Annotated in this window: 103 protein-coding genes, 1 tRNA gene and 1 pseudogene (2 of these 105 only partly in view); 30 read left to right on the plus strand and 75 right to left on the minus strand. The window is 65.6% G+C overall.

The window, feature by feature from the left end:
- The 3 genes from ACFK0J_RS34445 to ACFK0J_RS34455 all read right to left on the minus strand — a co-directional run.
- Window positions 1-278: the start of a DUF885 family protein gene (locus ACFK0J_RS34445; protein ID WP_378733874.1), read on the minus strand. Its footprint begins 1,345 nt before the window's first position; 278 of the gene's 1,623 nt are visible here — the first part of the coding sequence; its start codon is at window positions 276-278; the stop codon falls past the left edge of the window.
- A 53-nt stretch (window positions 279-331) separates the two neighbouring features.
- A complete protein-coding gene (locus ACFK0J_RS34450; protein WP_378733875.1) occupies window positions 332-832 on the minus strand; it encodes a hemerythrin domain-containing protein in 501 nt (166 codons plus the stop codon).
- Window positions 833-908: 76 nt separating this feature from the next.
- Window positions 909-1,973 (minus strand): glycosyltransferase family 4 protein, encoded by a 1,065-nt coding sequence (locus ACFK0J_RS34455; RefSeq protein ID WP_378733876.1) that lies wholly within the window; start codon window positions 1,971-1,973, stop codon window positions 909-911.
- Window positions 1,974-2,109: 136 nt separating this feature from the next.
- Here ACFK0J_RS34455 and ACFK0J_RS34460 point away from each other — a divergent pair, with 136 nt between their 5' ends.
- The 3 genes from ACFK0J_RS34460 to ACFK0J_RS34470 all read left to right on the plus strand — a co-directional run bounded on the left by ACFK0J_RS34460 (window position 2,110) and on the right by ACFK0J_RS34470 (window position 4,750).
- Window positions 2,110-2,523: a glycosyltransferase gene (locus ACFK0J_RS34460; protein WP_378733877.1), complete on the plus strand. Its 414-nt coding sequence runs from the start codon at window positions 2,110-2,112 to the stop codon at window positions 2,521-2,523.
- Window positions 2,520-3,536 (plus strand): glycosyltransferase, encoded by a 1,017-nt coding sequence (locus ACFK0J_RS34465; protein ID WP_378733878.1) that lies wholly within the window; start codon window positions 2,520-2,522, stop codon window positions 3,534-3,536. Before ACFK0J_RS34460 ends, ACFK0J_RS34465 begins: the two co-directional genes overlap by 4 nt.
- Before the next feature lie 239 nt (window positions 3,537-3,775).
- A complete protein-coding gene (locus ACFK0J_RS34470; protein ID WP_378733879.1) occupies window positions 3,776-4,750 on the plus strand; it encodes an esterase/lipase family protein in 975 nt (324 codons plus the stop codon).
- A gap of 49 nt (window positions 4,751-4,799) precedes the next feature.
- Here the strand turns inward: ACFK0J_RS34470 and ACFK0J_RS34475 are convergent, their stop codons facing one another.
- From ACFK0J_RS34475 to ACFK0J_RS34490, 4 genes are all read right to left on the minus strand, one after another.
- Window positions 4,800-6,419 (minus strand): MDR family MFS transporter, encoded by a 1,620-nt coding sequence (locus tag ACFK0J_RS34475; protein ID WP_378733880.1) that lies wholly within the window; start codon window positions 6,417-6,419, stop codon window positions 4,800-4,802.
- Window positions 6,416-7,057 carry a TetR/AcrR family transcriptional regulator gene (locus ACFK0J_RS34480; RefSeq protein WP_378733881.1) on the minus strand — a complete coding sequence of 214 codons (642 nt, stop codon included), beginning with the start codon at window positions 7,055-7,057 and terminating at the stop codon, window positions 6,416-6,418. The genes ACFK0J_RS34475 and ACFK0J_RS34480 overlap by 4 nt, the downstream gene beginning before the upstream one ends.
- 71 nt (window positions 7,058-7,128) lie before the next feature.
- Window positions 7,129-8,436: a serine hydrolase domain-containing protein gene (locus ACFK0J_RS34485; protein WP_378733882.1), complete on the minus strand. Its 1,308-nt coding sequence runs from the start codon at window positions 8,434-8,436 to the stop codon at window positions 7,129-7,131.
- Window positions 8,437-8,618: 182 nt separating this feature from the next.
- Window positions 8,619-9,953 (minus strand): aspartate aminotransferase family protein, encoded by a 1,335-nt coding sequence (locus ACFK0J_RS34490; protein WP_378733883.1) that lies wholly within the window; start codon window positions 9,951-9,953, stop codon window positions 8,619-8,621.
- 86 nt (window positions 9,954-10,039) lie between these two features.
- Here ACFK0J_RS34490 and ACFK0J_RS34495 point away from each other — a divergent pair, with 86 nt between their 5' ends.
- The 4 genes from ACFK0J_RS34495 (at window position 10,040) to ACFK0J_RS34510 (ending at window position 14,624) form a co-directional block, all read left to right on the plus strand.
- On the plus strand, window positions 10,040-10,951 hold the full coding sequence (locus tag ACFK0J_RS34495; protein WP_378733884.1) for a LysR family transcriptional regulator: 912 nt from the start codon (window positions 10,040-10,042) through the stop codon (window positions 10,949-10,951).
- A gap of 361 nt (window positions 10,952-11,312) precedes the next feature.
- Window positions 11,313-12,032, plus strand: a complete 720-nt coding sequence (locus ACFK0J_RS34500) for a C40 family peptidase (RefSeq protein ID WP_378733885.1) — start codon at window positions 11,313-11,315, stop codon at window positions 12,030-12,032.
- Window positions 12,033-12,156: 124 nt separating this feature from the next.
- The gene (locus tag ACFK0J_RS34505) at window positions 12,157-13,845 is read left to right on the plus strand and encodes a hypothetical protein (protein WP_378733886.1); all 1,689 of its coding nucleotides are present in this window, start codon (window positions 12,157-12,159) and stop codon (window positions 13,843-13,845) included.
- Window positions 13,842-14,624, plus strand: a complete 783-nt coding sequence (locus ACFK0J_RS34510; protein ID WP_378733887.1) for an ESX secretion-associated protein EspG — start codon at window positions 13,842-13,844, stop codon at window positions 14,622-14,624. The genes ACFK0J_RS34505 and ACFK0J_RS34510 overlap by 4 nt, the downstream gene beginning before the upstream one ends.
- Window positions 14,625-14,667: 43 nt before the next feature.
- Here ACFK0J_RS34510 and ACFK0J_RS34515 read toward each other — a convergent pair whose 3' ends face one another.
- The 6 genes from ACFK0J_RS34515 to ACFK0J_RS34540 form a co-directional block, all read right to left on the minus strand.
- The gene (locus tag ACFK0J_RS34515; RefSeq protein ID WP_378743408.1) at window positions 14,668-14,835 is read right to left on the minus strand and encodes a hypothetical protein; all 168 of its coding nucleotides are present in this window, start codon (window positions 14,833-14,835) and stop codon (window positions 14,668-14,670) included.
- A 36-nt stretch (window positions 14,836-14,871) separates the two neighbouring features.
- Window positions 14,872-15,489 (minus strand): TetR/AcrR family transcriptional regulator, encoded by a 618-nt coding sequence (locus ACFK0J_RS34520; protein ID WP_378733888.1) that lies wholly within the window; start codon window positions 15,487-15,489, stop codon window positions 14,872-14,874.
- A 270-nt stretch (window positions 15,490-15,759) separates the two neighbouring features.
- Complete coding sequence (locus ACFK0J_RS34525; protein WP_378733889.1) at window positions 15,760-15,999, minus strand: hypothetical protein; 240 nt, start codon at window positions 15,997-15,999, stop codon at window positions 15,760-15,762.
- 50 nt (window positions 16,000-16,049) lie between these two features.
- Entirely contained in the window at window positions 16,050-16,259 is a 210-nt protein-coding gene (locus ACFK0J_RS34530) for a hypothetical protein (protein ID WP_378733890.1), read from the minus strand.
- A gap of 288 nt (window positions 16,260-16,547) precedes the next feature.
- A complete protein-coding gene (locus ACFK0J_RS34535) occupies window positions 16,548-16,820 on the minus strand; it encodes a hypothetical protein (RefSeq protein ID WP_378733891.1) in 273 nt (90 codons plus the stop codon).
- Between the two features lie 38 nt (window positions 16,821-16,858).
- Window positions 16,859-17,278 (minus strand): Hsp20/alpha crystallin family protein, encoded by a 420-nt coding sequence (locus ACFK0J_RS34540; protein ID WP_218471548.1) that lies wholly within the window; start codon window positions 17,276-17,278, stop codon window positions 16,859-16,861.
- Between the two features lie 134 nt (window positions 17,279-17,412).
- Between ACFK0J_RS34540 and ACFK0J_RS34545 the strand changes: the two genes are divergently transcribed.
- Together ACFK0J_RS34545 and ACFK0J_RS34550 are read left to right on the plus strand one after the other, a co-directional pair.
- Window positions 17,413-17,784, plus strand: coding sequence for a MerR family transcriptional regulator (locus ACFK0J_RS34545; RefSeq protein WP_378733892.1), 372 nt, complete (start codon window positions 17,413-17,415; stop codon window positions 17,782-17,784).
- A 155-nt stretch (window positions 17,785-17,939) separates the two neighbouring features.
- Window positions 17,940-18,863: a hypothetical protein gene (locus ACFK0J_RS34550; RefSeq protein WP_378733893.1), complete on the plus strand. Its 924-nt coding sequence runs from the start codon at window positions 17,940-17,942 to the stop codon at window positions 18,861-18,863.
- A gap of 5 nt (window positions 18,864-18,868) precedes the next feature.
- Here ACFK0J_RS34550 and ACFK0J_RS34555 read toward each other — a convergent pair whose 3' ends face one another.
- The 27 genes from ACFK0J_RS34555 to ACFK0J_RS34685 form a co-directional block, all read right to left on the minus strand.
- Window positions 18,869-19,570: an endonuclease/exonuclease/phosphatase family protein gene (locus ACFK0J_RS34555; RefSeq protein ID WP_378733894.1), complete on the minus strand. Its 702-nt coding sequence runs from the start codon at window positions 19,568-19,570 to the stop codon at window positions 18,869-18,871.
- A gap of 74 nt (window positions 19,571-19,644) precedes the next feature.
- Window positions 19,645-20,424 carry a glutamine amidotransferase gene (locus tag ACFK0J_RS34560; protein WP_378733895.1) on the minus strand — a complete coding sequence of 260 codons (780 nt, stop codon included), beginning with the start codon at window positions 20,422-20,424 and terminating at the stop codon, window positions 19,645-19,647.
- A 70-nt stretch (window positions 20,425-20,494) separates the two neighbouring features.
- Window positions 20,495-21,064 carry a hypothetical protein gene (locus tag ACFK0J_RS34565; RefSeq protein WP_378733896.1) on the minus strand — a complete coding sequence of 190 codons (570 nt, stop codon included), beginning with the start codon at window positions 21,062-21,064 and terminating at the stop codon, window positions 20,495-20,497.
- 111 nt (window positions 21,065-21,175) lie between these two features.
- Window positions 21,176-21,481, minus strand: coding sequence for a hypothetical protein (locus ACFK0J_RS34570; protein WP_378733897.1), 306 nt, complete (start codon window positions 21,479-21,481; stop codon window positions 21,176-21,178).
- Between the two features lie 17 nt (window positions 21,482-21,498).
- Complete coding sequence (locus tag ACFK0J_RS34575) at window positions 21,499-23,328, minus strand: acyl-CoA dehydrogenase (protein ID WP_378733898.1); 1,830 nt, start codon at window positions 23,326-23,328, stop codon at window positions 21,499-21,501.
- A gap of 101 nt (window positions 23,329-23,429) precedes the next feature.
- Entirely contained in the window at window positions 23,430-24,644 is a 1,215-nt protein-coding gene (locus tag ACFK0J_RS34580; protein ID WP_378733899.1) for an aminotransferase class I/II-fold pyridoxal phosphate-dependent enzyme, read from the minus strand.
- A 72-nt stretch (window positions 24,645-24,716) separates the two neighbouring features.
- Window positions 24,717-25,841, minus strand: coding sequence for an acyl-CoA dehydrogenase (locus ACFK0J_RS34585; RefSeq protein ID WP_378733900.1), 1,125 nt, complete (start codon window positions 25,839-25,841; stop codon window positions 24,717-24,719).
- Between the two features lie 258 nt (window positions 25,842-26,099).
- Window positions 26,100-27,659, minus strand: coding sequence for an MFS transporter (locus tag ACFK0J_RS34590; protein ID WP_378733901.1), 1,560 nt, complete (start codon window positions 27,657-27,659; stop codon window positions 26,100-26,102).
- Window positions 27,660-27,764: 105 nt separating this feature from the next.
- Window positions 27,765-29,021, minus strand: coding sequence for a methyltransferase domain-containing protein (locus ACFK0J_RS34595; RefSeq protein ID WP_378733902.1), 1,257 nt, complete (start codon window positions 29,019-29,021; stop codon window positions 27,765-27,767).
- The gene (locus ACFK0J_RS34600) at window positions 29,018-30,046 is read right to left on the minus strand and encodes an NAD-dependent epimerase/dehydratase family protein (RefSeq protein ID WP_378733904.1); all 1,029 of its coding nucleotides are present in this window, start codon (window positions 30,044-30,046) and stop codon (window positions 29,018-29,020) included. The genes ACFK0J_RS34595 and ACFK0J_RS34600 overlap by 4 nt, the downstream gene beginning before the upstream one ends.
- Window positions 30,043-30,657, minus strand: coding sequence for a dTDP-4-dehydrorhamnose 3,5-epimerase family protein (locus ACFK0J_RS34605; protein WP_378733905.1), 615 nt, complete (start codon window positions 30,655-30,657; stop codon window positions 30,043-30,045). The genes ACFK0J_RS34600 and ACFK0J_RS34605 overlap by 4 nt, the downstream gene beginning before the upstream one ends.
- Window positions 30,658-30,697: 40 nt before the next feature.
- A complete protein-coding gene (locus ACFK0J_RS34610) occupies window positions 30,698-31,810 on the minus strand; it encodes a DegT/DnrJ/EryC1/StrS family aminotransferase (protein WP_378733906.1) in 1,113 nt (370 codons plus the stop codon).
- On the minus strand, window positions 31,807-33,123 hold the full coding sequence (locus ACFK0J_RS34615; protein WP_378733907.1) for an NDP-hexose 2,3-dehydratase family protein: 1,317 nt from the start codon (window positions 33,121-33,123) through the stop codon (window positions 31,807-31,809). The genes ACFK0J_RS34610 and ACFK0J_RS34615 overlap by 4 nt, the downstream gene beginning before the upstream one ends.
- A 20-nt stretch (window positions 33,124-33,143) precedes the next feature.
- Entirely contained in the window at window positions 33,144-34,517 is a 1,374-nt protein-coding gene (locus ACFK0J_RS34620; protein WP_378733908.1) for a wax ester/triacylglycerol synthase family O-acyltransferase, read from the minus strand.
- Window positions 34,518-34,600: 83 nt separating this feature from the next.
- On the minus strand, window positions 34,601-35,005 hold the full coding sequence (locus tag ACFK0J_RS34625) for a rhodanese-like domain-containing protein (RefSeq protein WP_378733909.1): 405 nt from the start codon (window positions 35,003-35,005) through the stop codon (window positions 34,601-34,603).
- A gap of 6 nt (window positions 35,006-35,011) precedes the next feature.
- Entirely contained in the window at window positions 35,012-35,812 is an 801-nt protein-coding gene (locus ACFK0J_RS34630) for an SDR family NAD(P)-dependent oxidoreductase (protein ID WP_378733910.1), read from the minus strand.
- Window positions 35,813-35,864: 52 nt separating this feature from the next.
- The gene (locus ACFK0J_RS34635; RefSeq protein ID WP_378733911.1) at window positions 35,865-36,623 is read right to left on the minus strand and encodes an SDR family oxidoreductase; all 759 of its coding nucleotides are present in this window, start codon (window positions 36,621-36,623) and stop codon (window positions 35,865-35,867) included.
- Entirely contained in the window at window positions 36,620-38,251 is a 1,632-nt protein-coding gene (locus ACFK0J_RS34640; RefSeq protein ID WP_378733912.1) for a (2,3-dihydroxybenzoyl)adenylate synthase, read from the minus strand. Before ACFK0J_RS34640 ends, ACFK0J_RS34635 begins: the two co-directional genes overlap by 4 nt.
- Window positions 38,248-39,486, minus strand: coding sequence for an isochorismate synthase (locus tag ACFK0J_RS34645; RefSeq protein WP_378733913.1), 1,239 nt, complete (start codon window positions 39,484-39,486; stop codon window positions 38,248-38,250). The genes ACFK0J_RS34640 and ACFK0J_RS34645 overlap by 4 nt, the downstream gene beginning before the upstream one ends.
- A 22-nt stretch (window positions 39,487-39,508) precedes the next feature.
- A complete protein-coding gene (locus tag ACFK0J_RS34650) occupies window positions 39,509-40,258 on the minus strand; it encodes a thioesterase II family protein (protein WP_378733914.1) in 750 nt (249 codons plus the stop codon).
- The gene (locus ACFK0J_RS34655) at window positions 40,255-41,364 is read right to left on the minus strand and encodes a saccharopine dehydrogenase NADP-binding domain-containing protein (protein WP_378733915.1); all 1,110 of its coding nucleotides are present in this window, start codon (window positions 41,362-41,364) and stop codon (window positions 40,255-40,257) included. The genes ACFK0J_RS34650 and ACFK0J_RS34655 overlap by 4 nt, the downstream gene beginning before the upstream one ends.
- On the minus strand, window positions 41,361-45,488 hold the full coding sequence (locus tag ACFK0J_RS34660) for an amino acid adenylation domain-containing protein (protein WP_378733916.1): 4,128 nt from the start codon (window positions 45,486-45,488) through the stop codon (window positions 41,361-41,363). Before ACFK0J_RS34660 ends, ACFK0J_RS34655 begins: the two co-directional genes overlap by 4 nt.
- Complete coding sequence (locus ACFK0J_RS34665; RefSeq protein ID WP_378733917.1) at window positions 45,485-53,110, minus strand: amino acid adenylation domain-containing protein; 7,626 nt, start codon at window positions 53,108-53,110, stop codon at window positions 45,485-45,487. Before ACFK0J_RS34665 ends, ACFK0J_RS34660 begins: the two co-directional genes overlap by 4 nt.
- 33 nt (window positions 53,111-53,143) lie before the next feature.
- Window positions 53,144-54,103, minus strand: coding sequence for a ParB/RepB/Spo0J family partition protein (locus ACFK0J_RS34670; protein ID WP_378733918.1), 960 nt, complete (start codon window positions 54,101-54,103; stop codon window positions 53,144-53,146).
- A gap of 420 nt (window positions 54,104-54,523) precedes the next feature.
- Window positions 54,524-55,186 (minus strand): response regulator transcription factor, encoded by a 663-nt coding sequence (locus tag ACFK0J_RS34675; RefSeq protein ID WP_218471573.1) that lies wholly within the window; start codon window positions 55,184-55,186, stop codon window positions 54,524-54,526.
- A 19-nt stretch (window positions 55,187-55,205) separates the two neighbouring features.
- On the minus strand, window positions 55,206-56,252 hold the full coding sequence (locus ACFK0J_RS34680) for a sensor histidine kinase (RefSeq protein WP_378733919.1): 1,047 nt from the start codon (window positions 56,250-56,252) through the stop codon (window positions 55,206-55,208).
- Between the two features lie 97 nt (window positions 56,253-56,349).
- Window positions 56,350-57,342: a UbiA family prenyltransferase gene (locus ACFK0J_RS34685; protein WP_378733920.1), complete on the minus strand. Its 993-nt coding sequence runs from the start codon at window positions 57,340-57,342 to the stop codon at window positions 56,350-56,352.
- Window positions 57,343-57,654: 312 nt separating this feature from the next.
- Here ACFK0J_RS34685 and ACFK0J_RS34690 point away from each other — a divergent pair, with 312 nt between their 5' ends.
- Window positions 57,655-58,986: a salicylate synthase gene (locus ACFK0J_RS34690; RefSeq protein ID WP_378733921.1), complete on the plus strand. Its 1,332-nt coding sequence runs from the start codon at window positions 57,655-57,657 to the stop codon at window positions 58,984-58,986.
- A gap of 71 nt (window positions 58,987-59,057) precedes the next feature.
- Here ACFK0J_RS34690 and ACFK0J_RS34695 read toward each other — a convergent pair whose 3' ends face one another.
- From ACFK0J_RS34695 to ACFK0J_RS34725, 7 genes are all read right to left on the minus strand, one after another.
- On the minus strand, window positions 59,058-60,251 hold the full coding sequence (locus tag ACFK0J_RS34695; RefSeq protein ID WP_378733922.1) for an MFS transporter: 1,194 nt from the start codon (window positions 60,249-60,251) through the stop codon (window positions 59,058-59,060).
- Window positions 60,248-61,972, minus strand: coding sequence for an ABC transporter ATP-binding protein (locus ACFK0J_RS34700; RefSeq protein ID WP_378733923.1), 1,725 nt, complete (start codon window positions 61,970-61,972; stop codon window positions 60,248-60,250). The genes ACFK0J_RS34695 and ACFK0J_RS34700 overlap by 4 nt, the downstream gene beginning before the upstream one ends.
- Window positions 61,969-63,738, minus strand: a complete 1,770-nt coding sequence (locus tag ACFK0J_RS34705) for an ABC transporter ATP-binding protein (protein WP_378733924.1) — start codon at window positions 63,736-63,738, stop codon at window positions 61,969-61,971. The genes ACFK0J_RS34700 and ACFK0J_RS34705 overlap by 4 nt, the downstream gene beginning before the upstream one ends.
- Window positions 63,739-63,827: 89 nt before the next feature.
- Window positions 63,828-65,429, minus strand: coding sequence for a (2,3-dihydroxybenzoyl)adenylate synthase (locus ACFK0J_RS34710; protein WP_378733926.1), 1,602 nt, complete (start codon window positions 65,427-65,429; stop codon window positions 63,828-63,830).
- Between the two features lie 24 nt (window positions 65,430-65,453).
- Window positions 65,454-66,236 carry a 2,3-dihydro-2,3-dihydroxybenzoate dehydrogenase gene (locus ACFK0J_RS34715; protein ID WP_378733927.1) on the minus strand — a complete coding sequence of 261 codons (783 nt, stop codon included), beginning with the start codon at window positions 66,234-66,236 and terminating at the stop codon, window positions 65,454-65,456.
- Window positions 66,233-66,856, minus strand: a complete 624-nt coding sequence (locus tag ACFK0J_RS34720; protein ID WP_218471582.1) for an isochorismatase family protein — start codon at window positions 66,854-66,856, stop codon at window positions 66,233-66,235. Before ACFK0J_RS34720 ends, ACFK0J_RS34715 begins: the two co-directional genes overlap by 4 nt.
- Before the next feature lie 257 nt (window positions 66,857-67,113).
- Window positions 67,114-67,812 (minus strand): TetR/AcrR family transcriptional regulator, encoded by a 699-nt coding sequence (locus ACFK0J_RS34725; RefSeq protein ID WP_378733928.1) that lies wholly within the window; start codon window positions 67,810-67,812, stop codon window positions 67,114-67,116.
- A 274-nt stretch (window positions 67,813-68,086) separates the two neighbouring features.
- On the opposite strand from ACFK0J_RS34725, the gene ACFK0J_RS34730 reads away from it, so the two are divergent.
- A complete protein-coding gene (locus ACFK0J_RS34730) occupies window positions 68,087-69,286 on the plus strand; it encodes a glycosyltransferase (protein WP_378733929.1) in 1,200 nt (399 codons plus the stop codon).
- 68 nt (window positions 69,287-69,354) lie between these two features.
- On the opposite strand, the gene ACFK0J_RS34735 is transcribed toward ACFK0J_RS34730, so the two are convergent.
- A complete protein-coding gene (locus ACFK0J_RS34735; RefSeq protein WP_378733931.1) occupies window positions 69,355-71,145 on the minus strand; it encodes a carbamoyltransferase in 1,791 nt (596 codons plus the stop codon).
- Between the two features lie 367 nt (window positions 71,146-71,512).
- On the opposite strand from ACFK0J_RS34735, the gene ACFK0J_RS34740 reads away from it, so the two are divergent.
- Window positions 71,513-72,397: a bile acid:sodium symporter family protein gene (locus tag ACFK0J_RS34740; RefSeq protein ID WP_378733932.1), complete on the plus strand. Its 885-nt coding sequence runs from the start codon at window positions 71,513-71,515 to the stop codon at window positions 72,395-72,397.
- Between the two features lie 20 nt (window positions 72,398-72,417).
- Here ACFK0J_RS34740 and ACFK0J_RS34745 read toward each other — a convergent pair whose 3' ends face one another.
- Together ACFK0J_RS34745 and ACFK0J_RS34750 are read right to left on the minus strand one after the other, a co-directional pair.
- A complete protein-coding gene (locus ACFK0J_RS34745; protein ID WP_378733933.1) occupies window positions 72,418-72,618 on the minus strand; it encodes a DUF6186 family protein in 201 nt (66 codons plus the stop codon).
- Entirely contained in the window at window positions 72,615-73,022 is a 408-nt protein-coding gene (locus tag ACFK0J_RS34750; protein WP_378733934.1) for a hypothetical protein, read from the minus strand. The genes ACFK0J_RS34745 and ACFK0J_RS34750 overlap by 4 nt, the downstream gene beginning before the upstream one ends.
- 347 nt (window positions 73,023-73,369) lie before the next feature.
- Between ACFK0J_RS34750 and ACFK0J_RS34755 the strand changes: the two genes are divergently transcribed.
- Complete coding sequence (locus tag ACFK0J_RS34755; protein ID WP_378733935.1) at window positions 73,370-73,849, plus strand: hypothetical protein; 480 nt, start codon at window positions 73,370-73,372, stop codon at window positions 73,847-73,849.
- Window positions 73,850-73,858: 9 nt separating this feature from the next.
- Here ACFK0J_RS34755 and ACFK0J_RS34760 read toward each other — a convergent pair whose 3' ends face one another.
- The 3 genes from ACFK0J_RS34760 to ACFK0J_RS34770 form a co-directional block, all read right to left on the minus strand.
- Window positions 73,859-75,493 (minus strand): peptidoglycan DD-metalloendopeptidase family protein, encoded by a 1,635-nt coding sequence (locus ACFK0J_RS34760; RefSeq protein WP_378733937.1) that lies wholly within the window; start codon window positions 75,491-75,493, stop codon window positions 73,859-73,861.
- A gap of 548 nt (window positions 75,494-76,041) precedes the next feature.
- The gene (locus ACFK0J_RS34765) at window positions 76,042-76,488 is read right to left on the minus strand and encodes a hypothetical protein (protein WP_378733938.1); all 447 of its coding nucleotides are present in this window, start codon (window positions 76,486-76,488) and stop codon (window positions 76,042-76,044) included.
- Between the two features lie 156 nt (window positions 76,489-76,644).
- Window positions 76,645-77,448: a HEAT repeat domain-containing protein gene (locus ACFK0J_RS34770; RefSeq protein WP_378733939.1), complete on the minus strand. Its 804-nt coding sequence runs from the start codon at window positions 77,446-77,448 to the stop codon at window positions 76,645-76,647.
- A 139-nt stretch (window positions 77,449-77,587) separates the two neighbouring features.
- Between ACFK0J_RS34770 and ACFK0J_RS34775 the strand changes: the two genes are divergently transcribed.
- Complete coding sequence (locus ACFK0J_RS34775) at window positions 77,588-78,073, plus strand: nuclear transport factor 2 family protein (RefSeq protein ID WP_378733940.1); 486 nt, start codon at window positions 77,588-77,590, stop codon at window positions 78,071-78,073.
- On the opposite strand, the gene ACFK0J_RS34780 is transcribed toward ACFK0J_RS34775, so the two are convergent.
- Window positions 78,058-78,939, minus strand: coding sequence for an alpha/beta fold hydrolase (locus ACFK0J_RS34780; RefSeq protein WP_378733941.1), 882 nt, complete (start codon window positions 78,937-78,939; stop codon window positions 78,058-78,060). The two genes, ACFK0J_RS34775 and ACFK0J_RS34780, sit on opposite strands and share 16 nt — an antisense overlap.
- A 134-nt stretch (window positions 78,940-79,073) precedes the next feature.
- Between ACFK0J_RS34780 and ACFK0J_RS34785 the strand changes: the two genes are divergently transcribed.
- Window positions 79,074-79,712 carry a TetR/AcrR family transcriptional regulator gene (locus tag ACFK0J_RS34785; RefSeq protein ID WP_378733942.1) on the plus strand — a complete coding sequence of 213 codons (639 nt, stop codon included), beginning with the start codon at window positions 79,074-79,076 and terminating at the stop codon, window positions 79,710-79,712.
- 90 nt (window positions 79,713-79,802) lie between these two features.
- On the opposite strand, the gene ACFK0J_RS34790 is transcribed toward ACFK0J_RS34785, so the two are convergent.
- Window positions 79,803-80,450 (minus strand): excalibur calcium-binding domain-containing protein, encoded by a 648-nt coding sequence (locus ACFK0J_RS34790; protein WP_378733943.1) that lies wholly within the window; start codon window positions 80,448-80,450, stop codon window positions 79,803-79,805.
- 1,258 nt (window positions 80,451-81,708) lie between these two features.
- Here ACFK0J_RS34790 and ACFK0J_RS34795 point away from each other — a divergent pair.
- Together ACFK0J_RS34795 and ACFK0J_RS34800 are read left to right on the plus strand one after the other, a co-directional pair.
- Complete coding sequence (locus ACFK0J_RS34795) at window positions 81,709-82,065, plus strand: ArsR/SmtB family transcription factor (RefSeq protein WP_378733944.1); 357 nt, start codon at window positions 81,709-81,711, stop codon at window positions 82,063-82,065.
- Window positions 82,062-83,297 carry an MFS transporter gene (locus tag ACFK0J_RS34800; RefSeq protein WP_378733945.1) on the plus strand — a complete coding sequence of 412 codons (1,236 nt, stop codon included), beginning with the start codon at window positions 82,062-82,064 and terminating at the stop codon, window positions 83,295-83,297. The genes ACFK0J_RS34795 and ACFK0J_RS34800 overlap by 4 nt, the downstream gene beginning before the upstream one ends.
- A gap of 75 nt (window positions 83,298-83,372) precedes the next feature.
- On the opposite strand, the gene ACFK0J_RS34805 is transcribed toward ACFK0J_RS34800, so the two are convergent.
- Entirely contained in the window at window positions 83,373-83,933 is a 561-nt protein-coding gene (locus tag ACFK0J_RS34805; protein WP_378733946.1) for a hypothetical protein, read from the minus strand.
- Window positions 83,934-84,260: 327 nt separating this feature from the next.
- Between ACFK0J_RS34805 and ACFK0J_RS34810 the strand changes: the two genes are divergently transcribed.
- Entirely contained in the window at window positions 84,261-84,755 is a 495-nt protein-coding gene (locus ACFK0J_RS34810) for a hypothetical protein (RefSeq protein ID WP_378733947.1), read from the plus strand.
- A 257-nt stretch (window positions 84,756-85,012) separates the two neighbouring features.
- A complete protein-coding gene (locus ACFK0J_RS34815) occupies window positions 85,013-85,489 on the plus strand; it encodes a hypothetical protein (protein WP_378733948.1) in 477 nt (158 codons plus the stop codon).
- Between the two features lie 48 nt (window positions 85,490-85,537).
- Here the strand turns inward: ACFK0J_RS34815 and ACFK0J_RS34820 are convergent, their stop codons facing one another.
- Window positions 85,538-87,046 (minus strand): pentapeptide repeat-containing protein, encoded by a 1,509-nt coding sequence (locus ACFK0J_RS34820; protein WP_378733949.1) that lies wholly within the window; start codon window positions 87,044-87,046, stop codon window positions 85,538-85,540.
- 296 nt (window positions 87,047-87,342) lie between these two features.
- On the opposite strand from ACFK0J_RS34820, the gene ACFK0J_RS34825 reads away from it, so the two are divergent.
- A complete protein-coding gene (locus tag ACFK0J_RS34825) occupies window positions 87,343-88,299 on the plus strand; it encodes a hypothetical protein (RefSeq protein ID WP_378733950.1) in 957 nt (318 codons plus the stop codon).
- 583 nt (window positions 88,300-88,882) lie between these two features.
- On the opposite strand, the gene iscX is transcribed toward ACFK0J_RS34825, so the two are convergent.
- From iscX to ACFK0J_RS34840, 3 genes are all read right to left on the minus strand, one after another.
- Entirely contained in the window at window positions 88,883-89,083 is a 201-nt protein-coding gene (gene iscX / locus ACFK0J_RS34830; RefSeq protein ID WP_378733951.1) for a Fe-S cluster assembly protein IscX, read from the minus strand.
- Between the two features lie 581 nt (window positions 89,084-89,664).
- The gene (locus ACFK0J_RS34835; RefSeq protein WP_378733952.1) at window positions 89,665-91,095 is read right to left on the minus strand and encodes a hypothetical protein; all 1,431 of its coding nucleotides are present in this window, start codon (window positions 91,093-91,095) and stop codon (window positions 89,665-89,667) included.
- A 682-nt stretch (window positions 91,096-91,777) separates the two neighbouring features.
- Window positions 91,778-92,194, minus strand: a complete 417-nt coding sequence (locus tag ACFK0J_RS34840) for a hypothetical protein (protein WP_378733953.1) — start codon at window positions 92,192-92,194, stop codon at window positions 91,778-91,780.
- A 332-nt stretch (window positions 92,195-92,526) separates the two neighbouring features.
- On the opposite strand from ACFK0J_RS34840, the gene ACFK0J_RS34845 reads away from it, so the two are divergent.
- A complete protein-coding gene (locus tag ACFK0J_RS34845) occupies window positions 92,527-93,393 on the plus strand; it encodes a glycosyltransferase family 2 protein (protein ID WP_378733954.1) in 867 nt (288 codons plus the stop codon).
- Between the two features lies 1 nt (window position 93,394).
- Here ACFK0J_RS34845 and ACFK0J_RS34850 read toward each other — a convergent pair whose 3' ends face one another.
- The 4 genes from ACFK0J_RS34850 to ACFK0J_RS34865 are packed head-to-tail and all read right to left on the minus strand — an operon-like array spanning window position 93,395 to window position 97,105.
- Window positions 93,395-94,180, minus strand: coding sequence for a class I SAM-dependent methyltransferase (locus ACFK0J_RS34850; RefSeq protein ID WP_378733955.1), 786 nt, complete (start codon window positions 94,178-94,180; stop codon window positions 93,395-93,397).
- Complete coding sequence (locus ACFK0J_RS34855; RefSeq protein ID WP_378733956.1) at window positions 94,177-95,121, minus strand: dTDP-glucose 4,6-dehydratase; 945 nt, start codon at window positions 95,119-95,121, stop codon at window positions 94,177-94,179. The genes ACFK0J_RS34850 and ACFK0J_RS34855 overlap by 4 nt, the downstream gene beginning before the upstream one ends.
- Window positions 95,118-96,335, minus strand: a complete 1,218-nt coding sequence (locus ACFK0J_RS34860; protein WP_378733957.1) for a radical SAM protein — start codon at window positions 96,333-96,335, stop codon at window positions 95,118-95,120. The genes ACFK0J_RS34855 and ACFK0J_RS34860 overlap by 4 nt, the downstream gene beginning before the upstream one ends.
- On the minus strand, window positions 96,269-97,105 hold the full coding sequence (locus ACFK0J_RS34865) for a sugar phosphate nucleotidyltransferase (protein WP_378733958.1): 837 nt from the start codon (window positions 97,103-97,105) through the stop codon (window positions 96,269-96,271). Before ACFK0J_RS34865 ends, ACFK0J_RS34860 begins: the two co-directional genes overlap by 67 nt.
- Window positions 97,106-97,434: 329 nt before the next feature.
- Between ACFK0J_RS34865 and ACFK0J_RS34870 the strand changes: the two genes are divergently transcribed.
- Window positions 97,435-98,778 (plus strand): hypothetical protein, encoded by a 1,344-nt coding sequence (locus ACFK0J_RS34870; RefSeq protein ID WP_378733959.1) that lies wholly within the window; start codon window positions 97,435-97,437, stop codon window positions 98,776-98,778.
- Window positions 98,779-98,796: 18 nt separating this feature from the next.
- The gene (locus ACFK0J_RS34875) at window positions 98,797-99,171 is read left to right on the plus strand and encodes a hypothetical protein (RefSeq protein WP_378733960.1); all 375 of its coding nucleotides are present in this window, start codon (window positions 98,797-98,799) and stop codon (window positions 99,169-99,171) included.
- 64 nt (window positions 99,172-99,235) lie between these two features.
- Here ACFK0J_RS34875 and ACFK0J_RS34880 read toward each other — a convergent pair whose 3' ends face one another.
- Both ACFK0J_RS34880 and ACFK0J_RS34885 read right to left on the minus strand, forming a co-directional pair.
- Window positions 99,236-99,622 carry a DUF397 domain-containing protein gene (locus ACFK0J_RS34880; RefSeq protein ID WP_378733961.1) on the minus strand — a complete coding sequence of 129 codons (387 nt, stop codon included), beginning with the start codon at window positions 99,620-99,622 and terminating at the stop codon, window positions 99,236-99,238.
- A gap of 8 nt (window positions 99,623-99,630) precedes the next feature.
- On the minus strand, window positions 99,631-100,140 hold the full coding sequence (locus tag ACFK0J_RS34885) for a DUF5753 domain-containing protein (RefSeq protein ID WP_378733962.1): 510 nt from the start codon (window positions 100,138-100,140) through the stop codon (window positions 99,631-99,633).
- A gap of 341 nt (window positions 100,141-100,481) precedes the next feature.
- Between ACFK0J_RS34885 and ACFK0J_RS34890 the strand changes: the two genes are divergently transcribed.
- Window positions 100,482-100,865 (plus strand): hypothetical protein, encoded by a 384-nt coding sequence (locus ACFK0J_RS34890; protein ID WP_378733963.1) that lies wholly within the window; start codon window positions 100,482-100,484, stop codon window positions 100,863-100,865.
- Between the two features lie 204 nt (window positions 100,866-101,069).
- On the opposite strand, the gene ACFK0J_RS34895 is transcribed toward ACFK0J_RS34890, so the two are convergent.
- Genes ACFK0J_RS34895 through ACFK0J_RS34905 form a run of 3 tightly spaced genes read right to left on the minus strand, consistent with a single transcriptional unit; the run spans window position 101,070 to window position 102,818 of the window.
- Complete coding sequence (locus ACFK0J_RS34895) at window positions 101,070-102,035, minus strand: hypothetical protein (RefSeq protein WP_378733964.1); 966 nt, start codon at window positions 102,033-102,035, stop codon at window positions 101,070-101,072.
- Window positions 102,032-102,595 (minus strand): RNA polymerase sigma factor, encoded by a 564-nt coding sequence (locus ACFK0J_RS34900; RefSeq protein ID WP_378733965.1) that lies wholly within the window; start codon window positions 102,593-102,595, stop codon window positions 102,032-102,034. The genes ACFK0J_RS34895 and ACFK0J_RS34900 overlap by 4 nt, the downstream gene beginning before the upstream one ends.
- Window positions 102,579-102,818, minus strand: a complete 240-nt coding sequence (locus ACFK0J_RS34905) for a hypothetical protein (RefSeq protein ID WP_378733966.1) — start codon at window positions 102,816-102,818, stop codon at window positions 102,579-102,581. The genes ACFK0J_RS34900 and ACFK0J_RS34905 overlap by 17 nt, the downstream gene beginning before the upstream one ends.
- A gap of 318 nt (window positions 102,819-103,136) precedes the next feature.
- Here ACFK0J_RS34905 and ACFK0J_RS34910 point away from each other — a divergent pair, with 318 nt between their 5' ends.
- Together ACFK0J_RS34910 and ACFK0J_RS34915 are read left to right on the plus strand one after the other, a co-directional pair.
- A complete protein-coding gene (locus ACFK0J_RS34910; protein WP_378733967.1) occupies window positions 103,137-103,430 on the plus strand; it encodes a hypothetical protein in 294 nt (97 codons plus the stop codon).
- 23 nt (window positions 103,431-103,453) lie between these two features.
- The gene (locus ACFK0J_RS34915; protein ID WP_378733968.1) at window positions 103,454-103,945 is read left to right on the plus strand and encodes a hypothetical protein; all 492 of its coding nucleotides are present in this window, start codon (window positions 103,454-103,456) and stop codon (window positions 103,943-103,945) included.
- On the opposite strand, the gene ACFK0J_RS34920 is transcribed toward ACFK0J_RS34915, so the two are convergent.
- Both ACFK0J_RS34920 and ACFK0J_RS34925 read right to left on the minus strand, forming a co-directional pair.
- Window positions 103,942-104,334, minus strand: a complete 393-nt coding sequence (locus ACFK0J_RS34920) for a hypothetical protein (RefSeq protein ID WP_378733969.1) — start codon at window positions 104,332-104,334, stop codon at window positions 103,942-103,944. The two genes, ACFK0J_RS34915 and ACFK0J_RS34920, sit on opposite strands and share 4 nt — an antisense overlap.
- 2 nt (window positions 104,335-104,336) lie before the next feature.
- Window positions 104,337-104,633 carry a hypothetical protein gene (locus tag ACFK0J_RS34925; protein ID WP_378733970.1) on the minus strand — a complete coding sequence of 99 codons (297 nt, stop codon included), beginning with the start codon at window positions 104,631-104,633 and terminating at the stop codon, window positions 104,337-104,339.
- Window positions 104,634-105,470: 837 nt separating this feature from the next.
- On the opposite strand from ACFK0J_RS34925, the gene ACFK0J_RS34930 reads away from it, so the two are divergent.
- Both ACFK0J_RS34930 and ACFK0J_RS34935 read left to right on the plus strand, forming a co-directional pair.
- A complete protein-coding gene (locus ACFK0J_RS34930) occupies window positions 105,471-105,785 on the plus strand; it encodes a hypothetical protein (protein ID WP_378733971.1) in 315 nt (104 codons plus the stop codon).
- A 293-nt stretch (window positions 105,786-106,078) separates the two neighbouring features.
- A pseudogene (locus ACFK0J_RS34935) lies at window positions 106,079-106,783 on the plus strand (recombinase family protein); the annotation flags it as partial.
- Window positions 106,784-107,610: 827 nt separating this feature from the next.
- On the opposite strand, the gene ACFK0J_RS34940 reads toward ACFK0J_RS34935, so the two are convergent.
- The 4 genes from ACFK0J_RS34940 to ACFK0J_RS34955 all read right to left on the minus strand — a co-directional run bounded on the left by ACFK0J_RS34940 (window position 107,611) and on the right by ACFK0J_RS34955 (window position 111,872).
- Window positions 107,611-107,684: transfer RNA gene (locus ACFK0J_RS34940), tRNA-Leu, on the minus strand.
- Between the two features lie 139 nt (window positions 107,685-107,823).
- On the minus strand, window positions 107,824-108,741 hold the full coding sequence (locus ACFK0J_RS34945) for a ribonuclease Z (protein ID WP_378733972.1): 918 nt from the start codon (window positions 108,739-108,741) through the stop codon (window positions 107,824-107,826).
- Between the two features lie 109 nt (window positions 108,742-108,850).
- Complete coding sequence (locus tag ACFK0J_RS34950; RefSeq protein WP_378733973.1) at window positions 108,851-110,350, minus strand: amino acid permease; 1,500 nt, start codon at window positions 110,348-110,350, stop codon at window positions 108,851-108,853.
- A 55-nt stretch (window positions 110,351-110,405) separates the two neighbouring features.
- A complete protein-coding gene (locus tag ACFK0J_RS34955) occupies window positions 110,406-111,872 on the minus strand; it encodes a peptide MFS transporter (RefSeq protein ID WP_378733974.1) in 1,467 nt (488 codons plus the stop codon).
- Window positions 111,873-112,138: 266 nt separating this feature from the next.
- On the opposite strand from ACFK0J_RS34955, the gene ACFK0J_RS34960 reads away from it, so the two are divergent.
- Window positions 112,139-112,606, plus strand: coding sequence for an SRPBCC family protein (locus ACFK0J_RS34960; protein ID WP_218471613.1), 468 nt, complete (start codon window positions 112,139-112,141; stop codon window positions 112,604-112,606).
- A protein-coding gene (locus ACFK0J_RS34965) for an iron-containing redox enzyme family protein (protein ID WP_378733975.1) crosses the window boundary here: on the plus strand, window positions 112,603-113,420 show its 5' portion. It continues 190 nt past the right edge of the window; only the first 818 of its 1,008 coding nucleotides appear in the window; its start codon is at window positions 112,603-112,605; its stop codon lies off the right edge, out of view. Before ACFK0J_RS34960 ends, ACFK0J_RS34965 begins: the two co-directional genes overlap by 4 nt.

Genomic DNA, 113,420 nt, shown 5'->3' on the forward strand with positions numbered 1-113,420 from the left:
CACCCGCGGATCAATTCCAGTTCCCAATGCACCCTGGCCAGCGCCGAGCCGAGCAGCCTGCCGTCGACCCGCACCGCAACCGGCTCGTCGGACAGGTCGAGCTCGCGGTGCCTGCTAATCAGTTCGGCGAGCACCGTCCTGCGCTCCGCGATCGCCGTCGGCGACCAGTCGGGCAGCCAGCCGTCCGGCCGCTCCACCCGCGGCAGATCGTCGCTGGAGTCCGGCAGTGTGGCTATCCGCCAGTCCCAGAACTCTTCGGCAAGCTTCGCTAGACCCATGTCCGCACAATACAATTGGTGTCCCCAACCGGCCACGGATCAGCGCGGACCGGTCAGGAGATCACCGCGTCGACCGCTTTCTTCACTGCCGAGGGCTGCGCCGGCGAGGTGGGCGCCTTCTCCCTCAGCTCGAGCATCCGCGCGCCGATCTCCTGAAGTTGCTTCCGCCCCAGGTGCTCACGGACTTGCGGGAACCACTCGTTCTCTTCCTCGTCGATGTGGTGGTCGACGTTCTCGATCAGCACAGTGGTCTTCGCGGTGAAGTGCTCGTCGTCGGGCTTCATCGTCGCCAGCTCCGTCACGAGCACGTCGGCGACATGGTGCTCTTCGTACGATTCGAGGATGTCGTCTTCGAGCTCCGGGACGAGCTTGCGGACCTCGGGATACATGCATTCGTTCTCGAGATAGGTGTGCACGGTGAGCGCTTCGATGATCTTCTCGACGACGCGGGCCTTGGTGGCTTTCGCGTTGTCGCCCGCCTTCTCGAAGTCTCGGAACAGCTTGCGGATCGCTTTGTGGTCTTCACGTAACAGCACGATGGCATCGGTAGACATCGATACTCCTCGGAGGGGAACGGTTTCGGCTGGTCTCTGTGCCGGACGTTCCCGCTGACCGATTGTCGAAACCCGGCTACAGCCCGGCGTGTGAGAACAATCCGGGGGAACCGATGCCCTGCTGTTGCGGTGTCGCGGGCACGATGCGTTCGAACAGCGCTAGGTAGTCATCGATCATTCGATCCGCGCCGAAGCGCGCGCATGCGTCATCGCGGGCGGCGCGCCGGTCGAGCTGCTCGACCCGGGCTACCGCGGCCGCCGCGCCGACGACGTCGGTGACGAGGAATCCGGTGCTGCCATCGCGAATGATTTCCGGCATCGATCCCAATGGCGTTGCGATGACCGGTGTTCCGGTCGCGAGCGCTTCGACGACCGCGAGGCCGAACGGTTCCGCGAAACCGATCAGGTGCAGCAGCGCGCGAGCGCCGCCGAGCAGTTCGTCGCGCCGCGCCGGGCCCACCGGCCCGACATAGGTCACCGCGGTGCCGGTGAGGTGCGGTTCGACCGCCGTGCGGAAGTATTCCTCGTCCTGAATCACCCCGGCGATGATCAAGGGCAGTCCGGTCAGCCGAGCCACCTCGATGGCCAGGTGCGTTCCCTTGTCCGGATGAATTCGCCCGAGAAAGAGCAGATATTCGCCGTGCTCGGGCCGGAATGTGAACTGCTCGATGTCGATACCGTGATGAATGGTCGCCGCATAGCGAAGATCGGAATGCCGGTCCGCGTCACTGATCGCCACATAGTGCGCGATGTCGTCGAATGCCCGATAAACCGGCACGATATTCGGCGACGAAAAGCCGTGAATCGTGGTGACCATCGGCGTCGGCACCAGGCGGCTGTAGGTCAGCGGCATGAAGTCGAAGTGGTTGGCCAGCACGTCGAACTCGCCGGCCTGCTGGAAGGCTGTCGAATTATGCAGTGCCTCAGCGACTTTCGCGTCCGAGCCAGCCGTTTCCGCGTACCCCGAGGCGACCGGTGCGACCAGTCGCGCCGACGTCTCGGAGTCGGCCGTCGCGAACAGCGTGACGTCGTGCCCGCGCGCGACGAAGCCCTCGGCCAGGGTTGATGCGATGTTCTCCCACGGGCCGTAGTTTTTCGGTGGCGTACGGTGGGCGACCGACGCGATTACGCCGATTCTCATAAAAATCCTCGATTACTGGCGAATTCATCGCCGAGAGCCGTCCCGAACGGGCGGACTTGATGCGACGACCATATCACATCGACCCAGTGTGACCCGAGTGTTACGATCGAGGTCTAGTGGTCGATCCGCCCGTGTCGTGCTCCGGAGCGGATTCTCAAGCGCTTCAGCGCGACACGATCAGCCAATTGAGTGGCTGCAGACAGCGGCACCGTCGGCGCTGGCTCGAATCAGAAAGGCTGACGTTGTGTCAGTTCGGTCCTACGGCGTTCTGATTGAAGCCGTCGCAGCGGGTAAACCAGTGGTATCGACGGACTTTCCGCACGCGCGGGAGCTGCTGTCGAGCGGCGCGGGCCTGCTGGTGGATCGCGAATCGCCGACCGCCGGCGCGGCCGCGCTGCGCCAGGTGCTCACCGCGGCGGGCTTGGCGGCCCGCATGAGCGCCGAAGCGAAAGGCATTGCACCAGAACTACTCTGGCCCGCAGTGAGCAGGAAATACCATGCGCTTGCCGCAGCGACGCGGCAAGCCGATGCGAAGTTGGCCACGGCATGAGCAATACGATCACCATCTCCTACGCCCATCTGTTACGACTCAGCGACGACTGCGGGATCTTCGAACACGCGAAGTTCACCACCCCCCGCCTCGAAAACGGCTACTGCGTGGACGATGTCGCGCGGGCCCTCGTTGTCGTGGTCCGCGAGCCGGAACCCACCGAGGAGCTCGACGCGTTGGTGCGGGTATACCTGCGCTTCATTCTCGAAGCATGCACTGAGGACGGCCGCTGCCACAATCGGCGCGGCGCCGACCGCAGCTGGCAGGACGAGCCGAGCGTCGAGGATCATTGGGGTCGCGCCCTCTGGGCACTCGGCACCGTCGTCGCTTGCCGGCCGGAGCTGGCCGAGCAGGCATTGACGCAGTTCACGCTCGGCGCGAAGCAGCGTTCGCAGTTCCCGCGCGCGATGGCTTTCGCCGCACTCGGCGCGTCCGAGGTGTTGCGATCCGACCCCGGAAACCTCACCGCTCAGGCGTTGTTGGCCGATGCCGCCGCGTTGATCGGTCCGCCGACCCGTCGACTCGACTGGCGGTGGCCCGAACCGCGGCTGCACTACGCCAATGCCGTGCTGGCCGAAGCGCTGCTGGCGGCAGGCGCCGCGCTGCCGGGTCAGGGACGCACGCACGCCGATGGCTTGGCAATGCTGCGCTGGCTGCTCGAAATGGAGACGGCGGGCGATCACCTCTCGGTCACCCCGGTCGACGGCTGGACCACCGGTGAGAAGCGGCCCGGTTTCGACCAGCAGCCCATCGAGGTGGCGACGCTGGCGGATGCCTGTGCCCGCGCGTACGACGACACCAAGGACCATCACTGGAAGGACGCGGTGCTGCTGTGTGAGGCGTGGTTCCGCGGCTCGAACGACGTATCGACCCCGTTGATCGACCCGGTCAGCGGCGGTTGCTGCGACGGACTGGAACCCACCGGGAGAAATGAGAACCAGGGCGCCGAGTCGACCCTCGCGCTGATCTCCACCATGCAGCAGGCGCGCCGCCTGCAGCAGGCGGGCGAGTGACGGACACTGCGGCGGCGATTGCGGCCGACCTGGCCCACCGGGCCAGCCAGGCCCTGTTCCCCGACGCGAGCCGGTGCTCGAGAACGACGGCCCACCGACCGGCGGTTGACGGATAGCTGTCGCCGACGCAGCGCCGCACGCAACTAAGCCGAGCGCTGTACGGTTTTCCTCGGGGCCGCGGCTGTCTGCCGACGTCCCGGCTCGGCACACCGGAAGCGATCTAGTACCGAGGAATCTCTATGGCAGCGAAGTGGCGCTTGGCGGCAGCGAGTACGGCGGCGGGCATATTGACCGGCATCTGCGCGCCGGGGGCGCAGGCAAGCCCGCAACCGGCTGTCCCGGACCGGTCCGCTACCGAAACCACCGCGGCCGCGAACGATATCGCCGATCCCGGACCGGGCTGGGGCAAGAACCCGGACGGCAGCATCCCGCCCGAGGGGTCCAATGATTGGGCCTGCCTGCCCGCCGCCGTGCACCCGCGGCCCGTCGTGCTGGTACACGGCACCTGGGGCAACCAGAACGACTGGAACGTGCTCGCGCCGCAGCTGAAAGCCGAAGGCTACTGCGTCTTTTCGCTGAATTACGGTCGCGACACCACGAGCGTGCTCGGTGCGCTGCCGGGGATGTACGGGACCGGCGATATCCGCTCGTCGGCGGGTGAACTCGCCGCCTTCGTCGACCGCGTGCGCGCGGCCACCGGCGCGGCGAAGGTCGACCTCGTCGGCCATTCCCAAGGTGCGCTGATGTCGCGCCAGTACCTGCGCTTCGACGGCGGCGTGGACAAAGTCGACCAGCTGATCTCGCTCGCGGGCACCAATCACGGCTCAGCCATGCGCGGCGTGGCGACTCGACTCCCGTCCGGCAGTGCGTCCGCGGGATTCGCCGCCGGACTGACGGGAATCGGCGGAACCGCGGCAGCGCAGCAGCTCGTCGGCAGCGATTTTGTGCGCGCCGTCAACGCCGCGGGTGACACCGACCCCGGCATCACCTACACCGTGATCGCCAGCACCCTCGACGACGCCTCCGCCCCGCCGGAGGCGACCTTCCTCCGGGCCGGTCCGGGCGCGACGGTCGACAACGTCTGGATCCAAGACCTTTGTCCCACAGATACTTTCGACCACGGCGCGCTCCCGCAGTCGCCGACCGTCGCCTACCTCGTGCAGAAGGCACTCGACCCGGACTACACCGGCAACCCCTGCCCGGAACGCAACTGACGAACACCCGGGCGGTCCGGCTGTCGCCTGAACCGCCCGGGTGTGTCCGTCAGCTGTGTTCGGTGACGAGCCGAGGATCCGGCTCCCCGTCCTCGGTCGACCCCGCCTTGTCCATCACCGCTTCGCCGCGGGCGACCATGCCCGCCTCGTCGGACAGCTTCAGCTGCGGGATGAACAGCGCGAGCAGGAAGGCGATGATCGCACCGGGGATCAGGTACCAGAAGCCGGGGACCAGGGCGTGTACATATGCCCCGACGATCGCGTCGTGCAGGTCCGCGGGCAGGTTCTTGACCACCGACGGCACCAGCGCGCCCGGATCGAGTTTCGCCGCCATCACCTCGGGGCCGTGCGAGACGAACGCATCGGTGAGCCCCTCGGTCAACCGGCTGGTGAAGATCGAGCCGAAGACGGCGACACCGATGGCACCACCCATTTCCCGGAAGTAGTTATTGGCACTGGTCGCGGTGCCGATCTGATCGGGTGCCACGGCGTTCTGCACGACGAGCACGATGATCTGCATGATCAGGCCGAGACCGGCACCCATCACGAACAGCATCGCCGAGACGACCCACATCGCGGTGTGCGCGCTCAATTGGGTCAGCCACAGCATCCCGAGAATGATGATCAGCGCGCCCAGTGGCGGGTAGACCCGGTAGCGGCCGGTCTTGGTGATCGCCGCCATCGAACCCATCAGGGCGATCATCAGGCCGACCATCATCGGGATCAACAGCAGGCCGGAGACCGAGGCGGACGCGCCGGTGGCCATCTGCAGGTAGGTCGGGATGAACGCGAGCGCCGCGAACATGACCAGACCGACGAGCAGGCCGATCGCGGAGGTGAGCACGAAGGTCCGGTTGCGGAACAGCCACAGCGGCAGCATCGGCTCCTCGGCCCGTGCTTCCACGGCGATGAACGCCGCGACCACGATCACCAGTGCGGCGATCATCGTCACCATCGTCGTCGAACCCCACGCGTACTGCTTGCCGCCCCAGTCGGTGATCAGGATCAACAACGTCGTCGCGGCCGACATCAGCAGCACGCCGAGATAGTCCGGCCTGGTCTTGGGCCGGTGGCTGGGGACGCTCAAGTAGCGGAACGCGATGAACAGCGCCGCGAGACCGATCGGCACATTGATCCAGAAGCACCAGCGCCAGCCGAGGGTGTCGGCGAAGAAGCCACCGAGCAGCGGGCCCGCCACCGAGGTGATGCCGAAGACGGCGCCCATCGGCGCCATGTACTTGCCGCGATCCTTCGCGGGCACCACATCGGCGATGATGGCCTGCGCCAGGATCATCAGACCGCCGCCGCCGACGCCTTGCAGGCCGCGGAAGACGATGAACTCCCAGAAGCCGGTCGACGCGGCGGCGCCGACGGACGCGGCCGTGAAAACGGTGACCGCGAACAGGAAAAGCCAACGCCTGCCGAACATGTCGCCGAATTTTCCGTAGATCGGCATCACGATGGTGGTGGCCAGCAGGTACGAGGTGGCGGTCCAGGCCATGTGCGAGACGCCGCCGAGCTCGCCGACAATGGTCGGCATGGCGGTGCCGACGATCATCTGATCGAGGCTGGCCAGGAACATGCCCGCGATCAGTGCGGCGAAGATGAGCCAGATTCGCTTCTGGGTCAAGACAATCGGGACTGGCGGCGATTCGGCCGTCGTGGTCATCGGGCAGGTCTCCTTTGTGCGTCGTCAGGCTTGTCGAACAGCCGGGCGGCCATCGCGCAGTTGTCGTGCAGTGCCGCGGTCAGCGATGTGGTCGAATCCGCGGCCGCGGTCATCGCGGCCCGTGTCGTGAGGGTGGTCATGATTCCCGCTGCGAGCGCGGCGAATTCGGGGGCGACCGGTTCACCCGCGCGAGCCGACAGCAGGTCACCGACAACGGCCTCCTGCCGGACACCGGCGGCCATGAAGGCCGCCAATACCCGCGGCTCGGACTTGATGAGCTCGATCACCAGCGAGATCGCCTCGCGCACTTCCGTTTCCGGCTCGAACGCGGAGGCGAACAGCCAGGTGAGATCCTCGATGAGGACACCACTGGGCCCACCGCCGATGAACACTTCGCGGGCGTGCGCGTTGCCGATCTCCTCGACCGGGCCGACCACCGCGTCCAGCTTGGTGTCGTAGTAGTTGAAGAACGTGCGCGGCGAGACGCCGACCACCTTCGCGATGTCCTCGACGGTCGTCGCGTCGAGCCCGTGCGTTACCGCCAACCGTCGTGCGGCCATGCACAGGTCGAGCCGGGTTTGGCGTTTCTTCTGGGCACGGAGACCGATCGGTGACTCCGCCCGCTCGGTCGGTGGCATGGCAAAAATTTAACACAAACTGCAAAATTTCAGAAAGTGCAAAATTCTGTGATCGTCCTCACCCAGCGGCGCTATCGGATGCCGGGAGTGGCGGGGTGCGGCCCCAGACAGCCGAGGATGAAGCAGCCGGGCGGCCAGTCGCCGAAGGGCGGCGCGAGCGGCTTGCCGAGGCACTCGAGCGGTCCACAGCCTGGGTAGGCGTAGGGACCGATGCCCAGCGCACCGAAGGTCGCGTCCGGGTTCGAGATCATCGGGTCGGCGAGGCTGATATCCGGTTGCTGCACATAGGGTCCCGGGTCCGGCAGCAGCGGCGCACGGAAGGCGCCGACGATGCCGCGGAGCACATCATGCGGAAAGCTCACCGCCCCACCGGGAACGGTCACCCCGGTCCAGCTGACCAGCAGGCCCAGGCTCGGCACGATGAAGTTGTCCTGGCGCATCATGCCGCCCATCTTCACCGCGTCCGGCGGCAGGCCCGGCAGCTCGACGGTGCAGCCCGGCCCGTTCACCACGAAGAGGAATCCGTAACACTGATTGGTCGCCGTCGGACGGCTGGCCTGCCGGAGATAGTCGGCGGAAATGATCTGTTTGCCCTGCCAGGCACCGTGATTCACGACCAGCAAGCCGAGCTTGGCGAAATCGTCGGGCGGCAGCACGAGGTGCGCGTAGCCGTAGGTGTTGCCGCTGCGGTCCCGGCCCCAGTGGTAGTCGGTGCGCCGAATACCCAACGGGTCGAACAACTTTCGCTGGGCATACGCCTGAAAGTCCTCGTCCACCGCGCGCTGCACCACGTAGACGAGCAGATCAACGGCTCGTTGACTGTATTTCCACTCCACGCCCTGCGGCTTCTCGATGGGCATCGCCAGCGCCTGCGCGACCACGTTCGGGTCGACTTGCGCCAGTCCGGTGATACCCTCCGAGGCCACCGCGACCTGCACGCCCGACGATTCGGTGAGCAGGCTGCGGACGGTGATCGCCCGATGCGCCGCGTCACCGAGCCCGGCCGGGAGATAGTCGTCGATAGGATTGTCGAGTTGCAACCGCCCCTCATCGATGGCGATGCCCGTGACCATGGAGACCACGCTTTTCGTACTGCTCCACAGATTCCATGGCACCCCACCGGTCTGGTCGTTGCGCGGCCCGGCGGCGATCAGACAGTTGTTGCGGAACACCTGGACGTTGAGCCGAGTCGGGTCCGCCGCGAACTCCACCGCCTTGCGCAGCGCGGCCGCATCGAGCCCGACCTCTTCCGGCGTCGCCGTCTGCGGTTCGCGCCCATCGGTGACCGCGCACTGCCGCTGCTCCGCCGGTGCGGCATAGGCCGTGCCGCAGGCGATTTCGGTGCCGAGCAACACCGCGGCGGCCGTGCTGACCGACACCGCAATGCTTTTCAGAGAACGACGCACTGCACACCCCAATTTCCCGACAAGCTCCTGCTCGGCACATCGGCCCGGCCAGCGCGTCGGTTACCGGTCGAGCTGCCCATACTTGTCGGGCCAGGCGTTCCGTGGGCCCCTGCTCGCACGGCAATCCGGCATTCACCGGAGGCCTTTCGACGTGCTCAGATCCGCGCGGTCGCGTCGCCGATCGCCTGGTCCAGGATGGCGAGGCCGAGCGAGAGCTCGTCCTCGGTGGCGGTCAACGGCGGGGCGATGCGGAAGACACCGCCCATGCCCGGGAGTTGCACGATGTTCATGTGCAGGCCCAACTCCAGGCAGCGACGGGTGACCAGCGCGCCGAGCTCGTCGGAACCCTGCTCGGTCGCCCGGTCGACGACGAGTTCCAGCCCGGCGAGCAGGCCGCGGCCGCGGATGTCCCCGACGACATTGTGCCGCTCGGCAATGCGCTCCAGGCCACGACGGAGGAATGCGCCGAGCTCGGCTGCCCGCTGGTCGAGCCGATCGCGGACGAGCACGTCGAGCACGGTATTGCCGACCGCCGCGACCAGTGGGTCGGCGACGTGGGTGGTGAAGAACAGGAACCCTCGGTCGTGGGCATCTTGCTCGATCTCGGCGCTGGTGAGCACGGCCGCGAGCGGCAGCCCCGCGCCGAGCGTCTTGGACAGGGTGAGGATGTCGGGCACGATGCCGTCGCGCTCGAACGCGTACCAGGATCCGGTGCGGCACAAACCGGTCTGCGCTTCGTCGAGGATCAGCAGCATGCCACGGTCCCGGCACATCTCGTGCAACGCGGCGAAGTAGCCGGGCGGCGGTTCGATCACCCCGCCGGAGCTGAGGATCGGCTCGACGATGCAGGCGGCCAGGCTGCCGACCGACTGGGCGTCGATCAGGTCGAAGGCGAAGTCGAGCTGCCTGCGCCAATCGAGTTCGCCTGCGGCCGTCGTGAAGTCGGGGCGGTAGGGGTGCGGCGCCGGGATCGCGAAGTTGCCCGGTGCGGCCGGGCCGTAACCCTTGCGGCCCGCGCTGTAGGTCGCGCTCGCCGCGGCCTGGGTCATGCCGTGCCAGGACCGGGCGAACGAGACGATCTCGTGTTTACCGGTGACCAGCTTGGCCATTCGGATCGCGGCCTCGTTCGCCTCGGCGCCGGTGGTCAGCAACAACGCCTTCGCCAGCGGCGCGGGCACGGTGCCCGCCAGGCGGCGGGCGAGGTCGACGACCGGGCGGCTGAGCATGCCGCTGAACAGATGGTCGAGCTCGCCGACCTGGCGGCGCACCGTCGCGACGATGTCCGGATGCGAGTGCCCGAGAATCGCGCTCATCTGCCCCGAGGTGAAATCGAGTATTTCCCTGCCGCTTTCGGTGTACAGGAAGCTTCCGGCGGCGCGGGCGATGATCTCCTGGGTGAAGGAGCCCGCGCCCGCGTAGCGCACGAGGTGGCGGTCGGCGTCGGCCCAGAAGTCGTCGGTGGACCGCGGGGTGGTGGTGGGAGAAGCCATGTTTCGACGGTAGGGGCGGCGCGAGCGACACGTCCATCTCACAATTCCGGCTGTGCTGTTCGGCGGAGCCGCACAACAATGGACGCATGCTGAACCCTTGGCGGCTGCGCCTGCTGAGCCAGCTCGACTCCCTCGGCACCGTTCGGGCGGTCGCGCAAGCGGCGAATCTGAGCGCATCCAGTGTGTCTCAGCAGTTGGCGGTGCTCGAGGCCGAGACACACACGCAGCTGCTGGAACGGACCGGCCGACGGGTCCGGCTCACCCCGGCCGGGCTGATCCTGGCCCGTCGGGCCAGGGCGATCCTGGACCACATGGGCACCGTCGAAGCGGAATTGCGCAGCCTCGGTGCCGAACCCGTCGGACTGGTCCGGCTCGGCGCGTTCCAGAGCGCCATCCACTCGCTGTGCGTGCCCGCGGTGACCCGGCTGGCGCACACCCACCCGCACCTGGATATCGAGTTGCACGAGCTGGAACCGCACGAGAGCATGCGTGCGCTGCGGGTCGGTGACGCCGACATCGTCATCACGACAACCGACTTCGTCGAACAGCCGCTCGGCCCGGACGTCGACATCGTCGCGCTGGCCACCGATCCGATCGTGCTGGTGCTGCCACCCGGCCGGGCGGCACGCGGGCCCGCCGATCTCGCCGCCTACGCCGACGAACCGTGGGTCTTCGATATGCCCAAGTCCTACATGGCAAGTCTGGCGACCCGGCTCTGCCGCGAGTCGGGCTTCGAGCCGAGAGTGATCTGCCGATTCAGCAATTACATGATGACGCTGCAACACGTCGAAGCGGGCCTGTCGATCGCCCTGCTGCCCGGCCTTGCCGTCGACCCGCGCTATCGGGTGGTCACCAGGGAACTCGCCAGCCCGGTCACCCGCACTATCACCGCGGTGATCCGGCGCGGCGTCCCCCCGCGCGCCGCCGTCACCACGGTGCTGGACGCCCTGCGCAGGCACGACGACCTGCCGGGCCTCGTCGGGCCGAAGGATCGCTGAAAACTTTCGCAGGAAAAGCGTTATCACCCGTTTAGACCCACCAATACGGGGTATCGGAGCCGCCCAGGCGAGCTCAACCACATTAATTTACTCGAGTTTGCATGACGCATTCGCGCAGGTCAACGGCTAATTTTCGCATGAATGGCATAATTAGTTATCGTTTCGTTATTGTTTTCCAGTGTGTCGCAATTTGTTCTCCACCGTTTGTGTCGAAGGATGGGAAATCGGATCCGCTTGGACTGACAGATCACCGTGAATGTTCTCGAATCTATTCGGAGACTTGGTGAAGTCCGGTGCGCCATAGCGTGCGGCGTCAGGTGACCCGCCAAGGCCTTCGAAATGACCATCGGAGGACTTGATCATGGCATCGAAGACCGACGACGTCCGATATCCCCGCTCGCTCCGCCGGGTGTTCTGGTGGGCACTCACCGCGGGCGCGGCTTTCTCCGGCGCCCTCCTGTTGAACGCGGGAGAGGCATCGGCCCAAACGGTAACCGTCACAGGCATCGGAACTTTCGAGGTGCCGAACGAAATCGCCATCCCGCCTGGCCTTCCCGGCATCTCGGCCTCGGTTCCGCAGCAGGAGAGCGCGCCATCCGCTGCTCCCTCCCGGGCGGACTTCTCCGCTCCCGGAACCGAATTCACGCTCCCCGGCGTCCCGGGGCACTTCGACCTCGCGGACGTTCCCGGCTTCCGGTCACCGGCCCCGGCGCTGCCCCGGGTCGCGCCGGAGAAGACCACGGGCGAAGTCGCCGTCGAAGCCGCCCGTGCCAAGCTCGGCGCCGGTTACGCGAACTCGGCGGGCCCGGACGCCTTCGACTGCTCCGGCCTGGTCAAGTGGTCCTATGAGCAGGCCGGTGTCTCGGTGCCGCGCACCAGCTACGACCAGCTCGCCGCGGGCACCCCGGTGGCCGAAGAGGACCTGCGGCCCGGCGATCTGGTGTCGTTCTACGGCGGCGGCCACTCGGCCCTGTACGCGGGCGACGGCAAGGTCATCCACGCCTCGACCTACGGCACGGGCGTCACGGAATCCCCGATGACCTCGATGCCCTACGCGGGAGCTCGGCGCTTCCACGGCTAGCCCGCCACCTCGACTCCGGCGTCCGATGATTTTTTATGGATGCGGAATTGATGGACTCGGATTGAATTCGCGCACGTGACGCTCGATATTTGGGGCGGCACAACGCGAGAGTCAGGAGTCGAGGATGGGCAACGAACCTTCGCCGGTCAACCCGTGGCCCGGACTGACCGAACGGTTGCGCGAGGGCGAGTTGCGGCTCGCGCCGGACGCGGCGAGCGATGCGGCGAATTTCGCCGCCGACGCACTGTACGCGGTGACCGCCGTCGAGGCGAAGCTCGGCGATATCGAGGAGCACAAGGGGTTCAGCGACAATGGCCACCTCGCGTCCGGTGTAGCGCTGGCGAAGAAATTCGATGCGGCGTCGCGGGATCTAGGACAGATCCTGGTCGCCCACAAGAAAATACTCAGTGCGATGGGCGAGCACTTCGTGACCGCCGGAAAACTGTACCGGGACACCGAATTCGATTCGAAGGCCGCCTTCGATCAGCTCCGGCCCGGCGCGGAGAGCCGGGCCGCGAGCTATCCACCCGCACCCGTGCCGGGCAAGACTCCGCCACCGCAGGACCCGCCCCGGCCGGATGCCGCGGGCGAGGGCACCGAGGCGATCGAAGCGGAGAACCCGTACGGTCACGACCTCCCCTGGTTCTATCAGGCCGGTCTCGGCATGAACCCACCATTGCCTGCCGGCACCGCGGCTACCTGGGGGTGGATGGCGGAACGCCTCACCACGGTGTTCACCAAGTTCGCCGACCAACTCGGCGAGATGGAGAAGAAGGGCGCGTGGACCGGCAAGGGCATCACCGGCGCCATCACCGCGGCGAACGGCTACCGCGACAACGTCGAATCGCTCTCGAACGGAATGCAACTGGTCGCGAGTAGCCTCCAGTATGCCGCGAGCTGGCTGGCGGAGACCAAGGCGGCCATGCCGACCGGTCCGCTGCCCGAAGCCGGCAGCGAGGCGGAGGAACAGCTGCTGCAGCAGGCCATCGCGGGCTTCGAGAGTTCGTACATCCCCGGCCTGGAAGCCTCCAGCACCGCGATCCCGGTGCTGCCGAAGGCGCGCAGCGCACCGCCTGACTTCACCATTCAGCAGACTTCGACGGGCGCGGGGCCCGAGTCCGATGGTTCGGCGGAGGAGGAGTCGGAGAAGTCCTCGGAGACCGAATCGGAGACCTCGTCCGACGAGTCCGACAAGTCGAATTCGGCGGACTCGTCGGAGGATTCACGGTCTGGGTCAGGTTCCGGATCATCAGGCGATTCGAAATCCGGGTCAGGCTCGGATTCGAAATCCGGTTCGGAGACGAAATCCCGAGTGCGCTCCGATGGCTCGGCCGATGCACGCACCGGCAAGTCGCCGTCGCAGGATCAGCTACTCTCCCAGGCTCGTTCGCTGTTGCAACAGGGATTGCAGTCGATACCGCAACTGCCGACCACCAAGGGCACCAATCCGGCTCTGTCACCGCTTCTTTCGTCCCTGCTGCCGGACGCGCACGACCCGGCCAAATCCGGCGGGCCGAGCACCAAGCCGTCCGGCGGGCTCGGCGGCTCCGCACCGGCGCCGCGCAACCTGCTCGACCAGGCGTCGAAGCTGTTCCCCCGGGCCACCATCGCCGGCACGATGCCGCTGAGCCTGGCCGGCGTGAGCGGGTCGACGGGTCCCGGTATACCCGGCATGGCCCCACCCATGGGCGGCGTGACACCGAACGACGGGCGACGCGAGCACAAGCGGGCCGACTACCTGATATCCGAGGAACACATGGAAGAAGGACTCGGTGGCGAGCCGTCGTCGGTCCGGGCCGTTGTACAGCAATGAGCCGCACCTGGACCCTCACCGACCTGGAGTTCCTGGTCCTGTGGGAAGGCGTGCGACAAGACTTTCTGCCCGCACCACTCACCTTCACCAGCCGCACACCCGGCTATCGCGACTTCCTGCGGGAAAAGGCCGAGACGCGAGACCGGTTGCGCCACAACGGCGAATCGCTCGACCACATTTTCGCGATGCTGATGAATCCGGATATCGCGATCCAAGTGCGCGGGCACAACGGCCGGTGCTGCGCGGATCCCGCGTCGAGTATCCGGATGCTTGCGGTACGCGCGGGCGAGCAGGGCTGCCTGGTGACCCAGCTGCCGGGCGAGACGGTGCGCCACAGTGCTGGCTTCACCGTGACCTCCTGTGCCGCACTGGCTTTGGCCGACACCGTGGCAGCGGCTCTGCCCACGGTCGCGGCGGGCACGCGAGCGAATGTCGAGCTGCTCACCCAGCCGGAGTACGACGAAATGGATTACCGGTACCGCGAATCCATCGTGCACAACGTCGCGGGTGGGTCGACCTGGGAGCGCTCGACCGAGTTCCTGCGCCACCCGGCCGCCCTGGTCGGCACGATCGACGTGGTGCAGGGCCGTTCGCTGTTCGGACCGCGCGGCATCACCCGCAGCCGATTACAGTGGCGCGATCTCGAGGATGACGGCCGATACGTGATCGCGGATCAGTGGACGCCGATCGCGGAGCCCGCATGCGCGCAACGGCTGACGGCGCTGATCAATGTCCGGATCGCCGAGGTGGTCCGGGCCATCAAGGATGAACGCGCCTGAGTCGAATATCCCGGCCTACGCGCCGCTTCGGCAGTCGTGCGGTTCAGCCGCCCTCGGTCGGTTCCGCGGCGGGTGCGGCGGGCCCGGTCAGCCGGACCACACCGGCGTCGAGGTCGAGTTCGAGGCGGGGGCGGTGCGTTTGCCCATCGCTGTCCTCGCTGCCCTCGTCGGCCAGCTTCTTACCCGGGAACAGTTCGCCCATGACGCCCACGACTCCACGATAGACCGCGGGCACGTCTCCCCTGCGCTACGTCTCGCCCGCACCCGGAGCCGGCTGGGGTTTCGCTGCGGCGAGTGCGGCCCAGGAGGCGATCAGCAATTCGAAAGCCTGCGCCACCACATCATCGGGATTTCCCTCGGGTGTCAGCAGCTTCTGGATGAGCAGGCCGTCCTCCAGCGCGTGCACGATCAGGGCCAGGAAGGCCGGGTCGGCGGGTGGATCGGGCAAGCGGGAGATGATGCCGGAGGTGATGGCGTCGCGGGCGAAGAGCTCGCGTTCGGCCAGGCGGGGCCGCAGTTCGGGGTTGCGCAGCACATGCAGCACGAGTTCCAGACGCAGCGTGAGCCATTCGGCGTGGTGCCGGGCGCGGTCCCGGTGGAACTGGCGCAGCGGTTCGCCGGTGCTGTGGTCGAGCTGGCTGACCTCGTCGAGTTCGCGCTCGGTGCGTTGCACGATCAGATCGAGGGCGAGTTCGTGCTTGTCGGCGAAGTTGCCATAGAAGGCGCCTCGGCTGAATCCGGCGCGCTCGGCGATCTGCTCCACCGAGGTTCCGTTGACACCCCGTTCGGCGAACAGTTCGGCCGCGGCGGCGAGCAAGCGATGCTTGGTCTGCTGCCGGCTCTGCTCCCGAGTCAGGCGGTCCATATTCAGTAGTGTATCCAGATACAGGTCTGTATGTTCGGCGGCATGGAGCTGTATCGGGCGTCGGCAGTGCAGGTGGCCGCCGCGATCAAGGCAGGCGAGGTCACCGCGGTCGAGGTGATGACCGAACATTGGCACGCATCGCCGCGATCGATCCGGCAGTGAACGCGGTGACCACTTTGCTGGCCGAGGCCGCGCTGGCCTCGGCCGAGGAGGTCGACAAGCGGCGGGCGGCGGGCCGCCGGGGCGATCCCGATCGGCGGGTAGGGGTATCTATGCCTTGCCGCTGCCGACGCTATCGAGCAGCGGTTCGGGGTGCTCACGCCCATCGACATCCGCCTCGATCGCGGGTGAACGGGCCAGGTGCGGGTCGCGCAGCACCATCGCCAGGATCGCACAGGCCGCCAAGGCCGGAAATATCAGCAGGACGATCGGCGGCACGCCGAGGACGGCAAGCGCGGCGACGCCGGTGAGCAGCGTGAGGACGAGGCGGTGTGCGTGCTGGATTGCCATCGGATGCCTTTCATTCCGGTGAACGTCGGGGATCGGTGGCCTGGTCGATATCAGTAGGCGAAGGGGTAGTCGTCATCCGGGAGCGGCGTGATCATCGACTGCTCGATGCGGTCGGCGATGTCCGCGTTGTCGAAGGCACGACGGATGCGTTCGGCCAGCGGGGTCAGCGCCGTGGCGTCGAGTCCGGCGGCCTCGGGGTCGTGCACGGGGATGCGCTGCTCGGCGTAGTCGGCGGGGTTGCCCGCGGGGATCGTGGTCATGGCGAACCTCCTCGCACTGATGTTGCGGACGGGTGAACCGGGCGGGCCCGATGGCCGGGCCCGCCCGGAGGAAGAGGAACGTGACTTTTTTCGACTGGTCCGCGGTGGCGGTGCCGGTCCTACCCCGGTGTGCCACACGGGTGGCGATGCGCGGGTGGCTGGTCGCACCGTGTTCTCGAACGCGCCTGGTGCAGGGCGGTGGCGGCAGCACCACCGACGGACGTGGTATTCGTCATTGTGATACGGGCATCACCTCACTTCCCCTGTCCCACTGTGTAATTGGGCTGGTCAGCGCGGCGGAGGAGGACCGCGCTGGGTCGCCCGGCCGGTGCCGGGGGAACGACCGCGCAACCAGTCCGGGTGAAGGAACACCCGCGGGCTCGCGCGCGGTCGCGGGCCCGGCACCGGAACCGACGCTCGGCGCGGCTCCGCCAGCCGTGCGTGGGCTTCGCAAAGGATCGTGTCCACCTCGGCGAACAACTGCTCGAGGTCCGGATCGAGCACGAGCAGCGTGTCCCCGAGGTCGGCCAACGTTCCTGAGCGAGTATCGATTCCGGTCATGACCCCGCCTCCTCCGAGAAGCGTCGGGCCGGTACGGATCAGGCGTTGATCGCCTGACGCCGGTCGGTGTGCTCGATCTCGATCTTGCGCGGCTTGGCCTTCTCCGCGACCGGGATGCTCAGGCGCAGCACGCCGTCGGTGTAGTCGGCGCGAATGTGGTCGGTGTCGAGGCCGTCGCCGAGGAACAACTGGCGGCTGAATACGCCACGGGAACGTTCCGCGGCGATCATCGACCGTCCCGAATCGAGCTCCGGGCGCGTCGCACGGACGGTCAACACGTTGCGCTCGATATCCAGGTCCAGCGATTGCGGGTCGATGCCGGGCAGGTCGAGTTCGACAAGGAACTCGTCACCTTCGCGCCAGGCGTCCATCGGCATCACCGCGGGACGGGCCGCTGTGCCGAACACCTGCTGCGTGAAACGGTCCAGATCACGGAACGGATCGGTACGCATCAGCATGGTCGCCACCTCCAAGTCACTCCATTCTTCGTAGTCGGGGTCAGATAACCTCTGCCATCTGACATAGATTTGTTGTAGCACTCTCGACAGGAGAGTGCAAGTGTCTAGAATAGAAAACCTGATAGGACGCAGAGATGAGGAGAGCAATGCCGCAGGAGCCGCGAAACGGGTCGCACCTGCCCGAGCCGGGGCAGGCGGTGTACGGGATCTCGGTGGCCGCCGAGCTGGCCGGGATCGGCGTGCAAACGCTGCGGCTCTACGAACGCCACGGCCTGCTCACCCCGGCGCGCAGCGATGGCGGCACCCGCCGCTACAGCAGCGACGACCTCGCCCGCATGCAACGGATCGCCACGCTGGCCGCGGCCGGGGTGAACCTCGCCGGGATCGGCCGCATTCTCGACCTGGAAGACGCCAACGCCGACTTGCATTCCGACAACACCCGCCTGCGTACCGACAACGCCGCCCTGCGCGCCGACAGGCGCAGCAAGACGTCCGGCCGACGGTAATCGGCAATAGCATTATATTGCTATCGACAATTCATACTTCGGATATCACCTTCGCCCAATACGCGCAGTGCGGAGCGAAACCGACCGCGCAAGCCCCGAAAAGACGGGCATCCATTCCTGTGCGGAATTGTCGGCGCGATAGTTACCATTTTTCCATGGGTGAGCCTGTCGATGTGTGGGATTTGAATGCGGATCTGGCCAAGCTCGAAGCGTGGCAGGCCGGATGGAAGGCGCAGGTGAAGCAGCTGTCGTGGGCGGCGGACACCATCACGAGCACGGCCAACCGAGTGCTCGGCGGCGAAGAATGGACCGGCAAGGCGGCCGACCGATACGACCGCCATCGACGCAAGCTCATCCCGGATCTCGACGACTGTGCCGATTTGGCGGGCAAGGTCGCCCAAGCGCTCGGCGAATGCGTCCAGACGCTGGAATTCAATCAGAATTCGATGATCATCGCCCGCTCGCCGCTCCAGGCGAAGATGCGCTGGCATGCCCAATCGGATGGGCGGCACACCTTCTATCCGGAGGACGACGAGCAAACGAAAATGGCCAATGAATTGGTCAAGACCTACAACGATATTCGCGGTCGGGTCGACCAGAAGCTGAACGCTCAGCTCGCGGTCCTCAATTCGGCGGTCGACCGGTTACGGGGTTGGGAGCGCACCTGGGCGGCGAAAAGCCTGCGGATGCTCAACTACAACATCCAGCAGGGTGGCGGCGGCAACAAGCCATGGCCGTGGGATCACCAGGGCACCGAGGAGGGCGATCTCGGCCAGCTGGCGCAGCGCATCATCGACGGCAAGGTCGACGTCGCGACCTTGCAGGAAATCTTCAAGGACAGTGCGGGCAAGCTGCAGGACGAGCTCAACAAGCGGGCCGCTCCCGGCGAGAACTGGGAGGTCCACTTCGGTAAGGGGTCGAGCAAATGGCACTGGGATGAGTTCGGCAAGAACGACTTCGGCAACGCCGTGGTCGTGCGCACCGGCAACGGCGTGACGACCGGCGGCAGCACCGTGACCGATCTCGGCCCCGGCGACGAGGGACGCTCCACCACCAAGGTCCGGATCAACGTCGAGTAGGCGCGCTACCAGTTCGGCATGGTCAGATCGACGACCTGCCCGTCGTGATCGGACTCGCCCCGCTCCCATCGGGTGGCCTCCGAGGAACCGACGCCACGGGGCAGCACGTGGTCGATCGGCAGATTGCTCTGCGAGGTGCCACCCCGGCCGTCGTAGATTTTGCCGGTGTCGACGTCGAAACCCTGCCCGGCGAAGTTCCTGATCCCCTGCGCCGAAGGGCTGTTGCCGCCGGACTGGGCATTGAAGTCGCCGGCGACCACTGTGTTTCCCTGAGACGGACCGCCTGCCAGGCCGAGTAGCCGGTTGATCTGCGCTGCCTGCTGCGCGTCCTTCCCCGCACCGCCCACCATCAAGTGGGTACTGAAGACGTCGAGCGCATTGCGGTTGAGCTGCAGCAGGTTGTCGGCCGAGGCGACATCCATCTGCCGGTACAGCACCAGCGCCATCGCCAACCGGCCGGCATCGGACTCGACCGCACCCGAGAACGCGGTCAGCACGGTGCGCATCACCTCGCTGGCCTGCGCATGAGCACTCAGACACGAAGCACCCGCACCGGTGTTCCCGAAGGTCGTCGTGTGCCCCGGCTCCATCGGCGGCTTCGCCGCCCCATTCGAAAACGCCTTCAGCCCCGCATCGAGCGAACTCTGCGCTCGGCGAACCTCGGTGATGAGTTTCTGCATCTCGCCGAAATCGACCTTGACCGTCACTCCACCGACGCTAGTGCGCGAGCATAACCCGAGGCCTTAGCAAGTTTGTGCCATCGCGGCCGCACCCGGTGGGCTCAGGCTTTGGCAGGGCAATCCGAAGCGGTGTCGGCGGTGTCGCGATCGTCTCGGTACCTGGTGACGAATCGGCGCAGGATCTCTTTGGGCGCGGTGATCGTTTCCCGATGGCCGAGGGCGGTCAGGTATTCCGCCTCGGCCGGGTCGAAGTACCCTGCGTGGCGGTATATTTCGATGCGCAGCGCGAGTCCGTCGCCGTCGAGTTCGGGATGGAACTGGGTCGCGTACACGTGCTCGCCCACCCGGATCATCTGCACCGGGCAGCCGGCCGAACCGGCCAGCAGCACCGCGCCGGGCGGAACCGCTTGGCACGCCTCCTTGTGCCCGACGAATGCCCGGAAAGACGCCGGAATGCCTTGCAGCAGCGGGTCCGCACGGGCCTGGTCGGTCAATTCGATGGTTTGCGCGCCTGCTGTCTCACCGTATCGTTCGTCGCTCACCTCGCCGCCGAGGACGTCCGCCAGGATGCTCAATCCGTAGCAGGCGCCGAGATACGGAAAGTCCCGATCGACGATCTCGGCGAGCAGCTTCTTCAGCGCGGGCTCGAAAACCCTTTGATAGCCGTACTTCTCGCCATCAGGACTGCTGACATTGCTCGGTCCACCACCGACGATGACCGACGAATAGTCGTCGAGTTCGACATCGGGGAAGCCCCGATCCATCTGCACTCGCACCACGTCACCGGCGGCGAGACCGGAGGCGCGCAGGATGGCGTGGTACTCGTCGTCGGCCGCGGCGCACTCGGGCCGCAGCTGGAGCAGCAGACAGGGCTTGGCCATGTACCGATTGTGCTGGATCGGCGCACTCGACAAGGAGTGCGCCGATCGTTGGCGTGTCCAGCGGAGTTTGCTAGGCCTGCTTCGTCCTGCGCGGCGCGGACATCTCCTCCCACAGCGGACCGAAGACCAGCCACAGGCCGACCACGGTCCACGAGCGACCGACCCACCACCACAGGCTTGTTGCCTGGTCGCCCTCGGCGACCGTGAGGATGATCAAACCGAGCGCCACCGACGCGATGGTCGCCGCGAGCACGGCGCGATGCCATTCCCGCCACAGTGCGGCCACCTTCTCGGGCGTGCCCTTGGCCGGTTTCGTCGGCACGGGACCACCGGCGAAGCGGTGCGCGAATCGCACGTCCGCCCAACGCACTATCGCGGGGCCGAACGCGACGCTGACCCCGAGATACACCCCCGCCAGCCCATGGATCAGACCCGGCTCGGCGCCCCGGTGCAGATCGAGCGCCGCCGCGACGATGAGCGCGATGTCGAGCAGCGGGATACCCCACAGCAGCGCCGCACCCACCGCGCGCAGCCGCAGCAAATAGCGCGCGATCAGCCCGGCGGCCAGCAATACCCACAGCCCCACCTCGGACACGACGATCATCGTGGCGACCGGATTGTCCCGGATAACGTCCATCATTGCCTGCCTCTACCGATCCGCGAAAAGCACCTGTCCGCAGGCCAAATTACGGCCGCGCGCGGGCACTCCGCGTCCTCCGATCGGAGGATCGATCAGCAGGTCAGTACATCATCAGGAGGAGCCGAGGGCCGAATCATCAACGCCCGCGCGGGCATATCCGGGCACGCGACGCCGTCGATCCCGACCGTCGACTTCCCGCATCGCGTACGTCGCCGCGGTAACCGCCGCACGAGCACAGGAAATCATTTCACCCGCGGAGACCATGCTCGGCTGATCGAGTATGGTCACCGCCTCGATGGCGCATTGCACGATCCGGGCCGCGGCGGAAGACAACGGCTCATTGCCGGAATTCACATCCAATTTCTCGTAGGCGGCGCGAAGTAATAGTTCGGTTTCGGCAAGAAAGGCGTCCGTCATATCAGGCAATTCTCAATTCAGAACATGGCTTCGTCGAGTTCCATGATGTCGTTGTCCAGGTTCGACAACACGGTGCGCACGGCGGTCAGCTCCGGCAGCACGTTGCGCGCGAAGAACTGCGCGACAGCGACTTTGCCGTGATAGAACGCGTCATCGGCACCGTTGTCCAACGCGGTGACGGCGACCTCGGCTTGGCGCAGCAACCGCCAGCCGATGAGCAGATCCCCCACAGCGAGCAGGAAGCGCACCGAACCCAGGCCGACCTTGTACAACTCCGACGGGTTCTCCTGCGCACCCATCAGATGCCCGGTCAGCGCCGCGGCCATGCCCTGCACGTCCGCCAGCGCGGTGGCCAGCAACTGGCGCTCACCCTTGAGCCGGCCGTTGCCCGCCTCGGACTCGATGAACTGCTGGATCTGCCCCGCCACGTGGCTCAACGCGCCGCCACGGTCCCGGGCGATCTTGCGGAAGAAGAAGTCCTGCGCCTGAATGGCGGTGGTGCCCTCGTACAGCGAGTCGATCTTCGCGTCACGGATGTACTGCTCGATCGGGTAGTCCTGCAGGAAGCCCGAACCACCGAAGGTCTGCAGTGATTCGGTCAGGTACTGGTAGGCCCGCTCGGAACCGACACCCTTGACGATCGGCAGCAGCAGGTCGTTGACCCGCGCGGCCAGTTCGGCATCGGCACCGGAAACCTGCTGAGCCACAACGACATCCTGGTGCGCCGCGGTGTACAGATACACCGCGCGCAGACCTTCCGCGTAGGCCTTCTGCATGGCCAGGCTGCGGCGCACATCCGGATGCCGGATGATCGGAACGCGGGGCGCGGCTTTGCCCTTCCCGCTACCGATATCGCGGCCTTGAATTCGAGTTCGCGCGTACGCCAACGCATTCAGATAGCCGGTGGACAGCGTGGCGGCCGCCTTCACGCCGACCATCATTCTGGCCTGCTCGATGATCTCGAACATCTGCGCGATGCCGTTGTGCACCTCGCCGACCAGCCAGCCCTTGGCCGGAATGCCGTTGCCGCCGAAGGTGAGTTCGCAAGTGGCCGAGACCTTCAGGCCCATCTTGTGCTCGACATTGGTGACGAAAACGCCGTTGCGCTCGCCGAGTTCGCCGGTCTCGCGGTCGAAGTGGAATTTCGGCACGAAGAACAGTGACAAGCCCTCGGTGCCCGGCTCGGCGCCCTCGGGGCGGGCCAGCACCAAGTGCATGATGTTGGGGAACAGGTCGTCGGAGTCGGCGGAGGTGATGAACCGCTTCACCCCCTCCAGGTGCCACGAGCCGTCCTCCTGCCTGACCGCCTTGGTGCGGCCCGCGCCGACGTCGGAACCCGCGTCGGGCTCGGTGAGCACCATCGTTGCGCCCCAACCCTGTTCGGCGATGATCTTCGCCCAACGCTGCTGCTCTTCGGTGCCGTTGTGGTAGAAGATGTTCGCGAACGAGGCGCCGGCCATCTCATAGAGGAATGCCGCCGGTTGGGCGCCGAGGATCAGTTCGCCGATCGCCCACATCGCCGCCCGCGGCACCTCGATACCGCCGAGTTCCTTCGCGACGACCAGCTTGTCCCAGCCACCCTCACGAACGATGCGGCAGCTCTTCTTGAAGGCTTCGGGCAGGGCGACGCTGTGCGTTTCCGGATCGAAAACCGGTGGGTTGCGGTCGGATTCGGCGAACGGCTCACCCAGCGGCCCCTCGGCCAGGCGACGAACCTCGTACAGCATCTCTTTGACGGTGCCGGTGTCCAGCTCACCGAAGGCGCCGGAATCGAGGATCGAATTCAGGCCGAGTACCTCGAACAGATTGAACTCCAGGTCCCGAACGTTACTCCTGTAATGTCCCATGTTTCAGCTCTCAGAATATCGATAGCGCGAATACACCTTGTCGAATTTCGAATACGAAAACGGCGGCCCGCAGCGGGCCGCCGCCCCGTTGTCTGTGCTGGTTACCGGACCGCCGTGGTGACCAGGGCATTACTGATCACATCGGCCACCTTCACGAGGTCATCCCGGTCGTGGGAAGCCGACACGCACACCCGCAGCAGCGCCCGGTCCTTGGGAACCGCGGGATACATCGCGATGCCGACGTAGGTACCGCCGCGCAGGATCTCGTTCCATACCGCGATCGCCTGTTCGTCGTCGCCGATGACAACGGGCAGGATCGGCGACCAATGGTCGGTCGCCCCTTCGACTTTCACGCCCTTGTCGTCGAGCAGTCCGGTCAGGGTGCGCGCCGCGTCCTCGACCCGCGCGGCCAACACCTTTCCCTCGTCGCTCATCACGATGCGGATGGCCTCGTTCGCGGCCGCGACGCTGGCCGGTGTCGCCGAGGTGCTGAAAATCAGACTCCGCGCCGCGCCCCGCAGTCCGGCAATGAGTTCCGCCGAGCCGACGATGAAGCCGCCGGTGCTGCCGAGCCCTTTCGACAGCGACCCCATGAGCACATCGACCTCGGGGAGCACGCCGCATTCCTCGGCCCAACCGCGGCGGTGCTCGCCGTAGATGCCGAGCGAATGCGCTTCGTCCACCATGATCGCGGCGCCCGCACTCTTGGTGACGGCGACGATATCGGCGAGCGGCGAAAGGCTGCCCTCCATCGAGTAGAGCCCGTCCACGATGACAAGTACGTCGCCGGAGGTGTCGCCGACCTCGGCGAGCGCCGCGCGCAGGCTGTCGACGTTGTTGTGCTCGAACCGCCGCAGCCGCGCACCCGATTGCCGGACGCCATCGATGATCGAAGCGTGCGCGTAGGCGTCGACGACGGCGATGTCCTCACGCCCGAGCAGCGCGGCAATCGTGCCGACATTGGCGGTATACCCGGAGGTGAACACCAGCGCGCCATCGGTCCCGTACCACTGGGCAAGCCGCTCCTCGATATCGACATGCAGTTGCACGGTGCCGTTGAGCAGTCGACTGCCCGTCGTCGCGCTGCCGAACTCGTGGATGCCGCGGTTGGCCGAATGCAGCACCCGCGTCTCCGCGGCCAACCCGAGGTAGTTGTTGGAGCCGAACATCATTACCTGCCGGTCTTCCATCTGCACGGAGGCTCCGACGGCGGACTGCATCGTTCGGAAGAACGGAGAAATGGACTTCTCCTCGAGCTCACAGATCAGCCGTGGCAGGGACTTGGCTGCGAGCCGTTCGATCAGTTTATGCGACATCCTAAATCATGCTTTCGTTCGATAGTTTGATACAGATCGGCAGCATTCAGCAACCGGATGTGAGGCCGAGAATTACACGAATCGGAACTCGCGCTCGTTTCGCAGCCAAGCGACGAGGTTGGCACCCGAGTCGCGCATCGATGGCGGGTGGAATCGGTGGACAGTGCACACTTCCGCCAGGTACCCGATATCGGGATTCCGCATATAGGCGATGCCGCCCGCGGCCATTTTGACCTTCCCGACGAGGGAATCGATGCAGTCGTCGAACGCCTCGCGCAACGCGAGCAACTCCGCGGCCGAGTCGGCGGTGACCGGTTTCGCGTCGAGCTCCGCGGCCAATCCGATCAGCGAGTTCTCCACGGCGGGCAGGAAACCCGCCATGCCGGCCACTCCCTTGGGATCGACATTCCCCTCCCGGGCCAGCGTGTCCCGCAGCAGCGCGTAAGCCGCGCCCAGATAGGTGCCGAGGATGAGCAGGCCGAACCACTGGTAGCCGAGCAATTCGGTCTCGCCGGTATCGTCGAGCGCGTTCTTGATCACCATTTCCTCGGCACAGAACACCCCGTCGAGTTCGACAAGGCCGGACTCGGCACCGCGCAACGTGGTAGCGCGCCAGAACGGCCGCACGGTCAGGTTCTCCGAATTCGCTGGGACCAAGGCGATCGCCCGCTCGCCCGTGTCCAACTCGACACTGGCGACGATCACATCCATCGAATCCGACAGCGAGCACGGCGCCTTACGACCGGTCAGCAGATAGCCGCCATCGCATTTGGTCGCCCGCATGGTGGGGTGAAAGATGGAACCGCCCGGCCTGCCCTCGGAGAAACCGGAGGCGAGCACCTGCCGGTCGACGGCCAGCTGCCGGATCATTTGCCGCTCGGTCTCGGTGGCCTGCTCCGCGAATTCGGCAAGGGCCGCGATGGACAGATGATGCATGGTCGTTGCCGCGCCGAGCGCGGGCGCGATCGAGCCGATCGCGATGTGCACCTGCACCGCCTCGACCGCCGTCGCGCCGAGACCACCCAGCTCGCGCGGCGTGCAGAGGAGCGGTCCATCGTTTCGAACCCATGCCGGAATGAGACTGCGTTCATCGCGATCGGAAATCGATTCACCGCTCGCGTCGAGTTCGTCGAGCAACCCTGGAAGCAGACGTTCCGTCGTTTCCCGAGCTGCGGCCAGGGTGGACTTGGCAGCCATTCTTGTTCCCTTCTTGCCAGCAAAAATTATGTGCAAGCACGCGCCATATTTAATGCCAGCATAGCCAAGTCACGTTGTGCCGCAAGAGATTACAATTCCGCACGCGACGCATAGTCGATTACGCATCGCCCGCGGTATATGCGTCACCGGCGCACCGCTGCCGATATTCGACAACCATTTCCCGGCACGCTCGAATGCGCCGACGCAAAATTCCTGGTGCCGACGCGAGGCGTCGACACCAGGAAGAAAAGCTACTGATCAAGGAGCGGTTTTCACCGGCACTTCTTCCGTCTTGATCGACCGGCGAGCCAGCAGCGGCACGACGACGGCCAAGCCGAACATGATCGCGGCGGCCGCGACCGCGGCGACCGAGAAGCCCGACGCGAAGGCCGACCGCGCGTTGTCCAGCAGCGCACCTCCCACCTCCGCGGGGAGCTGTCCGGCGACTTGATGGGCCCCCGCGAGGGTGTCCTCGGCCACGTCGCCGGCTTCGGGCGGCAGCCCCGCGGGAACGTCCACCGACAGCCGGTAGACGGCCGCGCCGATCGACCCCAAAATCGCGATGCCGAGCGCACCACCGAGTTCGGATCCGGTCTCCGAGATCGCCGAGGCCGCACCGGCGCGGTCCGGTGGCGCTTCGGAGACAACGGATTCGGTGGCCGGGGTGATGACGATGGTGGCGCCGAGACCCAACAGCATGCCACCGGCCAACAGGATCCATACCCCGTCCGACGCCCGGCTGGCGCTGAGCACCAGTAGGGCGATCCCGGAGATCACGAAGCCGACCGACAGCGTCGCCGGGGTTCCGATGGCCTTGAGCAGTGGCGGCGCCGACATGGCGCCGATGGCTGCGGCGACGGTCATCGGGAGCATCCACAGCGCGGACTCGAACGGACCCATATCCAAGATCAACTGCAGGTACTGCGCGAAGAACAGGTTCGGCCCCATCATCGCCAGCATCCCCACCGTCACCGCGACCACACCGGCCAGGAATGCCGGGTTGCGGAACAATGTGGCATCGACCAGCGGCACCGCGGTACGCCGTTGTTGCAACACGAAGACCGCGATGAGGGCAAGCCCGGCCAGCAGCGACACGACGCTGGTCCGGTCGAGTCCCGCGATTTCGGCACTGTGTTTCAAGGCGTAAACACTCGACAAGATCGCCGCCAGCAGCAATACCGCGCCGACCATGTCGAACCGCGAGTTCACCGGATTGGCGTACTCCGGCACCAAGAACGGCGCGAGGACCAGCAGCACGACGATCACCGGCACGTTGATCAGGAAGACCGAGCCCCAGCTGAAGAAGTCCAGCAGCACACCGCCGAGAACCGGTCCCAGCGCGCCGCCGCCGACGAACGCGGCCGTCCAGATGCCGATGGCCTTGGTCCGTTCCTCGCCGTCCTCGAAGATGTTGCGAATAAGAGCCAAGGTGGACGGCATCAAGGTCGCACCGCCGATGCCCATCGCCGCCCTGGCGGCGATCAGCACGGCGGTGGTCGGCGCGAAGGCGGCGACCGCCGACGCCACGCCGAATATCGCCACGCCGATGAGCAGCAGCCTGCGCCGGCCGATCCGGTCACCGATATTGCCCATCACGATCAACAGGCTGGCCAGTACGAAGCCGTAACTGTCCATGATCCAGAGCATTTGGCTGCTGCTCGGCGCGAGATCCTTGCCGATGGACGGTATCGCCAGGTAGAGCACAGACATGTCCATCCCCACCAGCACGACGGGGATGACCAGGATCGTTAGGGCGATCCAGCGTGCCGAGGCAGCCCGCGGCGGTGGCGCTGCCCCTTGTTGCGTCGAACCGAGCATCCTCTGAGCTCCAATCGTCCTGAGATGACCGTGTATTAGATCACTGTTCTAATTTAGTGCTATTGCGGCACAGAGTAAAGACACAGTCAAGGATCAATCCCGAAATCAGAGCAGCCGCACGTCCGGTACGTAGACGAGCCAGCGGCCACCGCGCGCCGCGAATTCCCGCTCGTTGGCGATGATTTCCTCGGCGTGGTTCCACGCGAAGAGCACCACGCACTCGGCGCCGTACGCCGCGAACTGCGCGGCGGGCAGGACCGGAATATGGGAGCCCGGCATCAGGCGGCCCGTCTTGGCCGGGGTCGTATCGAACACGCAGGGCACGAGATCTGGCCCGATACCCGCGTAGTTCGTCATCGTCGCGCTCTTGGCGGTGGCGCCGTACCCGGCCACCCGCACACCGCTGTCGCGCAGCTCCTCGAGCCGGTCGACGAGGTCGTGACAGATCTTGTCCACCTCGGCGGCGAACTTCTGCAGCGTCGACAACTCGGCCAGGCCGTGCTTGTCCTCGGCGGCGATGAGCTCGGCGACCGCCTCGGTCGGCGTGCGCGCACCGGCCCGCGCGATGGTGTACCGCACCTCGCCCCCGTGTACCGGCAGACGAAGCACGTCGACGAGCTCGAAACCGAACTGCCGGGCCATCGCCGCCACCGACCGCGCCGAGAACAGATAGAAATGCTCGTCGTAGATCTGGTCGAACGAGGTCTTCTCGACGATGTCGCCCAGGTAGGGATCCTCGAACACGAACACGCCGTCGGGTGCCAACAGCGCATCGACTCCGCGGAAGATCGAATCCAGATACGGGATGTGGCAGATCGTGTTCGCCGAGAAGATGACGTTCGCGGGCCCGTCGTTCGCCGCGATATCCGCGCCGACGGACTCCTCGAAGAAGTCCGAGCGCACCCGGATACCGGCGGCGCGGGCCACATCGGCGACGCCGCCGCACGGTTCGACGCCGAGGTGGCGCACACCGGCGGCCTTGATGGTGCTGAGCATGGTTCCGTCGTTCGACCCGATCTCCACGATGAACGGGTTCGGTCCGGTCAGTTCCGACTCCAGGAACCCCGCCGCGGTGCGCGAAAAGTGGTCCCGCATCCGGCTCGAGCCCGAGGACACGTAGGGATAGGAGTCATTGAACATCCGCTCCCGCGGCACCTCCTCCAACTGCTGCACCATCGCGCAGGACGCACACACGCCGACCTGCAGTTGGTAGAAGAATTCGTCGGCCACCTCCTCGGGGGTCAGAAAGGCGTCGGAGAGCGGCTGGCGGCCGAAGTCCATGAACTCCTGCACGGTTCCACCACAAATACGGCACATGTTTCCTCTATCGGTCGAAAATTGCTGTTGCACAAGCTCGTTCATCGGGAGTCCGCCGGTTGCTCGACGAGCACCGGCGAAACCTGTTCGCGGTCACCGGCGCAGAAGGCGACCATGCGCCGCAGCGCGTCGTCCAGGTCGACCCGCGGCGACCAACCGGTGACCGCACGGAAGGCCGAGGAATCGACCGTGACGCTGCGAAAGTCTCCGGGCGCGGCATATTCGGGCGCGGCCACCGACACGACGGGCACCGCCGCACCGGTGTACCCGGCCGCGACATCGGCGATCGTGGCGAACACCGCGCCGAGCGGGGATCCGGTCCCCGACCCGACAAGCCAGGCGCGCCCGCACAATTCGTCCACCTGATCGCACGCCGCCACCAGGGCCCGAGCGACATCCTCGACGAAGAGCAGATCCCGCCGCACCGATCCGTCATGCCACATCGTCAGCGGCTGGCCGGCCAGCGCCCGCCGGGCCATCGTGGCGATGACGCCCCGATCGCTGACCGCCGCGTGCGGGACGAAACCGAAAATCGTCGGCAGCCGCAGCGAGGTAGCCGTCAGCACCCCGTCGTCGGTCGCCGCGAGCAGCAATTGCTCGGCGGTCAGCTTCTGCCTGCTGTATTCCTCGGCGGGCCGGTCCGGCTCGGATCCGTCGAGGATCTCCTTCTCGGTCACGCCGACTTGCGTTGTCGTGCCGGCGAAGACGACGCGCGGCAGCGTGCGGGAGCCGCCGTGTTCGGCCGCGGCGTCGATGAGGTCGCGGACGACACCCACATTGACCCGTTCGGCTTCGGTGTCTCCGGCATCGATCCGCCAGGTCGACGCGCCCGCGATATGCGCGACCGTATGGACAACCATGTCGGTGTCCGCGATGGCGGCACGTACCGCGCCGGGCGCGGTGAGGTCGAGCGTGCACACCTCGATATCGGCGACGGCGGCAGCGGGCACCGGCGCGGGCCTGCGTGCGATGGCCCGAATCCGGATGGGACGCATGGCCAATTCGCGCAGCACGGCCGAGCCGACGAACCCGCTGGCTCCGAGAATCGTGACGTGTTCCGGCGTTGTCATTGCCACAGTTCGGCCTCGACTTTCCGGCAGGCCCGGTAGTCGGGCAACAAGCCCCGCTCACCGGCTTGGGCCAGGGTGGGAGCGATCAGATCGCGCTTGGACTGCGCGATCCCCATGTCCCACGGAATGGGCAGGCCCAGTTCGGGATCCAGCGGCGAGACAGCGCACTCTTGTTCCGGGACATACTCTTCGGACATCACGTAGACGATCACCGAATCGTCCGCGCGGGACAGGAAGGCATGCCCCACGCCGACCGGGATATAGAGCGCGCGCCCGCCGGGGCCACCGAGTTCCGTTGCGTCCCATTGGCCGAAGGTGGGCGAGCCGACGCGCAGATCGACCAGATAGTCGGTGACTCGACCGCGCGGGCAGTACACGTACTTCGCGCGTCCCGGCGGCGTGGTGGTGTAGTGGATGCCCCGGAGCACACCGCGCGCGGAGACATTGAAGCTGATGTCCTTCACCGGAAACAGCGGTCGCCCCAGCGCGGATCGGAAGGCGGACTCGCGGAACGGGGTGGTGAACAAGCCGCGGCCGTCCCGATAGACGGGCGCGGTGAACTCGAAGGCGCCTTCGATGCCGCATTCCTTGAACCCCGGTTCCGGTGTCACCGGACGCCCCCGGCCCGGCGACCGCCGCGCTGCCTGTCCGTCATAGCGACCCGACCACCGTGCGGACTGCCTCGATGACATGATCCTGCTCGGCCTCGGACAGCGACGGATACATCGGCAGCGAGAAGATCTCCCCCGCCAGCCGCTCGGTGACCGGCAACGATCCAGTGCGCCAACCGAAGTGGGCGAAGCCGCTCATCGTGTGCACCGGCCACGGGTAGCTGATGTTGAGGGATATGTCGTGCGCGTGCAGCGCCTCGATGATGGCGTCGCGGGCGGGGTGGCGCACCACGTAGACGTAGTAGACGTGGGTGTTGCCGGGATTCGTCACCGGCAGCCGCAGCCCGTCGAGGTCGCCGAGGTACTGCTCGTACCGGCGGGCCACCCGGTTGCGGCCGTCGATGTATTCGCCGAGTCGGCGCAGTTTGCGCCGCAGGATTTCCGCCTGCAGTTCGTCGAGCCGGGAATTGTGGCCCGGTGACTGCACGACGTAATACACCTTTTCCATGCCGTAGTAGCGCAGCTTTTGGAGGTTCTGGTGGACCGTCTCGTCGGCCGTGACCACCGCGCCGCCGTCGCCGTAGGCGCCGAGCACCTTGGTCGGATAGAAGGAGAAGGCCGCTACGTCGGACATCGTGCCCGCCATCCGCCCGTGCTGTTGTGCGCCATGGGATTGCGCGCAGTCCTCGAGGATCTTCAGCCCGTGTTCGGCGGCCAGGCGTTCCAGCGGCGCCATGTCCACGCACTGCCCGTAGAGGTGCACCGGCACGATCGCCTTGGTGCGCGGGGTGATCGCGGCGGCCACCTGATCGGTGTCCATCAGGAAATCCTCGGCACGCACGTCCACGAACACCGGTGTCGCGCCCGCACCGACGATCGCCACCACGGTCGGCGCCGCGGTATTGGACACGGTGATCACCTCGTCGCCCGGCCCGACACCGATCGCCTCGAGCCCGAGCTTGATCGCGTTCGTGCCGTTGTCGACACCGGTCGCGAAGGGCAGCCCGTGGTAGGCCGCGAACTCCGCTTCGAACCCCCGCACACTCGCCCCGAGGACGAGTTGCCCAGAGTTGAAAACGGTTTCGACGGCGTTGAGGATGTCGTCCTTCTCCTTGGCGTACTCGCCGAGGTAGTCCCACACACGGGTGGTCATGATGTTGCCTCCTGCGGGATTAGATCGGTCATGCAGCTGAGCAGACAGCGCGCGCCGACATTCACGTGATTCCCATAGCGGATGAATCCGGTGAGCTGGTCGATGGTCATCCAGCAGTAGTCGTGCGGGACCTCCACCGGAAGGCTGTCGCCGACGTCGATGACGAGGTAGCGGTTCTCCGCGTGATAGAAGCGGCCGCCTTCCTCCGAGTGGACGACATCGACGAGAACCTGGGTCGCGGACGCGCCGAGCACGAGATCCAGATAGCGCGGTCGTTCCGCTTCCGGTGCGGCGGCATAGTTCCCCGGAATGCACGCCACCGTCGGTGACATTTCCACGACGTCGGCGGTTCCCGCCTCGGTTCGCGCGTGCACCAGCACATGGAAGGCGCCCGCGAAATGCCTGCCGAGGAAGGCGATTACGCCGCGCTCGGCCGGGCGGAACATGGGCTGCGACCACTGCCGTACCTCGCGATTGCTGGCTTGCACCTCGACACCGATCACCGAGAAATGCCTGCCGTCCGGGCGGTGAATCACCCCATCGGAGCGCTCCCATTCCGGCAACTGGGCGAGCGGCACGACCGTCCGGTCGAGTTGGTTGCGCGATTTGACCTCGGTGAACCAGCTGAGGATGTGACCGAGCGAGTGCAGCGGGGCACCGGCGCGGTCCGAATCGCCGGTGAGGAACGGGATCCCGGACAAGACCGTGCGGGCGTCCATATTCACCAGGTTCGGAATCCGAATCAGCTCGGCCAGCTGCGCGACACTCAACCAGCAGAAGTCGTCGAGAACCGGAACGTCCTCGGCCACCTCGATGATCATGTTGCGGTTCCGTTTGCCGAGGAACCACGAGCCCTGTTCCGATTGCAGCGAATCGAAAACCGGCCGACCCCGGTGCGGCGAGCGGAAGTAGTCCAGATACGGCACGGCACTGCCGCGGTGGACCCGGGTGAAGTTGCTCCGCGTCGCCTGCACCGTGGGCGACAGTTGGAGCAGGTTGACGTTTCCCGGCTCCATCTTGGCCTGCATCAAACAGTAGATCGAATCGCCCATGCGCTTGGCGATGATGCCGAGGATCCCGATTTCCGGCTGCAAGATTATCGGCTGGGACCAGGCCGCCGGTCTGCGGTTCTCGGTACTCACCCGGACACCGATGACAGAGAAGAATCTGCCACTGCGGTGGTGCACGTTCCCGGTCCGCGGATCGGTATACCAACCGTCCAACGCATCCAGCGACTGGACATTCACCCGATAGTCGTTGGCGCATTCGCGGGCGGCGAACCAGTCATAGAACTGGGTTAATTCCTCGAACATGGCGACGTCCCAACATCTCGTTACAGGTTCGCACTGACCGTCAGTTCGGATTCCAGGTCGTCCAGCGCCGCCCCGGTGTACGCGGCGATGCGATCGATGCCGGGCACGGTGTCCGGGCAGCAGTGGAATCCGATCCCGAACGCACCCGAAATCGTCAGCGCCGCAACGATGAGCCCGCATCCGTGGTACAGCGGGCCGATCGGGAACATCGCGTCGAGGTGTGCGCCCGCGAGGTAGAGATCGGCGTCCGGACCGGGAATGCACGAGACGATGGCACTGAAGGGTGGCGCGGTCCGGCCAGCCAAACCGGTCGCCTGATTGAGCGCGAACTTCCCGCCGATCAACGGCGAGTACATCACCGCGACCTCCGGGGTGCGGCTGCGAATATCGTTCTTGGCGATGGTGCTCGACCGCGCCACCGCCCGCAATCGCTCGACCGGATCGGCGATATCGGTGAACATCGTGATCAGAATCGTGCTGTAGGCGTTGAGCGTGGCGTCGTCACCGGGCACCCGAATATTGAACGGAACGCTCGCGATGAGCGGTTTGCCCGGCAGTTCGCCCCGCTCTTCGAGATAGCGGCGCAATCCGCCCGCGACACTGCTGACCAGGATGTCGTTGACGGTGACGCCCGCGACCTTGGCGATTCCCCTGATGCGCTCCAGCGGATAGCTCACCGTCGTCGCCCGGCGCCGGTGCGTCAACCGGCCGTTCAGCACGGTCTTCGGCGCCACGTAGGGTGCCGCGACCTCGGCGATGCCCTGCTTCGAATTGCGCTTCATGTACTTTCGCGCCTCCAGCAGCTCCCGCATGGGTGCCGGTTTCGGCGGCGGGGGCAGCTCGGAGGTAGGGCCGACCGTCCAGATCGGACGCAGCTCCGCCGTCCCGGGATCCTCGGTGACCGACTGCACGAAGCGCTGATTCCAGCCGACGCCGTCCATCACCGCGTGGTGGAACTTGACGTAGGTCGCGAAGCGCCCGCCCTCGAGCCCTTCGATCAGGTGGTACTCCCACAGCGGCCGACCGAAATCCAGCTGAGGCCCGTGCAATTCGGCGATCAGATCGTCCAGCTGGCGCTGGCCGCCCGGGGCGGGCAGCCGGTGATGGCGCAGGTGGTAGTCGAGATCGACGGCGTCGTCGGCGAGCATGCTCATCGTCGCGTTGATCTTGCGCAGGGCCGGTCGGTCCAGCACGTAGTTGAACGGGGGTGCGAAGGTGCGGATTTCCCGCAGCCGTCCGAGCAGTTGCGTGGCGTAGTCGGCGTCGGCGTCCTTCGGCGGCGTGAACACCGCGAGCATCGCGACGTGCTGACCCGCGGTAGCGGAGTCGACGACGAAAAAGAATTTCTCGCTCATGGCGATGGTCGGACGTTCGTTTTTCTTCGTGTCATTCATTGCGGCGGTGGACCTTTCACCTATGGCTGCCATTGGTACCTGTCACCGGCGTACCGGCATTTTTCTTGCTGACTTTCCCCACTTCAGCCGCACAGCACCATGGCCACGCTCCGCTCGAAATGTGGTGTGCGCGCGGCGATGGTCAAACTGCTCGCCGCACACAACGCACGAAAACCTCCGACGAGGCTCATCACCTTTCCCAATCCACGCCCGCGTAGACCCGCCGCGATGACGTCCGCGCAGTCGCCGGACGAACACACCAGAACCCATCCGCCGGTGTGCTCGCGCGCCAAGACCAGACACGACGGGCTCGCCGGGTCGAGCCGGTCCACGACCACATCGGATCCGATGGCCAGTGCCCCGTACAGCGGACCCTCGCGGGTGCGCTGCCGCTGCGAGCGGATATCGACGACGACGCTGCCGAGCGCTATCGCCGTCGGCAATTCACCGACCGTCATCCGGTGGTCGAGCGTCAATTGGTCGAGCACGATGACCTATGCGGCGGTGTTCTTGAAGGGATTGAAGTCGCGGCCGAACCGGTAGATCATGTTCACCGTCATCGGTCGCGTCATGTAGGTGAAGATCTTGTTCACCCCGCCGGGCACGCACACCGGCTTGCCCTTCGAGACGGCCTTCCATCCCGCGGCGGCGACGTCCTCGGGGTCCTGCCAGAAGAAGCCGGGCATCCCGTCGGCGATCTCCCGAACGCCCATCACATCGTGGAATTCGGTGCGGGTCTGTCCCGGGCACAGCGCGGTGACGTGGATGCCCTGCGGCGCGAGTTCCATGTTCAGGGATTGCGACATGTGCAGGACGTAGGTCTTGATCCCCGTGTACAACAGGCTCTGCCCGGGCGGCCCGAACGCGGAGACCGACGACAGGTTGATGACCCGGCCCCAGCCACGCTCGCGCATATGTGGCAGTACGCGGTGGGTGAGTTCGGTGACGGCGGTGATCATCAGCTGGATCTCACCCGCGAGGCTCTCCCACGACGCGTTCGCGAACGTGTGATTGGCGCACAGGCCGGCATTGTTGACCAGCACATCGATGCCGCGGCCGAGTTCGTGCATCTTCGCCATGATCTTTTCCGGCGCACCGGGTTCGGTCAGATCAATGGCGAGCACCTCGCAACTGACGCCGTTGCCTTCCCGCAGTTCAGTGGCCAGTTCGGCCAGCTTTTCCTCGCGCCGGGCGACCAGGACCAGTGCGTAGCCCTCCGCGGCGAGCAGGCGGGCGAATGCCGCCCCGATACCGGATGACGCGCCCGTGACGAGCGCGGTTTTCGATGCCGACATCCTCATACCTCGATTTCGACTGTGTTGATGGAGAAACGGTTGAATATCAGCCTCATGCCGCCGCCATTCCGCCGTCGACGGAGATGACGGTGCCGGTGATGAACGAGGACGCTCGGGAACCGAGGAAACCGACGATGCCGGCGATATCATCGATGCCGCCGTGCCTGCGCATGGCCAATCGCGCACCGATTTCCAGCGCCAGGTCGCGCTCGAGCATGTCCGACACGAACGGCCCGAGGGCCATGGCGTTGACGGTGATCTGTGGGGCGAGCCGGTTCGCCAAATGCTTTGTCAGATGGTGCATTGCGGCCTTGCTCGCGCCGTAGGAGTAGCTTTCCGCGGCGGGCACGCGTATTCCGTCGATCGAGCCCACATTGATGACCCGGGCCGGGTCGTCCGGGGTCGAGGCCGCCACCAGCAGCGGCCGGAGGAATTTCGTCAGGTGGAATACGGCCTCGAGATTGACGGCCAGGGTGTCGCGCCAGCCCGTCTCGTCGAACTCGTCGAGCGGGGCCGCGTGAAACACCCCCGCGTTGTTGACGAGCAGATGCAGTGCCTGCTCTTCCGCGCCGAATTCCTCGGCCAGCGCCCGGCAGCCCGCTTCCGAGGACACGTCCGCGACCAGCGATCGGCAGTCACCGAGCAGCGACAACGCCGCCGCGGCCTTCTCCGCGGCCATGCCGTCGCGGGCGGTGAGATAGACCTGTGCGCCCGCCTCGACGAGCGACTGGGCGATGAGCGCGCCCACGCCACGGGCGCCGCCAGTTACCAGAGCGACCTTGCCTTGAACCGAGAACAAGCTTTCGTTCATCGCGCTTCCTCCTGCGCGGCACGCATCCGCAGCACCTTCTTGTCCACCTTGCCGACGGCGGTGAGCGGAAATTCCTCGACGAAATCGAATCGGTCCGGAATCTTGTACGCGGCCACGCCGCGATCGCGCAGAAACTTCGTGAGCTCGCGGGGCCGCAGCGGCCCGTGCGGGATCACGAACGCGCAGATCCGTTCGCCGAGTAGGTCATCGGGCCTGCCGACGACAGCGGCATTGTGCACCCGCGGGTGGTTCATGAGGATCTCCTCGATCTCCTCGCACGCCACCTTCTCGCCGCCGCGGTTGACGATGTCCTTGGCCCGGTCGACGACGACGAGGTGGCCCGACGGCAGCCTGCGCACGATGTCGCCGGTGCGGTAGAAACCGGCGGCGGTGAAGGCGCGCAGGTTGTGTTCATCCGCGCGGTAGTAGCCGCGAATCGTGTACGGGCCGCGGGTGAGCAGATGCCCCGGCGTGCCGTCGGGTACCGGCCGGTCATCGTCGTCGACGATCCGGACCTCGTCACCCGGTGACATCGGCCTGCCCTGGGTCTCGACGATGAGCTCGTCGGAATCGTCCAGGCGCGTATAGCAGATCAGCCCCTCGGCCATGCCGAACACCTGCTGCAGCGTGCAGCCGAGGGTGGCACCGACCCGCCGGGCCGCCGATGGTTTGAATCGCGCGCCCCCGACCTGCAATACGCGCAGGCTGGACAGGTCGTGCCGGGTGGTTGCCGCCACGTCGAGCCAGCGCAGGGCCACCGGCGGCACCACCGCGGCGACGGTGACCCGGTGCCGCTCGATCAACGGAAAGGCGTTGTCCGCACTCGGACTCGGCGACAGGACGACCGTGGCACCGACGGTCAGCGCGCCCAGGATGCCGGGCGCGCACAGGGTGAAGTTGTGTGCCACCCGCAACGCCGCCAGGTACACGTCGTCGGGTCCGAGCGGACACGCGCTCAGGCTGGCGCGGGCGTTGTAGGCATAGTCGTCGTGCGTGCGTGGAATCAGCTTCGGTACCGCCGTCGACCCGCCCGAGAGTTGTAGCAGGGCAATATCACCCGGCGCCGGTTCGGGCCGCTCTACCGGTTCCAGATACAGGTCGGCCAGCGCGACGTACGGGCCGGGATCCCCGTGCACGATGGTGGTGCGCAAGCTGGGGCAGGCCGCGGCGATCCGCTCCGCCATGGCGCGGTAGTCGAACCCGCCGTAGTGATCGGCGATGACATAGGCGACCGCGTCGCTCTGCGCGCAGAGATGGGTGATCTCGTGCTCGCGATGCGCGGGCTGGGTGAGCACCGGGATCGCGCCGATCCGGAACAACGCGAAGCACACGACGACGAATTCGCCGACGTTCGGCATCTGCACGATCACCCGATCGCCGCGTCCGATCCCGACTCCCTCGAAACCCGCTGCAAGACAGTCGGCTTCGTGGTCGAGCTGCTGATATGTCCAGCCGCGCACCGCATCGACCACCGCCGTCCGGCCGCCGTGCAGGCGGGCGGACCGGGCGAGCACACCGCCGAGCGTCGCGCCGGTCCAGAAGCCGGCCGCCCGATACCCGGCGGCGACATCGTCGGGCCACGGGGTGAAGTCGCGCCCCACGCCGGTCAGGGACAGCGGGGCGGTCATCGGCGCGCCCCTTGCCCGCTCGGATCCATCGCGACGGCGTCCTCCAGGCCGATCGCCGACAGGAAGGTGCGGAACTTCGCGCTCGTTTCGGCGAGTTCGCTTGCCGGATCGGAACCTTCGACGACACCGGCGCCCGCGTACAGCCGCAGCCGGGTATCAGCGACCTCCGCACATCGCAGCGCGAGTACCCACTCGCCGTCGCCGGTCTCGTTCATCCATCCGGTCAACCCGCAGTAGAACTGCCGGTCGAACGCTTCGGATTCGGCGATCACCCGTCGCGCGAAGGACGCGGGCCAGCCGCAGACCGCCGGGGTCGGATGCAGTGCCGCGGCGAGTTCCAGTGCGTTGGGCAGCGGATCGGCCAGCACGCCACGCACCCTGGTCGACAGATGCCACATCGTTCTGGTGTGGATCACCGACGGCTGGTCGGGCACCTCGAGCGCGGCGCAGAACGGACGCAACGCATCCGCGACCGCGTCGACGACGATCCGGTGCTCCCGCAGATCCTTTGCCGAGCGTTGCAGCTCCCACGCCCGCCGCCGATCCTCGACCGGATCCGCACTGCGCGGCGCCGACCCGGCGAGCGGGTTGGACACGACGCTGCGGCCGACCCGGCGAACCACCAATTCGGGACTGGCGCCGACGAGCATCCGGCGCGCACCGTTGCGCACCGTGCCCACCGGAACGGCGAAAACGTACGCGTCGGGTTCCCCGAGGATCAGGCTGCGCACGAGGTCGCGGGCCCGTGCGGGTTCGGCGGTGATCACGTCGATGGCCCTGGCCAGCACCACTTTGTGCTGGCCGGACCCGGCCAGCTTCACCAGCGCGCGTTCGACGCTGTTGATGTACCGATCCGGCCACGGCATCAGATCCACCCGCACCGCGCGCGGAATCTCCGGCGCCCCACCGGTATACGTGCGGGTGGCGGGCGGGCCCCAGTGAATGTCCCGGGCGACCACCAGGCGCGCGGGTGCGTTCGGTGCGAACGGGACGGCACCGACCAGCAGTGGTCCGCCGGACGCCCGGTCCTTGGCGGTCATATCTCTGGCGCAGTCGGCGAGCAGGGCGGTGCCGTGCTCGGCCGCGTCGGCCAATGGGGTCGCGTTGGCCGCCGCGATCACGTCGCGGGCGACCAGTGTCGAGGTCGGTGACGCGAGAAACAGCTCGCTCTCGTCGGCCACCGCCGTCGGGTCGAAGACATCGGGTTTGCGGGCATCGATCGCTTCGGTAGTCATCGCGCCGTCCTTTCTGCTGTCGTCACGGCGTCGAAGGCCAGAGCGTGTCGGAGGTCGTCAGCAGCCCCGACAGCCATCCGACGAACTCACGCTGGTTCTCGACGAGATGGAAGTGATCGCCGGGCATGGTGTGCAGATCGAAGTCGGCCACCGTGCAGTCCTGCCACGCCCGCGCCTCGTCCTCGGTGATCTCCGGATCGGCGTCGCTGATCACCGCGGACAGCGGAATATGCAGCGGGGCAACCGAACCAGGCTGGTACCGCTCGATCAGCCGGTAGTCCGCGCGGATCATCGGCAGCATGAGCTCGCGGATCTCCGGATGGTCGAACAGTGCGGTCGTCGCACCGCCGAGACTGCGCAGCTCGTCGAGCAGCCCTTCCTCGGAACGCAGATGCACGTCGTTCGGTCGCAGCCGATGCGGCGGCGGATGGCCGGAGACGATCAGCCGCTCGACCGGCCGGGTCGTCCGGCGCGCGACCTCGAATGCCACGGCAGCGCCCATGCTGTGCCCGAACAACACGAGGGGGCCGCCCGGCAGCGCCGCGACGAATTCGTCGGCGAGGCCTTCGAGGGTGTCCGGGTGGGAGTCGACCAACCGGTCCTCACGGCCCGGATAGATCGCGATCGCAAGTTCGATGCCGTCGGGAAGATGCTCGACCCACCCACGGTAGAAACTTGCCGAACCGCCCGCGTGCGGAAAACACACGAGCCGCAACTGCGGTGACGGTTCCGGGCGGTAGACCCGGAAACGGGACTGGTCGGTGGCTCTCATATCGTTCCTTCATCGAGTGCGATGAGCTCGTCGAGCGCGGTGTCGTGCTCGGACAGGTGCACGACCGCCGGATCGGCGGCCAGGTCGTCGACCACACGGTCGGGCGCGAGGACTTCGGCGGCGAAATGCACGCCGGGACCGATCCGGCCCGCGGCCACCGCGACGATCGCGGGCACCGCTGCGGCCGCGACGAGTGCCGCGGCACTGTCGGCACGCAGCACCAGCGATCGAGTGACCGGCTGCCCCGCGATCTTGCCGTCCAGCTGGAACAGCATGGTGGCGTGCCGCGCGCGGCCGAGCACGTCGAATTCCGCCGCCTGCCGGACCTTTTCGGTCAGGCCCGCGACCTCGGACTCGGCGCTGCCGGGAATCTGCTGGAGCAGGCCGGGCAGCCGCTCGCCTTCGAGTACGGCGTACCAGGTACCCGACCCGAGCCCGAGGTTGGTCGCGCTCCGGCGCGCCTCCGGCGACAGATACGGCTGCGCGGTGACCGGCTCCCTGAAGTGCGGCAGGCGGATATCGGTTTGCCGCCGCACCGCGTCGAGGGCTGGACCGTTGCGCCACGCGGCCAACGGCACATCATCGCCGTCCCGGATACCGACGACGTAGTCGTAGGCGGAGGAGTACCCGAAGGTGTCGCGGGCGCCGTGGTACACCGTCAGCGATTCGATGACATCGCAGCCACGCGCCAGGTGCCGCGGCAACAGCCCGGTCAGGCCGGGGATCATGCCCGCGGAAAGCACCGCGCACCAATCGTGCGCACCGGCCAGGCGGGCATGCACGGGGTGGTCACCGCCGATGTCGACGTAGGGCACGCCTGCCCGCCGTGCCGCGAGCGCGACCCGATCCAGGATCAGCCGGGTCGGTCCCGCGCAGTTCACCAGGACGGTGCAGCGTGCGCTGAAGCGCGCGAGCGCGTCGGCATCCATCAGGTCGAGCTGCGCGAATTCCCCGGCGCCGCCTAGCCGTTCGGCGATCAGCGCGCGACCGGCGGCCGCATCGCGTCCGGCGATCAGCAGATCGCCCGCCCCGTGCTTGTGCAACCGCTCGGCGATCAGCGCACCGACCGCACCGTAGCCGCCGAGCAGCCCGATCCGCGCGGTCATGATCGCGCCTCGTTCAGGAGTTCGGCGAGCAGCGGGAATTTCTCGTCGGGCGACGGGTGGTGGACCGTGACATCGTCGAGGCCACCGGCGCGCAGCTCGTCTACCAGTCCGGTCAGCTCGGGTTCCGGGGCCGATCCGACGACCACGACCGGTCCGCCGTACGGCTGAACCCGGTACCCGCGCAACGCATCTACCGTCGCGCGGAAGATGTCGTAGCGCTTGGCCGTGGTCAGGTCCGTGGCGATCTCGACCAACGCCCCGATCGCCGCGATCCGCTCGGCCGAGGTGGTGCGCCACGGATGCCCGGTCACCTGCGCGAGGGTCGGCGGGAAGCCCACCGCCGCCGGTGCGACCCCGATCTCCTTCGCGAACAGGTACTCGAGTTCGGCATCGTCGCGGGCGAGGTCGCTGAGCCGATACGGATCGACCAACACCACCTTGTCGACTGCTGTTCCGGCGGCCGCGATTTCGCGAGCCAACTCGAGCGCGAGCACCGCGGTCGCGCCGTAACCGGCCACCTGGACCCGGCCCGGACGCTCGGTGCGGACGAAGCGCGCGTACGCCGCGGCCCGCCGCTCCAGCAGCAGTTCCGGCTCGGTGCGCAGATAGGTTTCGGCGTCACCGGCGGTGAGCCCCAACACCTTTCGATCCGGGTCCAGCAGGTTCGGCAGCGCGGCGAAGTTGTAGAACTTGCCGGTGCCGTCGTGCACGAGCACCACAACCGGGTCCGCGGTCCCGTGGCCGAGATGCACCAGCGGCGACACGATCTTGCGCCGCGCGGGTTCCGGCTGCGCCGCCTGACCCACGCTCGCCAGATAGCGGGCCATGGCCGCCACCGTCGGCTCCGGCAGCAGTTCGCGCACCAACGTGTCGAAGTACATGCCCGCCGCCTCCGGCACCCGATCGCGCAGCTTCGCCACCAGCTGCGTCGACAGCAGCGAATTGCCACCGAGTGCGAAGAAATCGTCGTGCCGACCGACCTTCTCGATCTTGAGTACTTCGGCCCACAGCTGAGCCAGCGTGGTTTCCAGACCCTCGGCCGGCTCGTCGCCGCCCATGGCCGCCACCCCGGACAGTCCACGCAGTTCGGAGGCGAGCGCGGCGCGATCGACCTTCCCGTTCGCGGTGACCGGTATCGCCGCTACCGGATGGACCGCCGACGGGCACATGTAGCCGGGCAGCAGATCCCGCAGGTAGCGGTCCAGGTGCAGGTCCTCCAGCGGCTCGGTGGCGGCGACGAACGCGGCCAGCCTGCGGCGCAGCGCCTCGCCGCCGTCGACGAGCACGACCGCGCCGGACACCGCGGGGTGCGACAGCAGCGCCGACTCCACCTCCGCCAGCTCGATGCGGTGGCCCCGAATCTTGACCTGGTCGTCTTCCCGGCCGAGGAACTCGATCGCCCCCGACGGCAGGTATCGGCCGAAATCACCTGTGCGATACAGCGTTTCACCGGTGACCGGGTGGCGTCGGAAACGCTGCCCGGTCCGCTCCTCGTCATTGAGGTAGCCGAGGGCAACGCCGACCCCGCCGATGTACAACTCCCCCGCTACCCACTCGGGACGGTCCCGCATTTCGTGGTCGTAGACGTGGAAGGTCTGATTCCGCAACGGGAAGCCGTAGGGAATGCTCGATGCGTCCGGATCGACCGCATCGATGGGGTAGTGGATCGACCAGATCGACGCTTCGGTCGCTCCACCGAGGCTGATCAACCGCAGACCCGGCACCCTGGCCCGGATCTCGTCGGGCAGGGTGACCGGAATCCAGTCGCCGGACAACAGCGCCAACCGCAGCGACGGGAAGGCCAGGTCGGGGTGCGCCGACAGGTAGTGGCTCAGCATCTGCAGCTGGGCGGGCACCGAGTTCCATACCGTGATGCCATGGCGCGCAACCAGTTCGGCCCAGTGCGACGGTTCGCCACGCCGAGCCGCGTCGGGCAGCACGAGGGTGCCGCCCGCACCGAGGGTGCCGAAGATGTCGTAGACCGACAGGTCGAAGCCGAGATTGGCCAGGCCGAGTACGCGGTCCTCGGCCGTGACCTCGAAGCGCTCGGAGATATCGGCGATCGTGTTCGCCGCGGCCCGGTGGCTGATCATCACGCCCTTCGGCGTGCCCGTCGAGCCGGAGGTGTAGATCACGTAGGCCAGGTCGTCGGGGGTGCGGTTGCGCGCCGCGGGCTCGAAAGTCGCGGTGTTCGCGGCGATCTCGTCGAGTCCGATGGCCCGGACCGTGGTCGGCGCGGTGGTGTCGGCCTGTGCGCCGACGAGGAACGCGGCACCGGAGTCGCTCAGGATGCGATCCCGCCGCGTCACCGGCTGTCCCGGATCGATGGGCAGGTACACGCCACCGGCCGCCATCGCGCCGAGCACGGCCGCGATCTGATCCAGGCCCTTGTCCACCGCGATGGCGACGATGTCACCCGGCGCCGCACCGGCCTGCCCGAGGGCGTCCGCGATGCCGCGGGCGCGGGCGCACAGCTGGTGATAGGTGTAGCTGCCCGCGGCGTCGACGACCGCGATCCGGTCGGGGTGCCGCCGCGCGGCCGCGAGCACCGGCTCGTGCAAGAGCGTGTCGGGGATCAGGCCGGTCGTCGCGTTGACCTCGGTGCGGCGCCGTGCCTGGGCGGGTGACAACGTCACCGGCGCTTGCGCATTCCACACGTCCTCGTCGCGCGCCAGCCGGACCAGCAGATCCTCGAAGGCGGCGAACATGTCGTCCACCAGGCCGTCGGGGAACACCTCGGTGCGCACATCCCAGTTCAATTGCAGGGCGCCGTCGCGCTCCAAGGCCTGGCAGTCGATCCATACCTGCGGTGTCTGGCTGATGCCGTACCCCAACCGGCCGAGCGATGCCTCGTCGTTGCCGCTGTCCAGGCCGATCGAACCGGTGAAGACCACCGGCATCAGCGCCTCGTCCTGGCTGCGCCTGCGGGCGATTTCGCGGATCACCTCGATGCCGGAGAACAGCCGGTGATCCATGTCGTCGAACAGTTGAGTGCCGAGCCGCTGGGCCCGCTCGGCGAAGGTGGCTGCGCCGCCCGGGCGCACCTCGAGCAGGGTGACCGAGGTGAAGTCACCGACCAGCACGGGCACATGCGGATGCAACGGCAGCCGGTTGAGCAGCGTCAGGTTCAGCGTGAAATCCGGTCGCCGCGCCCACATTCCGATGATCTCGGCGTAGGCGGCGAGCACCGCACCCGACGCGGTCACGCCCGCCCCACCGGCACGCCGTTTGAAGGCGACCCAGTCGTCGGGCGCGAGGTGCAGTTCCCTGCGGGTGAATGTCGGCAGGTCGTCCTCGCGCGACGAGGTGGGCAGTTCGGGAGCGGGCGGCAGGTCGTCGACGCGGTCGAGCCAGTAGTCGCGGTCGAGTTGGTACTGGGCCGCGTCCCGCATGCCACGCTCGGCGAGCACGTAGTCGCGGAACGACACATCGGTCTGCGGCAGTGCGTAATCCGGGTCCCGCTGCAATCGTTCGAGTTGGTCCAGCAGCATCGAGATGCTGGCCCAGTCGGCGAGCAGGAAGTCCACCGACACGTGCAGCACCGCCCTGGCCGGTGCCAGGGTGAGGCGCAATTCGAACAGTGGCCACTTGTCGGTGCTGATCTGCTGATGACCGAGCTCGTCGCGGACCTTGGTCAGGAACGTTTCGACGGCCTCGTCGGTGCCGGTGCGCAGATCGGCGACCGGGATCGGGTAATGCGGAACCTCCGGCAGCACCTGCTGAAAGCCCTCGTCGGAGACGACGGCACGGAGCATGTCGTGGTGCGCGATCAGCCGATTCCAGGCCTGCTCCACCCGGCCGGGATCGAGTTCGTCGTACTCGACTTCGACGTACATGTGGCAGGCGATGCCGCCGTAGGCGTACCGGTGCCTGCGGCCCATCACGTACGCGGTCTGTACGTCGGTGAGCGGGAACGGATCGTGCGCGTGCGCCGGATCGGCGACGACGGTGGGCAGTCCCGCGCTGCGCAGGGCGGCGAGGATCGCCTCCTTCTGCTCCCGGAGGGCCGCGACGCGTTCGCCGGTCATCACCCCTTTCGGGGCGCGGAATCGGAGCTTGCCCGATTCTTCCCAGAGATGCACCCCGGCCTTTTCCAGTTCCGCGATAACTTGATTGGGACTCATATCTCGCCGTCCTCCATTGATTCGTCGAGCTGGGCCGAGATCGTGTCGGCGACCGCGGCCACGGTGGGTTCGGCGAACATCTGCCGCAGCCGCAAGACCACACCGAACTGGCGGCGCACCGCCTCGGCGAAATGCGTTGCCGTCAAGCTGTCGCCACCGATGGCGAAGAAGTTGGTGCGCCGGCCGATGTCGGCGCCCGCGCCGGGCAGCAGCCCGGCCCACAGCTCCGCGATGGCCTTTTCCACCTCGGTGCGCGGCGGTTCGCCTGCCTCCTCGCCGTCACCGATCGAGCTGAGCAACTCGGCCACTCGCTTGCGGTCGACCTTGTCGCGGGCGCTCAGCGGCAACCGCGGCAGCACGGTCAGCCGATCGGGCACCATATGCGTCGGCAGTTCGCCGCGCAGCCCGGCCAGCACCTGCTCCGCATCGAGCACCGGGCGGTCCACCGCCGAGCGCGCGGTGAGCAACAGCAGTGCGGAATCGTCCCGCTCGGCAATGTCGATCTCGGACAGGTCCGCCGCGGTCAGCACGTCGGCCCAGCGGGCCTTGTCCAACATCGGGCTGCGGCGGCCGCCGCCGAACCCGCGCTCGAGCAGGGCCGCGGTGAGCAACCCGATCGGTGCCAGCTCACTGTGCTCGATACCGACCAGCAGACCGCGTGGGACGAGCAGGTCGGCCGCCTCCAGTGCGCCGTCCACCGGATCGCGATACCGGTGCAGCGCAACGACTGTCACGACGACGTCGAAGTGGTTGCGCAGGTCCTGCGGCAGCACCCCACCGGTCATCGCGCGGAACTGCCTGTTGTGCGGCAGCCCGTCGAGCCGCTGCGCGGCCAGGTCGAGCAGTCGGGGCGACGGGTCGAGCAGGGCTAGGTCGATGTGTTCGCTATCCAAGCCGTCGAGCAGGTGGCGCGCGGCCAGGCCGGTGCGGCAACCGAGTTCGGCGACGCGGACCGGACGGCCGAGCCGGACGGCGAGTCCGGTGATCGTTCTGGCGATCCGGCCGATCGCGTCCCGGACATCCGGCTGCCCGGCGACCAGCGACTCCGGCGCGAGCACCGGGTCCTCCAGCAGGGTGAGCGGTGATCGGTCGCCGCGCAGGATCTCGGTGAGTTCGGCATCGGCGGCGGCCAATCGTTCGGCCACGGAGTGCATCCAGGTGCCCTCGGCCGCGGCGACATTCGCCGCCGAGATGGCCGGATCACGGGCCTCGTCCCAGCGGGTTCCGGTACCGAAGCGGCCGGAGTGCGCAGTGAGCACGTCCCGCTCGACGAGCCAGTCGAGCCACAGCACCAGCAGGTTGCGGAAGTCGTCGGCGACGCCGAGTGCCGCCGCGATGTCGTCCACCGGAGCGGGGCCGGACTCGAGCCCGTCGGCGAGCAACGCCGCGATCCGCGCCTCGACGATCGCCGCTTCGACATCGCCACCGGTGGTGAGCGCCTCGTCGACACCGCCGTCGAGCACTCGGTCCAGCTCCGCCATGCCGTCGGTGGCCGGGGTCGCCCCGCCGTGTGCCGCGGTGACCGCCGCGGCGAGTTTGCGGTGGACGCCGGTACCGACGGTGGTCGCGACCGCGCTATCGATGTACGGATGCGCCTCGAGCGCGGATTCGATCTCGCCCAGCTCGATTCGATGACCACGCACCTTGACCTGATGGTCCAGCCGACCGAGGAATTCCAGCGTGCCGTCCGGCCAGAACCGCGCCACATCACCGCTGCGATACCAGCGCTGTCCCTGCCAGGACACGAACTTCTCCGCGGTCTTGGCCGGGTCGCCCCGGTATCCCTGGGCGACGCATACTCCGCCGATCCACAGTTCACCGGCCACCCAGTCCGGGCAATCCCGGCCCTGGGTGTCCACCACCCGGTGGCACTGGTTGTGCAGGGCGAATCCGTAAGGGATGGAACGCCATTCGGGATCCATCTCGGTGACTTCGAACGCGTTGGACCAGATCGCCGTCTCGGTCGGCCCGCCGAGCGCGACGAATCGGCCTGCGGCAGAGCGTGCCCGGTATCGGACGGGCAGGTCCATGCCCACCCAGTCGCCGGCCAGCAGCACCAATCGGATCTGGTCGGCCGCACCGTCGGCCTCGGCCGCGGTCAGGTACATGTCGAACAGCGCGGGCACGCTGTTCCACACCGTCACCTCATGGCGTCGGCACAGCTCCACCCAGCGGCGGGCCTCGCGGCGATCCTGCTCACCGATCAGCACCAGCGCACCGCCGACACTCAGCAAGCCGAACAGGTCGTACACCGACAGATCGAAATCCGCCGCCGACAGCGCCAATGCCCGATCGTCGGCACCGACGCCGAACCGTTCGTTGACGTCGTCCAAGGTGTTCATCGCCGCCCGGTGCGAAACCTCTACGCCCTTGGGCTCACCCGTCGAACCGGACGTGAAGATCACGTAGGCCGAACCGGATACGTCGACGCCGACCGGACCCGGCAGCGGAGCGCCGTCCGGTGCCGCCGGAGAGATCACCCGCATGTCCTCGGGCCATCCTCCGCTGGTCTCGTCGGCCAGCACATACCGGACGCCCGCCGAAGCGAACATCCGATCCCGTCGCGCCACCGGTTGGTCGACACCCACCGGTACGTATGCCGCACCCGCGGCCAGCACACCGAGAATCGAAGCAACCTGGGCCGGACCCTTCGGCAGCGTCACGCCGACGACGTCACCGCGACGCACCCCACAGGCCACCAAGCCACCGGCCACCTGTAGCGCCCACGCGGCCAACGTCCCGTAGGACAACTCGCCGTCCTCGCCCCATACCAAGGCCACCCGGCCCGGCTCACGCTCGGCCCATTCGAAGAACCCGCCGTGCAACGGCCTGCCGCTCTCCGCGCGCGGTATCGGCAGCGAGTTCCGCTGGGGCAGCCGCAGCGGCAGTGGCGTCGCCCAGTCACCCCCGGCCACCCAGTCGAGCGCGGCGCAGTAGGCGGCGAACATCTGGTCGATCACGCCGTCTGCGAACAGTCCCTCCACGAAATCCCAACTGACCGAGACTCCGTCGGCATATTCGCGAACCTGAAGGTCCAGCGACACCTGCGGGGTATGCGAGATTTCCCAGGAGACCTCGGCGAAGGCGGACGCGCCACTGGTGTCCATGCCGTCGAGCACGCCGAGCGCACTGGTGAACACGACCGGCATGCTCACCTCGGCCACCCCGGCGCGCCGCCCCATCTCACGCAGCGCCCAGGTGGCGGACACAGCCTGATGGTCGAGGCCGCGCCAGATCTGTTCCTGCAGACCACGCGCCCGTGCGGCCAGTCCCGAGCCCGGTTCCGGTTCGTACGCGACCAGCAAGAGCGAGGTGAACTCGCCGAGGATGTTGTCGATGTCGGGGTGTACCGGGTCGCGCTGGAAGGTGGTCAGCGTCAACGTCATATCCTGCTGCGTGCTCCAGGCACCGAGGACTTCGGCGTAGCACGCCAGCAGCAGCGCCGACGGGGTGATCTCGTATTCGCGGGTCCGCTCGGTGATCTTCGCCCAGGCGGCCTGGTCGATGTGGGTCTCCCGGCGGGCGAAGCGCGGCGTCTCGATGCGGCCCGGCTCGATGGCGAGCGGAAGTTCCGGCGGCGGTGGTAGCCGGTCGATCAGGTCCAGCCAGTACTCGCGCGCCGCGGCGATGTCCTCCGCGCTCGGCCGGGTGTTGAGCTCGTAGTCGCGGAAGGTGATGCCGACCGGTCGCAGCGGTGCCGCCGGATCCCAGTACAGCAGTTCCAGTTCGGCGAACAGGATGAAGATGCTGAGCGCGTCGACGATCAGGTTATCCAGGCCCACGCCGATGCGGACCCGGTCGCCGTAGCGCACGGCGCGCACATCGAACAGCGGCCATTCGCCGGGCTCGAAGGTTCGATGCGCCATGTCCTCGCGCAGTTCGGCGAGCGCCGCGTCGGCGTCGGCCGCATCGGCCTCGGTGACCTCGATGACGAACTCGGGGACGCTGGGCAGCACCCACTGGTGCACGTTCCCGTCGAAGATCGTGCGAAGCATGTCGTGCCGCTCGATCAGCGTGTTCCAGGCCCGTTGCAGCCGGGCGAGATCGATGTCGCTGCCGTCGAATTCGCTGTAGAAGTGGCAGCCGATGCCGCCGAGGGTGAACTCGGGGCGCCGACCCATCAGGTAGGCGAGCTGCACGTCGGTCACCGGGAACGGGTCGTAGCGGGCCGCCGGATCCGGCTCGAAGCCGACCACGTTCGCGTCGCCGAGCTTCAGCGTCGCCGCGAAACCGGCCAGTGTCGGGTTCGCGAACAATCCGCGCAGCTCCGCGCCCTCGATCCCGGCGGCGCCCAGCCGCGCGACGAGGCGGGTGCCGATCAGGCTGTCGCCGCCGCAGCGGAAGAAGTTGTCGGTTCGCGTCGCGCGGTCGATCGGCAGCAACTCGACCCACAGCTCGGCGACGAGCTGCTCCATTCGCCCTTGCGGTGGTTCGGCTTCCTGATCGGTCGTGAAGTCTTGCCGCTCGAGCACGGTGGCGACGGCGGCACGATCCACTTTGCCGTTAGGCGTCAGTGGCAGCACCGCGATGACGGCGAATTGTTCGGGAACCATGTGCGCCGGAAGCCGATCGCGCAGCCACAGCTCCACTTCGTCACTCGCGGGCTCGGCGGCGTCGGCGGCGGTGATGGCCGCGGCGAGCTTGCGGTGGGGGCCGGTGCCGATGGTGGTCGCGACCGCGCGATCGATGTGCGGGTGGGCTTCGAGCGCGGATTCGATCTCGCCCAACTCGATTCGATGACCGCGCACTTTGATCTGATGGTCGAGCCTGCCGAGGAATTCGAGCGTGCCGTCCGCCCAGAAGCGCCCCATGTCACCGGTGCGATACCACCGTCGGCCCTGCCACCAGACGAACTTCGCCGCGGTCTTGGCCGCGTCGCCGCGATACCCTTCCGCCAGACCGACGCCGCCGATCCACAACTCGCCCGCCACCCAGTCCGGGCAATCCCGGCCCTGGGTGTCCACCACCCGGTAGCACTGGTTGCGCAACGGGAAACCGTAAGGGATAGAACGCCATTCAGGGCCGACCTGATCGACCTCGAAGGCGTTCGACCAGATCGCGGCCTCGGTGGCGCCGCCCAACGCGACGAATCGGCCACCGGGACAACGGCTCCGGTACCGTCCGGGCAGGTCCAAGCCCACCCAGTCGCCCGAGACCAGTACCAATCGAATCCGGTCGGCCACCTCGCCCGCCTCGGCCTCGGCGGTGGTCAGGTACATGTCGAACAACGCGGGTGCGCTGTTCCACACGGTCACGTCGTGGCGTCGGCACAGCTCGACCCAGCGGCGGGCCTCCCTGCGGTCCTGCTCGCCGACCAGCACCAGTGCGCCGCCGACACCGAGCAGGCCGAACAGGTCGTAGACCGAAAGGTCGAAATCCGCCGCCGACACCGCGAGCACCCGGTCGTCGGCATCCACGCCGAACCGCTCGTTGACGTCCTCGACGGTGTTCACCGCCGCCCGGTGCGAAACCTCGACGCCCTTGGGCTGTCCCGTCGAACCGGACGTGAAAATCACGTAGGCCGAACCGGATACGCCGACACCCACCGGGCCCGGCAAGGGAGTGCCACCCGGTTCCGTCGGCGAGATCACCCGCACGCCCGCGGGCCACGGGCCCCGTGCCGCGTCGGCCACCACATGCTGAACCCCGGCAGCGCCCAGCATGAGTTCGCGACGCACAGCCGGTTGATCGATGCCCACCGGTACGTAGCCCGCACCCGCGGCCAGCACACCGAAGATCGCCGCGACCTGAGCCGGGCCCTTCGGTACCGTCACGCCGACCAGATCACCGGGCCGCACGCCGTCGGCGACCAAGCCACCGGCCACCCGCAATGCCCAGTCGGCCAGTTCGCCGTAGGACATCTCGCCGTCCTCGTCCCACAGCAACGCGGGACGCGCGGGATCCGCTTCGGCGCGCTGGAAGAACGCCTCGTGCAGCAGCCGCCCGGACTCCAGCCCTTCGGTCGCGCCGACAACGCCGCGCACCGCCCGCTGGTCCTGGGGTAGTTCGATCGGCACCGGCGCCGACCAGTCGCCGTACGAAAGCCACTCCAGCACACCGCAGTACGCGTCGAACATGCCCTCGACGACGCCCTCGGCGAACAGCTCGGGCACGTAGTCCCAGTTCAGGTACAGGCCGCCGTCCATCTCCATCAGCTGGTGGTCCAGCCATACCTGCGGCGTCTGCGAAACCATGAAGCCGAGTTCGCCGAAGGACTCCCGGAAGTCGGGGCTGAGCAGGTCGCCGCTGTTCAGGTTGCTGGCGAAAACGACCGGCGCACCGGCATGCCCGTCACCATTGCGCGCGAGGTCGCGCAGTACATCGAGGCCGGAGTACGCCGTGTGTGAGATGTCGGTCTGGAACTGCCGCTGCGTGCGCCGGACGCGTTCGGCGAAACCCGCCGCGCCGAGGTCCACCTCGAGCAGGACGAGGTTGGTGAAATCGGCGATCATCTCGGAGACGTCCGGGTGCAACGTTTTCCGGTCGAAGACAGGAACGTTGAGCAGCAACCGCGACGTACCGCTCCACCGGCCGAGCACCTCGGCGAAGGCGGTCGCGAGCATCATCGCGACGGTCACCTGGTGCTCGCGCGCCCGTTCGGTCAGGCGGCGGTACGCGGCGGGCTCGAGCCAGCGCGCGATCCGGCGGAACCGCGGTCCCACGATTCGTTCGGGATCGACGGCGAGCGGAAGCGGCGGCGCGGCAGGCAGATCCGCCAGCCGAGACGTCCAGTACGCCCGGTCCCCCGCGACGGCGGCCGCGCGCTGCGCCGTCAGTTCCGTCCGGTAGCGCGGGAACGAATACGCCAGGGGGCGCAGCGTTTCGGGGTCGCCGCGGTAGGCCGCGGCGAGATCGTTCAGGAAGATGTTGAAGCTCAATACATCCGCGACCAGCAGGTCCAATTCGACGTGCAGCCGGGTCGAGCCGTTCGGCAGCAGCGACAGCTGCACGTCGAACACCTCGCCGTGCTCGACGTCGAGTCTGCGGTGCGACAACGTATCCCGCAGCGTGCTCAGTTCGGCCGCGGCCCGGTCGGAATCGCGCAGATCGTGCACCCGTAGGCCGGGCCAGTCCGGCTGCGGCACGATCTGCTGGGTACCGTCGCCGAGAATGCGCACCCGCAACATCGCGTGCCGTTCGGCCACCGCGCGGACCGAGTGTTCGAGGCGCGCGGGATCGACACCGCCGCCATCGATCTCGAGGTACACGTGGCAGCCGACGCCGCCGAGCGGCTGGTCGTCGCCACGGCCGACCCAGTACGCGTGTTGAATGGGGCTCAGGTCGAAGGGGGCTGATTCGTCCACCACGGCGGCGACGGCGGCCGTCGGCGAAATCTCCGGGGTTCGTGCGGAAACCAGCTGCCACCAGTCGGCAATCGTCGGCCGTTCGAACAGCTCCGCGAACTTGATGCCGAGACCGCGCCGGTTCCAGGAATCGACGACTCGCATGACGTTGAGCGAGTCGATACCGCATTCGATCAGGTTCTCCGCCGGATCGATGTCCTCCGGAGCCTCGCCGAGCAGCGTCGCGACCAGTAGCACGAGGTCGCGCAGGCTTTCCGGGATTCTCGATTCGAATGTCGCGGTGGCCGCGACCGGGGGCACAGATCCGTTGAAAACCATGATTCTCCCAGTAAAAAAATCGTTGTCGAACCGTCAACAGGCTTGGTCGCTGCGGCTTTCCAGCGCCTCGGCAAACCGCTGCCAGTCCGCGGCACACAGCCGGGCGAGCTCGACGATGGCCCGGGTGCAGTGCCCGGGGATGTTGCGGGTGACCGCATCCCATTCCGCGTCGTCGGCACCCGGTGCCTCCAGCCAGCGCAGCAGGGTGCGGCCGGATTCGGAGAAACGTATCGATGGATCGGACCGAAGCCGGCGCACGACCGCGCGTCGATCGACGGTGGGCAGGACCGGGACGGGGGCGACCGAGGTCTCGACCGCGGCGCGAGCACGTTGCTGCGAGGGCACCGGATTCTCCCCACGGCGCATCCGCGCCCGGACATCCTTGGCGGTGGTGGCCGAGATTCCGGCCGCACGCGCGACCTCACGAGCCGACGCCGTGGGATTCTCGGCGAAGATCTCGCTCGCCCGGATGCGGCCGTCGACCCGGTTGCGCGGGTGATACCGGCCGTCGCGGCCGAGCCGCTCGGATGGCGGCACGTTGCCCGACTCGCCGCGCAGCGAGGCGACGGTCTTGTCCGAGATGCCCGCGACGGCCGCGATCGCTCGATCGGACCATTCCGGGTGGTACTCGATGATCCGCGCGGCGGCGGCCTTGCGGTCGGCCAGGGTGAGCGGCAGGCCGTGCGCGCTGTTGAGCCGGACCGCGAGCACGAAGGCATCGCGCTCGTCGCCGTCGAAGAATTGGACCTCGATGGTGTCGTCGCCGCGCAGCTCGGCTGCCCGCAAGCGGTGTGCGCCATCGATCACCCGCATCGACGCCCGGTGCACGATGATCGGCGGGAGCGGGGCCTTCACCGCGGCAAGGGTCTGGATGTGGGCGGCGTTTTCGGCTTTTCGTGGCGAATCACCGAAAAGTAACTCGGTGATCGGAATTTCGATTCTTTCGCCCTCAGCGAGAACGCTTGTCGAATCGATGCTGGTAACCGTACCCATTTCCGGCCCCATCCTTCCTGCGTTGCCCATTTCGATTGAGCTAGGCGCCAGCATGCATAACCGACGAACTATTGGGCAATAGGTAAAGGGAGGGGTGCACCCGGTCGATCAACAAGGCAAGCGATAAGGTGATCCGCCGTTACTACTTTCGGCTCACTCGCTGACCGGGATCGGCCATGGATCCGCTAAACGCCACGGCAGCTCCGCAGACGTGCTAGGACTGGCAGCAGAGCCGAATTGCTGATGGGCGCGGGCTTTCCGGCAGGGTCGGGGTAAACGTGCACCTGGTCCCGATCGGCTCGCTGGTCGGCGAGCGCACCGGGCAGGTCATCGCGGCCGCCCCGACTCGGGCGGCGGCGGGCATGCCGAATCGACTACCGACCGGCGCGGTGTGCCGGGGCAGTCGAGGACAATTCGCGGCTATTGCCGCCTGCCACCCGGCGACGAAAGCAGTCCGAGCGCGACGGCGCGATGGACGGCGTCCAGGCGCGAGCGCGCTCGCAATTTTGCGTAAACACGGGTCAAATGTCGTTTGACGGTGGCTTCGCTGACATATAGCTGTGCGGCGATCTGAGAATTACTGAACGCACGAGCTACTAATTTGAGAATTTCTAATTCGCGGGAGGACAACGTGGGGCCTTCCGCCTCGCCCGCGGAGGGCATCGCCCAGCGGGGCACGTACCACATCACCATTTGGCCGTCCCCGACCACCGAGCGGATGCCGGCACACAACTCTTCGCGCCCCGAGGTTTTCGCGATATAGGCGGACGCGCCGACGGACGTCAGCTCTTGCACCAGATCGGTGCTCGCGTGCATGGACAGCACAACCACCCGGGTATCCGGCGAGACACCCCGGATCTGCCGAATGGTGGTCACCGCGCCCTCGCCCGGCATTTCCACGTCGAGCAGCAAGACGTCCGGCCGGTGCTCGGCGGCCAGCGCGACGGCATCGTGGCCGGACGCGCCGTCGCCGACGATGTGGAAATCCGGCTCGGCCGCGAGAATCTGGCACACACCCTGCCGGAACAACGTGTGATCGTCGGCAATGACGACCCGGTACCGCTCGGAACGCTCGGAGGTCATCGTTCCTCCTTACTGTGAACTACAAACGAACGGAAGCCGTCACTCGTGTACCGAGACCGGGCGTACTCACAATTTTCAGTGTGCCCCCCAGAATCTCCATTCGTTCTCGCATGGACGTCAAGCCGCTGCCACCTCTGCGCTCGTCGAGCAACTGTTTCTCCGCGTCGAATCCGTTGCCGAAATCCTCCACGATCGCCTCGAAGATGCCGTCCGACATGCCGACGTGGGCGAGGATCTCCGAGGTATAGGAATGCGCCACCGCGTTGCGGATGGCTTCGCGGACAACGAAATACAGCTCGTCCCTGACCTCGATGGCAATCGACTCGAGATCGCCGTCGACGCTGAGCCGGATATCGACGCCCAGTGCGGCGACCGTGTCGGCGTAGCGATAGAGCGCGACGTCGAGTCCGTCGGGCGTCTGCGAACGCCGCAGCACACCCGCCAATTCCCGAACGATGACCAGGGCTTCGACCAGCGATTCCCGCAGGGTCTCCAGCCGTTCATCGGCATTGACGCTGTCTCGGCGGGAGAGGTCGATCTCTCGCAGGTCCAGCTGCTGTAGCCCGACCGCGATCGCGTGCGCTACCCGGTCGTGCAATTCGCGACCGACCCGGCGCCGCTCGTTGATGTGCGATTCGTACAGCTGGCGGAGCAGGAAGTTCACATACGGAACCGCCGCGGCCACCACCCTGGCGTAGATGGCGTCGTGTAATTCGGCGACGACCTCGACGAACTCGTCCATGGCGTCGGCTTCCCGGAGCACTTCGTGCACCACCGGAAGCGCGGTATTGAACAGCACCGCGGCCGCGCGCATCGAATCCACCGGACGCACGCGGGCGGCCGCTCGGGCATGGCCGATTCGGCGGCTCAGCTCGACGGCCTCGACGGCCCGATCTTCGGCGAGACTGCGCAAAATCGAGTGCGCCTGCTCTACCACTCCATCCACCACGTCGGGGAGCGCGAGCGGACTCCGGATGGCCTGTAATTCCGCGACATAGCCAGTGACGATCGCATCAGCGCGGGCGCTGATGGCGACGAGCAAACGTTGGTGATCTTCCGACTCCATCCACCTCTCCCCCAGAAAGTAATGCCATCATACCGCCGCAGCATCACCATTGCGGGACAATAGAATTGGTGTCTTTCAGACATGAAACCGGTGTCTTTCAGACGATCAACCGAAACTCGGCGACACAGCCCAGGTGAACGAGGTACTGGGTGCACATGAAGGTGCGGTACGGGCGTCGTCGCGCACGTGCGGTATTCGCGCCCGCACCGCGCCGCAGGCACAGGCACAGCAGGACGGCACCGGCGATCAACCCGCCCGCCGGGGCGTGCAGCGGCAGCGGGGTCGCCGCGGCGACCGACACCAGGCAGGCCGCGGGCAGTACGGCCGCCGCACCGACACCGATGCAACCGTGCCGGTAGTCGACCTGCGCGAAGAGCGGACGACGACCGGTAGCGAGATCGCCGGGTAGGTGATCCAAATCCTTGACCACACCGCCGACCACCATCCACAGCACCATGCTCGCCGCGAAGGCAGCGAATCCGACCGTCACCGAGCCGCCGAATGCGACCCGGCCCGCGTCGAAGGTCAGCAGGCCGATCAGCGTGACGGTGACGGTGACGCCGTACGGGCTGCGTTTGAGCGCGTGCCGCCCGAACGAGTAGGCATACCCCAGCACCAGCGCGCCGATTGTGTGCAGCAGCAAGCTCATCGAGCACGCGATGCTCAGGAGCACACTCGCGGCGGCGAGCGCGGCGGCAATCCGGAGTGCGACGGCGGGTCGCAGTCGGCCCGAGGCCAATGGCCTGGTCGATCGGTTGATCCGGTCGGCGACGATGTCGGAGTAGCCGTTCCAGATGTAGGCGCACGCGATCGCGCAGAACCACGCGGCACAGCCGATGCCGACGCCGAGATCGAGATCCGCGGGCTCGCTCAGCATTCCGCCGACGATGAACCGGAGTATGTACATCACCTGAACGCCGGGGCGCGCCTCGACGAGGCCGAGCAGCACGGCCCTGGCCGCACCTACCAGGTCCGGCCGATCGGTCGGCTGCGGAATATCCGCGGCCGCCCGCGACAAGATCACGCTGTCGACCTCGGCCGAGTCGGGTAATCCCGCGTCCGAAGGTCGGGAGCCAGTCGAGCGGTCCACGATCACCGCTCTATTATGAATGAGATCGACTGTGCAACAGCACTTTTGGTCGACAACGTCGGCGCGCGGCGGCAACCGGGATCCGCCGGGTGAGCTGTCGTCCCCGCCGCGGCGGCGGCACCGAAGACCGCGCTACGCCGTGCGGTGACTTCGCCCAGCCGACTGACCCTTGGACCAACTCGTTGCCCGCCATAGGATTTCGATTCGGCGTCCCACGTCGTCGCCGACTCGAGGGTTCTGTACACGCCTGCCAACGGCGCGATCACAGAGGTCACCGCGTGGCTGCGCACAGCACAGAGCAGATGGGGAATCATGGTGAATCCACCGTTCTCTACGAATTACCTGGATCGGACGATTTCACTGCCGGACGAACCACTGGCCGCGGTGGCGCGGTTGGCCTCGGCCGGGGTACACGACGAATTCGTCGTGTACGAGGCGGGCCAGGAATGGACGTTCGCCGGTGGCGCACTGGCCGAGGTCGTCGCCGATCGCACCGGCATCAGACTGACCGGACCACGGCAGATCGAACTACCGTGGCATGAGGCACCACTGGCTCGCATCCAGGAACTGCTGGACAGTGCGGGTGTCGCGCAGTGGCGGGCGTACGGGTGGGCCGCGTTCGAGCTTCCCGAAGCGGCCCGCGGCACGCTGACCCATGATCACCGGGTGCTGCATCTGGTGATTCCACGCACCGAAGTCCGGCTGCGCGATGGATACGCCCACATCAGATCGACGGATCCGGCCGCCGCTGATGCCGCGGTGGCGGCGGTACTCGGCCGACCCGGGACCTTCGACGCACCGTCGGAGCCGATCCGAGTCCGCGAGCAGGGCGCCGCGGAGTACCGGCGCCAGGTGGCACGGGCGATCCAGATGATCAGCGAGGGCGCCCTGGAAAAGGTCATTCTGTCGCGGAGGATAACCGTCGAAGGTGAGGTCGATCTGGTCGGCACCTACCTCGCGGGCCGACGCGGCAATACGCCCGCCCGCTCATTTCTCTTGCGGCTCGGCGGCATCGAGGCGACCGGGTTCAGCCCGGAGATCGTGCTCGGCGTGGGGGCGGACGGCCGAGCCGCCACCCACGCGCTCGCGGGTACGCGAGCACTCGACGCGGACGACAACGCGCACAACGAGTTACTGCGCGCGAACCTGCTCAGCGATCCCAAAGAGGTTTACGAGCACGCGATTTCGGTCAAGGTGGCGGTCGAGGATCTCAGTCGCGCCTGCGAGCCGGAGTCGATCGCGGTCAAGGACTTCATGGTGGTGCGCGAACGTGGATCGGTCCAGCACATCAGCTCGCGGGTGACCGGTCTGCTCACCCCCGGCCGCACCGCGTGGGACGCGTTCGGTGCCGTATTTCCCGCGGTTACCGCTTCGGGCGTGCCGAAAGACGCTGCTTACCAATGCATTCGGGACGTGGAAGACGGTCCGCGCAGGCTGTACAGCGGATCGGTGCTCACCGTGGGACATGACGGAACGATGGATGCCGCACTGGTGTTGCGCGGGGTGTATCGCGAGAACGGCACGACCTGGCTGCAGGCCGGGGCCGGGATTGTCGGACAGTCGGATCCGGATCGGGAATTCGAGGAGACCTGCGAGAAGTTCGACAGCGTGGTCCGCTTCCTGGTCCCGCCACCGCGGCGCTGACGCCGATCGGCGGCGACCTGGTCGCCGCCGATCGGCGGCGACCAGGTCGCCGCCGATCGGAACTTCGGGAACTAGGCCTGCCGCACGACCGCGGGCTCGGCCACCGCGTCGGGACTGCTGTCCTGGTAGTACCGCATCGCGACGACAACACCGACGAGCGCGATGGCCGCCGCACCGGCGAGCGTGGTGGTGTATCCCAGCGGCTCGGCGAGCGCGGTCAGAATGATGCCTCCGACGATGCCGACCATCATCACGAAACTGCTGACCACCGTGAAATCGGTTGCCGCGCTTTCTTTCGCGCACAGATCCATGGTGACGGTGAAGACGATGGTGATGGTCGCCGCCATCGCGGCTTGCACGGTCATCGCGGCGATGAGCACCGCGGGTGACGACGATACGAACCAGGCCACGGCCAGCAGCAAGATCGCGGGCACTTGCGCGCACTGCGTCCAGACCAGCACGGCGCGGCGCCGGAAGCGGGAAACCAGCACCCCCACCGCGATACCGAAGAAGATGCCGACGAACCCGCCGAGCGCGTTGGTGGTGATGCCGACCGAGGTCAGTGACCAGCCGAGATCGACGAGCATGGGCGTGATCAGCGCATAGCTGCCGTGTAGTCCGACGACACAGGGTGGCAGCACGAGCAGGATCCAGCGCAGCATCCCCGGACGGCGGAATACCGCACGCAGACTCGCCCGGCGAGCCGCCGGCCGGGCCGCGGGTTCGCGGAACCGCAGGATCTGCGGCAGCGGCAACACCGTCGCCACCGCGAGCGTGACAATGGCCGCCGCCCAACCGAACTGGTCGTAGACGACGAGGGTCAGGCCACCGCCGAGTACGCCGCCGAGGTAACCGCCCGCGGTCTGCACGCCGTTGCCGATACCGCGCTGCTGCGATTCGAGCATCCGCACCGCGATGGCGTCGGTCGCGATGTCCTGCGTGGCGGACAGCAGCGCGACTACTCCGACGACCACCATCAACAACCCGAGGTCGCGCACCGGATCCAGCGGCGTCGCCAGGAGCAGCACGCCGGCGAGCAGTGGCTGCAGGACGAGCAGCCATTTGCGGTACGAGCCGATCCGGTCGACCAGCGGCGCCCACAGCGGCTTGGCGACCCAGATCAGCAGCAGTGATTCGAGCGTCGCGATCTCGTCGAGCGAAGCCCCGCGATCCCGCAGGATGGCGACCAGCCCGACACCGAAGAAGGAAAATCCTAAATACTGACTTACGTACAGTGCCGCAAGCAGGCCGTAATTGGGCTTCATACTGTCAACCGCCAACCCTTCGCTCTTTCCCGTTCCCGCCAGAAGTCCTGATAGCGGCCGGGTGCGTCGATCAGCTCGTCGTGCGTGCCGCTCTGCACGATCCGGCCCTCGTCGAGCACCAGAATCTGATCGGCCGACGCGACGGTGGGCAGGCGGTGTGCGACGACGAGCAGCGTCCGCTGCTCGGCGAGTGCGCGCATCGCCGCGGAAACCGCCGCCTCGTTGTCCGGATCGAGTGCCGCCGTCGCCTCGTCGAGCAGCACGATCGGCGCCTGCTTGACGAGCGCCCGGGCAATCGAAACCCGTTGACGCTCACCGCCGGACAGGCTGACACCGCCCTCGCCGACCCGGGTGTTCCAGCCGTCGGGCAGCCGGTCGACGATCTCGTCGACCCGCGCCAGCCTGGCCGCCTCGCGGATCTCGTCGAGCGTGGCATCCGGCCGGCCCAGCCGGATGTTGGCCTCGATGGTGTCGTCGAACAGGTACACATCCTGGAACACCATGGCCAGCTGGTTCATCAACGCCTCGGTGGAAAGCTCGCGCACGTCGGTACCGCCGACCTGAACCACGCCCGAATCGACGTCCCAGAAGCGCGCCGCCAACCGCAGCAGCGTCGTCTTACCCGCACCCGACGGCCCGACGATCGCGGTCAGCGTGCCCGGCTTCGCTTCGAAGCTGACATCCCGCAGCACCGGCCGATCGCCGTATCCGAAGGCGACATTCTTGAAGCTGACCCCGCCGGACGTGGTCGGATGCACCGTGGCACCCTCCGGCAGCGGCTCGACGGCGAGCACCTCGTCGATCCGGTCGATGTCCTCGGACGCCATCCGCAACGCGGCCGCGTGATCCACGATCTCGATCAACGGACCGACGAAGCGGGTGACCAGCACCAGCAGCGCGATCAGTTCGGCGGCGTCGAGCGAGCCGCCCAACGCCAGCGCCACCCCGATGGCGATCAGCGCGACGAACGCCGCCTGCACCACAACGGAGAACGCCATCAGCGCGGAGACGGCGTTGCGATTCATCTCGTCATAGGCGCGCCGCTGTCCGGTGAGGGCGTCGTCGAGCAGCACGTTATCCGCACCCGTACGACCGAATGCCCGCAGTACCGGCTGGCACTGGGCGAATTCGACCACCCGGCTCGCCGACTCGACAGCGGCTCGATCGATCGCGCCGAAACTTCGGGCGATGGCGGTCTGCGCCCAGTTGTGCGTGGCGAGCAGTACCAAGCCCGAAACCAACAGTGCCGCACCGAGTCGCCAATCGAAGACGAACATGCCGAGGGCTACCACGGCCGGCGTCAGCGCACCACTGACAACCGGCTGCATCAGATGAGCAGGCACGCCGATGATGTTCTGCGTTCCCTGCGACATGGACTGCGTCAGCCGACCTGTCCGGTCGGTGCCGAACCAGCTCAGCGGCAGCCGGGCCAGATGATCCCCGACCCGGTGGTGCATGCCGAGCAGCAGATCGTCGGCGATCTGCTGGCCGTGCATCGCCTGCGCGTAGAACACCACACAGGTCGCGACCGTGGCCACCGCGAGCACGGTGAGCCACGGCACCGCGGCGTCCCGGTCGCCCTCGAGCAGCGGACGCAGCACGGGAACCACGAGCAATACGCAGATGCCCTGCAACACCGAGAAGGCGGCGATCAGGCCGATCCAGCGCACGAACCGCGGTCGGTCATCCGGATCTACGATACGAAAGAGCTTGCGAATCATGCTGTTTCCTCCCGAACGGCCGACTGGGCGTCCCACATGCGTGCGTACGCGCCACCGGCCGCGATCAGGTCCTCGTGGCGTCCCGCCGCGACGATCCGGCCGCCCGAGAGCGTCACGATGCGGTCGGCGCCGCGGATCGTGTGCAGTCGGTGGGCGATCACCAGCAGGGTTCGGCCGGTGGTCAGCTGCGACAGCGCATCCTGCACGGCCGCTTCGGATTCCGGATCGGCGAAGGCCGTCGCCTCGTCCAGCACCAGGACGGGGGTATCGGCCAGTATCGCGCGAGCGATCGAAATCCGTTGTGCCTCACCGCCGGACAGGTGGGCGTCGGTGCCGACCGCACTGTCGTAACCGCGCGGCAGCGCCATGATGCGATCGTGGATCTGTGCCGCCCGGGCCGCCGCCTCGATCTCGGTGATATCGGCATCGGGGCGACCGAGGGCGATGTTGTCGCGAATACTGGTGCGCAGCAACAACGTTTCCTGGAAGACGAAGCCGACATGACGGTAGAGGTCGCGCTCCGACATCTCCCGCACATCGACACCGCCGATGCGCACGGCACCCTCGTCGACGTCCCAGAAACGCGGTAGCAGTCGCCCCAGCGTCGACTTGCCCGAACCGGACGCGCCGACGAGTGCGGTGACCGTGCCCGGCTCCAGCACCAGGTCGATGCCGTCGAGCACGGTGGTGCGCCCGTCGTAGGAGAAACGCACGGAATCGAACTCGACCCGGGCGCCCTTGGGCGTCTTGGTCTGGGGGGTGCGGCTCAGCTCGGGGGTCGCGAGCAGTTCGGCCACCCGTTTGGCGGCGTCGGTCGCCACCTGCATCGCCGCGGCGCCGAAGCCGAGCGCCAGGACCGGCGCTCCGAGCCCGACCGCCAGCATGACGAACGCGATGACCTCAGCCGGATCCGCGTTGAGCCACACCCCGCCGCCGAGTGCTACCAGCAGCAGCACCGGGGGCGAGATGATCAGCGAGGCAATGGCATCCAGGCGGCGCATGGGGCCTGCCCACTCGCCGAGGAAGCGCGCGAGATCGTCGCCTGCCTTGCGATACCGATCCTGCGCCCGTCCCGCCTGGCCGAACGCCTTCACCACCGCGATGCCGTCGACGAATTCGACGACGGCGGTGTTCACCTTGTCCAGTTCGGCACTCCAGCGCGCCATCCTGGCCTCTTCGTCGCGCATCATGTAGGCCACCAGCCCGAACCAGAGGACAAGTGGCGCAAGACAGATCAGCGCGAGCCGCCAGTCGAGCACGAACAGGTAGGCCAGCGCGACAACGGGCGTGACGACGGCGGCCACCACATCGTTGACCACATGCGCGACCGCGTGATGGACCGAGGCGACATCGTCGGAGAGCACCCGCTTCACCCGGCCGGAACTGCGGTCGGTGAACCAGCCGAGCGGAACCCTGCCCAACCGTTCGGCCATCCGGCGGCGAATCTGCAAACCGACGTCGGCATCGGCGATATGACTGATCGTGTAGGCGATGGCCGCGCACACCATGCGGACGAGGAAGCCGACGGCCGCCACCACGACCCACAGCCAGACCGCACCACGATCCACCCGGTCGTTGCCGAGGAATTCCCGGGCGATCTCGACCACCGCGATGTACGGTGCGAGCCCGACCAGCGCCCCGACCAGCTGTAACGCGGCCGCCACGGCCAACCGGAACCGTACGGGCGCGAGGAGCACACCCAGACCGCTCGGCTCTTTCGGCCGCGCGGCCTCGGTCGGTACCGAATCCAGAACCGCTGTACTCATGGGCCCCCTAACGGTCAGTTTTTAGATCAGTGTTCCAATTTTCTGATTCTACCCATGGAACCGACCACCGCAATGCCGAACGCGGACTGTCACCCAGTCGTAAGCCGTCGTCGTAAAGCCTTCTTGCTCACCTTCCCGACCGCCGTGAGGGGTAGCGCGTCCACGAACTCGTACCGCTCGGGGATCTTGTACGCGGCCAATCCCCGGTCGCGCAGGAAGGATTTCAGTTCTCTGGGCTTGGGCGGCTCGGCGTGCGGAACGATGAACGCGCACACCCGCTCGCCGACCACGTCGTCGGGTTCACCGACAATCGCGACGTCACGCACCCCGGGGTGGGCGGCCAGTTGCTCTTCCACCTCTTCGCTGGCCACCTTTTCGCCGCCGCGGTTCACCACGTCCTTCGCTCGGTCGACCACGACCAGGTTCCCGGACGGCAGCAGGCGCACGATGTCGCCGGTGCGATAGAAGCCGTCCGGGGTGAAGGCGCGAGCGTTGTGTTCCGGTGCCCGGAAATATCCGCGAATCGTGTAGGGGCCGCGGGTCAGCAGGTGCCCCGGCGTCCCGGTGGGCACCGGCTGATCGTCGTCGTCGACGACGCGCACCTCGTCCATCGGCGACATGGGCCGGCCCTGCGTTTCGGTGACGATCTCGTCGGGATCGTCCAGGCGGGTGTAGTTCACCAGCCCCTCCGCCATCCCGAAGACCTGCTGGAGACGACAGCCGAACACCGTCCGCACCTGTACGGCGACCGCGGGCTTGAGCCGCGCGCCGCCGACCTGCAGGACCCGCAGGCTGGACAGGTCGTACTCGGTCGTAGCCGCGGCGCCGAGCCACAGCATCGCGATCGGCGGAACCACCGCGGTGACGGTCACCCGGTGCCGCTCGATCAGCGCGAAGGCGTCGTCCACGCTGGGGCTCGGGGACAGCACCACCGTCGCTCCCGCGTAGAGCGCGCCGAGGATGCCCGGCGAGCTGAGCGGAAAATTGTGCGCCACCGGCAGCACCGTCAGGTACGCGTCGTCGACGCCGAGCGGGCAGAAGTCCAGACTCGCGCGCACGCTGTAGGCGTAGTCGTCGTGCGTCCGCGGGATCAGCTTCGACACCGCGGTGGTGCCGCCGGAAAGCTGCAACAGCGCGATATCCCCCGGATCGGGCTCCGGCATCGGCACCGGTTCCGCGAACAGATCGGCAAGGGCGACGTCGGCACCGGCGTCTCCGTGCACGATGGTGTGCCGCAGACTCGGACACCGGGCCCGGACCCGGGCGCTCAGCTCCCGGAAATCGAAGCCGAAGTGCCGGTCCGGGATGATGTGCGCCACCGCGTCGCTGTGTGCGCACAGGTGTGAGATCTCGTGCTCGCGATGGGTCGGCTGCGCCATGACCGGGATGGCGCCGACCCGGAACAACGCGAAACAGGCGATGACGAACTCGGCGATATTCGGCAGCTGCACCACGACGCGATCGCCACGCCGGATGCCCAGCCCCGCGAAGCCACCGGCCAGCCGGTGCGCGTCAGCGTCGAGGCGCCGATAGGTCCAACTGCCGGTGGCGTCGACCAGCGCCGTGCGATCGCCGTGCAGCACAGCGGATTCGGCCAGCATGCGACCGAAGGTGGTGCCGGTCCAGAGCCCCGCGGCGCGGTATCGCGCGGCGAATTCGGGTGGCCAGGGGGTGAAGTGAGGGGGCGTCATGTCGGCCTCGAATCAGGCTCGGCGTCAACGCAGCGAACCGCCGCCGTCGACGTAGATGTTCTGCATGGTGATGTGCCGCGCGTGGTCGGAGACCAGGAAGGTGACCAGCCGCGCGACGTCCTCGGGTTCGGCGATCCGTCCCAACGGTATCCCGGTGCGGAACGATTCCAAGTCGCCCGCAACAGCTTTGGCGTATCCCTCGGGGCTCTCCCACAGCGCGTGCTGCATGGCGGTGTTGGTCGAACCCGGCGACACCACGTTGCAGCGGACGTTGTACGGCGCGAGTTCGAGCCCGAGACACTTGGTGAACTGAGTGGCCGCCGCCTTGGACGCGGCGTACGCCGCCATCCCGATGCGCGGCGTCTCGGCGGCGTTGGAGCCGACGGTCACGATCGCACCGGCGCGTCGGCTGCGCATGGTGCGTGCCGCGAACCGACACAGGTGGAAGACCCCAGAGGTGTTCGCGGCGAAGGTCGCCGCCCAGTCCTCGCTCGTCAGCTCGGTGACCTCGCCCGTTCGCAGCACGCCAGCGACATTCACCAGCACCGCGACCGGACCGATATCGGACTCGATCTTCGCGCCGACCGCCTCGACCTCGTCCTCGTCGGCGACATCGAGGCGGTACGGGTACACCCGGGCGCCGAGCCGCCCGGCCATCTCTTCGAGCTCGGCTTCGTCCCGGTCCAGCGCCGCCACCACGGCGCCCTCCGCGCTCAGCGCGGCCGCCACGGCCGCACCGATGCCGCGGGCCGCGCCGGTCACCACAGCGACCCGGCCCGCCAGACCCCGCGAATCGGACTCGGTCATGGCGTCCGCTCCAGCGCCTGCCGCACCGCGGCGGAGGTGATCACCACACCGCAGCGGGTGGCGATGTGCTCCAGCGCGGTCATATGGTGGCGCAGCGAGAAGTCACCCATGGCGTCGGCGACCGCGAAGGCCTGGATGTCGTTCATGAAGGCATCGAGAACCGTTGCGAGGCAACCGATATGGGCGTACACGCCGCAGACGAGCAACTGGTCGCGCCGGTGTTCGCCGAGCAGATCCAGCAGCTCGGTCCGGTGAAAAGCACTGTACCGGCGTTTGGTCAGAATCATCGCGCCCGCCGGATCCAGTTCGGCGGGGATGTCGACGCGCGCGTCCGGTCCCGAGCCCCACAGATCGAACAACAACCCGCGTTCCGACCGATCCTGGTGCCCGGGCTGCACCGTGAAGATCACCGGTATCCCCGCCGCCTCGCAGGTTTTGCGCAACAGCGCGATGCGCTCGATAAGCGCCCATTTCGAATCCGCGAAAGGATCCAGAAAATAGCGTTGCATATCATGGATAAGCAGCGCGCACCGTCCGGGATCCAACTGCCACGGCATGCTGTTCACCGGCAGCCGCTGCTCTTCCGGAATCGGATAAGGGGCAATTGCGTGAATCGCCATGGTTCACCTGTTCCTATTCCTGGCAGAAATTCGATAACGCACGACTCACCCTAATTCCTCATCTGCTGCTGCGTATGCCGTCGCGAAGGACAAGTGCCACCGAGTAGTTGTCCGGCTACGCGCAGAATCCGCTCGGTCACGACAATGCGTGGAATCCGGTTCGGATCGTACGGCGATTATTTTGTTCGCCCAAGGGGTCAGCGCCGAGGGACCGCCGACGCCCGCGGAGAATCCGCAAGCGTCCACCGCGACAACGCTTACCGCGCTGTGGTCGTCCTCGTCAGCTGGTTCAGCCGTGCCTCCAGGCCGTCGAGCACGCGGTCGAGCGCGTACAGGCAGTAGTCGCGGCGGGTGGCGTCGAGCCCCTCGTCATCGGTGGTGAACCGGGCGACCATCTGCTGCATCTGCTTGGCGCCGGTGCCGGCCGACGGATACGTCTCGAGCAGGTGCAGCAGACCGGCCAAGCCGGGATCGGTGCCGCTCACCTGCTGGTCGCCGAGGGCGATCAGGCCGAGGCAGGTGTTGAACGCGACGGAGTACGCGGTGGCCGATTCCTCACCCCAGCCCGCGTCGAGCATCCGCGCCACACCGGCGTCGAGCACCGGCACCAGCTCTTCGGTCTGCGGACCGTTGCGCAACAGCCACGCGGCGACGCCGGGATAGTGCGCCAGATGATCGATCATCGCCGACAGCACGCCGTAAAGTAGTTTCCGCCAATCCGTTTCGTCGATCTTCAGGTCCATGCCCGCGTAGACCCGGTCGACGACGGCGGCACACACCCGATCCCGGTCGCCGACGTGGTGGTAGATCACCGACAGCGAGGTGTCCAGGCGGGCCGCGAGGTCCCGCATGCTCCAGGCGTCGAGTCCGCGCTCGACCGTCAGGGCCAGGGCGGCATCGATGATCACGCCGGGAGACAGCCCGGTTCGGTAGGCGCGCCTGGAACCACTGGACATAGGATGACCCTAACTGCAAGCGGACGGCTTATAACACCGACCCAATGATAGGCCGCTATCCGCGGGTGGGTGCCCAGCGTATCCGACCGATGTCTTCGCGTTACGTTGCCGACATTTCGCCGAGGTCGCTCCGTCGAATTGCCCGCTGCCTCGACACGATATCCGTGCGTATCCTTCGGCAATGGGACATTTCATTCTGAGTAGCTCGCCGATTATCGGGCATTTGGCACCACTATTACCGATCGGAACCGAACTCGTCCGGCGTGGTCATCGCGTGCAGGTATTGACAGGCAGCCGGTTCGCGGAACAGGTCGCCGGCGCGGGTCTGGAGCATGTGGTGATGCCCGCCGAATGCGACTTCGACGCGAGCGATCTCGACGCCGCCTTTCCGGAACGGACAACCAAGAAGGGCTTGGCGAAGCTGCGTTTCGACATCGACAACCTGTTCGCCAACCCGATGCCGCATCAGTACCGAGCGCTGCGGTCGCTGCTGGCGAAGAGCCGAGTCGACGCGGTGCTCGTCGACTCGGCGTTCTGTGGCGTGCTGCCGCTGGCGCTACAACCCAAATCGGAACGGCCCGCGGTGTTCACCGCGGGAGTCGTGCCGATGTATGTGTCCAGCCGCGACACACCACCGATCGGACTCGGCCTGCAACCGATCCCGAATGTCTTCGGGCGGGTCCGCGATGCCGTGCTCGAAATGCTGGTCCGCAAGGTGATATTCGCGCCGTGCCATCGGGTGTTCGCCGATCGGCTGCGCGAGGCCTCCGGCGCCGAACTGCCGGGGTACTTCATGGACGGGTCGACGTTCACCGACGGCATCCTCCAGCTGACCTGCCCGTCGTTCGAGTTTCCGCGCAGTGATCTGCGGCCGGGGCTGGTGAGTTTCGTCGGTCCCGTTTTGCCGCCACCGCCGGCCACCTTCGAACCGCCGGCCTGGTGGGCGGATCTGGATTCCGGTAAGCCGGTGGTGCTGGTGACGCAGGGAACGATCGACAACAGCGACCACTCGCGGCTGCTGCTGCCGACACTGCACGCACTCGCCGACGCGGATGTCATCACCGTCGCGACAACCGGCGGAAAGCGGTTGACGGGCGATATTCCCGCCAATGCGCGTGTCGCGGAGTTCATTCCGTACGCGTACCTGCTGCCGAAGGTCGACGTGATGGTCAGCAATGGCGGCTACGGCGGACTGCACTACGCGCTGTCGCACGGCGTGCCGTTGATCGTCGGCGGCGACAGTGAGGGCAAACAGGACGCGGCCGCTTTGGTCGCCTGGTCGGGAACCGGGATCAATCTGCGCACCGGGTCCCCGAAGCCGAAGGCGATCCGCAAGGCCGTCGACAAGGTGCTCGGCACCGCGTCCTATCGCACCAGGGCGCAAGACCTGCGGCGCGAGCTGGCCGGACTGTCCGCGGTCGACACCATCGCCGACCGTATGGAAGCCACTATGCGCGCGCCGCTGGCGTCTTGACGGATATCCGGCACTCGCCATACCGGGCATGCCAGGGTGATATTCACTCGGGCATGCCCGGCGCACGGTCAGCTCGCCGTCTTCTGAATCAGCAAACGGCCGAGGACCAGATAATCGATCTCGGTGCCGAGGAAGCATTCGATGGCGTCGGTCGGCGAACAGACAATCGGCTCGCCCGCGACATTGAACGATGTGTTGATCACGCACGCGACACCGGTGGTCTTCTCGACCTCCCGCAGCAGCTCGGCAACTATCGGGTTCTGCGCATCGGACACCGTCTGGACGCGCGAGGTGCCGTCGACATGGCAGGCACCCGGAATCTTGTCCTGGAATTCTTCCCGGACCGGAACCACGAACGTCATGTAGGGCGACGTCGGCAGCTTGCCCATTTCGAACAGCTTCTCCGCGGTCGATTCCAGCACCATCGGAGCGAACGGGCGGAACGGCTCCCGGTGCTTGACCCGGATATTGATGATGTCCTTGATGTCCTCGAACATCGGGTTCGCCAAGATACTGCGCGCTCCCAGTGCCCGGGGGCCGTATTCGGCGGCTCCCTGGAACCAGCCGATGACCACCTTCTCCGCCAGCAATTCCGCGGTCTTGGCCGGGACCTCGCCCGCCGCCAGCTCCTCGACGGTAATGCGGTCCGCGTACGAGCGGGTCGCCGCCAGCATTTCCTCGTGGGTGTAGTCCGGGCCGAGGTAGGTGCCGGTGGCAGTGGGCCGCACGCCGCCGTACTGGTTTCCGACGAATGCCGCGGCGCCGATCGCGAGGCCGGTGTCGCTGGCGCCGAAGCTCACATCCACGCTGTCGAATCGGCTGTTCTCCAACAGCTTCGTGTTGTTCACACAGTTCAGAGCGACACCGCCCTCGATGATCAGGTTCGAGAGCTCGGTCAGCTTCGACAAGGCCGCGACCTGGTGAGCGGTGGCGATCTCGGTGACATCCTGCGCGGCACGAGCGACCCTGGCCCGGAATTCGAACGATTCCCGGTTGGCGTCGTTACCACCGAAAATATCGTCGAAGAAGTCGCGATAAGGATGTTCGCCGCGCGCGTTGTCGGTGGTGACGGTGAATTCGATCCGGCCGTCGTCCTGGAGAGAAATGAAACGGTCGATAATGCTCTTGTCGGTCGGCGTCTGGCAGTACGCCGACAGACCCATGACCTTGTACTCGTCGTTGTTGGGCAGGAAGCCGAGATAGCGAGTGATGTTGTTGTAGAAGAGCCCGACAGAGTTCGTGCTTGTCATTGTCATCTGATCGAAGATGGTGATCTTTCCATCCACGATCTGCCCGGCGATCGCCGATTCCCGCTCGCCACGGCCATCGCTGATGAAGAAGGCCGAGTCCCCGCCGCCGCGGATCTGGTAGCCACACATCAAGTGCGCCAAGTGGTGCGGAACGAGGATCAGCTTCTCTGCGGGGATGTCGAAGCCGGTGCGCTCCCGGAAATCCTGAGCAATCGCCTCGTGGGTGAGCAGCTTGGTGTAGAGCTCACCGATTTCCGCCGTCATGCCGAAGGCCATCGTCGGGGTCGGTGCGAGGGTGAAGATGTCCAGCACAATGGACTTGATCACCTCGTCGGTGACCGCCCACGGGAAGGCGAAGTAGTCGACATCCTTCAGCTCGATCCCACTCTTGCGCAGACACCAGTCGATGGCGTTCGTCGGGAATTGGGACGTCTTCTTCTCGCGGTTGAGCCGTTCTTCCTCGACGGCCGCGACAACGGTGCCGTCGATGGTGACGGAGACCGCAGCGTCATGCCCTAGCACGTTATATCTGTCGATATCTTGGCTACCGTGATCAGAAATCCTGATCTCACTGCTGTGGGTAAAACCGTTGTAACCCAGAACGATCATCGAAAATTCTCCTACGCTGATTCCGGTCGATTCGAGAGTGATGGCAGCTCACGCGGTGCGCCGACCCGGCCGAGTCGCCGGGCATGCCGAATTAGCCTGTGCGACAGGCGAATTACCCACGAAGTTCGCGCTTCGAGGCGAACGCTAACACGGGTCGCACGACCCGGACCAGAAAGCGTCGGCCCGGACTCGACCACCGGAAAGCGGCACCGCATCGAGGGCCGACCCGAATCGCTACGCGACCCCCGCCGCGAGGCCCCCGACCTGCGGGGACGCACAACTGCCGAGTTGCCGATGCGCGATGCGGGAACCGTCTAAGCTGTTCGCACCATGCGCATGGGCGCGGCCGAATGTTTGAAGGAAGTTTATGGATTCTCCGCTGGTATCGGTCGCTCTACCATTGGCTTTGGCCGTTATAATGTTCGGGCTCGGGCTGTCACTGACCGTGGCGGACTTCACCCGCATCGCCCGAACCCCCAGGACCGTCGCGATCGCGCTCGCGTGTCAGCTGCTGCTGTTGCCCGCCGTCGCCTTCGGCCTGGTGCTGTTGTTCGACCTGCCGCCGCTGCTCGCGGTCGGGATGATGTTGCTCGCCGCCTCGCCGGGCGGCACGACGGCTAATCTGTTCAGCCACCTGTTCCGTGGCGATGTCGCGCTGAATGTCTCACTGACAGCGGTCAATTCCGTCATCGCCGCGGTGACACTGCCGTTGGTGACCAACTTCGCCATCGACTACTTCGAACCCGAGCACGGCGCCGGCGCGGTCGGCTTGCAGTTCGGCAAGGTGGTTCAGGTATTCGCGATCGTGCTGATCCCCGTCGCGATCGGGATGACGGTGCGGCGGTTCTCGCCCGGCTTCGCCGACCGGATGGACCGGCCGGTGCGCATCGGGTCGGCGTTGACGCTGGTGCTGGTGATCGTGGGGACGATGATCGCCGAACGTTCCAATCTCATTGGTTATCTCGTCGACGTCGGCCCCGTCACCGTGCTGTTCTGCGTGCTCAGCTTGTCTGCGGGCTACTTCGTCCCGCGCCGCCTCGGCGTCGAGGACCGCCAGGCGATCGCCTGCTCGATGGAGATCGGAATCCACAACAGCACCATCGCCATCACGATCGCCATCAGCGTCCTGGACAGCACCGAAATGGCTGTTCCCGCAGCGGTTTACGGCGTGTTGATGTTCCCGATCGCCGCCGCCGTCGGCTGGCTGCTCACCCGCGGCCGAGCCAGGACCGCACTGCCGGACCCAGCCTAGCCGGACCTGCTCGGTAGTCCCTACCGCGCCAGGAAATGCCAGCCGAGCCAGGCCCACCCCAGTATGGCGACGATCCGCACGGCTCGATAGCCCATCGCATAAGCGACCGTGTCCGCCAAGGAGGCGACCGAGTCGCGGCGCAGCCGCGCGACCACCATCGCACCCAGTACGGCAGCCAGCAGCACAACGAACCCGATAATGATCACCGCACGGTCGCTCATCGCGACACCAGCCACCAGCCGACGCCGAGCCAGACCAGCCAGCCCGCGAAGCGCAGCGGCCCTTGCTCCAACGCCGGATCCAGCAACGTCGACAGGGTCGGATGGTCGGCGCTGGGATGCAGCAAATCCGGTTGACGCACATAGGCATACGCTTCCCACGCGGCGATCGCCAGCAGCAGCGCCGTCCAGAGCGCAATGCCCCGCCGCACTCGGGGCGTGCCAGGTGACCTCGCTCGGGGCGGCCGGATCGCACGCACCGAGACCGCGGCCGCAGCGATCAGCACCAGCAGCGTCGCCGCCGCAGTGAACGGCCGCATGCCCGCGCCGCCCGCGGCCAGCAGCACGCCGCAGGTCAGCAACGCCACGCGCCACCGGGCGGACGGATGCGCCGACTGCCTTGCCACAGTCGCAGAATACGACTGCTCGGTCAGCGGCGAGCCCGTACCGAACAGTCTCGGCGACTCTGCCGAACGCCGGTACGCCTCAGGGTCGGGGTACCGATCGGGGATGACTCCGGTGCGGGTAGGTCCGCCCAAAGGATGACAGCGGAAGCGCCCGCGGGGCGATGTCCCGGACGCGAGAGTCGCGCAGAATCACTGGTGCGGTTCAGGATCGCAAGCATTCTGTAGGGAAACTCTTAGCCCCAACGGCTTTGCTGACGGGTGCGGAGGTGCGGTCGGGCTCGTGCAGGCGACCTGAACCGCCCGCACCGACCGCAACCTCTCGAACTACCTGGTGAAAGGAGAAGGCAGTGCCCGCGACATATCCGAGTTCCGGCACCACGGCAACACCCGATGCGATGCGGGACTACCGCGGCCGCGGGTGGACAGTCGCCGAAACAGCCAATGGCGCTTGCCTGATCACCGACGAGCAGCTCGCGGCGGTCGAGCTCACCGGAGCCCTGGCTGCCGGAGTACGCCGATTCCTCCGAGCGAACAACCTGTCCGGCCCGGTTATCGCCATTCCCGGCACCCAGCGCCGCGAGATCCACCTGGTCCGCGGCCTCGGCAAGGCGGCCATGGCGATCGCGGCGCTGCGCGGCGCGGGTGCGACCGTCCACACCGGTGGCGCGAGCATCCCCCTGCCGCCGACCAGGTTGTCGAACGGCTCGGCCTGCTGGGAGATCTCCCCCAGCGAGTCCCGCTGGATACCACCGGTGGTCGCGATCGCTGCCGCGGTACGCGCTACCGCGCCGACCCGCACTCCGCGCCGCACCGAACTGGCCTGCTGAAACGGCTAGCTACCAGCCGTCATCCAGCCACTCGTACTCGAACCATTCACCGTCCGACCATTCATCGTCGGGCCACTCACTGTCCGACCATTCGCCCTCGGCTTCGTCGTTCTCGGTCCATTCGCCTTCGGTGCCTTCATTGTCGGTGAATTCACCGTCCGAACCGCGGCCCGGATCGGCGGAATTCGGGGGACCATTCTGCTGACATGCGGGCGCTACCGGTCCATTGCTTCCGGTGTCGAGAAAGCCGTCGCTGATCCACTTTCCATTGTCGAGTTTGTTCCACAGGTCGGTGGCACCCCATTTGCCATTGAGCCATTCACCGCGCGCCGTGCAGACGATGGTCAGGACATCACCATTGCGGGCCGCGCCGACGACCGAATTCCGCGTTCCCGGGCCGGATCGCAGGTTGACGTTTCGATTCCGGTCGGGATGTGGACGGACGGTGCCCTTGGCCTGGGTGGGGTTCGGTGGTTTGGGGTTCGTCGTGGTCGGTGGCTTCGGGTCCGTCGGTGGCTTCGGGTCGGTCGGTGGCTTCGGGTCGGTCGGTGGCTTCGGGTCGGTCGGTGGCTTCGGGTCCGTCGGCGGCTTCGGGTCCGTCGGAGTGGGCGGCTTCGGCGGATTCGAGTTGTCACCGCCGCCGTAGTTCATCAGCCTGCCGCCGGCCCGCACCTGCTGACCATTGCGCTCGGCGAAGCCGCCGTAGGCATTCGGTCCCTCGTGAAAAGTCCAGCCGCCGATGGTCACACCGTTGACGGGCACCGGCTGCTTGCCCTTGTAGAGCGACATATGCACGTGCGCGCCGCTGGCGAAGCCGCCGCACGGCAGCTGAGTACTGGCTCGACCCAGGTACGTGCCCGCCGCGATCTCGGTGCCGTCGGCGGCGCCGATGATGTCGGTCATGTGGTAGTAGGTGGTGGTGAAACCGTTGTTGTGGACGAGTTTTACCTCGGCACTGCCGTTGCGGACACATGTCTTGTAGACGTGGCCGGAGGCGGGCGCCACTACCCGGCCGTCGCCGCCGTTGAAGTCCAGTGAGTTGTACGGTCGACTGGAGCCGCTGATACCGTGCGGTCCCCCGCCCATGAACCAGGCCTGGCCCTCTTTCCACGGCAGCGAGAGCGCACTGTTTCCCGAACGTGGTTGTGGGGCGGCGAGTGCCGCCTTCTCGCTGCCGCTGACCACCGATTCCGGTGCGTCACTGACCATGTGACCGAACTCGGGGGTGCCTTCCAGCGCCACCTGCCAGTCCCCGTCATCATCGAGTTTCGCCACGTACAGCGATGATTTCGGCGTCTCCTCGCTCTCGCTGTCCTCCGGGACGGTAGCGGCCCCGAAGACCCATTCACCGTCGCTGCGCATGCGGTCGATCACCGGCGGCTCGTCGGTGGCGGGTTCGATCTGCTGCGTCGCGAGGCTGTCGCTGATCGCGTCGTCCAGGCCGTCGGCGGTGGGTTCGGCGCTGACCGGGCCGATGGTCACCACCATGCCGATAGCGGTCGCGATGACGAGGGTGGTAACTGCACTCGGGAATATCCAACCGCCGCTGCGGCGTGGATTTGTCCATCTCAATGTAAAACAACTCTCTTCGTCGGTCGTGCTGATCGATCGATAGGCCGGAGATGGCCGCCGGGATGTGGGCACAGGCGTACCTCGGCACTCGGAATGAGTTGCTATGACTCCATAATGGAAAGGCGCAGCCCGACTTTCGACCGGTAACGAGTCGGTCTCACTTGCCCGATCGAATTCCCACTTCCCAGCCGAAAGTGTAGGGTAGATTGTCCGCAGCAGGCCGGGAAATTAGCTATTCTATAAACTAGTTAAGCCCGGGATTCAATAATCATTTGTATCGAATATGGCCGCATTGTGCCGAGTCGGGGCGCAAAGGTGACATCGGGAATGCCGCGCGAACCCGCGGCTCAACTCGCACTCCGGGCATCGCCCGGCACCGTGGGCACCGCTTGCCCGTCGGCAAGCGCGCCTCGTCGGCCCCGCCCTACGCGCGACACCGGCCCCGACCCGGTGTCGAGTGCCCCAGGGTGACTCCGCCCAGACGCTCATGTCCGGTGCCGCAATTGGGCGCGTGAGGTCGGTCTAGAACCCGCGCCCGCGTCGAAGATGCATCCGCTCGTAGACGCCGCAGCTGGTCCGGTAACGCGACCGTCGCATCACCGGACCAGCTGTACCTTTGTCTACTCGTTTGGCTTTTCGATCGTGAGGGTCGCGTCTCCCTCGGCCACTTCCTTATCGTCCTCGAAAAGGGACGCGACGGTCTTGACCTTCGAGGCGGTATCCCACCCTCTACCCATGGGGTCGTCGGTGGGCAGCTCGACCTCGACAGTCTGTTCCTTACCGTCACACTTGGCCGCCACGCGATCCTGGCCGCTTATATACTCGTCATCGGCGGACTCGGCGGCGACCACGACCGTGTCGGCTGCGTCTTTCTCGCAGGTGTATTTCACCGTGACAATCAAAGCCCGCCAGCCGGAGGATCCCGATCCCGGGTCAGCAGCCTCGGCGCTGTCCGGTTTGATGGTGGGTGTCGTGGCTGCCGTGGCTTCGGCGGCGGTACTGGCGGTCCAGCAGGCAAGCGCCAGTGCCGCAGCGGCACCTGTGCGGGTCTTCCATGACTTGGACAACATCTGCCTCCCTGTGAGTTCGTGACACGGATGCCGGGCAGCGCCTCGAGGCGCCCCTGAGCACTGCGCTGCTACTGGATTCGATGCTGCTACCGATAAAGATTGGGTCCGGAGCAGTTTCAGCAGCGCGGTCACTGGCCTGCGGCAGTTGAACTTTCAGGATTCGCGGGCTGCGATCGCGGCTTGGATTCGCCGTAGCGTGCGGAGGCCTTTCTTCGCGGCGACGCTCACCATGCCGTCGAAGACCGTTGCGCCCCGGTCGTGGGCCATCAGTCGTTCCAGCGTCGGCACGGCACGATCATCGCCGGTCGAACCGAGCGCGACAGCCGCCCAGTATCGGTGGTCCGGGTCGTCGCTGTCGGCCGCCGCACACAACCTCGGGATGACGTCCGGGGCGAATTCGGCCAGCGCGCTGGCGATATAGCCGATGCGGTAGTACCGGCGGTTCTCGAATTCGTCCCACAGTGCAGCCAGGGCCGCGTCGCCGCCGATCATGCCGAGGGCCTCGGCGGCACGTTCCCGCATTCCCGCGATCGAATCGCGCAGCACGGGCGTGAGCGCCGGGACGACCGATCCGTCGCCGAGCGCGCCCAGCGCGATCACCGCTTGCTCGCGAGCCATCTGCTGTGGGTGGTCCAGCATCGCGACCAGACCGGGAACCGCGTCGCGGAGGCCGAGCGCCGCGCAGCCCATCGCGGCCCATGCCTGGCAGTTGTACCGAGTGTCGGCGAGTGACGCGAGCAGCGGTGCCGTCAAACTGTCGTCCCCGAAAACCGCCGCCCGGTTCAATGCCCGGCTGTATAGAGACCGGTGGTACTCGGGATAGTCGCGAACGAGCGCGCGCAGTGCTTCCTTGGCGGATGTGTCGCCGTCACCAGCGCGCACCAGCAGCAGCCGCAGATTTTCCTCGCGGGTCGCGAGATCACCATCTTTGAGGTATCGCGCATCAGCTGGTTTCACCGCCCAACGGTACCTGGCGACGATCTCGCCCCCCGGCCACGTCCGAGTGGTCAGCGCCGACTGAAAACTGGACAGTGACCGATATACGACGGCCGATACCCGCCAGCGTCGAACAGGGCACCGCTGTTGGATCGTCGGTATGACGGATAGGCCCGCGACGACCGACGCTACGACCACTCCGGCGCCTGGGACTGCCACCGAGTTCGTGGGGCGGTTCGAGGCCTTCTGGGCGAGTCCGGACCCGACCGCGCTCAGCGGGCTGCTCCATCCGGACGCTCATCTCAAACAACCGCTTCGCCCCGACATGTACAGCGCGGCCGCCTATGCCGAGGAGCTCGGTCGGCTGCTTCGGTTGTGCCCCGACCTGGCCGGTCACCTGCTCTGGTGGGCGGAAGTGCACGACGGTGTCGTCATCGAGCACACGCTGTCCGGCACCCTTGCGGGTAAACGATTCGATCTACAGGTGCTGGACCGAATCACCCTGCGTGATGGAAAAGTGGTCGAGCGAATCGCCTACTTCGATCCCAGTCCCCTGGTACTGACGATCGCCACCCGCCCGACCGTCTGGCTGACATACCTGAGAATGAAACTCGGTTCGCGCAACAGCGGTCACGCCCGTACTTGATCGTGGCTGTCGATGAAGTCCAAGAAGCGCGGGATCACCTGATCGGGGTTGGCCCACAGCAGATCGTGGCCGATGCCTGGATAAAGTTCGACCTCGACCGACGGGATGTGGCTGCGCGCGCGAGCTGCTCCGCGCTCGGGATCGCTGACAACCGTCTCGGCGCCGAAGAGCATCAGGCTCGGCGTGGTGATGGCGGCCAGTTGTTCGTCGGCGAACGGCCGGTCCCATGGCACTCCCGAGCGGAACTTCAAGGTCGTCATGGCCATTGCGAATTCTTCATCGGTGAGCTCTAACCCGGGCATCAGCCACTTGTTGAACTTTCGCATGCGCTCAGGGGTCGGCCGCATGCCCGCCTCGAGGAATTTGAACAGCAGCCGCCAACTCGGCTTGGCGAAGGTGGCCCCGCTCGGCTCGAACATGGTCAGACTCGCCAGGCGTTCGGAGTGGTACACCGCGACCACTCCGGCCAGCCAGGCGCCGTAGGAATTTCCGGCCAGGTGTACGCGATCCTCGCCGAGGCCGTCGAGCACCTCGACCATCCACTTCGCGATATCCGCCGCATCGCGCAGCGGCGCGGTCTGCTCGCAGCGCCCGGCCCAGCCGATGACGTCCGGCGTGTACACCACACGGTCGCGGGCCAGATCTTGGATGAGCCGGTGCCACACCAGGCCGTTGCCGCCGATGCCCGGCAGCAGCATGACCGGTGCACCCGCTCCGGCGCCGGATTTGCGCACTCGCGTTGTCCCGAAGGACGTTTCGACATCGACCTCGGTCGACGGCACCGGCCATCGCGCGGCCACGGTGTCGTAGATGCGCAGGAAAGTGGCCTTCGCTTCGGCGTTGGTGAATCGCCCGATCTTCGGCATGAGCAGCCTCCCCTTCACTTGGTTTTTACGATATGAACGTATCACGTAAAGCGGTATGGGCGTATCACGGATGCGATACGCGCGTACCATCTAGACCTCAGGTTCTTCGACAGGAGCGGAAGGCGACAGGTCTCGTGCCACGATTGGTCGACCATGAGGTGCGGCGACGCCAGATCACCGATGCCGTAAGGCGAGTCATCGTCAGCGGCGGCCTGGAAGCCGTGACCTTTCAAACCGTTGCGGCCGAGGCCGGGATCTCGGTTCGGCTCGTGCAGTACTACTTCGGCACCAAGAAGGATTTCCTCCTGGCGACCCACCGATCGGTCATGGCGGATGCCGGTGCCCGATTCATGCAACGGTGGACCGCGCTCGGACCGGACGCCGAGCCCCGCGAGGCCATCCGCGCGGTACTGACCGAACTACTACCGCTCGACGACCAACGCCGAGAGGAGACGGTTGTCCTCGGCGCCTTCGGCTGGGCAGCGATCGCCGGCCAAGGCATCACCGCAGCGGAAACCTTCGCCGCACCAAGAGCTTTGGTCACGATCGTCGCAGACCAACTCCGGCGAGCTCAGCGCCCCGACCTCGCGGATCCGAACGACCCCGAACTCGACGCCGAGCTCATCGCCATGGCGATCGGCGGACTCGCCCAAGGCATGCTCCAGGGGTATCGCACCGCAGCGACGGCGGTCGAACTCGTCGACCATCTCCTGGATCGCGTACTCGGCACGGATACGAGAAGCAACCGAGCGGCCGACACCAACGACAATTGACCATTAGTGGGCAAGTCGTCCAGACGTCTCGTGCCCCCAGGAGGGCGCCATCCAGATCGATATACCGACCTCGGCGCGCAATTTATGAGGCTATTCGCAGGCGACGCCGTCGTTGTCGCGGTCCAACCCTGATCTGTAGCCTGGCTCGCCTCGATGCATTGGTGCAGCACCGGCGGCTCGGGCAGCGGCGCAGTTGGGATAGTACGCATCCGTGGCCGGGGGAGCCGGTGGTGGCGGAACGAACCGGGGAGTGGGCGGTGGTGGCACGAACGGCAGCGGGGTCGGCGAACGGGTCGGCGCCGATGGCACGGGTGGCACTAACGCGGATTCGGGCACCGTGGGAGCGGTAGTCGGTGGCAAGCTCGTCGTTGGCGAAGCTGTCGCTGTCGTGGTCACCGGAGAGGGGGTCGCTGCCCGAGTTGACGTTGTGGAATTGGTCGTGGTCTGGGTTTCCGCGCCATCGGGCGGCTGGTCGGGCGCGATCGAGCCGATGAGGACGAACACGACGAACGACGCCACAAGCAGCCAACCGGCATGCTGACGATTTCGTAAGCGTGCCCAATCCAGATGTCCTCGCACTAAACCGATTACGGCGATGACGACCATCACCAGCCATATCAGTACGAGCACACCTGCCACTGCCGACATCAAATCGCCCTTCGGCTTCCTCGACCGATCGAGACCCTTCGAAGCGGCGGCTCCGGCTGTTTCGTTCGATACCCGCTGTATCGGAATCATTCGCGGTTTGTTTCACCAGCGAATACCGCACAGGCACATCCGACTGAGCGATAGACCTCTACCGGCCAACAACCCCACATCGCTCACGCCGTAGCGTCGATCGGCAACACGTTGCCGCCACGTGGGAATCGCTCGTTCGGGCTGCAAGCGGTGATACGTGGGTAGATAGCTACTCGTGCCCCCAGCGCGGCTCGTACAACATCTACACGCCATTCCCACCGCTGTGAACTGCTGATTTCAGCCGACGCCGAGCTAATTGTCCGACGTCACCGCCGTCGTTCTGGTGACAGTCAGCGATGAACCAGAAGGACCTCCGACAGGTTGACCAGTTAGCGTCGCAGGCTCGGTCCCTGCCGGTCCTGCCTAGTGCAGCCTCCGGAGGCACTGGAGGCACCGGAAGGTTGATCTTGTTGAGATCCTCGCCGGTCCGGGCCGGACTGGCGCAGCTGTCGAGGTCAGTCGTTTCTCGTCCCACTACTGGCGCGAAACACACGTCGAAACCCGCCACCGCAATCGTGGCGTTGCGCGAGTTCCGCGCAACCCAACCCTGCACCTCCCGGTCGTTCAGCGGCTCGATCGAACGCCGGAACGAACAGATCCAGCGCGACCCGAGTCCGAATCCCGCGCGCATCCCGTCCGGTATCGCGGTGTTCCACCGCTCCCCCGGTCCAAGTTGCAGACCGTGAACGCCTCGGCACACCGCCGCCGAAACTTACTGGCCTGGCTGTAAATCCGAAACGGCTGGCCCAGCTGCGACGCCGCCAAAGCCGCACGGCCCGCATCCTTCGGTTTCGCAAGCACCTTCGATGGACGGCTCGGTACCGATCTAGCCTGGCCCGAGGAGGACTCGGAGCAATCGCGCCTGGCTCGACCGTCTGCGTGAACGGTTGAGCCGCACAGTGCTGCCGCAGTCGCGATCGTCGCAATATGGGACCTGACGTCGAACGCTGTCATTGTCCGACACTCTTGGGTTGGTTCACGACAGTAGCTCGGAATGCCAACGGCGTACTTGCCGAAATGCCGCCGCGGCACAACTCCTGCTGCGTCGAACGGAACGCAGTGAACACGGGGAGTACCCGATCAGGCTCCTCGGGCGCCCGGGCAATCCGGTTGCGCTACTGAAGGATTAGGCACATCGACCATCGAACCGGCCGGATGGGCGGAGCGGTTGCGGCCGGCCGCTCGGCGGAGTCCGCCTGCTTGACCGTTCGAGAATTGTCGCACTATTATCGTTCGAGAATAATCGAACGATAGGAGGTTGACGTTGGCTACCGCCCGCTCGTATCAACACCCGGACACCGACGACATCGCGCTTCCGCGCGTGCTGTTCGCGCTCAGCGAGCCCTTGAGGTTGGCGATGGTGCACACCCTGGCTTCGGGGGGTGAGATCGACAGCATCGAGCTGGGGCCCGAGTTGCCGCGTTCGACCCTGACGCATCACACAAGCCTGCTCCGTGAATCCGGGGTGGTGTTCGTGCGCGCCGAGGGGCGTAAGTGCATGATCAGGTTGCGCACAGAGGATCTTGATGCGCGGTTCCCCGGGTTGATCGATACGGTGCTGGCCGGATATGAACCGGACAGTGACGCTGCTGCCGCAGCGGAGGACGCGCAGTGATCCGGAAGGTTTGGCCGCTGGTGGTTGCGGCTGTTTCCCTGGGCATTGATGCCTATGTGCTCGCCGGCGTTCTGCCGGGCATCGCCGATTCACTTGCAACGACGGTGGCTGCCATCGGGCTGGGCGTAACCGCGTTCACCGGCGCGTACGCGCTGGCAGGTCCACTGCTATCGAGCATTGTTGTTCGCAGGTCGACACGAAACGCTCTGCTCCTCTCGCTGGGGGCATTCAACCTCGGCAATCTCGTGACCGCCCTAGCCCCAAATCTCGGAGTCTTCCTCGGCTCCCGCGTTATCACGGGCGCCGGTGCCGGGGTGCTGACCGCGGTCGCCACCGCCACGGCGGGAGCGATGGTCGCAGACCATGAGCGGGGTCGCGCAATGGCGCTGGTGACGTTCGGTCTCTCCACGGGAACCGTCGCCGGGGTACCGATCGGGATGCTGGTCGGCGAACATCTAGGGTGGCGCTGGACCATGATGCTGGTCGTGGTCATCGGTCTATTGAGCATGCTCGCGATTGGCACACGCTCGCAAGCGCTGCCGCAGCTCCCACGGACCGATGAGGTTACCCATGTGGCGCTGATCAGGGTGCCACACGTCGCGCTTGGTGTCGTGCTATCCCTATTGCTCGGTTTAGGCAGCCTTGGCTTGTACACCTACCTGCTGCCCATGGCCGCAGATCATGGCATGGCCGACTGGGGTTTTGCGTTCGTGTGGGCATGGGGTATCGGTGGTGTGGTCGGATCGGCCTTCATCGGCAAACCGATCGACGCCCTCGGACCGCGACGACTTCTCCCCGTTATCCCGGCGCTCCTTCTGGCTTCGTTCATTATTCTTTGGGTCACCACATCCCCCTTCGCATGGCTTGTCGCCACTGCCTTGTGGGGCGCGTGTGGCTGGGCGAGTGTTCCTGTACTGCAACAGGCACTGACGAGAGAGCGCACAAACCAGGCGATGCCAATTGTCGCGTTTCAGATGGCCGCAATGTATCTCGGTTCAGCCATCGGCTCTGCCCTCGGCAGCGGCCTGCTTGCGACCGGCGTCGATGCGGGCGAATTACCCGCGTGGGCGGCCCTGATCGGCGTGCTCGCGTTGATGCTCGCTGTCGTCGTCTCTCGTTTGACATCGAGTGGAGTTCCTGTCGTGAGCGAGGAGGGCGAGAAAGCACAAGGAAAGCAGGGCGAAGCGTGGCAGATGTCGTGTTCGGGGATAGGTGGCGAAGGTCGGGTGTAGTTGGCGAGTGAGTGGCGAAGTTCGGGTAGATCTGGCGAGAGCGCTAAAGGCGACCACCGAACAGCGCGAACGAGCTCACCGCTGGTGCAGATAGGGCTTGAACTCCTGGAGCAGACTCGGGCGCCGCCCGGTACCATGGTTGACGAGCAATTCCTCGACGCCGGAGGCACGGGCGAAACGCCGCACGGTTCCCCGGGCAAGACCGAGCTGGTCGCTAACGGCCCGGATGCTCACACCATCGCTGAGCATTGCGTGGACTGCGGCGTAGCGTTCACGGGTCCGGACAGCCCACTTGTCGGTCCTGTCCGTTGGGAGCTCGATCACCTCGAAAGTCACTGGCGTTTGCTGCTGGCGCACGATCACTGGCTCCACATCGCACTCAGCGACGGCCGTGGTGCCCAAGCAGTCTCGGTGTCGGGCCACGACGCGTTCGACCGCTTCGCCGAGGTTGTGCCAGATGTGCCATCGGTTTGCGACCTTAGAGCATTCGGCGCTCCGGCCGAGATGCCGTCGGCATAGGCGCCAGGCTACTTCGCCCGCAGCGTCCGCACCATCGAAGTCCTCGTCGATCGTGACGCTGTCAGCTCCGGCATGGCCGCAGCCGGTGACCCCTGGCGGTACTACGAGCTCGGGCATGGCTACTGCACATACAGCTTCTTCGAGCAGTGCCCGCATCGGATGGCATGCGCCCGCTGCGACTTCTACGCACCGAAGGAATCCAGCAAATCTCAACTGCTGCAAGCGAAATCGAACCTGCAGCAGATGCTGGTCACCATCGTCTCACCGACGACGAACGCGCCGCCGTCGAGGACGGCCAAGCTGCCTCGATCAACTGCTGCAACGCCTGGCCGACACTGCGACTCCGGCCGGGCCGACACCATGCGAACTCGGCGCCCGGCCCGGCAGAGCCTTGCCACTGTTCATCGAACACTCCACCGAACAATCCGACCGGAAGCAATAACCATGCAACCCACCCTCTACACCGCGAGCAGTTCCGGCCCGGGCCGGGTCAGCATCATGGCCAAGCCGCGCGGCCACGACTGGCTACCGGATGAGATGACCGCATTGCGGGCATTCGGCGTCGACGTCCTGGTCTGCGCACTCACCGCAAACGAACTCCACGACACCGGCCTCGCCGACGAACCCGCCGTCGCCCGCGGCACCGGGCTGGATTTCGTCGCCATACCGATCCCCGACCGCAGGGTCCCCGACCTCCACACGATCCTGCCGACGCTGCAGCGACTGGCCGCAATGCTGCGCGACGGCAAGCACATCGTCACCCACTGCCGATTCGGCATCGGCCGGTCCAGCCTGCTGGCCGCGTCCTTGCTCATCCTCAACGGCACCGACCCCGACACAGCCTGGCACCAACTCCAGCAGGCCCGAGAACTCCCCATTCCCGACACCGCCGAACAGCGAGCCTGGACGAACTCACTGACCAAACATCGTCCAGCTTGACCTTTTCAGATTCCACAGAAACATCAAAATGATCAAGAGGCAGATGTTCGGCAGGGCTGGGCTTCCACTGCTACGCAAACGCGTGCTTATCACAGCCGGGCAACGATGACGCCCGACTTGCAGTGCTGCGACACAACACCTTTCGTCACAAAAAGTGAGCCAGATCCGAATCACGACACCGTTGATCGGTGAATCTCGACACCACCCCTGGGTTGAAAGGTGTTGGTATCCGAACGAGCAAAGCTCATCATGTACCGATGCACATCATCGACCAGCAATTCCAGGGTGTTCCGGACACCTCGATGCCGGACGATCGTCTAGAGGTAGTTTGGCGCCACTACGAGGCTGCGAAGGGGGAGCTCCTAGGCAGGCCGCCGACCCAAGTCGAGCGCAAAGACGTGCATGACTGGCTTCGAGGTACTGACTGCCCTCCGATGTTCATAACCAAGCCCGCGCACCTAGAAACTCCCGTGTCGCTGAGCCTTCAGGAGAAGGCTTCACGCCTTGCTCAGCATTGGTGTACGGCTTGCGAGCCAGTGATGGATCTCCATGGAGCTGTCGAGACGTACGTATCATTTCCGATCCAGATTGGTCCGTGGTCGGCGCAAAGTGACTACAAGCGGAACGCAGTGATCAAGGCCGCAGTTACTGCCGAGCTGAGTAAGCGCGACGACGTGGTGTGGGACAACCCTGATCTACCCACCGTGGTATCGGGGTCGCCGATCGTCGTATGACGAACTGGCCGCCGGTAAACACCGTTATCGGCGGCAGCAACGCTGATGTCACGCGGGCGGCGGTGGGAACCCTTCCGGCCACCGCGTGGTCTCGTCGTATTTCACATTAGCGGTCGAGGCTGCGTCGATCAGCTGCGCGCCGGACAGGTCCGCGCCGGACAGGTCCGCGTCGATCAAATTCGCGCGCTCCAGGTACGCGCGGATCAGGTTCGCGCGGATCAGGTTCGCGCTGGTCAATTTCGCATCGGTCAGGTTCGCGTCGATCAAGTTCGAGCCGGACAGATTGGCGTCGGTCAGATCCGCTTCCTCTAGGTCCGCGCCGGTCAGATCTGCGCCGGACAGATTGGCGTCGGTCAGATCCGCTTCAATCAGGTTCGCGTTGATCAGGTTCGCGTGAATCAGGTTCGCGCCGGTCAAGTTCGCGTTAGTCAGGTCCGCGCCCGTCAGGTTCGCGAAGGCCAGGTCCACACCGAGCAGGTGGGCCCTGGTTAGGTCGAGTGTGGCGAGATCGTTGTTGCGGAAGGTGCAGTTCGGCAGCGATGCCTGATGCAGGCTGATGACGGTGGTAGCCCAGGATTTCGGATGCCCGGAGGGTCGGCGGCGACGTTCGATCAGGATCGCGGCGATGGTTTGCCGGATCTCACGTTCGGACAGATCCGGCTTCTCCGGATCGTCACCAACGGGAAACGGCACACGTAGGTACCACTGGAGCAGGTTGATGCAGACCTGGCGTTCGTCGTCCTCGCCGAAGGCATGCCAGTCGTCGGCGAGCGCGGTCAGCGCGTAGACGCCCGCCTGCCGGATTGCGGCGGATTTGTCGGCGATTTGGGTGGCGATGGCGGTGTAGCGGTCACGCAGGGCTGATTCCCGTTCGTGGCGGGAGTCGATTCGGTGGTGTGCTTCGGCCTGCGCTCTGGAGCGTTGACCGGTGAGGTAGGCCAGGGTGCCCGCAGCGAGTACGCCTGCGCCGCCCAGCAGCGTCGCGAGCGGTTGGCCGAAGGTGGGCGAGACCCCAGCCAGCACAGCGGCACTGAAGCCTGCTCCGCCAGCACCTGCAATCGCGAGCCCGGTCCAGATTGGTCGGCGGTGCGTTGCGCTCCAACTACGGACCAGATTCCCGGTGGCTGCCTTCTCCCCCTCGGACATGCGAAGACGGTACAGCCGCAGGTGATTGAGTGTCACGACAATCCGGCGGGCCAGACCTGTCGTACCGGCGGTCAGCTTCCGCGCCGGGCGCTTCGCCGCATGCGGGCCCTGATCGGCGACGAGAAACGTGTCTCGGGCGTCGGCCTTCCGCGCCGTGATAAGTGGCCGCCGCAAAACAAATGCGAGGCATTCGTCCCGCCAAACGAAGACCCGGTCCATATTCGCGTCCACCACCTTCCCGAGATGAGCTCCGAAATTCCCGTTTGGAGCTATATCCAACAGCATCAATATGGCAGCCAACGGAGCTATTATGGACATGTCACAGATATACGTGGCACGGAAGCTCTGCGACTGCGCAACGAACTGGCCGACATAACCCGCGACCTTCTTGATTGGGCCGCGCAACAACAAGTCCGATGATCAATTCATTAAGGATGGTAAAGCCGCGTGACCGAGGAGGGGATGTCCATCAACCCGCCAACCCCAGCATTGACACCTCGAACCATATCGCCCTCCTCTGCCACGCCAGCATCGGGTCCATCCGGGCTGTCGGATTACGCTGTCTCGCCACTGGGGATGCCGATGGCACTGCTGCGTGACGAGGTCCGGGTAGCCTTCCTTGGACGCACGTCTACCGAAGATCAGCAGGATCCACGGCAGTCGTTGTTGCGACCGAGTCTGCTCACGAGCCGCTGATTCCTAAATGGATGTACGACGAGCTTGTCGCTCGACGCAAGGCACGACGCGGTTCGCGCGACGGCCACGAGAAGAACACCCACCCCGAAACGAAGCGAACCTACATGTTCCGGGGCATGCTTCTGCACGGGTGCAACAGACGGATGTTCGGCACTTCCCGCCACGGCGATACCTACTACCTCTGCTGGCCAACCGGCAACAACAGAGGACGTCCCGACAAGTACGCAGGCCACCCCAAAACGGTCTACATCCGCGAGGATGCCGTGCTAGACGCCGTTTCCAGATTCTTCACAGAACGCGTCTTCGGCGAGCATCGCCGCGACCTTCTAGCGGCCGACCTGGCTGGGGTTGACGACCATGCAACACGACAACGACACATCGATCAGGAACGGCTTCAGCGGACCATCGCGGACGTAACGCGACGGCAGAATGCCGTCTTGCGGCAAGCCCAGGATGGCGATCCAGATGACCCATTCACGAAGGCACTGCGCGGCACCTACAACAACCTGGAGACGGAAAAATCTAACGCCCTAGCCACCATCGCCCAACTCAACGCCGCCGACAACACCGAGCCTGGCCGACCCGCCCCGACCGATATTGCTCTGCTGGACGCGTTGCCGTACCTGACACTCAACCTCGCCGAAGCCCCAGAGCCGCTGCTGCGCAGATTATTCGAAGTCACACAACTCAACATCCACCTGCAAGACGATGGCCGCCGCGTCACCATCACCATCAAACTGCCCGCTGACGAGCTACCCCAGGTCGCGCACGCCGCAGCGTCGATCAGCAGCTCCGCGATCGCTACCCAGGAACCGCCTCGTCAGACCACAGGCAGCGGTACTTGTGTCGATGCTGTACGTGCCCCCAGGGCGGCACGTACAGCATCCACAACAAACCGCGTGCGCGGTGAACTGCGGATTTCCGCCGAATTTGCGATCAATCGGCGGCGCTACCGGGTTGCTATATAGCGCGGCAACGCGATGAAAGATGAGGGCCTTCGAGGTAGGCCAGGTACCGGGCGTGAACCGGGCAGCACCTACCGGCGGCAAACCAGGTTCCGGCAACGGCGGCCCCCGACGCTACACCCGAGGGTGCACCGTTGTTTCTGCCACGTGCCAGCATTTATGGTGATTAAATGGCAAGTGGCCATGGTTCCCGGTGATAGGTACCGCTTTCGACCTGGGCACACCGAGGTCAGATGTCCCGGGGAACCTACTCCGGATCGTTTAGGTTCTCTGGGGGTTCTGGACATGTCGTGAACTGCTGCACCTGCTGATCTGCGGGCTGGTATTGCAACGGTTCTCCGGGGGTGTTAGCTCTGTGGCTCCTTGTTGGTCAACCAAGAGATGGGGTGATCATGGTCGGCCGAACGCGCGTTATGCGAAGAAGATGTTCATCTCATCGTCCTGGCGAACGTTGCGTGCTGCCAGGCTCGCGCCGGTCGTCCGGACCGGCGAGGCCGATGAGCATGACACCGGTCCGTCCGACGACGTCCGGAGCTTATGCAGCCGAATCCGGACGGCACGACCTCAGACTTGGCTTACCGCTGCCTTACTCAGCCTCCTGGATCCATGCAAAGTGAATCGCCTCCAAGATCTTTGGCTCATCCTCAACCCTCGCGCGATCGTCGTCGAACCCGTCCAGACCTATCACCCGGTTTTTCAGGTCCACGAATTTCACCGACGAGGGGTCGACGTCGGGGTACTTGTCGGCGAGGGCAGAGGCGATTGCCTCTATGTCGGTCCATTTCATGGAGGAGAGTCTTGCAGGCGTCAGCGAATCTGGGAGCACTTCAGATCCGTGCACCACACCTGTTGCCATCTGCTACCGCCACCACCGAAACCGCTGAGCTGCACGAACTTCCATGAGAGCCACGCTCAGCTCTCAGGCACCCCCAGAGAAGGCGCGTCAAACTGTGCATGGACTATGACGAGCGCCGAGCGCTGCGTGCGATGGGAATCGATCCCGACGATCTGCGGATGCAGCTGCGACGGGCGGCGGCAAGCTACTGGCTGCGGAGGCGCGCCAGCGAAGACGGCATCCGGCCGCGCCACCGTCCCCGGCGACAATGAAGTGTTTACAAGCAAGCGTGCCGGAAGCAGTCGTCAGGTAACCCGCATCGTCCCTGAGTTGTGCATCCTGGATCAGGTCACGGTGTCAGCGCGGGCGGGATTGTGCCCGTGATCGGGCCGTACGGTGGCGATGTAGCTGCCTTCTCTGAACTATGGGTGGGGCGTTAGTTGGAAGCCGCTGAGCGTGGTCAGGTTTACCGCTCCGCGCTGCGGAGTGACTGTGCGGTGGCTGGATATTGCTGTGGCGTTCGGGTGTGTGGGTTAGGGGTCGAGTAGGAATTGGTCTCGCAGGTATGTGTGTTCGAGGTGGAGATAGCTTTCCTGTGTGGCGATGGTTGGTGCGCAGCGGTATACGCCGTCGTGGAAGGTATCGGCGAGGTAGACGTCGATGTGGCCGCCGTGGCCGTTGAGGAACTCGCCCATCGTGGTGGCGTCGGCGGGTAGTTCGTCGAGGAGTTGGTCGAATGCTCGTTGGTGGTAGGCGATGGCGTGCAAGGTGACCAGTCCGGGGGCGTGGCGTAGGAACTGTCCTGTGGGTTCGGGGCCGTCGGTGCCGTGGGGGTTTTTCTGGTCGGAGTAGAAACCGCCGAGGTAGAACAGTTTCCACGGTAGGGTCATCAGTTCGGCGACGCTGTGGCGTAGCACCCAAATAGCGCCTTGCAGGAATACCGCGTCATCCTCGAAGACCAGGATGCTTTCCAGGCCATTTTCCCGGGCCGCGGCAATGGCTCGGCGATGGGATAACGCGCAGCCGATGGTGTAGCGCTGCGGTGTCCAGGTTGCGGGCAAGCGCTGTACCTTGTCGGCGATGCCGAGGGCGGCGAAGCGCGGGAGCATCCGGGACCATCGATCCGGTTGTTGGTCGGAGTTGATGCAGACCAAAGCGTCGAAAGCATCGAAGGGGTTGTTACGGCTCGCGTCCCACTGGGCGAGGTGTTGTTGGACCCACAGCGGTCCGCGGTATTCGGTGAAGTGTTCGATGATGGGCTCGATTGCTTGACCGATGTCTTCCCAGCACAGCAGGTACCGGAAAAACTGGGTCGTGTCCGAGGACTGTCCTTGACGAGGGTGGACGGCAGTGTCGGTCCATCCCAGAGCGGGTAAGGACAGTGTTCGTCGGCCGAGTGCCCGGAACTTCTTGTGCAGATAGCCGGGGGGGCCTTCGTGCATACCCAGTCGCGGATCCACGCCCGGCCAGCAATCTTTGCGGCAGGCGAACAGGGCGAGTTCGTGCATCCCGATTTCTGTGATCGCGCCCGACGAGGAGCCCGAGCGCGGTCTTTTGTCGGGGACACCGAGTCGGCCGTCGTGCCATATCGGCTCGAGGGATTGGGCCTGTAGCGGTTCCGGGTTCAGTTGTTGGGGGCCTTGGAGCAGGTCGGTGCAGTGTGGTTGCGTGGCAATGAATTGCAGTAGCCCGGCGAGGGCGGTATCGCACAGCTGTGTTCGTGGCCGTAGGTAGAGCACCCATTCGGCTCGTGCATGCTCGAAGATCGTGTTCAACGCTGCGGTCCCGGGTTGCCAAGCCCTCCAACGCAACTCAGCGACCGGGCCGATCTGGGTTCGGACATGGTCGAGCACAGCATGGTCTTGCACACGGTCGGACAGGATCAGGATCTCGATGCCGTCGAGAGGACCGAGCTTGTCGAGGGTGACGGCAATGTCGTCGATCTGGTCATCTGCTGTGGTCATAGCCACCGTGAGTAGCGGGGCACTGTCATAGTTCGGCATGCCGGTCATCCGATCCACCCCCGGACCGCCAGTCGCGCCCCGACGATACCGCTGACTGAGCCCCTCGCGGGCCGTAGCTCGGTTCGCGGGGTGATCGGACGCAGCTCGGAACGGAAATACGAAGGGAAGCACACGACTGTGTCGTGCTCGACCGGGCAATCGCGGTATTCGGTATCGATCGTTGGTTGCCCGCTGCGGATACTGGCGTCGTAGAGGCGCAGTTGGCCGCCGGTGAACCTGCAAGGCCTCGCGTGCAGCCAGTACACGAAACTCACCGGCGCCGACCCGCTACCGGGCGCAGATATCGAGGTGACAGGTGGAGGTTGATCGTCGCCGCTGATGAGGGTGCACTCGATCCTGGGATCAGTCGGTGTTGCCACGCCCAACAGGTCACCGACCGTACTGGCGACGTGGCCGATCGCGGCAACCACGTCCTCGAGATCGGTTGGCGCCAAATGGGACCGGGTAACCAGACGCGCATCGAGGCGCTCGAGCAGCCGATCCGCTCGGGTGACGCCGAGCAGGTCACGGAACCGGCACAACGGCGAAGCCAACGCAGGGACCAACCGTCCCGGCGTCGGCACGCCTTGTGTGGTTGGGCACGAGGAACCATCGAGTGGCCCGCGTGGCGCCACCTCGTTCATCAGGACTTGGATTTCCCCGGAACCACGAACGCGAATCCGTACATCAGCTCTTCGGGTTCGATCTCTGCAGTGGCTCCTGGAGCAACGGTTTTCGCATTCTCATCGTCCCGGAGAGTCTTTCCATCCTCATTGCACCGGCCATAAAAAGTGTCGTATTTGACGGTTTTGTCTGTCTCGTTGGCGATTTTCCTGGGGTATGTCTCGGCTTCATGAAAATCGATTTCGATGCACTTGGGGTTCGCTGTGGGCGAGTACTTCTTGGTGGTTTTTTTGTCACTACTGGGGCCTTCGAAAGTTATCGTGACCTCGCCTTCAGCGGCGTTTGCGACCGCCGGAGCAAGCGCCGCCGCACCTGATGCGACTACCGCGGCGCCTGCTAAAGCGGCAAGCCGCGAACCAAGATCGTTTCGATTCATCCACGTCTCCCATTCAGAGTCATCTCGTACCCTCGGAACTGACGAATCCGCCAGCAGGTCCAAGCCGGACAAGATCTCGGCCCGTCTCTATATTCGGACCCGGATCCCTTCCGGATGGGTACATCACCCCGCGTGTCGCCACTGTGGGCACTGGCTCGGGGAAACCTACTTCGAACTGCCCGTTTCGAGCATCTACCTGCGGACCCGGGCGCTCCCGCACGGCACCCGTCAACTGACAGGTCACTTAACGCGCCAAATCGCTAGCCCAGCCGGTCCACTGTGGTGGTTAGTCACACTGACTTCGTTGTCGGCCGCCTGCTAGGTTCGCGGGCATGCCCGCACGTGATGCGAAATCAGTCGGTCTTGTCCTGGTCACTTACGGCAGCAGTGAGGATCTTCCGCCGTTCCTCGAATCACTGCCGTCCTCGGTTGAGCCGCTATCACTGCGAGTCGTTGCTGTCGATAACGCATCGACCGATGACGGGCCCGAGATCCTCGAAGCGTTCGGGGCGACGGTCGTCCGGAACCCGGTAAATGTTGGGTTGCCACGGGCGATCAATCAGGGTGCCCGCGAGCTGGATACCGAGTGGCTCTTGATTGCGAATCCGGACACACGGATGACGCCTGGGGCGATCGCGGCGTTGGTCGAGACGGCGCGCTCTGACGACCGGATCGGTGTGATCGGTCCACGGGTATCGCGGTTGGATGGTTCTACGTATCCGACCGGTCGCCGGTTTCCGTCGATCGGCGTCGGTATCGCTCACGCCCTACTGGGATCGGTGTGGCCAGCGAATCCCGCGACCCGCGCCTACTTCGGTAATCCCGTGACCTCGGTGAGTGATGTTGACTGGATCTCGGGTTGCTTCATGTTGTTTCGGCGGGAGGCGTTCGATGCCGTTGGTGGCTATGACGAGCGCTACTTCATGTATTTCGAAGAAACTAAGATCGCGCTGGACTTGCACCGCGCCGGGTGGCGGGTGGTCCTCGATCCTAACGTGGCGATCTTGCACCGCGAGGGAGGCAGTACCCGGCACGCACCGTTCCGAAAGGTGCGTAACCACCATCGCAGCGCGTTGCGGTTCTACATCGACTACAACCGGCGCAGCCCGTGGATCCTGATGACTCCCTTGGTAGCGCTCGGCCTGGTCGGACGTGGGGCGGTGTCGGTGTTGCGGACTGCGTTGGCGCGCGGACGCTGACTTACTGGCTGTCGGCGCAGACCGCTACAGCGACTCGTTTGGGTTCGACGATGTAGCCATCACGTTGGTCGTCGTGCGCCCACTGGTTGATCTTCTGGAGGATCTTGTCCTGCGCGAACGTAGCGGGGGTGTGCTCCCAGGTGGGGATGTTGGCGGCGAAGTAGTCGGCGTACTCGTCGACCGGTATGCGCAGCTCGCCGACTAGGAAATCGACGCTGAGCACATGCCAGTGCGGAGCGAGAGTCTGTTCGAGGTTCTCAGCGTTGACCTGGGTCGTGGTGAACTTGGGTTCGCCCCAACCGAATTCGTCGTGGATTCGGCACCGATACCGGCAGGCGTGCGGGTAAGCGTAAAGCGAGTTGGCGGTGGCTAGATACATCCCGCGGCGGCGAAGTACACGTCGCGCCTCGTCCATCGCGGCTGGTATGTCACCGAGGTGGCTCAGGGTGTGCAAGCAGGTGATGATGTCGAAGGTGTCGTCAGGGAAGGGCAGGTACTCGGCGTCGCCTTCGGCGTAGCGCTTGCTGGGGGTGTCGGCGATCGGCGGGCGTACGAGGTCGAGGCCGAAGAGTCTGCCGCGGTGCCCGAGGGCAGCGGTATGTTCGAGTAGATGTCCTGTACCGCAGCCGATATCGAGTAAGGCGAGGTCGTTCGGCAGGCCGCAGCGTGTGGTGATCGCGGCGTGCAGGTCGATGGGGATGCTGCTGTAACGGGTGTGGATGTCGATCTTCGTACCGAGGACGTTGCCGTCGTTGTAGGCGGCGCGAATCGCGCTCTTGTTCTTCACTGCCGCCACCATCCTTGGTGTGTGGTCATCCAGGTCACGGTGTCTTGCAGGCCGTCATCGAACGTTGTCGCTGGTTTCCAGCCGAGTTCGCGGCGAGCCTTGCTTGTATCTGTCCAGTAGCGGTGGTCATGGCCGGGCCGGTCGGCGACGAACGTGGTGGCGTCCTCGACGGCGATGTTGAACTGCTCGGCGATTCGGTCGATGACTTCGAGTGTGGTCAGCTCCTCGTCTCCACCGATCAGATACGACTCGCCTGAGGCGCCGTGGTCGAGTGCGGCGAGTAGCCCGGCTGCGGCATCGGTGACGTGCAGCCATGTGCGGGACTGCTGCCCGGTGCCATATATCTGGGCGGGCTCGCCGCGTAGCAGTCGCACCACGGCGGCGGGTATGAGCTTTTCGGGGTATTGCCAGCGACCGAAGAGGTTGCTGAAGTGGCAGATCGTCGCGTCGACGTCGTGGGTGATCGCGTAGGCGCGCACGAGATGGTCTGCGGCAGCCTTGGTGGCAGCGTAGGGGTTGCGTGGCCGGTACGGAGTCGCCTCGGTGAATGGTTCATCGCTCGCTTCGCCGAATACCTCGTCGGTAGACGCGTGCAATAGCCGTCGGCCGCCGAGAGCTCTTAGCGCGCGCAGGAGCACCGCCGTGCCGGTGATGTTCGTTTCGACGAACAGTTCGTCATCGGCGATAGACGCATCGACGAATGTTTCTGCGGCAAGGTGGATCACCACTTCGCAATCGGTCACGAGTTCGGTGACCAATCCAGCATCGAGCACGGTCCCGTCGACGAAGGTGACTCGCTGCGAGACCGGCAGAGCTTGCGGTATCGCGGTGTGGCGACAGTTGTCGAGCACGGTCACGGCCGTGATCTGGCGCTTGCGCAGAAGCTGTTCCACAACGTGCACTCCGAGGAATCCGGCACCGCCGGTGACCACCACTCTCATGCGGCAACCTCCACCAATGCGGCTCTGAGCGAGCGGTTCTCGTCGTCGGTGAGCACATGCAGTTCGTGGCTGCGGGTGTTGAAAAGCAACGCGAAGCGCTGTTCTTGGCGGATTCGGAAGTTGTCCGGTGTCTGGCGGATTCGGTGGCCTAAGTCATGGACTGCGATGCCCAGTGGCACGGGCAGGGGGATATCGTCGGCGAGTTGCTGAGCGGGTGCGGCCGCCTGGCCGTGTTCGATGGCGTTGATGTCGCCCAGGTCGGCGAGGATCAGACCGGCGTCGGCACCGAGATGGAATTTGCGGGCCACTTCTTCGGTTCGGGTGAACGCCGAAACCTGCTGTGCTGGTTGATCGAGGATATGCGACAGTGTGTGACGGTTGAGGTTGCCGATTGTTTCGTCTGCGCGCCAGGTGCGGCCCCATGCGCGGATCTGGGTACGTACCTCACCGTTGGGGCGCACGATGCGGTGCCAGCCCTTCCAGTTCTCGGTGAACTGGTGAATGCCCATGGTGCGAGTTGCTAGTGGGTGTACCAATTCGTCGTTGAACAGCACCGCGATCTCGGGGACCTCGCTGGCGATCTGCGCGGTCATCCGGTGCACGTCGGCGAATTGTTGGGCGTCCAGGCCTCGATAGTCGGTGATCGCGTGCCCGGCAGTGCATACCGGTGTCAGATGGTGTGCGCTCACGCCCAGGTCAGCCAGCGCGCGGGTAAGTTCCGGCCAGCGCGTGTGGTTGGTCGCATCGACGACGGAGATGACTGCGATGTTGTCGTGCACCTTGCGCAGTTCGCGGATACCCTGCAGGGTCCGTTCGTAGGTTCCGTGCCCTCGGTTACGGTCGTGGCGTGCACCAACTCCGTCGAGGCTCACGCAGATCCGTGACAGGTTCGCCGACTCTATGGTGCGCAGTAGCTTCGCTGGTGTCGCAAGGGCGTTGGTGATCAGGAGCAGGCTCGAAAACGTCAAGCGCGTTGATTGTTCGAGCATCGGTATCAGGCCCGGCCACATCGTGGGCTCACCGCCGGTGATGGTGATCTCGAAGATCCGATGCCGGTCGGCGGTCTCGAGGATGTCCGGAATGAGGGCTGGGTCGATTTCTGGGCCACGGTAGTCAGGGCCGGATGAGGAGTGGCAGTACCAGCAACTCAGCTGGCAACGCCTTGTAGTGTCGAGGTTGAGCCGAACTGGTGCAGACGGGTGGGTGAGGTCCATGACGGGGGTTCCTGATCTTCGGATGTCGGGTGGTTGAAACCTCTTCGGAGGGCGAACAGTTCGGCCTCGTATAGAAATGCAGGGGATACGGCGGCGTCGAACCAGCGGCCGGTCAGCCGGTCGAAGCTCAACTCGCCTGCGCGCATGAAGCCGCGCACCGCGTCCATCGCTTCGCGTTCGCCGCGTGCGTTCTGATCGACCTCACGGACCGATCGGAACAGGGCATCCGCATCGAACAACATCAATCCGGCGCAGACGGTATTTGTCGTGGGGTGAGCGGGTTTGTCGATGATCGCCTGGACACGGCCGTCATCGACGGTGACAGTGCTGAAGTGCTGCGGAGTGCCTGATTCGGCGAGAGTGATCATGCACGGAGCAGGATCAACGACAAAGCGTCGAACCGTTTCGACCGGCGCGAACTCGAACAGATTGTCGCCCCACAACGTTACGACGTAGGGAAGCTCGACGGAGTCAGCGCACCGCTGCAACGCGTCGGCGGTCCCCCGCGGATGAGGCTGAGCCACGTAGTCGATCGAGATCTCTGGTGCAACGCGATCGAAGAGTCGGCGGAAATGATCTATGTCCCCAGGCCCCGCGACGGCGCTAAGCCTCCCGATTCCACAGCACATCAACAATTCCAGGCCGTAGTCGGCCAGCGGGCGGCCTCCGATCGGGATCAGATGCTTGTTACCGGCAAAGGACGGACGCATGCGGCTCCCGCTGCCTCCGAGCAGCAAGATCCCTTGTAGCAGAGGCTGATTCAGCACCATTCTTATCTTCTTCCTTGAGCACGGGCAAAGCCCGGGGCGCAAGCGCGTGGCCGCGCGGAATTTGAGAGCCGAGACCGTACGGATCCTTGAGGACACCCCACCGCGCATGGCTAGTTGCAGGCGCGGCAACGAAGCCCCTATCCGCCCCACGACTACGCGCCAACCACCGTCGAATACGGTTGTGGTACTTGCGGTTAATGTCGCAGTTGCATCGTTGCGGTCCTTCAACAGTCGCAGTCGCCAGTCTGTTGCGGAAGTGCCGTTAGTGGTACTCCGGGGGCACCGAGGGGGTACGCTTCTCGCACGAACTGGTACAGGGGTGAGTACCGATGCGTGTGCAACTTTCTTGGACCGGACTTGAGGTGCGTGCGTTACGCGACGCGCTCCGTGAAACCCGTTCCGGGTTCTGCCAGATCACAGGTGTGCGCTTCGACTCTCTTCGCAAGTGGGAGCGCCGTGGTGCGACGCTGACGTTGCGACCAGTGAATGCGGCGATCATGGATACGACGCTGGCACGGGCGAGCGACGATCAACGAGACCGGTTCCGCCTCCGGTGCGCTGAACTGCGACAAACGAACGACAGCGCCGTAGGACCGGCCACACCGCCTAAGCTCGACCTCGACGATGATCGAAACTCCGCACCGTGCGGTCCGTACGCCATGGAGATCTACGACATGAACCGCCGTGAGCTGCTGAGACTGCTTAGCATCTCCAGCGCTGCGCTGGCCTCACCAACGATGGATTGGGACCGAATCCTCGTGGCGACCGACGGTTCCAGCCACATCGATACTGCGACAGCCTCCGAGTACGCGAACATCAATCACGCTCTGTGGGCAAGCTATTCGACAGCGGTGACCAAGATTGAGATCTTCCCGGCCGTGCGCGAGCACCTCGATGCCGTGCTCAGTGGACTGCGCCGACCTCGTGACGAATCCGTGTGGCGCTTGCTGTGCGCAATCGCCGGTGAGGTTCTCCAGCTCGCTGGCGAGATCCTCCTAGACAACGCTGACTTTGCGACGGCATCGCACTGCTACACAGCCGCTGCCGCGTTCAGCAAGGACGCAGGCGCGATGGATTTGTGGGCGTGCGCGATGACCAGACATGCCTACATCAGCCTCTTCGACCGCGAGTTTGCGACAGCGGTCCCGTTGCTCGAATCGGCGCGAGAGCTCGCTCGCCGCGGAGACCCGAGCATGACCACTCGGTATTGGGTCGATTCGGTACTCGCGCAAGCTCACGCCGGCCTCGGCGAAGCGCAAGCTTGCGAACGCGCCACCGACTCCGCGCGATCCGCACTCGATGTAGCTGGCACATTCGAAACTGGCTGGTTGCGGTTCGATGGATCACGTCTCGACGAAGAGCTAGGCGCCTGCTACGTACAACTCGGACGTCCCGACCAGGCTGAACCACTCCTGCTGTCCGTTCTCGACCGCCCCCTCTCGACCCGACGCAGGGCTGGCGTCCTCATCGATCTCGCCGCCGCTGGCGCGCTGCGCCGCGACCCGCTCCAGCTCGTCACCTACGGCAACGCCGCACTCGATATCGCACGCCGAACCCATTCCGGATACCTCGGCCGCCGCCTCGAACTCCTACGCAGACACATCGATCCAGGCCAACGCGATCAGCACGTCCATCACCTCAGCCAACAAATCGCAGCCCTCCAACTGCGCTGAACCAACCAAGGAGCCACGTTGCAAGACAACGACCGCGGACGCACCTTCCGCAGCGCCTGGATCGCTGGCGTCACCAAGCACTACCCAGGGGAACCGAAACCCGGCTACATCGCACCCTGGGAACAGATGCCAGAGTGGGAACAAGCCAGCGCCACAGCGGTTTACGAACAGGTTGCGGCATTCATAGAAGCCACCGATGGAGCCACCAGCAAACTCAACCGCGAACAACGCGGACGCTTCGTAGCCCTCTGCTGGATCGGGCAAATCTATAAGCACTTTCCCGACCCAAAACCGTCCTACGTCGCAGACTGGAACCAGCTCCCCGGCTGGCAGCAACAAGTCGACGCCGACATCTTCGACGCCGTCGAAGCCTCATTGGCGACCAAGAACTAGCCATGCGGAAGGATGCCGACGTTCTGCGACTAGCCCGGGATACGTCGCAACCGGGGAGAGCTCGCTAGGCGAATCGGGTGACGTCGAACTCTCCGGCTTCGTTGCCTGCGATAAAGGCGTTCCATTCTCCCTCGTCGAACCGCAGGGATACATCGCTGCTCACCGCGTCAACGAGAACGCCGCCCTCGTCTCCAGTCACTTTTACGACCCCGTTGTTGCTGACGCTACCTGCATGAACTTCTCCAAGGAACGCCGTCCATGACGATAACGAGAATGTGATCGTGCCCGCATCCGGATGTTTGCTGTGACGGAGGTAGACGGCGCCGGAACTCGTGACGCCGTCGGCACCTTGTCCGGTTCGCCAACCTCGGTCGGGGGCAACCTGGACACAGTTCTCGCCGTTGCCGCTGAAGCTGGGAGTCCGCCATTCGAGGCGGTCGTCGGGGGTCACCGCTACTCCTAACCTGATTGAAGAGTGCCGAGGCGGCGTCTGATGGCCTCCGCAGAATCGGAGACCGACAGCGCCACTTGGCAGAGTCGATCTGCACCCATCTTATAGAGCGCGATCTGGTCCTGTTGCTGCACGTAGATCGCCCCTGCGGGGTATTCGATGTAACCGATGCTCTGCGCATGATCGAAGTCGAGAAGCATTACCTCGCCATCGAGGCCCGGATGGACGGTGACCGATACCGGCATGACATGGACGTCGACGTTGTCTCTTTCCATCAGGTTCAGGACGTGCTGCAGTTGCGCGGCCATTACCGCCGGTCCACCTACCACGCGGTCAAGCACGTATTCCTCGATCACGGCGCAGAGTCGGAGTGGATTGGTCTCGTCGGCGACTCGCTGGCGTGCCATCCGAGCGGCAACAACCTGCGGCGCATCCATTGGAGCTACCCGGAGATGCCCTTCGAGCAGCGCAGACGCATACTCCGGCGTTTGAAGCTGTCCAGGCGGCCGCCAGAACACACATCACCCTTGCCCGTGGGTCCGTGTCGAGCGGGTATGGTCGACGATCGACGGGATGCCCGCATAGCCAAATCACCTGGCCAAGAAGCGATTCGACATCGGCGCCAGATCCGCCGACATCAATGTGTCGTGAGTTCGCATTTTCTGCGACTCGCGATGGTCGGAGATCCGAGACAGCTTCTTACGCCCTCGCCGACCCAGCCGACCGGATTCATGGGTTCCAATGTTGTTCGAGCCCATTTCCATCCTTGCGACCGGTTGTAACGAATCCCCGGTGTTGTGCCAACAGTGTGGCTGAGATCGTAAGGCCCACTGCCATTCCTGGAGCAAGGAGCCGTTCTATGCGTAGTTTCGCTCGTGTTGTAGTCCTGGCGTTCGCAGTAACTGTCTCCACCGCTGTGATCTATGCGGGTTCAGCAGTCGCTGACGATACCGACAGGTTCCTCGAATGTTCCGAAAAGGAGGACTACACAGGGTTCAAGGACTGTATGAGCAAGTTCGGCGCGGAACGAAAAAACAAAGCCAGCAAAGCTGCACAGCAAAGAATTCGGGAACTGGAAATGCCCTGTCTTCACGAGTTGCGAGGGCTGGGTGAGGAGAGGTCCGGTATTCCGAAGGAGGAACTCAAGAAGGGAGAGGGTGACGCGTGCAGGGAATTGAAGAGCCTGGATTCTAAAGCTTTCGAGGAAGTCCAGCAATTCGTTAAAGAGAACCCGGGCTCCTAACCTCGCCAGGGCCTGCGGGCAACGCCTCGGCCGGGCCTGCGCGATCGGCTGAGCACCGCGCTCGCCGTGATGGACAGCCCCGAACACCGCCTACAGCCCCTCCTCGATGCCGCTTACCGGCTCCTCGGCCGCGTCGAGGAGGGGCATGACGGTCGTGGTGCGCATCACCCCATCACAGGTCGCATTCACCATCGTCCGAGCTTGCTAAGCGATCGAGGGATGAAGGCTGCCGCCCTTCCTCACTTCGAATACGCCGTTTCCGATAGGGATCGAATCCCGCACCACCACATCCCGCAACGATTCTGGCCACTCGGTCTGCACGGACCAACGAACCCCGCCGAGCTGATCCAGTCGGAGGTCCATCCGGCTCAGGTCATCTCCAGCGAAATCGTTGATGGCATTGCAGGCGTCGATCATCCGCTCAGAGAGCCGAAGCGAGCGCAGCATCACTTCATGAAGCTCCGTCGCGGTGTCGTAGGAGTCGCGCCGCTGGAGAAATTCCTTGTGCAGCCGACGGCCCTGACCGCGCAGGTTCAGGGCGATTCGACGCATGCCCGCAAGGGTGCTGAGTACCCGCTCGATGGTGGCCATCATTCGCGGTGAGTCCGCACCCGTATACGCCTCGAGTTCAAGGGCGACGTAGATCGCCTCACTGTGCTGGGAGAAGTCGTGGACTCTCTGGAGCATGCCGTGCCACCACTCGTATTCCAGTTCGACGAACAGGGCTGCTCGCACAAGGGGATCGGCGTCCATATGGCGCAGAGTTCTGTGCTGAAACAGCTCTGCGATCTCACCGGCATCTGTGAGGCCACCATCGAGGAAGTTCTCCCGCAGAGTCCACCGTACGTCCGGCGCCAGGGCCTTCCAGCCGCTGAAGACCCGGGTGACGATTGCTGCCGCCTTGATGAACCGATCGGCTCCCGGCCCCTCGGCCCAGCCGGATGGGGGGAGTTGCCTGACTGGTGCGGGAACGATCGCGGCCAGACCCGCGTCGACGTCGAGCGCTTCGGCCACCTCGGTGAGGTAGTTGTCGTGGTGGACAGGGATCAGGATTTCGCACAGACCCGCCTCAATATCGAGTGCGTCGGCGATCTCGGCAACAGCGGTGTGGTGCTGTTCGTCTAGCCAGCGATCGACAGCGGCGTTCCGCTCGTCAGTGAGGTCGTTCATTGTTCCTCGCTCGAATCATCCAGGTAGATCGCGACTGTTCGGCGGGCCTTCTTCAGATTGGAACGAGCTGCCTCCGGAGTGATCTGGAGGATTTCCGCGATCTCACTCGGCTCGTACCCCTCGAGAGTCCACGCCATCACTTGGCGTTGCCGCGGAGGCAAAGTAGGAACGATCCGGGCGAGATCGTGACGACGCTCCGCTGCATCGAATTCCGAATCGCTGCGAAGCAGGGCTGTCCGCTCGGGGACCTCGGCGACGGAATCCTCTTCGAGTCTGCTCATCCGGCGGGCGTACTCGCGCCCCGCCACGGTGTACGACCAGGTCCTCGGATGCTCGATAGCCGACCAGGAACGCCAAGCCTTCTCCAGAGTGTCCTGGGCGATTTCAACCGCGTCCGGCCGGCAGGCCCCGTGTCCTTCCAGGAAAGCCACCAGCCGCGGCACGATCTGCCGGTAGAACGCACTGAAGGCGGCCACCTCTCGAGCGAGGAACGCCGAAGCTTTGATGCCACGGGGAACCGGTTTGAGTTCACCGGCCGGATTGTCACGGTCGTCGGTCATCAACTCGCCCCGCTTCTGAGCCAAGGATCAGGCGGGTCCGCCGACCGTCACCGTGCACGTCGTCGACGTGACTGCCCTCGGGCAGTGCGCGGACGAGAGCGATCAGATATCCCCGATGTACCCGCTGCTGTTCTGCCCGCCACCGTAGGCGTAGCCATAGCCCACCGACGGCCAGCACATGGATTCCTAGCGATATCACCAGCACAGCGGTGGTCGGGTTCATGTCTTCTTCCTCGCTCGGTTCGCGTTCACCTATATAGAGGCTCAAAGCCGGGCGAGCGTGAACTTCGCGACGAAATGCGCCGGGCGCCCCGCGTGCTATGCCCCGTTACGAAATGCCCTGTGGAGAACGAAACCTGTTCCGAGCTGGGCTGATTCACGTGTGGTAGGTAGCGATGGGGGTGTGATATGGTCATCCTCGGTGGACCAAGTGTGTCCCCGTTCAGGCCCTGGCATCCGCCGGGGCCTTTTGTCGTTTCAGCCCACTCGTAGCCTCCGGCAGCTGTGCTGCCGGAGGCTTTTTCGTGCCAGGAGGACGTACGTGCGTACCACGCTCATCACCGCGATGGATGCGGTGATGGTGGCTGTTCACCAGCCCATCCCCGCTGCCTGCCTCGTCGTGGTTATCGTGGCGGTCATCGCTTTGATGCGGGCGCGGCCGGAAGATATCCCGCAGATCTTCGCGTCGTTCACCACCGCCTTCGGGCTACGGCGTCGGCCGCCGCAACCCCACGAGCGCCCCGAGGGGATAAGCGGGGCGCGCGAGGCCACCCGAGATCGAGGGTCGCGAGAGGGAACCGACCGTGACGACGACGAAAGCGAGGAGGCGAGGTGAGGCATCGCCGGTACCGCGATCCCGTGCAGGAGAAGGTCACCGATGACCTCGCCAGCCGCAAGCTGTTCTTGGATCTGCTTTGGATGATCTCCAGTGGTGCGGAAGAGGACGAGCGCAACGTGATGCTGGAAGTTCTGCAGGGCAAAAGCTTCCGCCAGATCGCCAATCCCCTGTGGTCCGAGCAAGAAATCAGCGAAACCTTCCACGCCGCCCTCACTCACTGCCGCGAACGCGGCTACACCCGACAGATCGATGCCTACGTACACGACCAAGGCTTCAGCAAGCTCCTCAAGCTGCTCCACTATCTTCTCCAGGGCGGCACCCCGCGCGCCATGCCGCTGACCTCGTGCCCGCGGCATGGCTGGACAGTAATAACAGGCATGCCGCAATGCCCGGAATGCCCGTGCCGAATCCCCTACACCGGACCCGCCGGGCGCCGGCGGTCCTACTGCAGCAACGCATGCAAACAACGGGCCTACCGACATCGCCGCGCCAGAACCGCAGCCGAGCCTTAATGAGCTCCACCGCGAGGCCGCGAAAATCCGCTGCCGGAGCAACCGCACGGCACGCGCCGTCGGCCCCTCGATGTCGCTGACCGATCCCGGTCCTGGGCTTGCGCCGAACCACTTACCGGCGTCGGCAGGATCGTGTGGAGGTCGGGGACCCTGCGGTCGGGGATCGGTATGGCGACGAAATCCAGCCCGGTGCCGCGGGCGACGGCGGGTTCGTCGGCGAGGCCGGTGTCGTGGAGTTCGTTTGCGGTGAGTGCGCAGACCAGGACGTCGACGCCGAATGCCCGCAATGCGGTCATCTCATCCGGTAGCCAGTCGTGGCCGCGCGGCTTGGCCATGATGCTGACCCGGCCCGGGCCGGAACTGCTCGCGGTGTAGAGGGTGGGTTGCATGGTTATTGCTTCCGGTCGGATTGTTCGGTGGAGTGTTCGATGAACAGTGGCAAGGCTCTGCCGGGCCGGGCGCCGAGTTCGCGTGGTGTCGGCCCGGCCGGAGTCGCAGTGTCGGCCAGGCGTTGCAGCAGTTGATCGAGGGCAGCTTGGCCGTCCTCGACGGCGGCGCGTTCGTCGTCGGTGAGACGATGGTGACCAGCATCTGTTGCAGGTTCGATTTCGCTTGCAGCAGTTGAGATTTGCTGGATTCCTTCGGTGCGTAGAAGTCGCAGCGGGCGCATGCCATCCGATGCGGGCACTGCTCGAAGAAGCTGTATGTGCAGTAGCCATGCCCGAGCTCGTAGTACCGCCAGGGGTCACCGGCCGCGGCCATGCCGGAGCTGACAGCGTCACGATCGACGAGGACTTCGATGGTGCGGACGCTGCGGGCGAAGTAGCCTGGCGTCGGTGTAGGCCCCGGGTGAGGGTGTTCGGGCTGATCTTGGCGTAGAACTGGGTCGATTGGGGCCGCGATGCCCCAGCCATGCCTGCAGCTCGAACAGTGTCGTCGGCTCCTTGGCATTGTAGAGCTGGCTGGCGATGGTGGATCGGGCGCGGTGGCTGGTGTTGGCGCCACGGACTGTCGGCGGTCGGGACACCGGCCTTGCGGCAGAGCATCGGGATGACAGTGTTGTTGATGTAGGCCGTGGAGATCCTGCGAGCCCGCACCGCGAACAGGATGTCGATGTTCTCGCCGGTGCGGCGGTCCAGCAGCGGGGGCTGGACGGGGCGGATCGCCTGCCAGACGGCGATGACCCGGCCCAGGATCGACGAGAAGTGACACTAGCTATGAACGTTCAGCGCAGCGTGTCGAACTCGCACCTCGATTCCGGTGTTAACCGGTGCACCAGAGTCTGCCCGGGACCATCGCGGACCGCCAGTCAGTAGTTGGAGGCTCCCATGACGCAATCGACCGCTCAGCCCACCCCCGAGAGGACCAGCGCGCTTCACAACCCGCCGAAACCGAGCATCCCAAGGCTCCCGTGGGCAACGAACTCGACGACCTGGACTGAACGCTTTCGGATAATCCCTCGGTCGAGAACAGAAGAAGGATCCGCAACAATAAATGACGACAAATTGCGCCCTGGATGCACATCATGACCATGGAGCAAACGAATTCTATCTACCCAGAAGCAAATAAATTCGAGGCATTCGTCCCGCCAAACGAAGACCCGGTCCACATTCGCGTCCACCACCTTCCCGAGATGAGCTCCGAAATTCCCGTTTGGAGCTATATCCAACAGCATCAATATGGCAGCCAACGGAGCTATTATGGACATGTCACAGATATACATGGCACGGAAGCTCTGCGACTGCGCAACGAACTGGCCGACATAACCCGCGACCTTCTTGATTGGGCCGCGCAACAACAGTCCGATGATCAATTAATCAAGGATGGTAAAGCCGCATGACCGAGGATGGGATGTCCATCAACCCGCCAACGCCAGCACGCCGAACCATATCGCCCTCCTCGGCCACGCCAGCATCAGGTCCATCCGGGTTGTCGGACTACGCCGTCTCGCCACTGGGGATGCCGATAGCACTGCTGCGGGACGAGGTCCGGGTAGCCTTCCTTGGACGCACGTCTACCGAAGATCAGCAGGATCCACGGCAGTCGTTGTTGCGGCAACTCAGCAACTCCAAGGCTTCAATTCCTGAATCATGGGTAATCGTGGCCCACTTCTATGATGTTGAGTCCGGGCGGATGGAATTAGACGCCCGTGGCCGGGGCGCAGACTACGAACGGTTCGATATTCCGATCGCCCGTGATGGCGGCATTACCGACCTTCTCGACGAGGCACGCAATCCTGGCCGACGATTTGACGTGGTGATCTGCGAATCCGTTGCGCGCGCCGCCGGGTGCACGTTCGAGGGCCTGTCCATAGAGCGGGAATTGGAAAGTGTCGAAGTACCACTCTTTGCAGCAAACGAGCCAATCACCATCAGCGGGAGTCGTGCACAACGGATCTTGCAACGGCGGATCAACCAGTCCGTAGCGGAGTACGAAGTCCTGAATATTCTCGAACAATCATGGGGTGGACTCTGTACACATGTGCGGGAGGGTTGGAATATCGGCAATGGAGCACGCGGCGAGACCGTTACACAGATCGCGCTCTGGCGTTACCACGAGGGACTGGGCTACGAAACGATTGCCGAACGCTTGAATGCCGATCTGACCAAGCATCCACCGCCCGAGCCTCCGGGCAAGCAACGGGCACGCGGTGCGTGGGGTAAGACCAGTGTGTACGAGATTCTCACAAACCCGAAGTACACCGGCTATCAGGTGTTCAACCGACGTGCATCACGCTCGCGACGCGGCAAGGTTAATGACCCGATGAAGTGGGTGTGGTCCACCGAGTCTGCTCACGAGCCGCTAATTCCTAAATGGATGTACGACGAGCTTGTCGCTCGACGCAAGGCACGACGCGGTTCGCGCGACGGCCACGAGAAGAACACCCACCCCGAAACGAAGCGAACCTACATGTTCCGGGGCATGCTTCTGCACGGGTGCAACAGACGGATGTTCGGCACTTCCCGCCACGGCGATACCTACTACCTCTGCTGGCCAACCGGCAACAACAGAGGACGTCCCGACAAGTACGCAGGCCACCCCAAAACGGTCTACATCCGCGAGGATGCCGTGCTAGACGCCGTTTCCAGATTCTTCACAGAACGCGTCTTCGGCGAGCATCGCCGCGACCTTCTAGCGGCCGACCTGGCTGGGGTTGACGACCATGCAACACGACAACGACACATCGATCAGGAACGGCTTCAGCGGACCATCGCGGACGTAACGCGACGGCAGAATGCCGTCTTGCGGCAAGCCCAGGATGGCGATCCAGATGACCCATTCACGAAGGCACTGCGCGGCACCTACAACAACCTGGAGACGGAAAAATCTAACGCCCTAGCCACCATCGCCCAACTCAACGCCGCCGACAACACCGAGCCTGGCCGACCCGCCCCGACCGATATTGCTCTGCTGGACGCGTTGCCGTACCTGACACTCAACCTCGCCGAAGCCCCAGAGCCGCTGCTGCGCAGATTATTCGAAGTCACACAACTCAACATCCACCTGCAAGACGATGGCCGCCGCGTCACCATCACCATCAAACTGCCCGCTGACGAGCTACCCCAGGTCGCGCACGCCGCAGCGTCGATCAGCAGCTCCGCGATCGCTACCCAGGAACCGCCTCGTCAGACCACAGGCAGCGGTACTTGTGTCGATGCTGTACGTGCCCCCAGTCGGACTCGAACCGACACTCGATGGATTTTAAGTCCACTGCCTCTGCCAATTGGGCTATGGGGGCGTCCGGGACAGCGTACCGAGTCGTACGGGTGTACCGGAATTCCGAGTGTTGAACCTGGGCAACGTGTCGGGGCCGTCCTGGAAAAAGTCGGGCACTTGACCAAAGAGCGGCGAGGGGATACGACGAACAGGGCGGTATGTTATCGCCTGGGGGGCAGTGGGATTCGGCTGAGATCGGTGGCGATGTGCAGGTCGCCGGTGAAGTATTCGCTCGCTTCGGCGAGGTGGTCGGCCAGGTCGCGGTAGCGCTGGGAGAAGTGTGTGAGGACGAGGGTGCGGACACCCGCGTCGGCGGCTACGCGCGCGGCTTGACCCGCGGTGAGGTGGCCGTGTTCGGCGGCCAAGTGCGCGTCGGCGTCGAGGAAGGTCGCCTCGATGACGAGCATGTCGGCGGCCGCGGCGAGTTCGTGCACGCCGTCGCAGAGCCGGGTATCCATCACGAAGGCGAAGCTCTGGCCGGGGCGCGGTTCGCTGACCTCTTCGAGAGTTACCGTGCGACCGGATATTTCGAGGCGACCCCGCTGGTGGAGTTGGCCGATGACCGGCCCACTCAGCCCGCGGGCACGCAACCGGTTTGGCAGCATGCGCCGCCCGGGCGGCTCGGTCAGCCGATAACCGAAGGTGTCGACGGGGTGGGAAAGCCGAACCGCGGCAACCTCGAACGGCGCACCGGGGAAGTCCACCGCGCCCGCTCGATCGATCGGCCTGGGCCGCAGCTCGGCCCGATGGTAGTAGGAGGTGGCGTTGACCAGCCGGTCGTAATACTCCGCGCCCGAGGCCGGAAAACACACGTCGACCGCGTGCGGCACCTGATCGAGATTGATCCGTTGGACCACACCGGCGAGCCCGAGACTGTGATCCCCATGGAAATGGGTGATCGCGATCCGCGTGATATCGGTGGCCGAGACCCCGGCGAACATCATCTGCCGCTGCGTCCCCTCCCCCGGATCGAACAGCACCCCTTCGTCATCCCACCGCAGTAGATACCCATTGTGGTTGCGCTGCCTGGTAGGCACCTGACTGGCAGTCCCGAGGACTACGAGCTCCCGCTGCGACACCACCGCCACGCTACCCCCACACCCCACCCGCCCGAACGCACGAAATGCGCCCCCGAGGCAACCTCGCCGCGGGAGCGCATTCAGCGAAGTGGCGCACCGGCTTCTCGCGCTACTCCAGGGGTGTGGTGCGCAGCAGCGAGTGGCGCCGACTGTAGGCGAAATAGATGACGAAGCCCATGGCCATCCAGACCAGGAAGCGGAGCCAGGTCTCCACCGACAGATTCAGCATCAGCCAGAGGCAGGAGAGGACCGCGAGGATCGGGATGAGCGGAACCAGCGGGACGCGGAAGCCGCGCGGCAGGTCGGGACGGGTGCGGCGCAGGATCAGCACGCCGATCGAGACCAGCACGAACGCGAACAGCGTGCCGATGTTGACCATTTCCTCGAGCGTGCCGAAGTCGACGAAGCCGGCCAGCAGCGCGCAGACGACGCCGACGATGGCGGTGATCCGGACCGGTGTGCCGTGCTTGCCGGTGTGCGCGAGCTTGCGCGGCATCAGCCCGTCGCGCGACATCGCGAACAGCACTCGAGTCTGACCGAGGAACATCACCATGACCACCGTGGTGAGTCCGGCGAGCGCGCCGATCGAGATGATGTTCTTCACCCAGGTGTCCCCGTGGATCGCGAAAGCCGTTGCGAGCGTGGCATTCCCACCGGACAGATCGGTGTAGGGCACCATGCCGGTGAGGACGAGCGACACCGCGACGTACAGGATGGTGACGATGAGCAGCGAGCCGAGGATGCCGCGCGGCACCGCCTTCTGCGGGTTCTTGGTCTCCTCGGCGGTGGTCGCGACCACATCGAAGCCGATGAACGCGAAGAACACCAGGCTGGCCGCGGCGAGCAGGCCGTACCAGCCGAAGCTGCTGTGCCCGGCGCCGGTCAGGAAGGAGAACAGCGACTGGCGTAGCCCGTCGCCCTCTTCGCCCGGCTGCGACGGCGGAATGTAGGGCGTCAGGTTCTCCGACTTGAAGTAGGTGACACCGACGATCAGCACGAGCGCGATCACGGCCAGCTTGATGGCCACCGCCACCGCCGACACCCGCGAGGACACCTTGGTCCCGGTCGCGAGCAGCACGCCGAGGATCGCGATGAGCAGCACCGCACCCCAGTCGAAGGACACCGAGCCGATGTGCACGACCGGCGTCGACCCCATCACCTCACCGAGGTACTGCGACCAGCCCTTGGCCACGACCGAGGTGGCGAGCGCGAATTCGAGGATCAGGTCCCAGCCGATGATCCAGGCGACGAGTTCACCGAAGGTGGCGTAGGAGAACGTATACGCGCTACCCGCGACCGGAACCGTCGACGCGAACTCCGCGTAACAGAGCGCGGTCAGTCCGCAGGCGATCGCGGCGAAGACGAACGCCAGCGAGACCGACGGTCCGGCGACATCGCCCGCGGTCCGCGCGGTGAGCGTGAAGATGCCCGCGCCGATCACCACCGCGACGCCGAAGACCGTGAGGTCCCATGCGGTCAGGTCCTTGCGGAGTTTCGAATCCGGCTCGTCGGTGTCCCGGATCGACTGTTCGACGGATTTGGTGCGGAACAATCCGCCCCATCGAGCAGCCACCTGTTCCGTCGCGTCGTCCGGCTTGCGGATCGCCACACCTTCTCCTCACCTCTGGGTCATGCTGTCGAACTGTCTATGCCCGGCAGGCAGGCTAATGCACGCCCGCCATGTGCCTGCTGATCCGCGGCGCGATGGCGGCCACGATCAGTCCGGCGCAGACCGCGACGGCGCCGGTGATACCGAAGTAGGCGATTTCGTGGTCTCGGTCATAGAACCGAGCCAAAGTACCCGACATGGACGTGCCGATGCCAACCGAGAAAAAATACAGCGCCATCATCTGTGCCCGGAAAGCTTCCGGTGCGAGCTGGGTGGTGACCGCAAGTCCGATGGGTGAGAGCAGCAGCTCCGAGACTGCGAATCCGGCCATGACGGCGACGACGAGCAGTGCCGGAACCGTCTGACCGCTGAATGCGGACAGCGGCACGAACAGCAGGAACGCCAGGCCCATGCCGACCACGCCGAGCGCGAATTTGCGCGGCGTGCTGGGGGCGCGCGAGCCGAGCTTGGTCCACATGATGGCGAACAGCGGCGACAGCGCGATGATCCAGACCGGCTCGACCGAACCGATCCAGTTCGACGGCGCGGTCCAGCCGAAGACGCTCCAGTTCATCCGTTCGTCGGAGTAGACCGCGAGCACCGTGAAGATCTGCTGGAACAGCGACCAGAACACGGCGTTGGCGATGAACAGCGGGATGAACGCGCGCACCCGGCTGCGTTCGATCGGCAGCACCTTGGCGCTGGTGAGCATGACGACGAAGTAGACGACGGACGCGACGGCGATGACGCCGGTGGTCACCTCGGGCAGATTATCGAGCGTCACCAGGCCGGTCGTCCAGACCGCCGCGACCACGACCGCGGCACCGACGAGCAGCCCGATCAGCGGACCGATCGCGCTGCGCGGCAACGGGTTCGGCACCTCCCGGCCGTGGGTGCCGAGGTTGTGCCGGAAGACCACGTACTGGGCGAGGCCGAGCGCCATGCCGATCGCCGCCGCGCCGAAGCCGTAGTGGAAGCCGACGTGGTTCTGCAGCAGTCCGGTGATCAGCGGACCGCTGAACGCGCCGAGGTTGATACCGAGATAGAACAGCGTGAACCCGCCGTCGGCGCGCGCGTCACCCTTCGGATACAGCGTGCCGAGCAGCGAGGAGGCGTTGGCCTTGAGCGCGCCGCTGCCGAGCGCGACCAGCACCAGACCGACGCCGACACCGGCCAGGCCGGGCAGCACGGCGAGCGCGATGTGCCCCGCCACGACCACGACGCCGCCGTAGAACACCGTCCGCTCCATGCCGAGCAACCGGTCCGCGATCCAGCCGCCGAGCACCGTGGACAGATAGACCAGCCCGCCGTACGCGCCGACGATGCCGACACCGGTGCTCTGCGACAGGCCGAGCCCGCCTTCGGTCGTCGAGTAGTACAGGTAGTAGCCGAGGATGGTGACCATCCCGTAGTAGGAGAACCGTTCCCAGAGCTCCACTCCGAACAGGTTGGTCAGGCCGATCGGGTGGCCGAAGAGAGTCCGTCCCGCGACCGATTGCTCAGCCGTTGTTGCTTCCGACATCCTCAGACCATCCCATGTTTCGCTCGATTCTTCGGCATCAACACCGAAATCTCGAACATCCTCGCAGCATGCACCGGATTGCGCGACATGCAAGACTGCGAATCAGCACCGAATCCGCAGAATCGCCGCCCAACGGAGCATCGGTCCTGCCACCAGGCGAGGCGTTTCCTCCGGCGACGGCTGGGCATCCGAGAGACACCGGGTCGCGGTGGCGAACACTCAGCCACCACAGCGGGCCCACCCTGACGATGGAAAGTGACGCACGAATGGAACCTGTGGAGATCACGGTGACCGCCTCGGTGGAGGACACGTTCGCGGTGTTGGCCGACGGCTGGTTGTACGCGCTCTGGGTGGTCGGCGCCTCGCACATTCGCGATGTCGATGCCGGGTGGCCCGCGGTCGGGACCCGCATCCACCACAGTGTCGGCCCGTGGCCGCTGACCCTGTCCGACACCACCAAGGTGCACGACGTGGACCCGCCGCGGATGCTGGAGTTGGAGGCGCGCCTGTGGCCGGTCGGGTCCGCGTGGATCCGGTTGGAGCTGGCCGAGATCACGCCGGACAGCACCCGCGTCAGCATGTACGAACGCGCGATCAGCGGGCCGGCGACCCTCGTGCCCGACGGGGTCCAGGAATTGTTGCTGGTGCCGCGCAACAAGGAATCACTGTCCAGACTGGCGGATCTGGTCGTCGGCCGGGCACGCAAGACCGAGGAGGAGACCCCGCGCCCATGAGTCGCGACGACATCGCCCCGATCCCGCTACCGCAACCACGCGGCGAACTCTCCGCCGCCGTGCTGGAGCTGCTGCGCACCGAGCCGGGGCGCGGCGGCACGCTACCCGAGGTCGGCGACACCGATCCGTACGGCGACGACCTGCAGCTCGCACTGCACACCTGCTACGAATTGCATTACCACGGAATGGACTCGGTAGACCCGGAGTGGGAGTGGGACCCGGATCTGTTGCGGCTGCGGGCGGCGATGGAGCAACCGTTCCTGGCCGCGCTGCGTCGCGACGTGCCCGGTGGCGCCGACATCGAGGACGAACTCGCGCAGCTGCTGATCGAGCCCGCGGAACCGACGGGAGTCAGTCAGTACCTGCGCGAGAACGGCGAATGGTGGCAGCTGTGTGAGTATTTCGCGCAGCGTTCCATCTACCACCACAAAGAGGCCGACCCGTACGCGTGGGCCATCCCGCGGCTGCGCGGTCAGGCGAAGGCGTCGCTGGTCGCGGTCGAGTTCGACGAATTCGGCGGTGGCCGTGGGGAACGCGTGCACGCGCAGTTGTACGCCGACTTACTCGCCGGTGCCGGGCTGGATCCGGGATATCTGCACTACCTCGATGCCGTCCCGGCCCCGATGCTGGCCATCGTGAACATGATGTCGCTGTTCGGTTTGCACCGTGTCCGGCGGGGTGCGCTGGTCGGGCATTTCGCGACGGTCGAGATCACCTCGCCGCCCGGTGCGCGGCGCATGGTGGAGGCGCTGGAACGCTTCGATGCCGACCCGGCCTGCCTGCTGTTCTACACCGAACACGTGGAGGCCGACGC

It is taken from the genome of Nocardia brasiliensis, assembly GCF_042691675.1.
GTDB classification, from domain to species: domain Bacteria; phylum Actinomycetota; class Actinomycetes; order Mycobacteriales; family Mycobacteriaceae; genus Nocardia; species Nocardia brasiliensis_D.

What these genes read in the sequence shown, in the direction of transcription:
- ACFK0J_RS34775 (WP_378733940.1), top strand. Translation starts at nt 77,588, where the DNA reads ATGACGGATAGGCCCGCGACGACCGACGCTACGACCACTCCGGCGCCT.
- ACFK0J_RS34520 (WP_378733888.1), bottom strand. Translation starts at nt 15,489, where the DNA reads ATGGACCGCCTGACTCGGGAGCAGAGCCGGCAGCAGACCAAGCATCGC.
- ACFK0J_RS34865 (WP_378733958.1), bottom strand. Translation starts at nt 97,105, where the DNA reads ATGGTGCTGAATCAGCCTCTGCTACAAGGGATCTTGCTGCTCGGAGGC.
- ACFK0J_RS34710 (WP_378733926.1), bottom strand. Translation starts at nt 65,429, where the DNA reads ATGACGCCCCCTCACTTCACCCCCTGGCCACCCGAATTCGCCGCGCGA.
- ACFK0J_RS34670 (WP_378733918.1), bottom strand. Translation starts at nt 54,103, where the DNA reads ATGGGTACGGTTACCAGCATCGATTCGACAAGCGTTCTCGCTGAGGGC.
- ACFK0J_RS34595 (WP_378733902.1), bottom strand. Translation starts at nt 29,021, where the DNA reads ATGAACGAGCTTGTGCAACAGCAATTTTCGACCGATAGAGGAAACATG.
- ACFK0J_RS34510 (WP_378733887.1), top strand. Translation starts at nt 13,842, where the DNA reads ATGAGCCGCACCTGGACCCTCACCGACCTGGAGTTCCTGGTCCTGTGG.
- ACFK0J_RS34530 (WP_378733890.1), bottom strand. Translation starts at nt 16,259, where the DNA reads ATGACCACGATCCCCGCGGGCAACCCCGCCGACTACGCCGAGCAGCGC.
- ACFK0J_RS34920 (WP_378733969.1), bottom strand. Translation starts at nt 104,334, where the DNA reads ATGCAACCCACCCTCTACACCGCGAGCAGTTCCGGCCCGGGCCGGGTC.
- ACFK0J_RS34615 (WP_378733907.1), bottom strand. Translation starts at nt 33,123, where the DNA reads ATGTTCGAGGAATTAACCCAGTTCTATGACTGGTTCGCCGCCCGCGAA.
- ACFK0J_RS34480 (WP_378733881.1), bottom strand. Translation starts at nt 7,057, where the DNA reads ATGCCACCGACCGAGCGGGCGGAGTCACCGATCGGTCTCCGTGCCCAG.
- ACFK0J_RS34690 (WP_378733921.1), top strand. Translation starts at nt 57,655, where the DNA reads ATGGTGAATCCACCGTTCTCTACGAATTACCTGGATCGGACGATTTCA.
- ACFK0J_RS34810 (WP_378733947.1), top strand. Translation starts at nt 84,261, where the DNA reads ATGCAACCCACCCTCTACACCGCGAGCAGTTCCGGCCCGGGCCGGGTC.
- ACFK0J_RS34805 (WP_378733946.1), bottom strand. Translation starts at nt 83,933, where the DNA reads ATGCCCGAGCTCGTAGTACCGCCAGGGGTCACCGGCTGCGGCCATGCC.
- ACFK0J_RS34590 (WP_378733901.1), bottom strand. Translation starts at nt 27,659, where the DNA reads ATGCTCGGTTCGACGCAACAAGGGGCAGCGCCACCGCCGCGGGCTGCC.
- ACFK0J_RS34545 (WP_378733892.1), top strand. Translation starts at nt 17,413, where the DNA reads ATGAGGAGAGCAATGCCGCAGGAGCCGCGAAACGGGTCGCACCTGCCC.
- ACFK0J_RS34835 (WP_378733952.1), bottom strand. Translation starts at nt 91,095, where the DNA reads ATGACCACAGCAGATGACCAGATCGACGACATTGCCGTCACCCTCGAC.
- ACFK0J_RS34500 (WP_378733885.1), top strand. Translation starts at nt 11,313, where the DNA reads ATGGCATCGAAGACCGACGACGTCCGATATCCCCGCTCGCTCCGCCGG.
- ACFK0J_RS34560 (WP_378733895.1), bottom strand. Translation starts at nt 20,424, where the DNA reads ATGGCCAAGCCCTGTCTGCTGCTCCAGCTGCGGCCCGAGTGCGCCGCG.
- ACFK0J_RS34620 (WP_378733908.1), bottom strand. Translation starts at nt 34,517, where the DNA reads ATGAATGACACGAAGAAAAACGAACGTCCGACCATCGCCATGAGCGAG.
- ACFK0J_RS34645 (WP_378733913.1), bottom strand. Translation starts at nt 39,486, where the DNA reads ATGACTACCGAAGCGATCGATGCCCGCAAACCCGATGTCTTCGACCCG.
- ACFK0J_RS34705 (WP_378733924.1), bottom strand. Translation starts at nt 63,738, where the DNA reads ATGAGTACAGCGGTTCTGGATTCGGTACCGACCGAGGCCGCGCGGCCG.
- ACFK0J_RS34960 (WP_218471613.1), top strand. Translation starts at nt 112,139, where the DNA reads ATGGAACCTGTGGAGATCACGGTGACCGCCTCGGTGGAGGACACGTTC.
- ACFK0J_RS34525 (WP_378733889.1), bottom strand. Translation starts at nt 15,999, where the DNA reads ATGGCAATCCAGCACGCACACCGCCTCGTCCTCACGCTGCTCACCGGC.
- ACFK0J_RS34505 (WP_378733886.1), top strand. Translation starts at nt 12,157, where the DNA reads ATGGGCAACGAACCTTCGCCGGTCAACCCGTGGCCCGGACTGACCGAA.
- ACFK0J_RS34540 (WP_218471548.1), bottom strand. Translation starts at nt 17,278, where the DNA reads ATGCTGATGCGTACCGATCCGTTCCGTGATCTGGACCGTTTCACGCAG.
- ACFK0J_RS34700 (WP_378733923.1), bottom strand. Translation starts at nt 61,972, where the DNA reads ATGATTCGCAAGCTCTTTCGTATCGTAGATCCGGATGACCGACCGCGG.
- ACFK0J_RS34715 (WP_378733927.1), bottom strand. Translation starts at nt 66,236, where the DNA reads ATGACCGAGTCCGATTCGCGGGGTCTGGCGGGCCGGGTCGCTGTGGTG.
- ACFK0J_RS34655 (WP_378733915.1), bottom strand. Translation starts at nt 41,364, where the DNA reads ATGACCGCGCGGATCGGGCTGCTCGGCGGCTACGGTGCGGTCGGTGCG.
- ACFK0J_RS34600 (WP_378733904.1), bottom strand. Translation starts at nt 30,046, where the DNA reads ATGACAACGCCGGAACACGTCACGATTCTCGGAGCCAGCGGGTTCGTC.
- ACFK0J_RS34680 (WP_378733919.1), bottom strand. Translation starts at nt 56,252, where the DNA reads ATGGAGTCGGAAGATCACCAACGTTTGCTCGTCGCCATCAGCGCCCGC.
- ACFK0J_RS34735 (WP_378733931.1), bottom strand. Translation starts at nt 71,145, where the DNA reads ATGATCGTTCTGGGTTACAACGGTTTTACCCACAGCAGTGAGATCAGG.
- ACFK0J_RS34490 (WP_378733883.1), bottom strand. Translation starts at nt 9,953, where the DNA reads ATGGCTTCTCCCACCACCACCCCGCGGTCCACCGACGACTTCTGGGCC.
- ACFK0J_RS34470 (WP_378733879.1), top strand. Translation starts at nt 3,776, where the DNA reads ATGGCAGCGAAGTGGCGCTTGGCGGCAGCGAGTACGGCGGCGGGCATA.
- ACFK0J_RS34650 (WP_378733914.1), bottom strand. Translation starts at nt 40,258, where the DNA reads ATGAGAGCCACCGACCAGTCCCGTTTCCGGGTCTACCGCCCGGAACCG.
- ACFK0J_RS34495 (WP_378733884.1), top strand. Translation starts at nt 10,040, where the DNA reads ATGCTGAACCCTTGGCGGCTGCGCCTGCTGAGCCAGCTCGACTCCCTC.
- ACFK0J_RS34565 (WP_378733896.1), bottom strand. Translation starts at nt 21,064, where the DNA reads ATGATGGACGTTATCCGGGACAATCCGGTCGCCACGATGATCGTCGTG.
- ACFK0J_RS34855 (WP_378733956.1), bottom strand. Translation starts at nt 95,121, where the DNA reads ATGAGAGTGGTGGTCACCGGCGGTGCCGGATTCCTCGGAGTGCACGTT.
- ACFK0J_RS34790 (WP_378733943.1), bottom strand. Translation starts at nt 80,450, where the DNA reads ATGATTCCGATACAGCGGGTATCGAACGAAACAGCCGGAGCCGCCGCT.
- ACFK0J_RS34720 (WP_218471582.1), bottom strand. Translation starts at nt 66,856, where the DNA reads ATGGCGATTCACGCAATTGCCCCTTATCCGATTCCGGAAGAGCAGCGG.
- ACFK0J_RS34475 (WP_378733880.1), bottom strand. Translation starts at nt 6,419, where the DNA reads ATGACCACGACGGCCGAATCGCCGCCAGTCCCGATTGTCTTGACCCAG.
- ACFK0J_RS34675 (WP_218471573.1), bottom strand. Translation starts at nt 55,186, where the DNA reads ATGACCTCCGAGCGTTCCGAGCGGTACCGGGTCGTCATTGCCGACGAT.
- ACFK0J_RS34815 (WP_378733948.1), top strand. Translation starts at nt 85,013, where the DNA reads ATGCACATCATCGACCAGCAATTCCAGGGTGTTCCGGACACCTCGATG.
- ACFK0J_RS34455 (WP_378733876.1), bottom strand. Translation starts at nt 1,973, where the DNA reads ATGAGAATCGGCGTAATCGCGTCGGTCGCCCACCGTACGCCACCGAAA.
- ACFK0J_RS34630 (WP_378733910.1), bottom strand. Translation starts at nt 35,812, where the DNA reads ATGTCGGCATCGAAAACCGCGCTCGTCACGGGCGCGTCATCCGGTATC.
- ACFK0J_RS34635 (WP_378733911.1), bottom strand. Translation starts at nt 36,623, where the DNA reads ATGAACGAAAGCTTGTTCTCGGTTCAAGGCAAGGTCGCTCTGGTAACT.
- ACFK0J_RS34895 (WP_378733964.1), bottom strand. Translation starts at nt 102,035, where the DNA reads ATGAACGACCTCACTGACGAGCGGAACGCCGCTGTCGATCGCTGGCTA.
- ACFK0J_RS34890 (WP_378733963.1), top strand. Translation starts at nt 100,482, where the DNA reads ATGCGTAGTTTCGCTCGTGTTGTAGTCCTGGCGTTCGCAGTAACTGTC.
- ACFK0J_RS34535 (WP_378733891.1), bottom strand. Translation starts at nt 16,820, where the DNA reads ATGACCGGAATCGATACTCGCTCAGGAACGTTGGCCGACCTCGGGGAC.
- ACFK0J_RS34870 (WP_378733959.1), top strand. Translation starts at nt 97,435, where the DNA reads ATGCGTGTGCAACTTTCTTGGACCGGACTTGAGGTGCGTGCGTTACGC.
- ACFK0J_RS34695 (WP_378733922.1), bottom strand. Translation starts at nt 60,251, where the DNA reads ATGAAGCCCAATTACGGCCTGCTTGCGGCACTGTACGTAAGTCAGTAT.
- ACFK0J_RS34745 (WP_378733933.1), bottom strand. Translation starts at nt 72,618, where the DNA reads ATGAGCGACCGTGCGGTGATCATTATCGGGTTCGTTGTGCTGCTGGCT.
- ACFK0J_RS34550 (WP_378733893.1), top strand. Translation starts at nt 17,940, where the DNA reads ATGGGTGAGCCTGTCGATGTGTGGGATTTGAATGCGGATCTGGCCAAG.
- ACFK0J_RS34930 (WP_378733971.1), top strand. Translation starts at nt 105,471, where the DNA reads ATGACCATGGAGCAAACGAATTCTATCTACCCAGAAGCAAATAAATTC.
- ACFK0J_RS34465 (WP_378733878.1), top strand. Translation starts at nt 2,520, where the DNA reads ATGAGCAATACGATCACCATCTCCTACGCCCATCTGTTACGACTCAGC.
- ACFK0J_RS34845 (WP_378733954.1), top strand. Translation starts at nt 92,527, where the DNA reads ATGCCCGCACGTGATGCGAAATCAGTCGGTCTTGTCCTGGTCACTTAC.
- ACFK0J_RS34955 (WP_378733974.1), bottom strand. Translation starts at nt 111,872, where the DNA reads ATGTCGGAAGCAACAACGGCTGAGCAATCGGTCGCGGGACGGACTCTC.
- ACFK0J_RS34840 (WP_378733953.1), bottom strand. Translation starts at nt 92,194, where the DNA reads ATGAATCGAAACGATCTTGGTTCGCGGCTTGCCGCTTTAGCAGGCGCC.
- ACFK0J_RS34570 (WP_378733897.1), bottom strand. Translation starts at nt 21,481, where the DNA reads ATGACGGACGCCTTTCTTGCCGAAACCGAACTATTACTTCGCGCCGCC.
- ACFK0J_RS34450 (WP_378733875.1), bottom strand. Translation starts at nt 832, where the DNA reads ATGTCTACCGATGCCATCGTGCTGTTACGTGAAGACCACAAAGCGATC.
- ACFK0J_RS34665 (WP_378733917.1), bottom strand. Translation starts at nt 53,110, where the DNA reads ATGGTTTTCAACGGATCTGTGCCCCCGGTCGCGGCCACCGCGACATTC.
- iscX (WP_378733951.1), bottom strand. Translation starts at nt 89,083, where the DNA reads ATGAAATGGACCGACATAGAGGCAATCGCCTCTGCCCTCGCCGACAAG.
- ACFK0J_RS34825 (WP_378733950.1), top strand. Translation starts at nt 87,343, where the DNA reads ATGTACGACGAGCTTGTCGCTCGACGCAAGGCACGACGCGGTTCGCGC.
- ACFK0J_RS34780 (WP_378733941.1), bottom strand. Translation starts at nt 78,939, where the DNA reads ATGCCGAAGATCGGGCGATTCACCAACGCCGAAGCGAAGGCCACTTTC.
- ACFK0J_RS34900 (WP_378733965.1), bottom strand. Translation starts at nt 102,595, where the DNA reads ATGACCGACGACCGTGACAATCCGGCCGGTGAACTCAAACCGGTTCCC.
- ACFK0J_RS34610 (WP_378733906.1), bottom strand. Translation starts at nt 31,810, where the DNA reads ATGACCACCCGTGTGTGGGACTACCTCGGCGAGTACGCCAAGGAGAAG.
- ACFK0J_RS34580 (WP_378733899.1), bottom strand. Translation starts at nt 24,644, where the DNA reads ATGTCGCATAAACTGATCGAACGGCTCGCAGCCAAGTCCCTGCCACGG.
- ACFK0J_RS34860 (WP_378733957.1), bottom strand. Translation starts at nt 96,335, where the DNA reads ATGGACCTCACCCACCCGTCTGCACCAGTTCGGCTCAACCTCGACACT.
- ACFK0J_RS34575 (WP_378733898.1), bottom strand. Translation starts at nt 23,328, where the DNA reads ATGGGACATTACAGGAGTAACGTTCGGGACCTGGAGTTCAATCTGTTC.
- ACFK0J_RS34905 (WP_378733966.1), bottom strand. Translation starts at nt 102,818, where the DNA reads ATGAACCCGACCACCGCTGTGCTGGTGATATCGCTAGGAATCCATGTG.
- ACFK0J_RS34640 (WP_378733912.1), bottom strand. Translation starts at nt 38,251, where the DNA reads ATGACCGCCCCGCTGTCCCTGACCGGCGTGGGGCGCGACTTCACCCCG.
- ACFK0J_RS34725 (WP_378733928.1), bottom strand. Translation starts at nt 67,812, where the DNA reads ATGTCCAGTGGTTCCAGGCGCGCCTACCGAACCGGGCTGTCTCCCGGC.
- ACFK0J_RS34585 (WP_378733900.1), bottom strand. Translation starts at nt 25,841, where the DNA reads ATGGCTGCCAAGTCCACCCTGGCCGCAGCTCGGGAAACGACGGAACGT.
- ACFK0J_RS34660 (WP_378733916.1), bottom strand. Translation starts at nt 45,488, where the DNA reads ATGAGTCCCAATCAAGTTATCGCGGAACTGGAAAAGGCCGGGGTGCAT.
- ACFK0J_RS34740 (WP_378733932.1), top strand. Translation starts at nt 71,513, where the DNA reads ATGGATTCTCCGCTGGTATCGGTCGCTCTACCATTGGCTTTGGCCGTT.